Origin of the sequence: Pseudoalteromonas sp. SG43-8 (genome assembly GCF_014164245.1) — a bacterium.
Taxonomy (GTDB): domain Bacteria; phylum Pseudomonadota; class Gammaproteobacteria; order Enterobacterales; family Alteromonadaceae; genus Pseudoalteromonas; species Pseudoalteromonas distincta.
This window is the reverse complement of the sequence record NZ_JACJEX010000001.1, coordinates 246,171-361,513: the sequence shown is the minus strand read 5'-3', so window position 1 is coordinate 361,513 and position 115,343 is coordinate 246,171. Positions and strand designations below refer to the sequence as shown.

98 protein-coding genes, 2 tRNA genes and 1 pseudogene (2 of these 101 cut by a window edge) are annotated in these 115,343 nt (G+C 39.0%); 42 read left to right on the top strand and 59 right to left on the bottom strand.

Going from position 1 to position 115,343, the window contains the following annotated elements; all coding sequences use genetic code 11:
• The 3 genes from carB to dapB all read right to left on the bottom strand — a co-directional run.
• Positions 1–15 carry the 5' end (the start) of a carbamoyl-phosphate synthase large subunit gene (gene carB, locus H5122_RS01690; protein ID WP_182681088.1) on the bottom strand. Its footprint begins 3,204 nt before the window's first position, so 15 of the gene's 3,219 nt are visible here — the first part of the coding sequence; it begins with the start codon at positions 13–15; its stop codon lies beyond the left edge, outside the window.
• A 16-nt stretch (positions 16–31) separates the two neighbouring features.
• The gene (gene carA / locus H5122_RS01685) at positions 32–1,168 is read right to left on the bottom strand and encodes a glutamine-hydrolyzing carbamoyl-phosphate synthase small subunit (protein WP_182671684.1); all 1,137 of its coding nucleotides are present in this window, start codon (positions 1,166–1,168) and stop codon (positions 32–34) included.
• 361 nt (positions 1,169–1,529) lie between these two features.
• Entirely contained in the window at positions 1,530–2,333 is an 804-nt protein-coding gene (dapB, locus tag H5122_RS01680) for a 4-hydroxy-tetrahydrodipicolinate reductase (RefSeq protein ID WP_182681087.1), read from the bottom strand.
• Between the two features lie 354 nt (positions 2,334–2,687).
• Here dapB and H5122_RS01675 point away from each other — a divergent pair, with 354 nt between their 5' ends.
• The 3 genes from H5122_RS01675 to H5122_RS01665 all read left to right on the top strand — a co-directional run bounded on the left by H5122_RS01675 (position 2,688) and on the right by H5122_RS01665 (position 6,137).
• On the top strand, positions 2,688–4,001 hold the full coding sequence (locus tag H5122_RS01675) for a Na+/H+ antiporter NhaC family protein (RefSeq protein WP_004335396.1): 1,314 nt from the start codon (positions 2,688–2,690) through the stop codon (positions 3,999–4,001).
• Positions 4,002–4,133: 132 nt separating this feature from the next.
• A complete protein-coding gene (locus tag H5122_RS01670) occupies positions 4,134–4,922 on the top strand; it encodes a nucleoside-binding protein (protein WP_182681086.1) in 789 nt (262 codons plus the stop codon).
• 198 nt (positions 4,923–5,120) lie between these two features.
• The gene (locus H5122_RS01665) at positions 5,121–6,137 is read left to right on the top strand and encodes an alpha/beta fold hydrolase (RefSeq protein ID WP_182681085.1); all 1,017 of its coding nucleotides are present in this window, start codon (positions 5,121–5,123) and stop codon (positions 6,135–6,137) included.
• Positions 6,138–6,248: 111 nt separating this feature from the next.
• On the opposite strand, the gene H5122_RS01660 is transcribed toward H5122_RS01665, so the two are convergent.
• Entirely contained in the window at positions 6,249–7,046 is a 798-nt protein-coding gene (locus H5122_RS01660) for a M48 family metallopeptidase (RefSeq protein WP_182681084.1), read from the bottom strand.
• A gap of 197 nt (positions 7,047–7,243) precedes the next feature.
• On the opposite strand from H5122_RS01660, the gene H5122_RS01655 reads away from it, so the two are divergent.
• Positions 7,244–8,446 (top strand): Bcr/CflA family multidrug efflux MFS transporter, encoded by a 1,203-nt coding sequence (locus H5122_RS01655; RefSeq protein WP_182681083.1) that lies wholly within the window; start codon positions 7,244–7,246, stop codon positions 8,444–8,446.
• Positions 8,447–8,472: 26 nt separating this feature from the next.
• Here H5122_RS01655 and grpE read toward each other — a convergent pair whose 3' ends face one another.
• Together grpE and H5122_RS01645 are read right to left on the bottom strand one after the other, a co-directional pair.
• On the bottom strand, positions 8,473–9,084 hold the full coding sequence (gene grpE / locus H5122_RS01650; RefSeq protein WP_024597391.1) for a nucleotide exchange factor GrpE: 612 nt from the start codon (positions 9,082–9,084) through the stop codon (positions 8,473–8,475).
• A gap of 58 nt (positions 9,085–9,142) precedes the next feature.
• A complete protein-coding gene (locus tag H5122_RS01645) occupies positions 9,143–10,108 on the bottom strand; it encodes an HrcA family transcriptional regulator (RefSeq protein WP_004335385.1) in 966 nt (321 codons plus the stop codon).
• Positions 10,109–10,262: 154 nt separating this feature from the next.
• Between H5122_RS01645 and nadK the strand changes: the two genes are divergently transcribed.
• The 4 genes from nadK to H5122_RS01625 all read left to right on the top strand — a co-directional run bounded on the left by nadK (position 10,263) and on the right by H5122_RS01625 (position 13,887).
• The gene (nadK, locus tag H5122_RS01640; protein WP_004335384.1) at positions 10,263–11,147 is read left to right on the top strand and encodes an NAD(+) kinase; all 885 of its coding nucleotides are present in this window, start codon (positions 10,263–10,265) and stop codon (positions 11,145–11,147) included.
• Positions 11,148–11,224: 77 nt separating this feature from the next.
• Complete coding sequence (locus H5122_RS01635; RefSeq protein WP_024597393.1) at positions 11,225–11,782, top strand: hypothetical protein; 558 nt, start codon at positions 11,225–11,227, stop codon at positions 11,780–11,782.
• 75 nt (positions 11,783–11,857) lie between these two features.
• Positions 11,858–13,531 (top strand): DNA repair protein RecN, encoded by a 1,674-nt coding sequence (gene recN, locus H5122_RS01630; RefSeq protein ID WP_039487455.1) that lies wholly within the window; start codon positions 11,858–11,860, stop codon positions 13,529–13,531.
• Between the two features lie 32 nt (positions 13,532–13,563).
• A complete protein-coding gene (locus H5122_RS01625) occupies positions 13,564–13,887 on the top strand; it encodes a hypothetical protein (RefSeq protein WP_004335381.1) in 324 nt (107 codons plus the stop codon).
• A gap of 13 nt (positions 13,888–13,900) precedes the next feature.
• Here the strand turns inward: H5122_RS01625 and H5122_RS01620 are convergent, their stop codons facing one another.
• The 3 genes from H5122_RS01620 to gltB form a co-directional block, all read right to left on the bottom strand.
• Positions 13,901–14,923 carry a GGDEF domain-containing protein gene (locus H5122_RS01620; RefSeq protein WP_366499892.1) on the bottom strand — a complete coding sequence of 341 codons (1,023 nt, stop codon included), beginning with the start codon at positions 14,921–14,923 and terminating at the stop codon, positions 13,901–13,903.
• A 784-nt stretch (positions 14,924–15,707) separates the two neighbouring features.
• Positions 15,708–17,123 (bottom strand): FAD-dependent oxidoreductase, encoded by a 1,416-nt coding sequence (locus H5122_RS01615; protein ID WP_004335378.1) that lies wholly within the window; start codon positions 17,121–17,123, stop codon positions 15,708–15,710.
• A gap of 9 nt (positions 17,124–17,132) precedes the next feature.
• The gene (gltB, locus tag H5122_RS01610) at positions 17,133–21,590 is read right to left on the bottom strand and encodes a glutamate synthase large subunit (RefSeq protein ID WP_182681081.1); all 4,458 of its coding nucleotides are present in this window, start codon (positions 21,588–21,590) and stop codon (positions 17,133–17,135) included.
• A 698-nt stretch (positions 21,591–22,288) separates the two neighbouring features.
• Between gltB and H5122_RS01605 the strand changes: the two genes are divergently transcribed.
• The 6 genes and pseudogenes from H5122_RS01605 (at position 22,289) to H5122_RS01580 (ending at position 29,545) form a co-directional block, all read left to right on the top strand.
• A complete protein-coding gene (locus tag H5122_RS01605) occupies positions 22,289–23,542 on the top strand; it encodes an efflux RND transporter periplasmic adaptor subunit (protein ID WP_182681080.1) in 1,254 nt (417 codons plus the stop codon).
• A 42-nt stretch (positions 23,543–23,584) separates the two neighbouring features.
• Positions 23,585–24,295, top strand: a complete 711-nt coding sequence (locus H5122_RS01600) for an ABC transporter ATP-binding protein (RefSeq protein WP_004335374.1) — start codon at positions 23,585–23,587, stop codon at positions 24,293–24,295.
• 3 nt (positions 24,296–24,298) lie between these two features.
• Positions 24,299–25,612, top strand: a pseudogene (locus tag H5122_RS01595) (ABC transporter permease).
• An 11-nt stretch (positions 25,613–25,623) separates the two neighbouring features.
• Entirely contained in the window at positions 25,624–26,832 is a 1,209-nt protein-coding gene (locus H5122_RS01590; RefSeq protein ID WP_182681079.1) for an ABC transporter permease, read from the top strand.
• A 71-nt stretch (positions 26,833–26,903) separates the two neighbouring features.
• Positions 26,904–28,235, top strand: a complete 1,332-nt coding sequence (locus H5122_RS01585; RefSeq protein WP_182681078.1) for a sigma-54 dependent transcriptional regulator — start codon at positions 26,904–26,906, stop codon at positions 28,233–28,235.
• Positions 28,235–29,545 (top strand): PAS domain-containing sensor histidine kinase, encoded by a 1,311-nt coding sequence (locus tag H5122_RS01580; RefSeq protein ID WP_182681077.1) that lies wholly within the window; start codon positions 28,235–28,237, stop codon positions 29,543–29,545. Before H5122_RS01585 ends, H5122_RS01580 begins: the two co-directional genes overlap by 1 nt.
• Before the next feature lie 92 nt (positions 29,546–29,637).
• On the opposite strand, the gene H5122_RS01575 is transcribed toward H5122_RS01580, so the two are convergent.
• Positions 29,638–29,976 carry a Grx4 family monothiol glutaredoxin gene (locus H5122_RS01575; protein WP_004335359.1) on the bottom strand — a complete coding sequence of 113 codons (339 nt, stop codon included), beginning with the start codon at positions 29,974–29,976 and terminating at the stop codon, positions 29,638–29,640.
• 266 nt (positions 29,977–30,242) lie between these two features.
• On the opposite strand from H5122_RS01575, the gene H5122_RS01570 reads away from it, so the two are divergent.
• The 4 genes from H5122_RS01570 (at position 30,243) to H5122_RS01555 (ending at position 35,806) form a co-directional block, all read left to right on the top strand.
• The gene (locus tag H5122_RS01570; RefSeq protein ID WP_002960323.1) at positions 30,243–30,824 is read left to right on the top strand and encodes a superoxide dismutase; all 582 of its coding nucleotides are present in this window, start codon (positions 30,243–30,245) and stop codon (positions 30,822–30,824) included.
• A 210-nt stretch (positions 30,825–31,034) separates the two neighbouring features.
• Positions 31,035–32,957, top strand: coding sequence for a PrkA family serine protein kinase (locus H5122_RS01565; RefSeq protein ID WP_007375848.1), 1,923 nt, complete (start codon positions 31,035–31,037; stop codon positions 32,955–32,957).
• Positions 32,958–32,988: 31 nt separating this feature from the next.
• Complete coding sequence (locus H5122_RS01560) at positions 32,989–34,272, top strand: YeaH/YhbH family protein (protein ID WP_182681076.1); 1,284 nt, start codon at positions 32,989–32,991, stop codon at positions 34,270–34,272.
• 19 nt (positions 34,273–34,291) lie between these two features.
• Positions 34,292–35,806 carry a SpoVR family protein gene (locus H5122_RS01555; protein WP_182681075.1) on the top strand — a complete coding sequence of 505 codons (1,515 nt, stop codon included), beginning with the start codon at positions 34,292–34,294 and terminating at the stop codon, positions 35,804–35,806.
• Positions 35,807–35,907: 101 nt separating this feature from the next.
• On the opposite strand, the gene H5122_RS01550 is transcribed toward H5122_RS01555, so the two are convergent.
• Together H5122_RS01550 and H5122_RS01545 are read right to left on the bottom strand one after the other, a co-directional pair.
• On the bottom strand, positions 35,908–36,879 hold the full coding sequence (locus tag H5122_RS01550; protein ID WP_182673523.1) for a diguanylate cyclase: 972 nt from the start codon (positions 36,877–36,879) through the stop codon (positions 35,908–35,910).
• 3 nt (positions 36,880–36,882) lie between these two features.
• Positions 36,883–37,887 carry a response regulator gene (locus tag H5122_RS01545; protein WP_024590825.1) on the bottom strand — a complete coding sequence of 335 codons (1,005 nt, stop codon included), beginning with the start codon at positions 37,885–37,887 and terminating at the stop codon, positions 36,883–36,885.
• A 233-nt stretch (positions 37,888–38,120) separates the two neighbouring features.
• Here H5122_RS01545 and tpx point away from each other — a divergent pair, with 233 nt between their 5' ends.
• Positions 38,121–38,702 (top strand): thiol peroxidase, encoded by a 582-nt coding sequence (gene tpx / locus H5122_RS01540; RefSeq protein ID WP_182671668.1) that lies wholly within the window; start codon positions 38,121–38,123, stop codon positions 38,700–38,702.
• Between the two features lie 86 nt (positions 38,703–38,788).
• On the opposite strand, the gene adk is transcribed toward tpx, so the two are convergent.
• From adk to H5122_RS01485, 12 genes are all read right to left on the bottom strand, one after another.
• A complete protein-coding gene (gene adk, locus H5122_RS01535) occupies positions 38,789–39,433 on the bottom strand; it encodes an adenylate kinase (RefSeq protein ID WP_002962321.1) in 645 nt (214 codons plus the stop codon).
• Positions 39,434–39,624: 191 nt separating this feature from the next.
• The gene (htpG, locus tag H5122_RS01530) at positions 39,625–41,538 is read right to left on the bottom strand and encodes a molecular chaperone HtpG (protein WP_182681074.1); all 1,914 of its coding nucleotides are present in this window, start codon (positions 41,536–41,538) and stop codon (positions 39,625–39,627) included.
• A gap of 118 nt (positions 41,539–41,656) precedes the next feature.
• Positions 41,657–42,394, bottom strand: coding sequence for an RluA family pseudouridine synthase (locus H5122_RS01525; protein WP_182681073.1), 738 nt, complete (start codon positions 42,392–42,394; stop codon positions 41,657–41,659).
• A gap of 4 nt (positions 42,395–42,398) precedes the next feature.
• Positions 42,399–44,300, bottom strand: a complete 1,902-nt coding sequence (locus H5122_RS01520; protein ID WP_182681072.1) for an MFS transporter — start codon at positions 44,298–44,300, stop codon at positions 42,399–42,401.
• Between the two features lie 133 nt (positions 44,301–44,433).
• A complete protein-coding gene (gene recR / locus H5122_RS01515) occupies positions 44,434–45,042 on the bottom strand; it encodes a recombination mediator RecR (RefSeq protein WP_182681071.1) in 609 nt (202 codons plus the stop codon).
• Positions 45,043–45,049: 7 nt separating this feature from the next.
• Positions 45,050–45,376, bottom strand: coding sequence for a YbaB/EbfC family nucleoid-associated protein (locus H5122_RS01510; RefSeq protein ID WP_002962306.1), 327 nt, complete (start codon positions 45,374–45,376; stop codon positions 45,050–45,052).
• 60 nt (positions 45,377–45,436) lie between these two features.
• Positions 45,437–47,962 carry a DNA polymerase III subunit gamma/tau gene (dnaX, locus tag H5122_RS01505; RefSeq protein ID WP_182681070.1) on the bottom strand — a complete coding sequence of 842 codons (2,526 nt, stop codon included), beginning with the start codon at positions 47,960–47,962 and terminating at the stop codon, positions 45,437–45,439.
• A 3-nt stretch (positions 47,963–47,965) separates the two neighbouring features.
• Positions 47,966–48,511, bottom strand: coding sequence for an adenine phosphoribosyltransferase (gene apt, locus H5122_RS01500; RefSeq protein WP_182681069.1), 546 nt, complete (start codon positions 48,509–48,511; stop codon positions 47,966–47,968).
• A 171-nt stretch (positions 48,512–48,682) separates the two neighbouring features.
• A complete protein-coding gene (locus tag H5122_RS20130; RefSeq protein ID WP_002962301.1) occupies positions 48,683–48,805 on the bottom strand; it encodes a hypothetical protein in 123 nt (40 codons plus the stop codon).
• Positions 48,806–48,877: 72 nt separating this feature from the next.
• Complete coding sequence (locus tag H5122_RS01495; protein WP_182681068.1) at positions 48,878–49,630, bottom strand: DUF2063 domain-containing protein; 753 nt, start codon at positions 49,628–49,630, stop codon at positions 48,878–48,880.
• Positions 49,631–49,666: 36 nt separating this feature from the next.
• A complete protein-coding gene (locus tag H5122_RS01490) occupies positions 49,667–50,524 on the bottom strand; it encodes a DUF692 domain-containing protein (protein WP_223231640.1) in 858 nt (285 codons plus the stop codon).
• 67 nt (positions 50,525–50,591) lie between these two features.
• Entirely contained in the window at positions 50,592–51,089 is a 498-nt protein-coding gene (locus tag H5122_RS01485) for a hypothetical protein (RefSeq protein ID WP_024596351.1), read from the bottom strand.
• A 226-nt stretch (positions 51,090–51,315) separates the two neighbouring features.
• Between H5122_RS01485 and H5122_RS01480 the strand changes: the two genes are divergently transcribed.
• Together H5122_RS01480 and H5122_RS01475 are read left to right on the top strand one after the other, a co-directional pair.
• On the top strand, positions 51,316–52,296 hold the full coding sequence (locus tag H5122_RS01480) for a tRNA-dihydrouridine synthase (RefSeq protein WP_165742767.1): 981 nt from the start codon (positions 51,316–51,318) through the stop codon (positions 52,294–52,296).
• A gap of 61 nt (positions 52,297–52,357) precedes the next feature.
• On the top strand, positions 52,358–52,684 hold the full coding sequence (locus H5122_RS01475) for a hypothetical protein (RefSeq protein WP_024603666.1): 327 nt from the start codon (positions 52,358–52,360) through the stop codon (positions 52,682–52,684).
• Between the two features lie 16 nt (positions 52,685–52,700).
• Here the strand turns inward: H5122_RS01475 and H5122_RS01470 are convergent, their stop codons facing one another.
• From H5122_RS01470 to pyrC, 9 genes are all read right to left on the bottom strand, one after another.
• A complete protein-coding gene (locus H5122_RS01470; protein ID WP_182682139.1) occupies positions 52,701–53,744 on the bottom strand; it encodes a hypothetical protein in 1,044 nt (347 codons plus the stop codon).
• A 61-nt stretch (positions 53,745–53,805) separates the two neighbouring features.
• Positions 53,806–55,065: a lipopolysaccharide assembly protein LapB gene (locus tag H5122_RS01465; RefSeq protein ID WP_002961712.1), complete on the bottom strand. Its 1,260-nt coding sequence runs from the start codon at positions 55,063–55,065 to the stop codon at positions 53,806–53,808.
• Between the two features lie 11 nt (positions 55,066–55,076).
• A complete protein-coding gene (locus H5122_RS01460; protein WP_007583869.1) occupies positions 55,077–55,694 on the bottom strand; it encodes an energy transducer TonB in 618 nt (205 codons plus the stop codon).
• Positions 55,694–56,098 carry a biopolymer transporter ExbD gene (locus tag H5122_RS01455; RefSeq protein WP_002961710.1) on the bottom strand — a complete coding sequence of 135 codons (405 nt, stop codon included), beginning with the start codon at positions 56,096–56,098 and terminating at the stop codon, positions 55,694–55,696. Before H5122_RS01455 ends, H5122_RS01460 begins: the two co-directional genes overlap by 1 nt.
• A gap of 14 nt (positions 56,099–56,112) precedes the next feature.
• Positions 56,113–56,637, bottom strand: coding sequence for a MotA/TolQ/ExbB proton channel family protein (locus tag H5122_RS01450; RefSeq protein ID WP_002961709.1), 525 nt, complete (start codon positions 56,635–56,637; stop codon positions 56,113–56,115).
• Entirely contained in the window at positions 56,637–58,001 is a 1,365-nt protein-coding gene (locus tag H5122_RS01445) for a MotA/TolQ/ExbB proton channel family protein (protein ID WP_182682138.1), read from the bottom strand. The genes H5122_RS01450 and H5122_RS01445 overlap by 1 nt, the downstream gene beginning before the upstream one ends.
• A gap of 6 nt (positions 58,002–58,007) precedes the next feature.
• Positions 58,008–58,778 (bottom strand): DUF3450 domain-containing protein, encoded by a 771-nt coding sequence (locus H5122_RS01440; protein ID WP_024590812.1) that lies wholly within the window; start codon positions 58,776–58,778, stop codon positions 58,008–58,010.
• Positions 58,779–59,846: 1,068 nt separating this feature from the next.
• Entirely contained in the window at positions 59,847–60,050 is a 204-nt protein-coding gene (locus H5122_RS01435; protein WP_002961702.1) for a cold-shock protein, read from the bottom strand.
• 438 nt (positions 60,051–60,488) lie between these two features.
• On the bottom strand, positions 60,489–61,541 hold the full coding sequence (gene pyrC, locus H5122_RS01430; protein ID WP_182673530.1) for a dihydroorotase: 1,053 nt from the start codon (positions 61,539–61,541) through the stop codon (positions 60,489–60,491).
• Positions 61,542–61,832: 291 nt separating this feature from the next.
• Here pyrC and H5122_RS01425 point away from each other — a divergent pair, with 291 nt between their 5' ends.
• The 3 genes from H5122_RS01425 (at position 61,833) to H5122_RS01415 (ending at position 66,319) form a co-directional block, all read left to right on the top strand.
• Positions 61,833–64,202: an EAL domain-containing protein gene (locus tag H5122_RS01425; RefSeq protein ID WP_182682137.1), complete on the top strand. Its 2,370-nt coding sequence runs from the start codon at positions 61,833–61,835 to the stop codon at positions 64,200–64,202.
• Between the two features lie 410 nt (positions 64,203–64,612).
• On the top strand, positions 64,613–65,500 hold the full coding sequence (locus tag H5122_RS01420) for a LysR family transcriptional regulator (protein ID WP_002961689.1): 888 nt from the start codon (positions 64,613–64,615) through the stop codon (positions 65,498–65,500).
• 54 nt (positions 65,501–65,554) lie between these two features.
• Entirely contained in the window at positions 65,555–66,319 is a 765-nt protein-coding gene (locus H5122_RS01415) for a YdcF family protein (protein WP_182682136.1), read from the top strand.
• Between the two features lie 14 nt (positions 66,320–66,333).
• On the opposite strand, the gene H5122_RS01410 is transcribed toward H5122_RS01415, so the two are convergent.
• Positions 66,334–67,086 carry a Nif3-like dinuclear metal center hexameric protein gene (locus H5122_RS01410; RefSeq protein ID WP_182682135.1) on the bottom strand — a complete coding sequence of 251 codons (753 nt, stop codon included), beginning with the start codon at positions 67,084–67,086 and terminating at the stop codon, positions 66,334–66,336.
• A 150-nt stretch (positions 67,087–67,236) separates the two neighbouring features.
• On the opposite strand from H5122_RS01410, the gene H5122_RS01405 reads away from it, so the two are divergent.
• On the top strand, positions 67,237–67,578 hold the full coding sequence (locus tag H5122_RS01405; RefSeq protein ID WP_002961684.1) for a hypothetical protein: 342 nt from the start codon (positions 67,237–67,239) through the stop codon (positions 67,576–67,578).
• 138 nt (positions 67,579–67,716) lie between these two features.
• Here H5122_RS01405 and H5122_RS01400 read toward each other — a convergent pair whose 3' ends face one another.
• The 5 genes from H5122_RS01400 to H5122_RS01380 all read right to left on the bottom strand — a co-directional run bounded on the left by H5122_RS01400 (position 67,717) and on the right by H5122_RS01380 (position 75,950).
• The gene (locus H5122_RS01400; RefSeq protein ID WP_182682134.1) at positions 67,717–70,896 is read right to left on the bottom strand and encodes an amidohydrolase family protein; all 3,180 of its coding nucleotides are present in this window, start codon (positions 70,894–70,896) and stop codon (positions 67,717–67,719) included.
• A 105-nt stretch (positions 70,897–71,001) separates the two neighbouring features.
• Complete coding sequence (locus tag H5122_RS01395) at positions 71,002–71,826, bottom strand: M90 family metallopeptidase (RefSeq protein WP_002961680.1); 825 nt, start codon at positions 71,824–71,826, stop codon at positions 71,002–71,004.
• A gap of 352 nt (positions 71,827–72,178) precedes the next feature.
• The gene (locus H5122_RS01390) at positions 72,179–72,817 is read right to left on the bottom strand and encodes a chloramphenicol acetyltransferase (protein ID WP_182682144.1); all 639 of its coding nucleotides are present in this window, start codon (positions 72,815–72,817) and stop codon (positions 72,179–72,181) included.
• A 136-nt stretch (positions 72,818–72,953) separates the two neighbouring features.
• Positions 72,954–73,994 carry a Glu/Leu/Phe/Val dehydrogenase gene (locus H5122_RS01385; RefSeq protein WP_182682133.1) on the bottom strand — a complete coding sequence of 347 codons (1,041 nt, stop codon included), beginning with the start codon at positions 73,992–73,994 and terminating at the stop codon, positions 72,954–72,956.
• 429 nt (positions 73,995–74,423) lie between these two features.
• The gene (locus H5122_RS01380; protein ID WP_165742758.1) at positions 74,424–75,950 is read right to left on the bottom strand and encodes a fumarate hydratase; all 1,527 of its coding nucleotides are present in this window, start codon (positions 75,948–75,950) and stop codon (positions 74,424–74,426) included.
• 155 nt (positions 75,951–76,105) lie between these two features.
• Here H5122_RS01380 and pabB point away from each other — a divergent pair, with 155 nt between their 5' ends.
• The 3 genes from pabB to H5122_RS01365 all read left to right on the top strand — a co-directional run bounded on the left by pabB (position 76,106) and on the right by H5122_RS01365 (position 79,526).
• The gene (gene pabB, locus H5122_RS01375; protein ID WP_182673117.1) at positions 76,106–77,464 is read left to right on the top strand and encodes an aminodeoxychorismate synthase component I; all 1,359 of its coding nucleotides are present in this window, start codon (positions 76,106–76,108) and stop codon (positions 77,462–77,464) included.
• 6 nt (positions 77,465–77,470) lie between these two features.
• On the top strand, positions 77,471–78,046 hold the full coding sequence (locus tag H5122_RS01370; protein ID WP_182673116.1) for a CoA pyrophosphatase: 576 nt from the start codon (positions 77,471–77,473) through the stop codon (positions 78,044–78,046).
• A 103-nt stretch (positions 78,047–78,149) separates the two neighbouring features.
• Positions 78,150–79,526, top strand: coding sequence for an L-serine ammonia-lyase (locus H5122_RS01365; RefSeq protein WP_024603668.1), 1,377 nt, complete (start codon positions 78,150–78,152; stop codon positions 79,524–79,526).
• A 76-nt stretch (positions 79,527–79,602) separates the two neighbouring features.
• On the opposite strand, the gene cysB is transcribed toward H5122_RS01365, so the two are convergent.
• Complete coding sequence (cysB, locus tag H5122_RS01360; RefSeq protein WP_002961670.1) at positions 79,603–80,580, bottom strand: HTH-type transcriptional regulator CysB; 978 nt, start codon at positions 80,578–80,580, stop codon at positions 79,603–79,605.
• A gap of 324 nt (positions 80,581–80,904) precedes the next feature.
• Between cysB and H5122_RS01355 the strand changes: the two genes are divergently transcribed.
• Positions 80,905–81,663 carry a hypothetical protein gene (locus tag H5122_RS01355; RefSeq protein WP_182673115.1) on the top strand — a complete coding sequence of 253 codons (759 nt, stop codon included), beginning with the start codon at positions 80,905–80,907 and terminating at the stop codon, positions 81,661–81,663.
• A gap of 73 nt (positions 81,664–81,736) precedes the next feature.
• On the opposite strand, the gene H5122_RS01350 is transcribed toward H5122_RS01355, so the two are convergent.
• On the bottom strand, positions 81,737–83,029 hold the full coding sequence (locus H5122_RS01350) for an NCS2 family permease (protein ID WP_002961426.1): 1,293 nt from the start codon (positions 83,027–83,029) through the stop codon (positions 81,737–81,739).
• A 118-nt stretch (positions 83,030–83,147) separates the two neighbouring features.
• On the opposite strand from H5122_RS01350, the gene H5122_RS01345 reads away from it, so the two are divergent.
• The 3 genes from H5122_RS01345 to H5122_RS01335 all read left to right on the top strand — a co-directional run bounded on the left by H5122_RS01345 (position 83,148) and on the right by H5122_RS01335 (position 84,863).
• Positions 83,148–83,612, top strand: a complete 465-nt coding sequence (locus H5122_RS01345) for a tetratricopeptide repeat protein (RefSeq protein ID WP_002961427.1) — start codon at positions 83,148–83,150, stop codon at positions 83,610–83,612.
• A 298-nt stretch (positions 83,613–83,910) separates the two neighbouring features.
• Entirely contained in the window at positions 83,911–84,345 is a 435-nt protein-coding gene (locus tag H5122_RS01340; RefSeq protein ID WP_002961428.1) for a SulA-like leucine-rich domain-containing protein, read from the top strand.
• A 38-nt stretch (positions 84,346–84,383) separates the two neighbouring features.
• Positions 84,384–84,863 (top strand): YchJ family protein, encoded by a 480-nt coding sequence (locus tag H5122_RS01335; protein ID WP_182682132.1) that lies wholly within the window; start codon positions 84,384–84,386, stop codon positions 84,861–84,863.
• Between the two features lie 74 nt (positions 84,864–84,937).
• Here the strand turns inward: H5122_RS01335 and H5122_RS01330 are convergent, their stop codons facing one another.
• From H5122_RS01330 to H5122_RS01320, 3 genes are all read right to left on the bottom strand, one after another.
• Positions 84,938–85,855, bottom strand: a complete 918-nt coding sequence (locus H5122_RS01330; protein ID WP_182682131.1) for a diguanylate cyclase — start codon at positions 85,853–85,855, stop codon at positions 84,938–84,940.
• 188 nt (positions 85,856–86,043) lie between these two features.
• A complete protein-coding gene (locus H5122_RS01325; RefSeq protein WP_002961433.1) occupies positions 86,044–86,346 on the bottom strand; it encodes a DUF6172 family protein in 303 nt (100 codons plus the stop codon).
• Between the two features lie 179 nt (positions 86,347–86,525).
• Positions 86,526–87,053: a VC2046/SO_2500 family protein gene (locus tag H5122_RS01320; RefSeq protein ID WP_138489335.1), complete on the bottom strand. Its 528-nt coding sequence runs from the start codon at positions 87,051–87,053 to the stop codon at positions 86,526–86,528.
• 112 nt (positions 87,054–87,165) lie between these two features.
• Here H5122_RS01320 and H5122_RS01315 point away from each other — a divergent pair.
• Both H5122_RS01315 and H5122_RS01310 read left to right on the top strand, forming a co-directional pair.
• Positions 87,166–87,250: transfer RNA gene (locus H5122_RS01315), tRNA-Tyr, on the top strand.
• A gap of 49 nt (positions 87,251–87,299) precedes the next feature.
• Positions 87,300–87,384 (top strand) — tRNA-Tyr (locus H5122_RS01310).
• Between the two features lie 39 nt (positions 87,385–87,423).
• Here H5122_RS01310 and H5122_RS01305 read toward each other — a convergent pair.
• Positions 87,424–88,122 (bottom strand): M48 family metallopeptidase, encoded by a 699-nt coding sequence (locus H5122_RS01305; protein ID WP_182682130.1) that lies wholly within the window; start codon positions 88,120–88,122, stop codon positions 87,424–87,426.
• Positions 88,123–88,438: 316 nt separating this feature from the next.
• On the opposite strand from H5122_RS01305, the gene H5122_RS01300 reads away from it, so the two are divergent.
• Both H5122_RS01300 and H5122_RS01295 read left to right on the top strand, forming a co-directional pair.
• Positions 88,439–91,771, top strand: coding sequence for an MHYT domain-containing protein (locus H5122_RS01300; RefSeq protein ID WP_182682129.1), 3,333 nt, complete (start codon positions 88,439–88,441; stop codon positions 91,769–91,771).
• A gap of 3 nt (positions 91,772–91,774) precedes the next feature.
• Positions 91,775–92,767, top strand: a complete 993-nt coding sequence (locus tag H5122_RS01295; protein ID WP_002961438.1) for a two-component system response regulator — start codon at positions 91,775–91,777, stop codon at positions 92,765–92,767.
• On the opposite strand, the gene H5122_RS01290 is transcribed toward H5122_RS01295, so the two are convergent.
• Positions 92,764–93,204, bottom strand: a complete 441-nt coding sequence (locus H5122_RS01290) for a VOC family protein (protein ID WP_182682128.1) — start codon at positions 93,202–93,204, stop codon at positions 92,764–92,766. The genes H5122_RS01295 and H5122_RS01290 overlap by 4 nt on opposite strands.
• 1 nt (position 93,205) lies before the next feature.
• On the bottom strand, positions 93,206–93,862 hold the full coding sequence (locus H5122_RS01285; protein ID WP_039487345.1) for an HD domain-containing protein: 657 nt from the start codon (positions 93,860–93,862) through the stop codon (positions 93,206–93,208).
• Between the two features lie 140 nt (positions 93,863–94,002).
• On the opposite strand from H5122_RS01285, the gene H5122_RS01280 reads away from it, so the two are divergent.
• Entirely contained in the window at positions 94,003–95,193 is a 1,191-nt protein-coding gene (locus H5122_RS01280) for a class I SAM-dependent methyltransferase (protein ID WP_182682127.1), read from the top strand.
• Positions 95,194–95,223: 30 nt separating this feature from the next.
• On the opposite strand, the gene H5122_RS01275 is transcribed toward H5122_RS01280, so the two are convergent.
• The 11 genes from H5122_RS01275 to H5122_RS20125 form a co-directional block, all read right to left on the bottom strand.
• Positions 95,224–95,520: a PilZ domain-containing protein gene (locus H5122_RS01275; protein ID WP_007581065.1), complete on the bottom strand. Its 297-nt coding sequence runs from the start codon at positions 95,518–95,520 to the stop codon at positions 95,224–95,226.
• 9 nt (positions 95,521–95,529) lie between these two features.
• Positions 95,530–95,910 carry a PleD family two-component system response regulator gene (locus H5122_RS01270; RefSeq protein ID WP_024597850.1) on the bottom strand — a complete coding sequence of 127 codons (381 nt, stop codon included), beginning with the start codon at positions 95,908–95,910 and terminating at the stop codon, positions 95,530–95,532.
• 75 nt (positions 95,911–95,985) lie between these two features.
• Positions 95,986–99,873, bottom strand: coding sequence for an ATP-dependent RNA helicase HrpA (hrpA, locus tag H5122_RS01265; RefSeq protein WP_182682126.1), 3,888 nt, complete (start codon positions 99,871–99,873; stop codon positions 95,986–95,988).
• 194 nt (positions 99,874–100,067) lie between these two features.
• Complete coding sequence (locus H5122_RS01260) at positions 100,068–101,099, bottom strand: isoaspartyl peptidase/L-asparaginase family protein (RefSeq protein WP_182682125.1); 1,032 nt, start codon at positions 101,097–101,099, stop codon at positions 100,068–100,070.
• Positions 101,100–101,226: 127 nt separating this feature from the next.
• Positions 101,227–101,931 (bottom strand): SapC family protein, encoded by a 705-nt coding sequence (locus tag H5122_RS01255; RefSeq protein WP_024597622.1) that lies wholly within the window; start codon positions 101,929–101,931, stop codon positions 101,227–101,229.
• Positions 101,932–102,267: 336 nt separating this feature from the next.
• A complete protein-coding gene (gene pgl / locus H5122_RS01250; RefSeq protein ID WP_182682124.1) occupies positions 102,268–102,978 on the bottom strand; it encodes a 6-phosphogluconolactonase in 711 nt (236 codons plus the stop codon).
• A 2-nt stretch (positions 102,979–102,980) separates the two neighbouring features.
• Entirely contained in the window at positions 102,981–104,453 is a 1,473-nt protein-coding gene (gene zwf / locus H5122_RS01245) for a glucose-6-phosphate dehydrogenase (protein WP_024597624.1), read from the bottom strand.
• Positions 104,454–104,722: 269 nt separating this feature from the next.
• The gene (pgi, locus tag H5122_RS01240) at positions 104,723–106,369 is read right to left on the bottom strand and encodes a glucose-6-phosphate isomerase (RefSeq protein ID WP_182675749.1); all 1,647 of its coding nucleotides are present in this window, start codon (positions 106,367–106,369) and stop codon (positions 104,723–104,725) included.
• A 400-nt stretch (positions 106,370–106,769) separates the two neighbouring features.
• Positions 106,770–109,025, bottom strand: coding sequence for an aminotransferase class V-fold PLP-dependent enzyme (locus H5122_RS01235; protein ID WP_182682123.1), 2,256 nt, complete (start codon positions 109,023–109,025; stop codon positions 106,770–106,772).
• 135 nt (positions 109,026–109,160) lie between these two features.
• On the bottom strand, positions 109,161–110,237 hold the full coding sequence (locus H5122_RS01230; RefSeq protein WP_182682122.1) for an AI-2E family transporter: 1,077 nt from the start codon (positions 110,235–110,237) through the stop codon (positions 109,161–109,163).
• Positions 110,230–110,448 (bottom strand): hypothetical protein, encoded by a 219-nt coding sequence (locus tag H5122_RS20125; RefSeq protein ID WP_039487329.1) that lies wholly within the window; start codon positions 110,446–110,448, stop codon positions 110,230–110,232. The genes H5122_RS01230 and H5122_RS20125 overlap by 8 nt, the downstream gene beginning before the upstream one ends.
• Before the next feature lie 145 nt (positions 110,449–110,593).
• Between H5122_RS20125 and H5122_RS01225 the strand changes: the two genes are divergently transcribed.
• From H5122_RS01225 to H5122_RS01205, 5 genes are read left to right on the top strand one after another with little or no spacing between them, the layout of a single operon-like run.
• On the top strand, positions 110,594–111,259 hold the full coding sequence (locus H5122_RS01225) for a hypothetical protein (RefSeq protein WP_024597628.1): 666 nt from the start codon (positions 110,594–110,596) through the stop codon (positions 111,257–111,259).
• 1 nt (position 111,260) lies between these two features.
• Positions 111,261–112,718, top strand: a complete 1,458-nt coding sequence (locus tag H5122_RS01220) for a M48 family metalloprotease (protein ID WP_039487326.1) — start codon at positions 111,261–111,263, stop codon at positions 112,716–112,718.
• A 53-nt stretch (positions 112,719–112,771) separates the two neighbouring features.
• Positions 112,772–113,119 (top strand): arsenate reductase (glutaredoxin), encoded by a 348-nt coding sequence (gene arsC / locus H5122_RS01215; protein WP_024595681.1) that lies wholly within the window; start codon positions 112,772–112,774, stop codon positions 113,117–113,119.
• On the top strand, positions 113,119–113,673 hold the full coding sequence (gene wrbA, locus H5122_RS01210) for an NAD(P)H:quinone oxidoreductase (protein ID WP_182682121.1): 555 nt from the start codon (positions 113,119–113,121) through the stop codon (positions 113,671–113,673). The genes arsC and wrbA overlap by 1 nt, the downstream gene beginning before the upstream one ends.
• Positions 113,670–114,113: a DUF2069 domain-containing protein gene (locus H5122_RS01205; protein ID WP_024595679.1), complete on the top strand. Its 444-nt coding sequence runs from the start codon at positions 113,670–113,672 to the stop codon at positions 114,111–114,113. Before wrbA ends, H5122_RS01205 begins: the two co-directional genes overlap by 4 nt.
• Positions 114,114–114,193: 80 nt before the next feature.
• Here the strand turns inward: H5122_RS01205 and H5122_RS01200 are convergent, their stop codons facing one another.
• Positions 114,194–115,343: the 3' portion of an ankyrin repeat domain-containing protein gene (locus tag H5122_RS01200; RefSeq protein WP_182682120.1), read on the bottom strand. 188 nt of this gene lie beyond the right edge of the window; 1,150 of the gene's 1,338 nt are visible here — the last part of the coding sequence; the start codon falls outside the window, past its right edge; its stop codon occupies positions 114,194–114,196.

Here is a 115,343-nt window from a genome sequence, read left to right as displayed (position 1 = left end):
GGTACGTTTTGGCATTATTACTCCAGTTAAATTAGTGATTACGCGCTTGCATCAAATCGATGAAGTGGTCAAATAATGGTGCTGCATCGTGTGGACCTGGACTTGCTTCAGGGTGTCCCTGGAAGCTAAACGCAGGTTTATCAGTACGATGAATACCTTGAAGCGTTCCATCAAATAACGATTTATGCGTGGCACGAAGCGTACTTGGTAGGCTTGATTCTTGAGCTGCAAAACCATGGTTTTGAGCTGTGATCATAACTACATTACGGTCTAGGTCTTTAACTGGGTGGTTACCACCGTGGTGGCCAAATTTCATTTTTTCTGTTTTAGCACCTGAGGCAAGAGCTAATAACTGATGACCTAAACAGATACCAAAAATAGGTGTGTCGGTTTCTAAAAAGGCTTGAATGGCTTCAATAGCGTAAGTACATGGCTCAGGATCACCAGGGCCATTAGATAGGAAGATACCATCAGGGTTTAAAGCAAGTACGTCAGCGGCTGAAGTTTGCGCTGGTACTACTGTAAGTTTACAACCACGGTCTACAAGCATACGTAAAATATTACGTTTTACACCGAAGTCGTAGGCAACAACATGAAACTTTTCATCAGCAGCGTCAAGGGTTTTAAATCCTTCACCTAATGTCCAGCTTGATTCGCGCCACTCAAAATTTTCCTTGGTTGAGACAACTTTTGCTAAATCCATACCTTTTAAACCTGGGAAGGCTTGCGCGGCTTGTAACGCTTTATTTTCGTCTAGCTCGTCACCGGCAACAATACACCCGTTTTGTGCGCCTTTATCACGCAAAATTCGAGTTAGCTTTCTGGTGTCGATGTCCGCAATACCTAAAATATTACGTTCTTTTAAGTAATCATCTAACGATTGCTCGTTACGAAAGTTACTTGCTAGCAGTGGCAAATCACGGATCACTAGGCCTTTAGCCCAAATTTGATTCGCTTCTTCGTCTTCGCTGTTGGTACCCGTATTACCGATATGTGGGTACGTCAAAGTTACAATTTGTTCCGCGTATGATGGATCAGTCAAAATTTCTTGATAACCAGTCATAGACGTATTGAATACCACTTCACCGACTGACATGCCGTCAGCGCCGATTGCAGTACCGCGAAACACTGTGCCGTCTTCTAGGACTAACAGAGCGGATTTAGTCAAGTTAAACCTCCTAACAGTAAAAAACGGGAGTAAGCAATTGCTTAACACCCCGCCAATACCCAGAGGGATCGTCAAAACCAGATTTTTGTGAGCTTAAATTGTTTTACGCAGTCTTAAATGATGCAGATGTAAAGCATTCAACCTTCAATCATTTTTCTTGCCTAAAACTATTTTCATTCCCACTGAAACCCTGGATTTACTAGCCACTTGGGTATAATTGGAAACACGCATTTAGTAATTTTTGGCAAATTGGCTGCATATTACATGAAGTTGCTATTTAGGTCTAACATTATTTGGTTAATTGTTACAAATAAGTCACTGTAGGTGAAATTAGACCCAAACAGTTAAAATAGTAACTAAACTACTTAAGATCTAGCACATCTTGCATACCATAAAGTCCAGCAGGTTTATTTTTCAACCAGCTTGCAGCCCTTATAGCACCTATAGCGAACGTCATTCTCGAACTTGCTTTATGTGTTAATTCAAGCCTTTCGCCCATTGTAGCGAAGTATGCGGTATGTTCACCTACTATATCGCCCCCTCTTAAGACAGAATAACCAATCTCATTTTGAGATTTCGCTGTTTCTATTTGGCTTCGGTCATATACCGCAACCTCGTCGTGATCCCAGCCTTTCGCTTGCGCGATTGACTCACCTATTGCCAGTGCAGTACCCGATGGTGCATCTATTTTATGACGGTGATGCGCTTCAAATATTTCGATATCTAAATCGTCACCAAATTTAGTCGCTGCAGTTTGCACAAGGTTAAGTAATACATTGACACCTACGCTGTAATTTCGCGCAAATACAATAGGGATATGTTTAGCGGCATCGTGTAATAGCGCCATATCATCATTTGTTAAACCTGTTGTGCCAATCACCATAGGAATTTTTTGTGCAACAGCTGTTTTTAAATGGTTTTTCATACCCGCTGGCAGCGTAAAGTCGATTAAAACATCTACATCATCTATTGTACTTTCGTCGCTAAAGCTAACACTGTTATCGGCTGCGCTATTTACTTGATTTACATTAATGCCCAATAGCGATGAACCACTACGAACATATGCGCCTGTAAGTTGTGTTTGCTCTTTAATTGTCGCGGCTTCTAATAGGGCTAAGCCCATTCTGCCGTTAGCACCAAAAACACCTATTCGATTTGTAGTCATGGTTTTTACCTAATTTAATTTGAATCCGTTTATTAGCCATATATCCGGGCATTACAAAATACGCAGGTGGGTATTTTTATGCAGTTGGATAAATATTAATCGCTGAAAATCGCGTTGCTTTATAGATATTATCTAAAAGTCATGCAATAGTCAGGTGACCTTTTAATTTAATAATAATAACAATACCAGTTTACTTTAGCCATCTATACATTTAAACTTCTCTTTCGCGTCGATTTGGTCTTTGGCTTGCGGACGCTGCGGCTAACAACTTTTTAAAATAAAAAGTTGTACTGCTAAATTCAGCTAAAAGAGGAGTTTTGGCTGTGATAAATTTTACTGGTTATGAGGATTATGATGCAGCCATCATTTAATAAAAACAAAGCAATACTTTCTTTACTTCCCCTACTTACCTTTGTAGCGCTATTTTTAGGCTCAGGTTTGTATTTGCAATCGCAAGGGGTTGATTATGCTTTTTACCAACTACCTGCACCTGTTGCTATATTGCCCGCCATCATGCTTGCGTTTATTTTAAATAAAGGCACGGTAAACCAATGTGTAGAGACCTTTATTAAAGGTGCCGGACACAACAATATTATTACCATGTGTTTAATCTACTTACTTGCAGGTGCCTTTTCGGCTGTGGCAAGTGCAACCGGTGGAGTAGATGCGGTAGTAAATGCAGGCTTATCACTTATTCCACCTTCGTTATTGCTCCCTGGTTTGTTTTTAATTGCGGCCGTTGTTTCTACTGCAATGGGAACGTCAATGGGTACGATTGGCGCCATTGGCCCTATCGCTTATGCGGTATCAATTAAAACAGGTATAGACCCAGCATTAATGGCAGGTACGATTGTATCTGGCGCTATGTTTGGCGATAACTTATCTATTATTTCAGACACCACTATTGCAGCTACGCGCACGCAGGGCTGTGAAATGAAAGACAAGTTTAAAGAAAATCTTAAAATTGCAGTCCCTGCAGCCATTCTAACAATCGCCCTGTTGTTTTATTTAACACCTGCTGCACAAGTAGTTGAAACTAAAGACTATGATATTTGGTTAGTACTTCCTTATGCCTTTATTTTAGTGTTAGCAGTTGCTGGCTTGAACGTATTTGTCGTGTTATTTAGCGGTATTATTTTTGCCGCATTAATGGGCTTTACAGGAAGTTACGAAGGCGCAAGCTTTGTAAAAGACATTTACAAAGGCTTTACTGATATGCAGGAAATATTTTTACTTTCTATGTTTATTGGTGGCTTATCTGAATTTATTCGTATTAACGGTGGTCTTGATTACATTGCTCAAAAAATTCAAGCGATTACTAAAATCATTGCAAAATGGCACCGTAAAGTGGCAGATCAATTAGGTATCGCTGCGTTAGTTTTAACAAGTAATGTATGTATTGCTAATAACACAGTGTCTATTATTGTGGCCGGTCCTATTGCTAAAAAGCTAGCAGATGACGGTGAAATAAGCGGTAAACGCTCTGCCAGTTTACTTGATATATTTGCCTGTGTTACACAGGGTTCATTGCCATACGGTGCCCAAGCATTGTTATTAGGTGCTACGTTTAAAATTAGCCCGTGGGAAGTATCAACGTCTTCTTATTACTGCTTTATTTTAGCATTTACAGCCATTGCAGTTATTTGCTTACGCCGTAATAAAGCATAGTTTAAACACCGACACTATGTTGCAGCTTAATAAGTAAGCTGCAACATATGTTAAAATAATACTCTACATACCAATCACTTTTGCTATAATGCGCGCCTTCGCGTGTCACTAAAATTATAGTTAAATACAGATATGAAATTTAAAAAATTACTTCCTCTCGTTACTTTTACATCAATTGTTTTATCGTCTTCTGCTTTTGCGGCTAATTGGAGCAGCACAGCACTACATATTAATAATGGCGACCAAAAAAACCCATTCACTGAGCAAGAGTCAAACACCACTGTTTACTCGGTTCAACATGCATCGGGTTACGATTATGGCGATAACTTCTTTTTTATCGATTACAGTAAAGACGATACCGATGATGGTTACCAAGATGCTGATTTTTATGGTGAGTGGTATTCAACGGTAAGCTTATCGGCCATTAGCGGCGAAAAAATTGGCGCAGGCGCATTATTAGATGTGGGCCTTACCGGTGGTATTAACGTTGCTGGCGACGCTAAAGTAATGAAATACTTGCCTGGTGTTAAATTAAGCTGGGATGTACCTGGGTTTAACTTTTTTCAAACGCTATTCACAGCTTACATTGACGATAGTGAAGGTGTAGCAAAAGGCGGGGCTCCTATTGAAACAAATAGCTGGATGCTTGATGTTGCCTTTGAATACCCTTTCACTATTGGCTCACAAAAATTTAGCTTTAAAGGCCACGCTGAATACATTGCAGAACGTGAAGATGAATTTGGTAACGATGTAGAGGCGTGGATCCTCGCACAGCCTATTTTAGTATGGGATATGGGCCACGCTCTTCAAATGAAAGAAAACACACTACTGTTGGGTATGGAATTACAATACTGGCACAATAAACTAGGTACTGAAGTCACTGAGTCAGTGCCACAAATCCATATTGAGTGGACGTTTTAAGCTTTAACGATACTTCTTTTACCCTACATTAATAAGCGAAGCTCTCTTTTAGCTTCGCTTTTTTCATCTCCAAATTAAACAACGTTGAGCATGACAAAGCCTCAATTGAATAGTACTTAATGTTTGGTTACTATAATGAATTATTCTGAGTTTTATATATTAGAGCTCATATTATTTGTCCTTAATTGGAGTAACCAAATGTCGTCGATTAAAGTTATTTGCTTTTCTACTTTATTGTTATTAACAAACAATGCATTAGCGAGCACAACGCAAGATACCTCTTCACTTTCTTATGATGCGCTTTTAAGCAGTTACCAGTACGACTTTAAAGTAAATTACTTTAACATTGAGTCACAAAAACAGTCTCTTAAAATGGCCTATATTTACTTAAAGCCTACCAAATCCGACATGCCTACAGTGACGCTTATGCACGGCAAAAATTTTAATGCAGATTACTGGACTACCACTGCGCAATACCTGCAATCTTTAGGCTACGGCGTATTAATTCCTGATCAAATTGGTTTTGGAAAATCATCTAAACCAACTAATTACCAGTATTCATTTGCGGCTCTTGCTCATCATACTCATGCGTTAATGGACTCACTTAATATAAAAGAGTCAATTGTATTAGGGCACTCTATGGGTGGGATGCTAGCGAGTCGTTTTGCATTAATGTACCCAAACACAACAAGTAAATTAATTTTACTTAACCCTATTGGGCTTGAAAACTACCTGCAGTATGTTGATTACAAAGATACCAATTTTTTCTATAAAAACGAATTTTCAAAAACGCCAGAAGGCGTAAGAAAATACCAACAAAAAAATTACTACGATGGTAAGTGGAATGCCACATATTCAGCCTTAACCGACTTTATAACAGGGCAAATACAAGGCCCGGATAAAGAACAAATGGCATGGGTAAACGCAAAAACATACGATATGATTTTCACTCAACCTGTAATAACCGAATTTAAAGATTTAACTGTACCGGTTAAATTAATTATTGGTACACGCGATAGAACCGGCCCTGGCCGTAACTGGAAAAAAGACGGTGTTGATTACGAGCTTGGTCGATATGATAAATTAGGCAAACACGCTGCAACACTTATCCCTGACGCACAATTATTTGAACTGGATAATTTAGGGCACCTGCCGCACATTGAAGATTTCGAACGCTTTAAAAATGTATTTAAACAAGCACTTGCTGCTGAATAACCACGCTTAAAAACTAAAATAAAACCCCTGTAGGTAAAATACTTACAGGGGTTTTATTTTAATTACGCATTAATACTAAACGTACACTACTTCAAATAGTAAAGCGCTTAACTACAGTGTGCATTGTGGGTTTTTACCCTGTGCTTTAGCAGTGCCTTGCTCGCTAAGTGCTTTACTCATTTGCGCTTGTAAATTTTTAATACGGTTACTTGGCGCTGGGTGAGTAGATAAAAACTCAGGGGTTGTACCGCTGCCCGCTGCACTCATATTTTCCCAAAGTGTAACCGACTCTTGTGGATTAAAACCCGCCTGTGCCATTAAATCCAGACCTATAGTATCGGCTTCTGATTCGTGAGAGCGGCTAAATGGTAAAACAACTCCATATTGTGCGCCCAAACCTAAGCCTTGCATAATTTCGTTACGGTATTGAATATTACCCATTTCAAGTGCAGCACTACCAAGCTGCATACCGGTATCTAAAATAGAGCTTTGTGAAACACGCTCATTAGAATGCTCAGCAATTACGTGCCCTACTTCGTGCCCTAGTACTGTTGCTAGTTGGTCTTGATTGGTGGCTATTTTTAATAAGCCCGTATGAACCCCAATATAACCCCCAGGTAGTGCAAAAGCGTTAGCAGATTCATCTTCAAATACCACTACTTCCCAATTTTGCGACGCGTATTCTTTTGGTAATACAGCCACTACTTTTTCAGCAATACAATTTACATAAGAATTTGTTTTAGCGTCTTTATTTATTGGCTGAGATGCTTTCATTTCGGCAAAGCTAGCTGTGCCCATTTCACTCATTTGTTGATCTGAGTAAAGCGCTATTTGAGTACGTCCTGTTGGTGACGTTTTACAACCGGCTAAAACGGCTGTCGCTAATACTGCAAGTACTAGTTTTTTCATGATAATTCTCTTAAGTAATGAATTTTTTATTGCTTGTAGAATAGCAAACACAGTACCAATTTAAAATATTTGCTTTATGTACCGTTATATTAAAAAAAAGCAATATGACGATAAACTTAGCGGGCAAACTAAGTTTATCCAAATACAATGCCCTGTTACACTATAACCCTTGTTTTTAGTGATTGTTGAGTTTACACATGGACGCCTCAGCCTCGTCTTTTAATACCCGTATTTTATTGCCTTTATTAGCCAGTATAGTGGCGATTACGCCATTGGCGATAGATATGTACTTACCTGCCATGCTGGTAATTGCAAACGATTTACACACTAATATGCCCAATGTACAAATATCGTTGAGTATTTACTTAGCAGGCTATTCATTAGGGATGCTATTTTTTGGCCCCATTGCCGATCAAATTGGCCGCCGTAAGCTTGCACGTATCGGCTTAACCTTATTTGGTGCAAGCTCACTTGCACTGGCATTTACCACCGAAATCCATGCTTTTTGGACTCTTAGAGCAGTGCAAGCATTTACGGGAGCGGCAGCAACGGTAGTAGTACCGGGTATTATTCGCCATATTTATCAGCAAAATACAGCTAAAGGAATGTCATATGTATCGATGATCATGATGGTAGCACCGTTAGTTGCCCCCTCTGTTGGTTCGTTTATTTTAGGATTTTCTGTTTGGTCAACAATATTCTTGGTTCTTGCTGGATATAGCTTTTTAATATTGGCGTTAGTGCAAGTGTATCTAATTGATATTCCTATTCACAAAAATGAAAAAAAGGGTCTCGCTCTATTTTTTGATAGCTATAAAACAGTACTCAGTAATAAAGATGCACGTGCCGACATACTCAGTTCTATGTTTGTATCGTTTGGATTTTTTTGCTTTTTGACCTCAGTACCATTTATTTATTTAGATTTATATGAAGTGTCAGAACAGTTATTTGGTGTGTTATTTGCCTTTAACGTAATGGCGCTGATGTTTGGTAACTTTTTAAATACGCGAATTGTACCAAGGCTGGGCTCTCGAAAAATGCTCTATATTGGGCTTACATTTGGATTTGTATCGGGGCTGGCTTTGTTAACATTTAGCTTATTGCATTTATCACTTTATTATATTGTGGCTGCTATTGCGCCATTAATGATGAGCTTAGGCGTCACTGCAAGTAATGCTGACTCGCTAATATTAATGAAGTTTGAAAAAAACACAGGCACGGCAACGGCCGTAATTGGCACACTTCGTTTTGGCAGTGGCGCATTAGTTGGCCCACTACTCGCTATTATGCATGCAAAAAGCGCAGTGCCATTTTCAAGTCTAATGTTTACCGCGGTTTTGCTTACTATGCTCGTACAGTTAATTCACTATAAAAAAGACAAAAAAAATGCCTCAATATGAGGCATTTTTTAAAACTAATAATTCAATTAAGCATCAGCAGCTTTAGAAACCATAACCATTGCAGGGCGTAATAAACGACCATTCAATGTGTAACCTTTTTGCATAACAGCAAGTACTGTATTAGGTGTTACATCGTTACTTGGTTGAATTGACATTGCTTGATGAAAATCTGGATTAAACTGCTCACCTTGTGGGTTTACAATTTCAACACCAAACTTTGCAACAGCATCGTTAAAGCTTTTAACTGTCATATCGATACCTTCAAGCAACGGCTTTAGAGTCTCATTTTCTTTATCAGAAAACTCAATAGCACGCTCAAGATTATCAATTACAGGTAGTAATTCGTTAGCAAATTTTTCTAGTGCAAACTTATGCGCTTTTTCTACATCTTGTGCTGCACGACGACGAATGTTGTCTACGTCTGCTGCAGCACGAACAACACCATCTTTTTGATCAGCAATAGTTTGTTTAGCAGCTTCAAGCTCTGCATATAGCATAGCTATTTCTGCTTCAGGGCTTTGCTCTTCTTCTGCATGTTGATCAGCGGCTTCTACTGCTGCTTCTACATCAGCCTGCATTTTAGAAATTTCTTCGTTTAATTCTACTTCTTGCTCAGGGTTTTGTGTCTGCTCAGACATAAAATACGTGCTCCAATTCTTTACAACTGCGGTAATTATGGGGATTGAATAAAAAGATTCAAGAGTTAGATGCCTCAATTAATTTAAATTCTCGAATTATTTCTTCGATTTGCGCTGATTTAGGGCAAATTATACAAAAGCGGCTTTGGTATTCTTGATTTTGAAAGTACGGCACGCTTATTACGATCAATTCATCACACTCAGTAAAAGGTAATTTTTCGCTATTAAGTACCGAGACACCGTTTTTAAAAGCGAGTTTATCTTCTACATAATTTAAAAACGAAACACCAATATTTAAACTTTGCTCACAATCGATTTGTTTATAGAGGTAATTTTCGCCAACTACAATACTATTATCTGAGCCTAATTTTTGACTTAGTTGTCGCGTCCATTGATTAAGCGAATCATGACAATTTCGAGGCGCTGTATTTGCCATCGCCTGCATACGATACAAACCCTCCATAAGAGTTTGTTGGCTAAATACGGTGTTCAACCATGTTGCAAACTGATAACGAACAGAGTCTGACGAATCATGAGGTTTATCAATACAAATGTTGTGGCTCTGCCCAGCCCTGTCTATTAATAGAATAAGCCAGTCGGTAGAATCAAAATCAAGCACTTCTACTCTAAACACTTGCTGCGAGCTGGCTTGTGGTAAACCAACACAACAACATATTTGGTATTTTTGGCTCAAACCATGTGCTAGTTCAACGAGTTGTGATTGCTCTGGTTGCCAATAATTAGCAATGTCAGCGAGTGGAAAAAACTCGTCAAACCAATAATCAAACCCTTCATTTGTGGGCACTCGTCCTGCAGATGTATGAGGTGAATACAATAGCCCCACTTTTTCTAAGCGAGCCATAGCATTACGAACCGTAGCCGAGCATACTGCCATGCCTTTGAGCTTGGCAATTTTTGTTGATGGGACAGGCAAGCCTTCACCATTACAGTACATGTTCATAACAGCTGAAAAAATTTGCTGATCTCGTGAGTTTAGTTTCATGGTATCTACATCTTGTTGCATGAAAGAGATATCGGGGCGTTTAGTTGTTTTTCAAGTCGTGCAGTTAACTCACTGCGAATAAAATTGAAGGTTTATAATATTGCTATAATCTGTATTTTCAAACACTTCTGTTTTGAGTTACTCTACAATTATTAAATCTTTTTGTGCGTACATTATGGACTCTCCTTTTAATACCATTGGCCTAATTGGCAAACCTAATCACCCGGGAGCCGCTGCTACCCTTCAGCGCTTACATACATTTTTACTTGCGCTTGGTTTTGAGGTAATAGTAGAAAAACGCACAGGGAGTCAATTAGACGATATCCCGCATGACAAACTTGTTAAGTTAGTCGACTTAGGAGAACAAGCCGATTTAGCTATTGTTGTAGGCGGTGACGGTAACATGCTTGGTGCTGCACGCGTGCTTGCGCGCTTTAACATTGCTGTAATTGGAGTAAATAGAGGTAACCTTGGCTTTTTAACTGATTTAAACCCTGAAGGGTTTGAAGCGAGCTTAGAGCAAGTCCTCAGTGGTGAGTACCTTGAAGAAAAACGTTTTTTATTAGAAGTAGAAGTATATCGCCACAACGAATTAAAGAGTGCAAATTCTGCCGTTAACGAAGCGGTACTTCATGCCGATAAAGTAGCGCATATGATTGAGTTTGAAGCTTTTATAAATAATGACTTTGTGTTTTCTCAGCGCTCTGACGGTTTAATAGTATCAACCCCTACTGGCTCTACGGCATATTCACTTTCAGGTGGCGGGCCAATTTTAACGCCAGAGCTAAATGCAATATCGTTAGTGCCTATGTTTCCTCATACCTTATCTAGCAGACCTTTAGTGGTCGATGCCGATAATGAAGTACGCTTAAAGCTAAGCCTAGAAAATACAGATAGCTTACAAGTAAGTTGCGACAGCCATGTTGTGCTTGCCGTATTACCCGGCGATGAGGTAGTAATTAAAAAAGCGGATAAACAATTGCGCTTAATTCATCCAAAAAATTACTCGTACTACAACGTTTTACGTACAAAACTAAATTGGGGTAGTCGTTTGTACTAATTTTATTGCCAAATTTAGTACTATAAAGCAAAATGGCGGCTTAAAATAATAATCAAATAATTTAGGAACGAGTAGCAATGACTTATGTAGTATTCTTTGCTTTACTGCTATTAATTACACTTTTATACAGTTACCTCAAAATTGAGAGTAATCGCAAAAAAGCAATCGAAGCTAGAAAAAAGCTATTTAATGAACGTGTTTCGCATGTAAATTCACGCCTTAAAGCAAAGCTTAATGATCTTCTTGATGCTAAAATAATTCGCCCAAAATACGTTCCTCGTATTCAAGCTATTGTAAATAATTTTTTTGTTGTGCAATCGCATACAGACGAGAATTTGCAACAACTTGAAGATACCGCTGACCTACTAATTAATACGTTGTCCAACGAGTTAATTAAAACTAATCAAACGAATATAATCCAGCCATTGATTGATAATATACAGTACTTTGTATCTGAGTTACCTCAGCAAGGAATTTTATACAATAAGAGTTTTTACCTAAATACTTTACCTCCACTTATCGGACTACTTAAAACCGAAGACATTATACAAGCTACTGATATTGTTGATGATCAAATTGATACCTCCCCAAAAACTTCTGATACACAATTTACTCAAGATGTAAGCGTTGCATAAATAATAAAAAATTAATTTGCAAAAAACCAAAACACTGTATAAATTAACAGTTAATTGACTGGATGGATAAACAGTATGTTAATTGGTTTAGAAGTTAAAAATTTTGCAATTGTTAGTAATTTAAGCACAGAATGGCGCAGCGGTATGACCGCGATCACTGGCGAGACAGGTGCTGGTAAATCTATTGCTATTGATGCGCTATCATTATGTTTAGGTGAACGAGCTGAAGCATCAGCAGTGCGCCCAAGCTCTGATAAAGCAGAAGTATGCGCTCAATTTGACCTAACAGATTTACCGCTAGCTCAATCGTTTTTAGAGCAACATATGCTAAACAATGACGATAATGAATGTTTATTGCGTCGTGTTGTTTGCAAAAATGGACGCAGTAAAAGCTATATTAATGGCAGTGCCGTTACCGCATCACAATTAAAAGAACTTGGTCAATATTTAATATCTATTCATGGACAACATGCCCACCAACACTTATTAAAAGCTGAGCATCAGTTACAGCTTTTAGATGCCTATGCAGGGCATCACCACTTAGTAAATGATGTAAATAACAACTATAAACAGTTTGCTAACTTACAAAAAGAATTTAAACATTTAGAACAACAACAGCAGCAACAAGCAGCGCAAAAACAATTGTTAGAATACCAAGTTGCAGAGCTCGATGAGTTTGCCTTACAAGAAGGTGAGTTTGATTTAATTGAGGCCGAGCATTACAAACTTAGTAACAGCCAAACAATATTAGAATCGTGCCAACGTGAATTACAATATTTATATGAAAGTGATGAACAAAATGCTTGTTCAATGCTGCAGCACAGTGCCCAACAATTCGCTGAGCTGGCTCAATACGACGAAAGCTTAGCGGGCGTAGCAGCCCTCCTTAGTGAAGCCGCAGTACAAGTTGAAGAAGCAAGCCGTGAAGTTCGAAATTATACTGAGCAAGCAGATTTAGATCCTGCTCGTTTAGGTGAAGTAGAAAATAGACTAAGCGGTGCGATGGATTTAGCGCGTAAGCATCACATAAAACCACAGCAGCTAGTTGAGTTTCATCAATCGATTGCTCAGGAGCTTGAGTCAATAAGTAATAATAGTAATCGTCTGGAGCAACTAGAGTCAGAAATAGAAAGCGCGTTACTTAGTTATAAGCAAGCTGCCGATGAACTAAGTAAAAGTCGCTATGAGTATGCTAATACACTTAACACACTAATAAGTGAAAGCATGGCTAATTTATCGATGGAAAACGGTGTATTTGAAATAGCTTTAACTCAAGAGAGTAGCCGCGCACCTAATAGCTTAGGGTACGATAATGTGTCGTTTTTAGTATCAACTAATCCGGGGCAGCCACTTCAGCCGTTAGCTAAAGTAGCCTCAGGTGGTGAGCTTTCGCGAATTAGCCTTGCTATACAGGTAATTATTGCCCAAAAAGTAACAACCCCAACGCTTATTTTTGATGAAGTTGATGTAGGTATTTCTGGCCCTACAGCATCAGCCGTAGGCAAACTATTGCGCCAGTTAGGTAAGTCTACTCAAGTGATTTGTGTTACTCATTTACCGCAAGTTGCTAGTAGCGCACACCAACAATTTTTTGTAGCTAAAGAAATAGCACAAGGCGAAACGTTCACTCATATGCTGCCTTTGAATAAAGATGGTCGTATTAATGAAATAGCTCGCTTACTTGGTGGTGATAATATTAGTAAAACAGCTAAAGCGAATGCTAAAGAACTAATAATGGCCCATGCCTAATATTGGTTAATAGAGCTTTGAAGGATTAAATAATGCACAGTACTTTAGTTAATTTTTGTATCATTTTAAGTTGGTTTTTATTAGCGCTAAGCAGCTGTTTAATAATTTTTAGTAAATATAAGCATACTTACTTTAAACAGCGTTTACTGAGGTTTTTAAATAGCTTTTTAGTTCTTCAGATAATCGCCGTAGCCTATTACTTTACTAGCGAAAAAATAAATAACCTAAGTGACTTAGGCATCAGTTATTGGCTATTAATTACAATGCAGATTGCCTGTAATGCAATGTGTTACATGAGCGTAAAGCGCAGAAAGGCTAAAATAAAGCCATCACTTGATTCGTTTTCAATGGATTAAAGTAGATAAACTTTTAAGAAGAACACGTTCTGTTTTTACCTTGCGCTTTTGCTTTATAAAGTAGTTCATCAGCACGCTTGATATCAAGATCAATTGAGCGTTCGGCACTTGCAGAGATAACACCAATACTTAGCGTAATATTGGTACTATCTGAAAATAAGCTCACAGCTGAAGCTTTAAGGGCGTTGTGGATTTTTTCTGCAACTTGCTCCCCCTGCTCAACTGTTGCATTTGGGATAACAATTAAAAACTCCTCTCCGCCCCAACGTGATGCAATCGCATTTTTTGGAATACTTTTATCAAAGGTTTTAGCTAACTGAATAAGTGCTTCATCGCCAAAATCATGGCCGAATTGATCATTAATTTTTTTAAAATTATCTACATCAGCTAATAAAATTACAAAGGGAGTATTATTATCTTTCAGCTCACTTTTAAAAGCCACAAGCTTATTCATGGTATAGCGACGGTTTGGCAGGTTGGTGAGTGGATCTATAGTTGCTAAAAATTCATTCTTTTGACTCAAAGCAATTATTTTACTGCTGTATTTTTCTCTTGAAAACTCGTAGTAGCCACTCAGCGACGCGACAATTATAAAAGCGAGTATAATTCTGATAGGAAACTGTTCCGGACTATAGTCATATATATTGAATGTATCAGCGCAGTAAAAGCCTAAAACAATCGCTAATAAAAACAAAATTATATCAAATGTACCTCGCTTAAGTCCGCGTATTGAATAAGTAACAGGAGACACTATGAATATCCATATAGGCCCTGTTCCTTGTGCTCCACCAGTGAGGACTAGGTAAAACATTAGTGCATAAAGGTTGTATAAAATTATAGTGCCTGACTTCTCTACTCCCCTACTTATGCTAAATGCCAATAAATAGACAAACGAAGAAACCACCAAGGTACACGCTAATAAATAACTGCTATTAATAAATGCTAAGCTAGCCATAGAAAACGTTGCTATAAACCCTATTGAAGAGAAGAATCGAACAATGAGTTTCCTTTCCGACTTGTTTGAATATTCGTACATAATTTCTATTTATTTTATTAATATATAAAAGCTTACTTGTAGACAAAAAGTAAGCAAACCGTAAACAGCGTGCGATAATGGACCAACTTTATATTTAAATCAACTCTTAAGATTAGTTATTTCGGGTTGATAAAAGCGAATACTTTAACCATTACTTACCTTTGTTAGGGATAATGCAATAATATTAAGGGTTAAAAAATAAATAAGTTTACTTTTTTATTCCCACACTACCCGCACTAATAGTAATAGTTAAAGTAGTGATATAACACACGTAGTTAAAGATGGTGTTAACGGTACTGTATATATGTATTGAGCCAAGCAACCAATCAATTAACTCTTCAAATCAAAGTATTTATACAACGATGCAAACAAGAGTTATAGCATATTAAGCAACAAAAGAAGCTACAGATTATGGCCAAATAACGTTAGCTAGTACTACTGAAAATCCAAAAAAATCGAGTTGCTATAAGTATATGCCTGTACCCTTGTGTTGGTTAAGTAAAGCGTAAAGTTTGATGTATGAATTAACCCTCAAGGCTGCTTAATAGATGCCCTAAGCATCCGTATTTAGCTCGAAACAAGCTCACCCACACTAAAGCATAATAATCCCTCTTGGTAGTACTCTAAAGGTAAAAACTCAAGGTGTCGCTAAAGAAAGCTATGCTACAGGTGATATTAATATAATACCGTTTGTGGCTAACTACGTTGACATTACATTCGAATAAAACAATAAAAAAAGCAAGCCAGTTGGCTTGCTTCTTATTTATTTTATTAATACGAACAATTAAACTTTTAAGTAATCCATAATACCTTCTGCAGCATTACGTCCTTCAAAAATAGCGGTTACCACTAAATCTGAACCACGCACAATATCGCCACCAGCAAATATTTTAGGGTTCGTTGTTTGATGTGTAAATTCACCCTGTTCTGGTGCATTAATGCCGCCCCAGTGATTTATTTCTACATCGTATTTTTCTAACCAATCCATTTTGTGAGGCTGGAAACCAAATGCCATAATAACTTGGTCAGCTTCTATCACATGCTCTGAACCAGGTACTTCTTCAGCACGACTTCTGCCATTTGCGTCAGGTTCGCCTAATTTAGTTTTAACCATTCTAACGCCAGTTACTTTACCTTTATCGTTCAATACAATGCCTTTAGGCTGAACGTTATAGGTAAATATAACGCCTTCTTCTTTGGCGTTTTTAACTTCACGTTTAGAACCAGGCATATTTTCTTTATCACGACGATAAGCACACGTTACTTTTGCAGCGTTTTGACGAATAGACGTACGCACACAGTCCATCGCTGTATCACCACCACCAAGTACAACTACTTTTTGGTTAGCCATATCAATACACGGCTGCTTAGTCTCGTCATAGCCCATTACACGGTTAGTGTTACCAATCAAGAACGGGAGTGCATCGTGAACACCTGGTGCATCTTCATTTTCAAGACCTGCACGCATACTTTGATACGTACCAACTCCTAAAAATACGGCGTCGTAATCAGCTAAAATTTGATCAAGCGTAATATCAACACCTACTTCAACATTTAACTTAAACTCCACGCCCATTTCAGTGAAAATTTCACGGCGCTTTTGCATCACTTCTTTTTCAAGTTTAAAAGAAGGAATACCAAACGTGAGTAGTCCGCCAATTTCTGGGTGACGATCAAACACTACTGGTTTTACGCCGTTACGAACTAAAATATCAGCACACCCTAAACCAGCTGGGCCTGCACCAATAATAGCTACTTTTTTGTCGGTCCAAGTTACATAAGACATATCAGGCTTCCAGCCCATTTTAAATGCCTCATCGGTAATGTATTTTTCAATATTACCAATTGTAACCGCACCAAACTCTTCATCTAATGTACACGAACCTTCACACAAACGGTCTTGTGGGCAAACACGCCCACAAACCTCTGGTAAGCTATTTGTACGATGAGAAAGCTCTGCTGCCTCTATAATACGACCTGTGCGTATTAACTTTAACCATTGTGGAATGTAGTTATGTACTGGGCACTTCCACTCACAATACGGGTTACCACAATCTAAACAACGATCAGCTTGTGAGTTAACCTGATTCTCTGAAAAGGGTTCGTAAATTTCTACGAAAGATTTTTTACGTGACGAGATTGGTTTTTTGCGTGGGTCTACACGCTGCACGTCTATAAATTGATATACATTTTCGCTCATACTGCCCCCTTATTGCGCCTGAACACGTAGTTCGGCACTACTGCGAGCGCGATGCCCGAGTAAACTTTTTACGTCGCTTGATTTTGGTTTTACTAATTTGAACATCGGTAAGTACAGTTCAAAGTTAGCTAAAATGCTTTCTGCTCTGCACGAACCCGTAAGCTCTAAATGCTCAGCAATTAAGCCGCGTAAATGTTCTTGATGCGACGTTAATTCGTCTAGTGTTACTATTTCTACAAGCTCTGGATTAATGCGTTTTTCAAAATCATTTCGCTCATCTAAAATATAAGCAAAACCACCAGTCATACCCGCGCCAAAGTTAACACCTACATTACCAAGTACACACACAACGCCACCGGTCATGTATTCACAACCGTTGTCACCTACACCTTCAACAACCGCTTGCACACCTGAGTTACGAACTGCAAAGCGCTCACCGGCACAACCCGCTGCAAACAGTTTTCCGCCTGTAGCGCCGTACAAGCATGTGTTTCCGGCAATGGTTGCTTTATGGCTTTCAAAAGATGAGCCAAGTGGTGGACGAATCACTAACTTACCACCAGCCATGCCTTTACCTACGTAATCGTTAGCATCGCCAACCAATGTCATTTCAAGACCACCGGCATTCCAAACACCAAACGATTGACCCGCCGTACCGTGTAATTCAATTGCTACTGGGTCTGCCGCCATACCTTGATTACCGTGTTTATCAGCAATATAACCCGAAAGCATTGCACCTACAGAGCGGTCAGTATTACAAATACGACTCACAAGCGAGATACCGCTTGACGTATCAATTGCCTCTTGCGCTTTAGCTAATAAACTTTCGTTTAACTTACCTAGGTAATGCGAACTGTTAGGCGCACTACAATACAGTGTTTCGCCAGTTGGGTTGTTCGGCTGAGCAATAACAGACGATAAATCAATTTTCTTCTGCTTTGCAGTTTTGCCTTCAATTTCTTCTAATAAATCTAAACGGCCAATTAAGTCAGTTAAATTTGCAACGCCTAGGCTAGCCATAATTTCACGCGCTTCTTGCGCTATAAACTTAAAGTAGTTCATCGCCATTTCTGGTAAGCCGTGATAATGCTTTTGACGAAGTGTTTCGTCTTGTGTTGCAACACCGGTCGCACAGTTATTTAAGTGACAAATACGTAAGTATTTACACCCAAGGGCAACCATTGGACCAGTACCAAAACCAAAGCTTTCAGCACCTAAAATTGCTGCTTTAATAATATCTAAACCTGTTTTTAAGCCACCATCTGTTTGCAGGCGAATGCGATGACGAAGGCCATTTTCAACTAGTGCTTGCTGTGTTTCAGCAAGTCCAAGCTCCCATGGGCTACCCGCATATTTAACAGAAGTAAGTGGGCTTGCGCCTGTACCGCCGTCGTAGCCAGAAATAGTAATTAAATCGGCATATGCTTTAGCAACACCTGTTGCAATGGTTCCCACACCAGGCTCTGAAACAAGTTTTACAGAAATAAGTGCTTTAGGGTTTACTTGTTTTAAATCGAAAATTAGCTGTGCTAAATCTTCAATTGAGTAAATATCGTGATGCGGTGGTGGCGAAATTAACGTAACACCTGGTACCGAATAACGAAGCTTAGCAATATACGGCGTTACTTTTTCACCCGGTAATTGTCCACCTTCGCCTGGTTTTGCACCTTGCGCTACTTTAATTTGAATAACGTCAGCACTGCGTAAGTAATGAGGCGTTACTCCAAATCGACCTGAAGCGACTTGTTTAATACGCGAGTTTTTCTCTGTACCATAACGCAGTTTATCTTCACCGCCTTCACCAGAGTTTGAACAACCACCTAAGCGGTTCATTGCAATTGCTAGCGCCTCATGCGCTTCTGGTGATAACGCACCAATACTCATTGCTGCTGAGTCAAAACGCTTGTATAGGTTTTCTGCAGACTCTACTTCATCGATGCTTATACCTTGCTCAGGTAGTTTAAGCGCTAACATATCGCGCAAAGTCGCTATTGGACGATTATTAACTAAATCAGCGTACGCACTGTAGTCCTTATAATCACCTGAACGAACCGCTTTTTGCAGGGTTTGAATAACATCTGGATTATAAGCATGATACTCACCACCGTGAACGTACTTAAATAAACCGCCGTGGCTTAATAATTTACGCTTACTTAAAGCAAGTTTGTGCAAACTTTGCTGATCTTCATCAAAGTCAGTAAAGCATGCACCTTGTATACGACTTGCAACGCCTTTAAAGCACATTTCAATAATCGCATCAGATAATCCCACCGCTTCAAACAACATTGAACAACGATAAGACGCAACCGTACTTATGCCCATTTTAGACATAATTTTGTATAAGCCTTTATTAATGGCTTTACGATAAGCAAGGGTCACTTCGCAATACGACTTATCAATAATTTTGCTGTCGCTCATCGCAACTAACGATTCATACGCAAGGTATGGATAAATTGCCGTAGCACCAAAACCTAATAGCACAGCAAACTGGTGCGCATCTCGCACGCTGCCAGTTTCAATGATAATATTTGATTCACAGCGCAAGTTGTTATCAACTAAGCGTTTTTGTACCGCACCTACAGCCATAGCTGCTGGAATTGGTAAATTTATTACATCAAAGTTACGGTCAGTTAAAATAAGCATGATACAGCCCGCAGCTGCTTTTTCTTGTGCTTGGTCACAAATACGCGTAACCGCGTTTTCTAAACCCTCTTCAACTGTGTAGGTAATATCAATTTTACAGTAGCTGTAGTGCGCTTCATCAGCATTTAATAGCTGCTGCATGTCTGCGTACATTAAAATTGGTGTATCAAACTGTAGGCGCTTAGCGTGGCCCGTTGTTTCGTTAAATACGTTTTGCTCACTACCAATACAGGTTGCAAGCGACATTACATGGTTTTCACGTAGTGGATCGATAGGTGGATTTGTTACTTGCGCAAATTTTTGGCGGAAGTAATCATAAAGTGAACGATGCCCTTCACTAAGCACAGCAAATGGCGTGTCATCACCCATTGAGCCTGTCGCTTCTTGGCCGTTTTCACCCATTACACGAATAACGCTATCAAGCTCTTCGTTGGTATAACCAAACATTTTTTGATATTTAACTAGCGTTTCGTCATCAAATGAGCGATTACCGGCGTCTTGCTCAGTAAGTTCTTCAAATGGAACTAAACGTTTAACGTTTTCTTCAAGCCATGACTTGTAAGGATGGCGAGATTTTAAATCTTGATCGATTTCATCCGAGTGCCAGATTTTGCCAAGTTTAGTATCAATAACTAATAATTCACCTGGACCAACACGGCCTTTTTCAACCACTTCATCCGCAGTGTAATCCCAAATACCCACTTCTGATGCAAGCGTAATAAAACCATCTTGTGTAATTACATAACGTGCTGGGCGAAGTCCATTACGGTCAAGGTTACACGCCGCAAAACGACCATCCGACATAACAATACCTGCCGGGCCATCCCATGGTTCCATATGCATAGAGTTAAAGTCGTAAAATGCACGTAAATCGTCGTCCATTGCACGGTTTTTCTGCCATGCAGGCGGCACGAGCATACGCATAGCACGGAATAAATCCATGCCGCCTGCTAAAAATAGCTCAAGCATATTATCTAGGCTTGATGAATCAGAACCGGTTTCGTTTACAAACGGCGCTGCGCTTTGTAAATCAGGAATAAGCGGTGACGCAAACTTATAAGAACGTGCGCGTGCCCACTGGCGGTTACCTTCAATAGTATTAATTTCACCATTGTGTGCTAAATAGCGGAAAGGTTGAGCTAAAGGCCAACGCGGCTGAGTATTAGTAGAAAAGCGCTGATGGAAAACACAAATCGCACTCGTCATACGAATATCAGCTAAATCTAGGTAAAAATTAGGTAAATCCGCAGGCATCATTAAGCCTTTATAGATAGTTACCAAACCAGATAGACTTGCGATATAGAAAGCTTCATCATCAACAATGCGCTTTTCAGCGCGGCGGCGTGCTACATATAAGCGACGCTCTAAGTCTTTAGAACGCCAACCTTCTGGCGCGCTAACAAAAATTTGTTCAAAACCTGGTAATTGCTGTACAGCAATAGGACCCAACATAGATGGGTCGGTTGGTACAACACGCCAGCCTAAAATATTTAGCGTTTCTTTTTCTAATTCTTCGCTAAGTATTTGTTTTGCAGCTTGTGCTAAAACAGGATCTGAATTTAAAAATATCATACCCACTGCGTAGTTTTTGCCTAAGTGCCAATTATGTTCACTGGCAATTGCACGGAAAAAGCTATCTGGTTTTTGTAATAATAAACCACAGCCATCACCTGTTTTACCATCGGCAGATATACCGCCACGGTGCTGCATGCGATCAAGCCCCGTAATAGCAGTACGAATAAGCCTATGACTAGCTTGACCATTAACTTGGGCTATTAAGCCAAAGCCACAATTTTCTTTTTCTAACTTTGAGTCGTATAACATAGACCCCTCCCCTTGCTGCACTGTTAGCGTGGATGAACTGCTCGACGATTTGCTAACAGACGGACAAAACTAGCCTCTATCTTAAATAGAGTCAATAGCACTTTGAATACATATTCACATTCTTGAATATTTCTCACTTCATAGCAAGATTTCTTTTTATCATTATTTTTAACATTTAGCGTTATTTTAACCACTATTTTTTCATGACACTGGTGTCAAGTTTAACATATTGTAAAAAACACAAGCGCCCAAAGTCGCAGCTTACGTAAACGTAAAGGTGAGCAAAAGTGAATAAGTATTCAACTAATGAAGGGCTATTCAGTTAACATTTAGATAGTTTTATGCTATTTCATTACTTTAATGGCTTAACATCCCCGATTATTGCTGCTCATTAGTATAGTTATGAAAGTTCATGTCATTTTTTGTACATTAATAGTGAATTTTTATTTAAAGCGGTGTCCGATGCGGACATAAAAACTGTCCGCGGACATCATTTTCAAGAACAAAAAATAAAAAGCACTTTAATATCAATGTGATAATAGTTGGCATATTAATCGTATAGCTTTACATATAATCGCTAATTGGAATTACTATGTTTACTCTAAGCTTATTTTTGCTCTCTCCTATTGCCGCCATTTGCACAGCAGCTTTATTAATGCTGTGCGAAAAATACATAAAAGCAATGTAGGGGGAATTAAATGATTAAAGATACCAGCGCACAAGACGTACAAGTAAAGGCACCTATAAGCTATAAAAAATACGCGATAATCACTGCGATTGTTTTCATTGTGGTCTCTACAGTTGCTTATATTTTTTTAACTAACCATAGCGCTAAAAGCTCTATTAGCCGCTCAAAAGTACAGGTTGCAAAAGTACATGTTAAAGCGCTCATTCGAGATATTGCCGCCAGTGGTAAAATTGTTGCTGCTAATGCTCCTAAAATCTACAGTCCAGAACGTGGATTTATAGATTTAAAAGTAAAGGCCGGCGATACAGTAAAGCAAGGCAACACACTTGCCCTGCTGCAAAGCCCTGAGTTAACTAACGAATTAAAGCAACAGGAGTCTGTACTTAAAAGACTACAAGGCGAGCAGCAAAGGCAGCATTTGCAAGCAAGACGCCAAACACTCACCTTAAATAAAACACTCGATATGGCACAAGTTGAGCTTAACGCCGCTGAGCGCGAAAATCGTCGCGCGCAGTTATCAATACAACAACACTTAATTAGCCAAATTGATCTTGAAAAAGCAGTTGATGATTTATCACGTGCAAAGCTCTCATATAAACATGCACAACAAGAGGTACTGCTTGCCAAAGACACGCTCGCCTTTGAACTACAAGCTGCTAAAAGTGATGTGACCCGCCAACAACTTATTGTTGATGACTTAATCAGAAAAGTAAGCAACCTATCTATTAAGGCTACCGTTACTGGGATCGTGGGTAACCTACTTGTGCAACAAAAAGCCGCTGTGACACAAAGCCAACCTCTTATGACACTCGTCGACTTAAGTAATTTCGAAGCGGAACTCCAAGTACCTGAAAGTTATGCAAACGAATTAGGGCTCGGTATGGAAGTAGAGCTTAAGTTAGGCAATGAAACAGTGATGGGGAATTTATCCGCCATATCCCCAGAAGTTAATAATCGTGAAGTAACAGCACGCGTCCGATTTAAAGGTGTTACTAACAACATCCGTCAAAACCAACGCTTAACTGCACGTATTTTACTCGACAACCGAGAAGGTGTAATGCAGGTAAAACGCGGCGCTTTTATGCAGCAAGGCGGAACTTTTGCTTATAAGGTAGAAGGCAATATTGCAAAGCGTATACCTATTACAATAGGCGCCACCAGCATTAATGCGGTTGAGCTTTTGAGCGGACTAAAAGAAAACGATGAGATTATTATTTCAAGCTACAGCGACTTTAAGCAAGCCGATACGATTTTATTAAATTAAACAGACGTTCTCAACCAACGCTAAAAATAATTAGGAACAACCATGTTACAAATGAACAACGTAAGTAAAGTATACCAAACAGAAATGGTACAAACCCATGCGCTTCGAGACTTTAACCTGCAAGTAAACGAAGGCGAATTTATTGCTGTTACTGGTCCTAGCGGCTCAGGGAAAACAACCTTTTTAAATATTGCAGGTATGCTCGAGCCTTTTAACGAAGGTGAGTACCTGTTGGATGGCGTTAATGTTGGCAGCCTAAACGATAACCAACGTGCTGATTTACGTAATCAAAAAATTGGCTTTATATTCCAAGGCTTTAATTTAATCCCCGATTTAAATTTATATGAAAACATAGAAGTTCCTCTTCGCTACAGAGGGATTAAAGCAAATGAGCGAAAACGTCGAATTGAGCAATGCCTTGAACAAGTTGGTTTAGCATCTCGCGCTAAACACTTACCTCAACAACTCTCTGGTGGCCAGCAACAACGTGTGGCAATAGCCCGTGCGCTTGCTGGTGAACCTCGTTTTTTACTTGCCGATGAGCCAACAGGTAACCTTGACAGCTTAATGGCTCGCCAAGTTATGGAGTTACTTGAACAAATCAATCGCGACGGTGCCACTATTGTAATGGTAACGCATGATAGCGAATTAGCCCGCCGTGCTCCGCGTAATATTCAAGTAGTTGATGGGCAACTTGCCGACTTTACACTTTATCAAGGCGCGCAAACTATAAAAACAGCATCGGGGGTTTAACTAATGTTTATTCATTATTTAGATTTAAGTTGGCGCAGCTTCAAACGCACCCCACTGGTTAGCTTTTTAATGGTACTGGCCATTGCGATAGGTATAGGCATAACAATGACCAGCCTTAGTGTTTATCACATGATGTCGGCCGATCCTGTCCCAGAAAAAAGCAGCCAACTTTACAGTGTGCAATTACAAACAATGGACGATGGTAGTACGTGGTGGACAGAAGATAACATGCCACTGCAACTGACCTATCAAGATGCTGAGAACTTATTAAACGCACCCACGCCAGAGAAAAAAGTGGCTATGATGCGTACCGGCTTTTCAGTTTATCTAGACTCCAACAAAATAAAACCTTTTATAGGTAATGCTCGCATGACAACGCCTGACTTTTTTAGCATGTTTAATTTGTCATTTTTATACGGGGGGGCTTGGAGCAAAGAGCAAGAAGACTCTGCCGCACCTGTGGTTGTTATTACCCAAGAGATAAACGATAAACTATTTGCTGGAAAAAACTCTGTCGGAGAACTGATTTACTTAGATGATGCAAGCTATCAAGTAGTTGGTGTTATTAACCATTGACCTCTCAATATTAAATATTATGATTTAAATAACGGTGCATTTAATCAAGTAGAAGAGTTATTTATGCCCTTTAGCTTAATAAAGACAAAAGAGCTAGTAAGTTGGGGCAATAGCAATGGATGGAAACACGAAAACACACCAACCTTTGCAGATAAACTGCAATCTGAACAAGTATGGATCCAGTTTTGGGCAGAGCTAAATACGCTTGAACAAAAACAAGCCTATCAAAATTACTTATTAGCCTATATGCAAGAACAACAAAAACGTGGTCGATTTAATCGTAAAGAACTTGAGTATAAACTTCGCGATGTAAACCAATGGATGCAATACAACAACGTCGTCACCGAAGACAATAAAATTTTAGTGGGCCTGAGCTTTATGTTCTTAGGTGTCTGCTTAGCCAATATTTTAGGTTTACTTTTAGCTAAGTTTTTACGCAGAGCGCCAGAAGTAGGTGTAAGACGCGCATTAGGTGCTAGTAAAAGGCAAATATTTTTACAGCACTTAGTTGAGGTCGCCATGCTTGGCTTTATAGGTGGCATGCTAGGAATTGTACTAGCACAACTTGGTTTAATGGGCGTAGGGCAAAGCTACGACTACTATGAAAACTTAGCGACAATGGATTTAACCATGCTATTTAGCGCCCCATTGATTGCAATTACAACCTGCATTTTAGCTGGTTTATACCCAGCTTGGTTAGTGTGTAAAACCAATCCTGCTATTTATCTTAAGAGCCAATAAGGAATGTCACAATGTTAGAAATAAAACCTATATTTAACGCCTTATGCCGCTCAAAGGTGGGCGCTGTATTACTGCTAATTCAAATTGCAATTACCACAGCTATCGTCAGTAATGCTGCATTTATTATTCAAGATAGAATTAGCTATTTAAACCAAGAAACGGGCTACCCTGAACAAGATATATTTAAGTTTAATGTAATGACCTTTGGTACTGATATTAACTTAAGCCAGCAGTTTGAGCTTGATGAAAGCATGCTTAGAAAAATGCCAGGCGTAGTTGATGCCGCATTAAGCAGTAGTATTCCGCTATCAGGGGGTGGCAGCGCTTCGAGCTTTAATTTAAAACCTGCTCCACAAGAAGGCCTAAGTGTCAGGACCGCTTATTTTTTTATAGATGACCACGCAATTAATACCTACGGCGTTAACTTAATTGCAGGGCGAAACTTTACCGAAGATGAAGTGCTCGTTACAAACGAAATTACACAAAAGCGCACCAACGTCACTATAGTCACTAAAGCCTTGCTTGATGAGCTCTACCCTGATGGAGATGGTTTAGGAAAAATAGTTTATTTTGGTGACCTACCACTTAAAGTTATTGGCGTGATCGGAAAAATGAAAGGCCCGTGGCTCAAAGACAGTAAACCCGATAATCTTGCGTTTATTCCTTATATTAAAGCAGCAAGTTATGCACAAGTTGCCGTTCGTACTAAGCCTGGTCAGCGAGCAGCTGTAATGAAAGAAATAGAAAATGCTATGCTCGAAAATTACAGCAAACGCGTTATTAACAACATTAAAGGGCTTGATGAATTAAAAAATGAGTATACCGCTCAAGATCGCCTAATGATGCGCATGCTCATAGTATTAATCACTATTTTAGTGCTTATAACCGCTCTCGGTATTTTTGGCTTAACCTTATTTAATATTAGCAAACGTACTAAGCAAATTGGTACACGCAGAGCACTTGGCGCAAGAAAGTCAGCTATTGTTAGCTACTTTTTAGTAGAAAATGCATTAATTTGTAGCCTAGGTTTAGCCTTAGGGGTAGTAACAGCAATACTACTTGGGAAAATGTTAATGCAGTATTTTTCTATAGCCGCACTACCGCCAAGTTATATAGCCGTTACCGCCATTGCCGTATTTTTAATGAGTTTACTTGCAGTATTAGCGCCGGCTAAACGCGCTGCCAATATTTCGCCCAGTATCGCAACTCGCACTATTTAATAATATGTAAATCACTATGCTACACTGCTTAGTAAGGCAGTGTAGCCATTAAAAAATTATAAAAATAACCTATGACTCATAAAATACTCATTGTTGATGATAACCAAGCAGTACTCGACGCACTTTCATTGTTGCTCGAGATCCACGATTTTTCGGTAGTCACTGCAACAAATCCATTTGATGCTTTGCAAATAGTTCGCTATCAGCGAATTGAGCTTGTAATTCAAGACATGAACTTTACCAGCGACACCACCTCTGGCGAAGAAGGTAAAGCCTTGTTTTATGAACTACGAGAAATAAACCCACACCTACCTATTATACTTATTACAGCCTGGACCGAACTTGCCACCGCCATTGAGCTTGTAAAAGCCGGTGCTGCTGATTACTTACCAAAACCCTGGGATGATGCAAAACTACTAGTTTGTATCGGTAACTTAATAGAACTAGGCAGTGCAAAAAAAATAGTGGCGACGCATAATCGCCATCAACAAGAACGTGAAGGTACATTTAAAAATGCAGATCTTGCTGGGCTAATATTTAAAAGTACTGCGATGGAACGACAGGTTACTATGGCGCTTCAAGTGGCTAAATCTGATATATCTGCATTAATTACAGGCCCTAATGGTAGTGGCAAAGAGTGTATTGCGCATATTATTCAAAAAAACTCCCCGCTTGTATCGCAGCCTTTTATTAAGGTAAACGCCGGTGCACTACCGCAAGAACTTATAGAAGCCGAGCTTTTTGGCGCTGAAGCCGGTGCATATACGGGGATAACCAAACAACGTATTGGTCGATTTGAAGCAGCTGATGGCGGTACGTTATTTTTAGATGAAATTGGTAATTTACCACTTTCAGGACAAATAAAATTACTACGCGTACTACAAACCGGCGAGTTTGAACGTTTAGGCTCAACACAAACACGAAAGGTAAATGTGCGGGTTATATCGGCCACTAACGAAAACTTACTACAAGCAATTGAACAAGGTCGATTTAGGGAAGACTTATATTATCGCCTTAATGTAATTGAGCTCAATGTGCCTGCCCTGTGCGAAAGACAAGATGATGTTTTAGCACTTATTAGCCATTTTTTACCTCACCGAGAGCTGACTATAAACACAGAGCAAGCACTTCAACACTACAAATGGCCAGGTAACGTTCGAGAGCTAGAAAACGCTTGTAAGCGTGTAGCGGTACTAAAACCTACAGGTGCGCTTACAGTCGATGACTTTGCACTATCGTCACCGGTCACGGCTCAACAAGAAGCAAAAGCAGAGCCTACCAAACAGGAAATAGAACACGCAATGCGCGCTCATCAAGGTGTTATAGCCAAAGTCGCCCGTGAATTTGGTTTAAGCCGACAAGCACTTTACAGACGGTTACAAAAAATGGGTATTGATTATTAATGCCAAACATTATTAGCAACTTTACCCTAAGCCAAAAGGTTGTATTAATTTGCGGGCTTTGTAGCGCGCTGCCTATTGTTATTATTGCCGTGCTAAGTGGCTTTGATATTTACTACACTCTGTTTTTAATATTACTAACGCTTACATTTAGCACTCTGCTTTCAAGAACTCTCACCAAGCCAATAAAGCTTGGCATGCAATCGCTTGAAACAGGATTACTTAATTTTAAAGATGGTGAGCTCTCCAGTTTGCTTGCGTATAAAAGTAATGATGAACTTGGAAAACTATGCCAACTTTATAATCAAACCGCAAAACAGCTTCGCCAAGAAAAACAATGGATTTACCAGCGCGAGTTAATGCTTGATAAAGTATTGCAAAGCTCGCCGCAAGCGTTATTGCTGGTCAATGATAATAATACGGTGGTATTTAGTAATTTAATTAGCCGTAGTTTATTTAATAGCGCAACTCGCCTTGAAGGTATGCAACTAAGTAAGTTACTCGAAAATTCGCCTCTGCAATTAGTAGCAGCTATAGAGCACGGTATTGATGGCCTCTTTAATATAGAAATAGAGAATCAAGACTCGCAAACTTGGCATTTAGCCACTGGGGAGTTTTTCCTCAATAATCAAAAGCATCATTTATATATATTTAAACAGTTAACCCGTGAACTTAGTCGCCAAGAAGTTGCCGTGTGGAAAAAAGTAATACGCATTATTAGCCACGAATTAAATAATTCACTCGGCCCTATGTCATCCATGCTACACAGCGCACAATTGCTCGCAAATAAAGTTGATGAGCCTCGCCTTGCCCGTGTATTTGCAACTATTGATGAGCGAATTAGTCATTTAACTGAATTTGTACAAGGCTATGGCAAGTTTGCTAAATTACCTCAGCCACAAAAAACGCGGGTTAACTGGCAAAACACACTCAATAATTTAAAAAACCACTGGCAATTTAGCTACGAAATAAAAAATTCACACAATGAATTACAAGCTGATCAAACACAACTCGAGCAGCTGCTCATAAACTTATTAAAAAATTCACACGAGTCAGGTTCCAACGCCAATGAAATACATATTCAGGTAGAGTTTGTACCCCAAGCATGTGTTATAAATGTGAGTGACTGCGGCAAAGGAATGAGCGAGCAAGTAATGGCAAATGCTTTAGTGCCCTTTTATTCTACAAAAAGTACGGGGAGTGGTTTAGGGCTAGCCTTATGCAGAGAAATAGCAGAAGCGCACCAAGGGCATATAAGTTTACATAACAAAATAGAGGGCGGCTTAAACGTACAAGTGAGCCTTCCTTATTGATAAATTTACACAAATTAGAAACAACAAAGCCACTTAAAAAGTGGCTTTGTGTTTAAAGAGCTTAATAACCTGAGTTCAGGTTGAGTAATAAATTACTCTGCGTCAGCTTCTTTGTATTTAGCAGCAGTTTCAGTAATTAACGGCTGTAATTCACCGCGTTGAAACATTTCGATAATAATGTCACAACCACCAACTAATTCGCCATCTACCCAAAGTTGTGGGAATGTTGGCCAATTTGCGTATGCTGGAAGCTCAGCACGAATGTCTGGATTAAGTAAAATATCAACGTATGCAAATGGTTCACCACATGACATTAACGCTTGCGATGCTTGTGAAGAAAAACCACAATTTGGTAATTTTGGTGACCCTTTCATGAAAAGGATTATTGGATTTTCTGAAATTTGCTGTTTAATTTTATCAATGGTTTCCATCTACAACCTCAAAGTAACGATAGCTAAATATATTTAGGTCTTGAAAATAACTCATCGTGACCACAAATATATAACTTAAAATGGGCAAATAAAGCCGCAATTGAAATAGTCTTTCGCAATAGCATTGCTGTTTGCTTAAACTTGAGTAAAATACTCAACAATTATAGTAACACTATATTACCGCTTGGTATAGGTAACTGCTCTGTTTCAACAGGCATTACGTATTACCAAATGGACTATCAACCAAAGAAGATGGAGATAAAAAAATGGCATTTGAACTACCGTCACTACCATATGCAATCGACGCACTTGAGCCACATATTTCAAAAGAAACGCTAGAGTTTCACCATGGCAAACACCACAACACATACGTGGTTAAGCTTAATGGTTTAATCCCTGGTACTGAGTTTGAAAACAAATCTTTAGAAGAGATCGTATGTTCATCAGAAGGCGGCGTATTTAACAACGCAGCACAAATCTGGAACCATACTTTTTACTGGAACAGCTTATCTCCAAACGGCGGCGGCGAGCCTACTGGCGCAGTTGCTGATGCAATCAACGCTAAATGGGGTTCTTTTGATGCGTTTAAAGATGCATTAAATGACAAAGCAGTAAATAACTTTGGTTCAAGCTGGACGTGGTTAGTTAAGCTTGCTGATGGTTCACTAGACATCGTTAATACATCTAACGCTGCTACACCATTAACTGATGATGGCGTTACTCCAATCCTTACAGTGGATTTATGGGAACACGCTTACTACATCGATTACCGTAACGTTCGTCCAGATTACCTTAAAGGTTTTTGGTCGCTTGTTAACTGGGAATTCGCGAACGCTAACTTCGCTTAATTAGCCTTTAAACGCTAATGTAAAAAAGACGCTTAGGCGTCTTTTTTTGTTTCTTGTTTATCACACCTAAGCGCCTCATCATTTAATAAAACGCTTTTAGTAACATGATCTTTTTTCACTTAAATTTTTAATTTTATTGCACAAAAATACACATTCGTGACTAGACTTTAAAAGGTAAGCACCTTTTTACAGCGGGTTTCGGAGGTTATTATGACGATTTTTGAGCATTACCAAGCACGATACGAAGCGGCACAGGAAGAAGAATACAGTATCGCTGAATTTCTTGAGATTTGTAAAACCGATAAGTCTGCCTACGCCAGCGCACCAGAACGCCTACTCATGGCAATTGGCGAACCACACATGGTAGATACCGCAACGGATGCACGACTAAGTCGATTATTTTCAAATAGAGTAGTTGCGCGCTACCCTGCCTTTGCTGATTTTTATGGTATGGAAGACGCCATTGAGCAAATAGTCTCTTATTTAAAACATGCGGCTCAGGGGCTAGAAGAATGCAAACAAGTGCTTTATCTACTTGGACCTGTTGGTGGGGGTAAATCATCCATTGCTGAAAAGCTAAAGTATTTAATGCAACAAGTGCCTATTTATTCAATTAAAGGGTCTCCTGTAAACGATCACCCCCTCTCCTTGTTTGATCCTATCGAAGATGCAGACGTACTCAGCAAAGAATACGGTATTAAACCGCGCTACTTAAAAACCATTATGTCGCCTTGGGCAGGCAAACGTTTAAAAGAGTTCAATGGTGATATAAGCCAGTTTAGAGTGGTTAAACGCTACCCTTCTATTTTAAACCAAATAGGCATTGCCAAAACCGAACCAGGAGATGAAAACAACCAAGATATTTCAGCACTGGTTGGTAAGGTCGATATTCGCCAGCTTGAGCACTTTGCCCAAAACGATCCTGATGCATACGCCTACTCTGGCTCTTTATGTTTAGCTAACCAAGGGCTGATGGAATTTGTAGAAATGTTTAAAGCGCCTATTAAAGTGCTGCACCCTTTACTTACCGCAACCCAAGAAGGTAACTATAACGGCACAGAAGGCATTAGTGCCCTGCCCTTTAATGGCATGATCCTCGCTCACTCGAATGAGTCTGAGTGGCAAACCTTTAAAAACAATAAAAACAACGAAGCATTTTTAGACCGTGTTTATATTGTAAAAGTCCCTTATTGCTTACGTGTAACTGAAGAAATTAAAATTTACGACAAATTACTTGAGCACAGTGAGCTATACAACGCGCCATGTGCACCGGGTACACTTAAAACATTGGCGCAATTTACGACGCTATCACGTTTAAAAGAGCCAGAAAATTCAAGTATCTATTCTAAAATGCGGGTATACGATGGCGAGACCCTAAAAGACACCGACCCTAAAGCAAAATCGTATCAAGAGTATCGTGATTACGCAGGGGTAGATGAAGGTATGACGGGGCTCTCTACGCGCTTTGCGTTTAAAATTTTGTCCCGAGTGTTTAACTTTGATACCACTGAGGTTGCTGCAAATCCGGTGCACTTGTTCTATGTGCTTGAGCAACAGATAGAGCGCGAGCAATTTTCAAGTGAAATAGAAGAGCGTTATTTAAGCTTTTTAAAAGGCTATTTAATTCCACAATATGTCGAGTTTATAGGTAAAGAATTGCAAACCGCTTATTTAGAATCGTACTCAGAATACGGACAAAATATTTTTGACCGTTATGTTATTTATGCAGACTTTTGGATACAAGACCAAGAATACCGAGACCCCGATACAGGACAGCTATTTGACCGCGCAGCGCTAAACGCTGAACTTGAAAAAATAGAAAAGCCAGCGGGTATTTCTAATCCTAAAGATTTTCGTAATGAAATAGTGAACTTTGTACTGCGTGCCCGTGCACACAACAACGGCAAAAACCCACTATGGACAAGCTACGAAAAACTACGCACGGTGATTGAGAAAAAAATGTTCTCTAATACCGAAGATTTACTACCCGTTATTTCGTTTAATACTAAAACGTCTGCAGAGGATCAGCAAAAGCACGAAGACTTTGTGAACCGTATGGTCGAAAAAGGCTATACACAAAAACAAGTTCGCTTGCTTTCTGAGTGGTATTTACGGGTTAGAAAATCGCAATAACCTTCATAGTCGTAGTATATAGGAGGTCAATATGGCGCATTTTATAGATAGGCGTTTAAACGGAAAAAATAAAAGTACGCTTAATCGCCAGCGCTTTATTAGGCGCTATAAAAAACAAATTAAAGAAGCGGTTTCAGATGCGATTAACAAACGCAGCGTTACCGATTCAAGCTCTGGTGAGAGTATTTCTATTCCACAACGCGATATCAGCGAACCTACATTTCATCAAGGGCAAGGCGGGAATAGAGAGCAAATTCACCCTGGTAACGATCAGTTTTCTACAGGTGATAAAATTGAGCGCCCTAAAGGCGGACAAGGCGGTGGTGCCGGTGAAGGTGACGCCAGCGATTCGGGCGAGGGACAAGATGAGTTTGTATTTTCAATATCAAAAGATGAATACCTTGATTTACTGTTTGAAGATCTAGAACTTCCTAACTTACAAGAAAACCAACTTGATAAGTTAGTGCAAATGAAAACCCATCGCGCAGGATTTTGTAGCGACGGCATGCCAAGTAATATTGACATTGTCCGCTCTCTTCAAGGCTCGCTTGCACGGCGTGTTGCCATGAGTGCAGGTAAAAAACGCCGTTTAAAAGAGCTCGAAGAACAACTTGCTCTGCTGCTTGCTGGTTCACATAGCGATAAAGCGGCAATTGCTTTATTACAAAAAGAAATTGCAGCATTAAAAGTGCAAATTAAATCGGTCCCGTTTATTGATAACTACGATTTACGTTTTCGTAATTACGAAAAGCGCCCTCACCCCACCAGCAAAGCCGTGATGTTTTGTATTATGGATGTGTCAGGCTCAATGGATCAGCCAACAAAAGACATGGCAAAGCGTTTTTATATTTTGCTCTATCAATTTTTAACACGCAGCTATAAAGACATAGAAGTTGTTTATATTCGCCACCACACACAAGCTAAAGAAGTAGACGAACAAGAGTTTTTTTACTCCCAAGAAACTGGCGGCACTATTGTTTCGAGCGCTCTTAAATTAATGAACGAAATAATAAAAGAGCGTTATCACGCAAATGAGTGGAATGTATACGCCGCACAAGCCTCTGATGGCGATAACTGGGCAGACGACACCCCGCAGTGTGGTGAAATATTACGTAATAAGCTCTTAAGCGCAGTACGTTATTTTGCTTATATTGAAATAACCACTCGTGCTCATCAAAGCCTATGGCGCGAATATGAATCCATAACACACAGCCATAATAATTTCGCCATACAGCATATTCAAAGCGTTGAAGATATTTACCCAATTTTTAGGGAGCTATTTAAAAAAGGTCGTCAACAGCAAAACTCTGCATAGCCAAAAGCGAGGTAACATTATGAATGATAAACGATTGAGTGATGGCCCAGATTGGACCTTTGATTTATTAGATGAGTACCAAGGTGAAATTGCTCGTGTTGCAGCTCACTATAGGTTAGACACCTACCCTAATCAAATTGAAGTGATAACCGCAGAGCAAATGATGGATGCTTACTCAAGTGTTGGTATGCCTATTGGCTACAGTCATTGGTCGTACGGTAAAAAGTTCATTCAAACAGAGCAAAATTATAAGCGCGGACAAATGGGTCTCGCTTACGAAATAGTGATAAATTCAGACCCTTGTATTGCGTACTTAATGGAAGAAAACACCCTACCTATGCAAGCGCTTGTAATGGCACATGCGTGTTACGGACATAACTCATTTTTTAAAGGTAATTACTTATTTAAAACCTGGACCGATGCAGGTTCAATTATTGATTACTTGGTATTTGCTAAAAACTACATAAGCCGCTGTGAAGAAAAGCATGGTATTACACAAGTAGAAGCCCTACTCGACTCATGTCATGCATTAATGAATTACGGGGTCGATCGCTACAAACGTCCACAACAAATATCGCTATTTGAAGAGCAAAAACGCCAACAAGAGCGCGAAGACTACCTTCAATCGCAAGTAAACGAATTATGGCGAACTATTCCTGAGCAACAGCAAGAAACCAAAAAGAAAGTCCGCCATTTCCCTTCTGAACCTCAAGAAAATATTTTGTATTTTATTGAAAAAAATGCCCCATTACTCGATTCTTGGCAACGTGAAGTGATACGTATTGTACGTAAAATTTCGCAATACTTTTACCCACAAAAACAAACTCAAGTAATGAATGAAGGTTGGGCAACTTTTTGGCATTACACCATCCTTAATCACTTATATGATGAGGGAAAGCTCACCGACTCTTTCATGTTAGAGTTTCTACAAAGCCACACCAACGTAGTTTATCAGCCACCTTATAACAGTAAATATTATTCAGGCATTAACCCATATGCTTTAGGCTTTAATATGATGGTTGATATTCGCAGAATATGTGAACACCCAACTGAAGAAGATAAACGCTGGTTTCCTGAATATGCGGGTAGTAACTGGCTAGATACACTGCATTTTGCAATGGAAAACTTTAAAGATGAGAGTTTTATTAGCCAGTTTTTATCGCCGAAGTTAATTCGTGATTTTAAATTATTTACTATTATTGACCATACTAATAATCCCCATTTAGAGATTGGCGCAATACATAACGACAACGGCTATAAGGCAGTGAGAGAAGCACTCTCAGCGCAGTACAATTTAAGTAATCATGAGCCTAACATTCAAGTGTATGATGTTGATATTAGAGGTGACCGTTCATTAACCCTACGCTATGTACCCCATAACAATATTCCTTTAGCAAACTCGCACGAGGAAGTGCTTAAGCATCTTTACAGATTATGGGGCTTTAAAGTAAAACTAGAACAAGAGTCAAATTCTGGTGAAGTTTCAATGATTGGTCAATGCCCAACAGATGACTCTCGACACACAACACAATAATGAAGGGCAATACAATTTTCATACTGATTGGGTTTGCTCAGCAGATTGTAAAAAAAACACGGTATTATTTAACCCTAAATTCTGGATATAAAAAATGACGCTTAAGCGTCATTTTTTATATCTTCGTAGGCTATTACTTTATTTCGCCCTGTATTTTTAGACTGGTACAGTGCTTTATCTGCAGCCTCTATCCAGCGCTCATGATTTTTAAAATCATTACTGCTACCAGCCAGCCCTATACTTACCGTCATTGTTATTTCAAAGTGTTTATACTTAACAGGGTTAGTTTCAATCAATACCCTTAAACGCTCAGCAAATATAAAAGCGCCTTCTTTGTCTGTATCAAGTAATGTCACTGCAAACTCTTCACCGCCATAGCGCCCTGCAACATCAGTCTCGCGCAACGTCGTACGTAGTAAGTTAGATAAATGACGAAGCGATTCATCACCACAGCTATGGCCATATTCATCATTTATTTTTTTAAAGTGATCAATATCAAACATTAATAATGTACTACAGCCACCACTTCGCTTAACTCTTAAAAACTCTTGGCGTAGCGTACCTTCCCAATGTCCACGGTTTGCAAGCTGCGTTAAGCTATCTGTTTGACTTACTTGTTCTAATTTTTTGTTTAACTCTTCAAGCTCTTTTTTATTTACCGCGACATCTGTTACATCATACAAAATAATACAAATGTGGCTAACTTCGCCCATCGTATTGGTAAGAGGGATGAATGTCGCATTTTGATACATGTAATCAGCTTTACCAGTAATAGGTCGATAATTTTTAAACCTAAAAATGTATGGCTGCTGCTCCCAAATCGTAAAAGAGCGGTTTTTTAAAACAAAAACCGATTCTGATTTACTTCTAAACCATTTTTCGTCTATTGCAGGAAATAAATCAAATAGATCTTTATCTTTTACTGCGCTTGGTAGAAGCCCTGAATGGTTTTCCATAAAACCATTCCATACACACACCTTATAATCCCTATCGAGTACCACAAGGCCTACATCAACGGTATTAAACATATCCATTAACCAATGGATCTCATTCATTTCTAAATCAGCGGCCATAACTTAATCTTCTAATAGGTAAGCAACTTTGTATTTCAAAGTTTTAAGTGAATCTTCAGTAAATAACAGCATGAGGTCGCAATTTATATCATGGTTTTCAATACCGTAACTAATCTCTATTGCAAGGGTGCGTTGCCAACGTGACTTGTTTGATTTAACCAACTCAGATACATCTCTGTGTTGGCCAAGTACAATCGGGTGCCCTTGACTAAATGACATATCGAGCTGTTTTGAAAGACCCGTTAAAATAGCGCCTATCAAAATATTACTAATATCCATAAGCAGCTCAAGTTCAACTTTATCGTTTAACTCGCCGTCATAGTTCATCAAAGAAGCTATTTCTTTAAAGCTTGAATCATTTAAAAGTAATAGCGCCTCGCCCGAAATACCACCGCCAATAAAGCCCTGGCACACACCCGATGTAGCTGCGTTATTATCTATAGACTGCAGCGCCATATCGAGTTCATTAACTTCCAAAATATTCACATTAGGAATTGGTAACTCTACAAATACATTAAGAAGACGTGCAAGTAAATCCCCAGCCTGCCCCATAGCAACGTTAGTTAGCTCTTGGTATATATCCCGAACATCAGGGTCGACTTGCTCTCCTAGCGAATGAGAGAGGCGCTCACGCATGGCTTTATCTTTAATCCCATGGTGTTCAATTATGCTGGCTAGTTTTTCGGGGGAACATGGTTTTTGAATAAAATCGATAGCACCAAGCTCAAGCACTCTTTGGTGTGCACTTGGTTGTATATCACCAGAGACAACAACAGTGAGAATATTAAGCCCCTGTTCTTTCATAGCGATTAATACTTCATAACCGTCCATTTCTGGCATGTTTAAATCGAGAAAAAGTATCTCTGGTTCAATTAACTTTATTTGCTTTATACAATCAACGCCGTCAAGTGCAAATTCAACTTTAATGTCCCAATCTTCAGGTAATGAGCGAGCCAACTGACGCCTAGCTAATTTCGAGTCATCACATATTAATACCGATGTTGACATATTATCTCTCTGTTTCTAAACCAGTAATGAGCATTAAAATCATTTTATGATGGTTTTTATTTTTATTATTGAAGATATCTTTTGTAACTTCATGTTAATCAAAGTTTAGCATAGTTACAATTTTTATATTTCAGAGCTAATACCCACTCTATTAAGCAGGTTTAATCACTTGGTAACTATAGCTCAGTATAATACACTGACGCCCATTGCGTTAATTTAAAAGGAAATACCCTATGTTACGTTCACTTGCCTTTGCTTTGAGTGCATTTTGTTCTGTGGCTATTGCAGCCGACTATCCAGAAAACACACTTGATGCAGGAAAAGTATCCGCACAAGGCAAACCAGTCACTTTATTAGGTCAAGGTATCTCAATTGGAGATAGTGCGCCAAACTTTAAAGTTGTTGATGACAACTTTATTCCAGTGACACTTGAGGATTATAAAGGCCAAGCTGTATTAATAAGTGTAGTACCCAGCCTAGATACCGGCATTTGTAGCCTGCAAACTAAGCACTTTAATGAAAAAGTAGCCTCACAATTCCCAAGTGTAGTTATGCTAACAATTAGTGCTGATTTACCATTTGCTCAAAAGCGTTTTTGCAAAGCTGAAAATATCGATAAAATCATTACGTTATCAGATTCTGTTTGGCGTGATTTTGGTCAAAAATACGGATTGATTATTAAAGATATGGGCTTACTAACGCGAACAGTCTTTATTTTAGATGAAAGCCATAACGTCATTTATAAACAGTTAGTTAGTAGCCTTTCAACTGAACCTGAATACAACAGCGTAATTGAGAAACTTAAAACACTGTAAAGTCCATTAAGTAGCACTAATTAAGCAATGCTAAATCCCTTAAAACAAAAAACCGCCAATTGGCGGTTTTTTAATGTGCTTTATAATTAACCTAAAAGTTCACCAAGTTGTTGGCTAACAGTTTCAACAGCTTGTGTACCATCTAGTTTATGGTATTGAGTATTACCAGCAGCCGCTTCTGCTTGATAGTAATCAACCAATGGCATAGTTTGCTCATGGTAAATACCTAAACGTTTACGTACTGTTTCTTCAGTATCATCAGCGCGAACAATTAAGTCTTCGCCAGTTTCGTTGTCTTTACCTTCCACTTTTGGTGGATTATAAACAACGTGGTAAACACGACCAGAACCAGGATGAACACGACGTCCGCCCATACGCTCAACAATGACTTCATCAGCCACATCAAATTCAATAACGTGATCAACCACTACGCCATTTTCTTTCATTGCATCCGCTTGTGGGATTGTACGCGGGAAGCCATCAAGTAAAAAACCTTTCTCACAATCCGCTTTAGTAATACGCTCTTTAACTAAACCAATAATAATATCGTCAGAAATTAGTTGACCAGCATCCATTACTTTTTTTGCTTCTAGACCCAGTGGCGTGCCTTCTTTAATTGCTGCACGTAACATATCGCCAGTAGAAATTTGTGGAATACCGTATTTGTCCATTAAAAACTGAGCTTGAGTACCTTTACCTGCACCCGGCGCGCCCAAAAGAATAATGCGCATATTATTGTCCCCTAGTATGGATATTTATTTTAAAGCCTGAATTCTTCCACAAGCGCCGCCGATACTCAAGCAACTTATACTAATTGATGAGCCGTTGGGGTGTTTACAGGGCATTAAAAAAGGGAACACACGTTCCCTTTTATTTAAAGTACATAATTTATACTTTATTGACTGGGTAAATAGCTATTTGCTTATTTACTTAGTTCAAGCATCAATTTATTTAAGCGAGTAACAAATCCTGTTGGATCTTTAAGTGTACCGCGTTCTGCAAGTAGTGCTTGGTCTAGTAAAACGTGTGACCACTGCGCAAACTTATCTTCATCTTGTTCGTCATTTAAGTGCTTAACAAGTTGATGCTCTGGGTTTAGCTCAAACACAGGTTTTGCTTCAGGGGCTGCTTGACCAACAGATTCCATTAGCTTTTGCATTTGTGAGCTCATGTCGTTGTCGTCGCTTACAACACATGCTGGAGAATCTGTTAAGCGGTGCGTAAAGCGCACTTCTTTAACGTCATCACCTAGTGCTGTTTTAATACGTTCAACAAGGCCAGCCATTTCTTTTTCAGACTCTTCTTGCGCTTTTTTAGTTTCTTCGTCGTCAAGCTTACCTAAATCTAAGTCACCACGTGTGATCGACTGTAGCTGCTTATCAGCGAATTCAGTTAAGTGACTCATCATCCACTCGTCAACACGGTCACTTAGTAGTAATACTTCAATGCCTTTTTTGCGGAAAATCTCTAAATGCGGTGAGTTTTTCGCAGCGGTGAATGTATCAGCTACTACGTAGTAAATTTTGTCTTGGCCTTCGTTCATGCGTTCAACATATTGCTCAAGCGACACATCTTGTGTTTCTGAGTCAGTATGTGTCGAAGAAAAACGAAGTAGCTTACAAATAGCTTCTTTATTTGCAGCATCTTCAGCTGGGCCTTCTTTCATTACTTGACCAAACTCATTCCAAAATACTTGGTAATCGTCAGCTTTGTTTTTAGCCATACGCTCAAGCATTTTAATAATACGCGATGTACACCCTTTACGAATAGCTTGCGTTACTTTGTTGTCTTGTAGAATTTCACGAGATACGTTCAGTGGTAAATCGTTTGAATCTAGTAAGCCTTTTACAAAGCGAAGGTAGCTTGGCATGAATTGCTCTGCATCATCCATTACAAACACACGTTGTACGTAAAGTTTTAGACCACTTTGACGTTCACGGTTCCATAAGTCGAAAGGTGCTTTTTTAGGAATATATAAAAGGCTAGTGTATTCAGTTTTACCTTCAACCTTATTATGTGCCCAGCTAAGTGGCTCTTCCCAATCATGGCTTACATGCTTGTAAAACTCTTTGTATTCATCATCAGAAAGCTCTGATTTATCGCGTGTCCACAATGCAGTTGCACGGTTAATGCTTTCCCACTCACCTGGTACTGCTGGAATTTTTTCGCCGTCTTCGCCTTCAGATTCAGGCACTTCTGCTTTAAACATTTGTACTGGCGTTGAGATGTGATCAGAGTATTTAGTAACGATACTACGTAGGCGCCAGTCATCAGCAAATTCTTTTTCTTCATCGCGAAGATGTAAAATAATGTCGGTACCACGGCCTTCTTTTTCAATTTCTTGAAGTGTGTATTCGCCTTCACCTTGAGATTCCCACTCGTAAGCGGTTGTTTCACCGGCTTTACGTGTACGAACAGTTACTAAATCAGCAACAATAAATGCTGAGTAAAAACCAACACCAAATTGACCAATTAATTGTGAATCTTTACTTTGATCACCCGTTAAGTTTTTGAAAAACTCAGCAGTACCCGACTTTGCAATAGTACCTAATGAGCTAATGATTTCATCGCGCGTCATACCAATACCATTATCTGAAATGGTAATTGTATTTGCTTCTTTATCTGCACTAATACGAACACGTAAATCGGCATCACCTTGGTAAAGGTCGCTTTGAGATAATGCTAAAAAGCGTAACTTGTCTGCTGCGTCTGATGCATTTGACACAAGCTCACGTAAAAATATTTCTTTATTAGAATAAAGAGAATGAATCATTAAGTTTAATAATTGTTTTACTTCTGTTTGAAAGCCTAATGTTTCTTTTTGTGCTGCAGTCATTTATATATCTCCAATTTGCAAAGTGTCTGCGTTATGCACTTAATATGGGGTGAGGTGTTAGAACTTCAAGGGAAAAATTTAAAAAAGGTGAAACGAAAACAAAGAACCATTAATTTGTTTAAAACGAATGCGGACAATTAATATGAATCTTTTCACCAGTTGTTGGATGTTCAAAATATAAATCGCTGGCATGTAATTGTAACCGCCCTGCCATATGTTCACTTTGCGCACTTTTATATAAATCACAGCCTAAAATTGGGTGCCCTATAAACTGGCTGTGTATTCGTAATTGATGGGTACGCCCAGTAATAGGTGTAAATTGCACTAAGGTTCTGCACGGCTGCCTGAGCCGCTCAAGTACTTTATATTCACTCAGCGCTGTTTTACCTGTCGATTGGCAAATTTTAACACGCGGAAAAAGCAGTTTATCTTTTGCAATTGGCGCAGTAATTTGCCCTTCATCAACAGCCAAGCATCCCTCTAACATGGCTACATAACGCTTTTGAATAGTACGCGCTTGAAATTGCTTATTAAGGTGCTTTGACGCAATTGCGTTTAATCCAACAATCATAATGCCCGATGTGCCCAAATCTAGCCGATGCGATAACTTAGCCTCTGCAAATGCAGCTGTTAAGCCCTTTTGACCATTTACTAAGCGGTAATGCACTGAGTCCCAATTAAGCGGATTTTTACCTGATAAACTTAATAGTCCACTGGGTTTATTGATCAGTAAAATATCGTCATCTTGATATAATCTTTCAATAAACCCGTCGCACTTAGGGGCTACAAAATCATCAACTATAATGGGTTGTTCTGAAGGTGTTTGCGATGTTGAGTTAGCCATTAAGTTAATCATTAAATTAGTCACTATCTTTTGAATGAAGCGCTTTTAAAGCCAATACTTTTTCACGTAAATCATCTGCTACTACTTTATCAGCAGCAATCGGGGCACCGACTGCAACCGACACCAAAGACCATTTTAATCGAGGTAATTGCCATTTAGCTTTACGGCTAAACATGCTGCCCCATAATCCACCTAAGTGCATAGGAATAACGGGCACAGGTGAGCGCTCAATAATACGCTCGATTCCACGGCGAAAAATATCGATAGAGCCGTCACTGGTTAGTTTTCCTTCAGGGAAAATACCAACAAGTTCGCCTTTATTAAGCGCAGCAGCCACTTCATCAAAGGCTTTTTTAAACGCTTCTGGATTCGTTTTTTCACTGTTAATGGGAATAGCCTTGGCCATTTTAAATAACCAATGTAGGGCCGGCGAATAATAAATAGGGGCAAATACCATAAACCGGATAGGCCTTGGTGATGCGGCTAAAATAAACATCCAATCAACAAAGCTGACATGATTACACACGACAACCGCAGCGCCTGCATCAGGTATATTACTTTCACCTTTTGTACGCACTCTGTACATACAAATAGCTAAAATATATATAATAAATCGTAAAAAGAACTCTGGTACTTTGGTATAAATATAAACAGAGATAAGCAAGTTTAGCCCAGCAAGTAACAGTAGCAACTCTGAAATACTCCACTGAAAAACAGACAGCGTTACAATACTTAAAACAGCACTGCCCACCATAAACAGTGCATTTAATACATTGTTAGCCGCTATAACTCGTGAGCGACTCGACTCTTCAGTACGCTGTTGAATAAGCGCATACAGCGGTACAGTGTAAAAACCAGAGCCAATACCAATGCCTGCCATCCATACAAAGTGCCACACCATATCGCCTGTTTTTAATAGCTCCTGAAGCGTCATTAACTCAAGGTTTTGCGGTAAATAAGAGCTAATGGCTGGCTCTTGGCTCAGTAAGTATAAAAACAAGGTAATTAGAATAGCGCCAAAAGGCACAATTCCTAATTCTATTCGTGAGCGAGAAAGCTTTTCACACAGTAACGAACCAATCGCAATACTTAATGAAAACACAACAAGCGCGCTAGTGACAACCAGTTCATCACCACCCATTGTGTGTTTTACATAATTTGGTAGGGATGTTAAAACGATGGCGCCAATTAACCAAAACCAACTGATCCCGAGGACTGATTTACCAACCGATTCTGTTTGCGAATTAAGTGCTGAAAATACGTTTTTTGTAGATGAAAATATATTATAGGTAAATTTTAAGTTAGGCTCGTTTGCTTCACTAGTGGGTATAAAGCGACTGCTCACATAACCCATCACGGCCAATACTAATACTGCAATACTTATAAGCGTAGGCCCTACTGATTGAGTAATATAATAAGTGCCAAAAATTGTACCCATTAGTATGGCCACAAACGTGCCTGATTCAACCAAACCATTCGCTTTTGTTAATTCATTAGGTGCTACGTGCTGCGGTAAAATAGAATATTTTAATGGACCAAAAAACGTACTTTGCACGCCCATTAAAAATACGGTGGCTGACATTAGCCACACATACTGCGTTAAAATAGAAACTGCCCCTACAACCATAATAGGGATTTCACATAGTTTTACGATTCTAATCAATTTTGATTTTTCTGTTTTTTCTGCAAGCTGCCCTGCCATCCCTGAAAATAAAAAGAACGGAAGAATAAATAACCCAGCAGCAATATTTGAATAAAGTGCGCCATCTGCAAGCGTTGCAGCCTGAAATATTAATAGAATAAGCACTGATTGCTTATACACGTTATCGTTTATCGCTGAGAAAAACTGCGTAATAAAAAGCGGTAAAAAACGCTTACTACCTAGTAATGCACCTTGATAGGGTTGGTTATCTTTCATTGTATTCCTTACTAATTAGAGACATAGCCCAAAAATATATTAAATTGTTTCTAAGCTTACCTTAAAAACGAAAAAGCCTACATGATTTAATCATGTAGGCTTTTGTAATTTGTTTTCAAATAGTGACTTAGAGCTAGTTTTGAGTAACTAGGCGCCTGCCGCTAAAGGCATGCATAAGTGTTCTACCATCTACTAAATCAAGCTCACCTCCCACAGGAATACCATGGGCAATACGTGAAGCGCCTACTTTGTATTTATGACAAAGCTGAGCAATATAATGTGCGGTAGTATCGCCTTCAACGGTAGGGTTAGTCGCTAAAATAACCTCATTAATATCGCCTTGGGCAAGCTTTTGCTCTAAAACATCTAAGCCAATCTCTTTAGGACCAATACCGTCTATTGGCGATAAGTGACCCATTAATACAAAGTATAGACCTAAATACTGACCTGTTTGCTCGATGGCAAGTACGTCAGTAGGCGATTCAACAACACATAATATACCGCTGTCTTGGCGTTTTGTACTTAAACAAATATCGCACTGAGCTTGTTCGCAAAAAGTACGACAAGACTGACAGTGCCCTATGGCGGTCATTGCTTTAGTGAGTGCATTGCCCAGCTGAGTGCCTCCCTTTCGGTCGCGCTCAAGCAGGTGAAAAGCAATACGTTGCGCTGACTTTGGACCAATGCCCGGTTGACAGCGCAGTGCTTCTATAAGCTGATTTAAACTATCTGAAAGTTGCATTATTTACTTAAAACGGCATTTTCATACCTGGTGGTAATTGCATACCGCCAGTTACTTTACCCATACGCTCTTGTGTTTCTTCTGCAACACGGCGAACAGCATCGTTACATGCTGCTGCAAGTAAGTCTTCAATCATGTCTTTGTCGTCTTCCATCAAGCTTTCATCAAGCTGAACACGACGTACATTGTGGTTACCAAGCATAGTTACTTTAACTAAACCTGCACCGGCTTCACCAACAACTTCAAGAGTTGCGATTTCGTCTTGGGCTTTTTGCATGCGATCTTGCATTTGCTGCGCTTGCTTCATCATGTTGCCCATTCCACCTTTAAACATAACTTTCTCTCTTTCTTTTAATACATTAATTAACATGAACATAAGGGCGATTGTAAGTAATTACAATGCCTGAATACTGTTTTCGTCAATTTCGGCGCTAAATACTTGCTGAAATTGTACTATGTTTTCATCCGATGTGATCACATCGATTGCTTGTTGATGGCGTCCTGCATCTATTTTTTGCTGAATAAGATAAGGAGAATCAATAACTCCCTTAGCAAAATTAATACTTAACGACACGTTATGCTCATAAATACTCGACAATGCGGCATCTAATCTTTGGCGAAGCATCGGTGTATCTAAATGCTTTTGTGATTCATCAACGTCTATATGTAAACTGTTGCCTTGCTTGGTAAATATTGAATGCAACGCAAATTGGCGCATACGACCACCCAGTCCCATACGTTTAATTAAATAAGCCCATTCATCTTGCTGGTGTGCAAACCTAATTTCACTAATTGGACTTTGAAAATCATCAGGCACGGGAATGCTAATTTCCTCGGGCGCTGCTTCAGGTACTTTTTGAGGATTTATCTGCTCAAGTAGCTCTGGCGCTAAATTTTCGGTAATTGTTTGATGTTTTTCTTTAAAATCAACTTTTCGTGCTGGTTTTGTATTAGCGTGACCATGTGCCTGGCTTTCGCTCCCTATTGGTGGGAGCTCATGCTTTTTTTCACTTGCACCTGCACTATCAGTCACCCAAGGTGGGGGATCGCTAGGTGCTACGCTTGAAACGCTGTTGAGCTCGTTTGTATTTTCAGCGGTGCTACCTTGGTTAACACTTTGAGCTTTAGGCATTCTTGCGTGATGTTCTGGCTTTTTAGCGGGCGCTTGGTTTGGCTGCGCAGCTACATTATTTGCAGAGGTGCTTGTACTCTTGCTTGATAACCTACCCGCACCGGATATGTTTCTGTCACGTAAAATACGAGCAATGGCAGATTGCGCCTGCGCTTCTTGTTCAGCTATTGGCGTACTTACATTGTGATTAGTAACAGGCTCTGATTGAGGTTCTGAGTTTGTATTAGTTACAGGATTAAAGCCCTGATCTACAGCGCTACTCATTATATCGTCAAATTGCGAGGCCAGCGTTTGTTCAGCATCACTATGGAGCATATAAGCTTCATCTTCGCTTTGTCGCTGGGCTTGAGCATCTGAAACAACATTGGTTTGTGGTTGCTCTTTAGCTAAAGCCTGTTGCTTTGAAGCGTTTTCACTTTGTTGAACCGGTTGCTCTACTGCAACTTGGGCAGGCTCAATATTACTTTGCACGACTTCATTATTTGATGACTGAGCGGCAGCGTTAGCTGAAGGCTCTATCTCAACGGCTTTAGGCTGCTCTGCATTGCTAACTGGCTTAGTATTATTTACAGGGACACTACTTTGGCCAGCTACGGTGTTTTGCGATGTTTTATTTTTATTTAATATATCTCGCAGTGCATTTGCACGGCCTTGTTTATTTGGGGCCGGCTCTTCGTTTGCTGTGTGTACAGTTTGTTGCACATCTGAAGGCTTAAATGCTAATAATCTTAGCATTATCATTTCAAAACCTAAGCGAGGCTCTGGTGCCCATTGTAAATCTTTTTTACCATTTAACAGTAACTGATAATAAATTTGAATTTGTTGTGGGCTCGTATGTTGTGCAACATGAGCAATATAATCTACATTTTTTTCATCTAGCCCTGCCGCTTCAGGCACTAACTGGGTTAGTTGTGTCAAATGCGTAAGTGCAATTAAATCATCAAGCAATGCCACATAATTAGGATTACGACTTGCTACCTGCGCAATCTCATCCATTAGCGCAGCGCCATCTTGTGCAAGTAATGCTGCAAGCAAGCTTTGGCTATAATGAGTATCCATTAAACCAAGCATTGTTTGTACTGCTTGATTATTAATATCACCATTTGTTTGCGCAATAGCTTGGTCGGTTAAGCTAAGTGCATCACGCATACTGCCATCAGCGGCTTTTGAAATAATGCTAAGTGCATCGGTATCAAAGCTAAGCTGCTCTTGAGTAAGTACGTGTTCAAGCTGTGTTTTAATTTCACTTTGCGACAAGGCATTTAAGTTAAATTGTAGACAGCGAGATAATATAGTAACTGGTAATTTTTGAGGATCGGTGGTCGCCAATAAAAATTTCACATGCTCTGGTGGCTCTTCAAGCGTTTTTAAAAGCGCATTAAAGCTGTGCTTAGAAAGCATGTGAACTTCATCGATTAGGTATACTTTATAACGTCCACGAGTTGGTGCATATTGAACGTTATCAAGTATTTCGCGAGTGTCTTCTACTTTTGTACGAGAAGCCGCATCTATTTCGAGTAGGTCAATGTAGCGCCCTGCTTCTATATCCAAACAGCTGCTACATTGTCCACACGGATTTGCAGATATACCTTCATCGCAATTTAAGCTTTTAGCAAAAATACGTGCAATGGTGGTTTTACCTACACCGCGGGTTCCAGTGAATAAATAAGCGTGATGCAGTCTATTTTGCGTAAGCGCATTTACAAGCGCTTGCTTAACATGAGACTGCCCAACCAATTCATGAAAGGTTTGAGGACGCCATTTTCTCGCTAGAACCTGATAACTCATCGATTACTCGCCTTCGAATTCAACCAATTTTAGGATTTTAATACCCATTTTTTTGATGCGCTGCTCGCCACCAAGTTCTGGTAGTGATACAACAAATGCTGCATCTGTGGCTTCGCCACCTAGTTTATTAACTAACTTAGCAGTGGCTTCAATTGTGCCACCAGTTGCTAATAAGTCATCAACTAGTAATACTTTGTCGCCAGGTACAATTGCATCTATATGCAGTTCAAGCGTGTCTTCACCGTACTCAAGTAAGTAATCTTGGCGAATAACTTCGCGTGGTAACTTACCTGGTTTACGTACTGGAATAAACGGAATGCCTAACGCATAAGACAATGGCGCACCAAAAATAAAACCACGTGATTCTGTGCCTATGATTTTAGTAAAGCCCTGATCTTTATATTCTGCGATAAACGCGTCAATAGTTGCTTTAAAGGCTTCTGGATTTGCCATTAAAGTGGTTACATCGCGAAACATAATACCCGCTTTTGGATAATCAGCAATTGTCGTTATGCTGTTTTTGATAATTGCTGGTGTTACTTGAGTCATAATTTTAACTGCTCAATTGTTTATATTACAAAGCAGGTGATTATAACCTTAACTAACCTTTAATTGCGAGTTTGGCGTTATTATAAAAGAAGTATTAAATATGGAAGGGGTAATTAAAATAAAGTGGTTCAAGGCTGAAGTTAGCAACAGCCTTAATAAACGCTATACATTTTACGTTAAGCTAGTGATCCAGCCTAATATTGCATTTAAACAACCAATCCCTGCAAATACAGCTAAAAAAGCAAGAAAGTAAGTAGCGTTGAACGGATCTTTAAAGTCTTTATCATCTGACATTGGTACAACCTTTTTTTAAGCACGGCGAATAAGGCTGCCATAATAGACGATGTAAAATCATCAATAAAGACCTTAGTCTTGATTTTTTGTCACAATGACTCCTCGTTCAACCATAGCATTAAGAGTAACCAGTGCACCTTGAGCAATTTGCTCTGCATTAAATTGTGGTGCATGAGCTAATACCTGTTGGCAGACGTTGTCAAATATCGCGCCTTCGCTTGCCTCTATGATTGACAATAGCAAAGCTGTCATTGCATTCGTAGCTAAAAATTGAACATCGTCATTTTCGTCTCTATATACAACAAAATAATTTGGCTGAGGTGATGGCTCATTTGGCTTAAAGCGACTGCTAATATTTTGAACCGGAAATTGATAACTTAAATTTCTTGCCGTTTTCGATAAATATAAAGCTGAACTAGTGAGCGCTGTTGTTTGTAATTTTTTCTCTTGCTCATCTTCGTGTGCAATGGATACATCTAGCTCTACCCATTCATAATGGGCAAGCTCTAGCATAAACACGGGATCGTATTTTTTCATTTTATAATCACTTGATAAGTAATTAATAAACTCCCCTGCTATGTCTAAAAAGTACGGCGAATGACAATCATATTCGCTAAAAAACTGGCGTACGAGGACTTGCCATTGCTTCTGGGTATATAACGTTTTTAATACCGGAAAACCTGATGATATAAAACCTTCAATGTTATTAAAAAATAGGTCGCGATAAATAGCCATACGCCTGTCATCGATACCGCTGGGCTTTTTATTTTTTTGAGGCTCGCGAATATGCGCCATAAATTCGTTTTGTATTTCAATAAAGCTCATAACTAGGCACTCTTTTAATGTTGATAAAGGCTTATATTAAGCTCGTTGTTTTGAAACAGTTGAATCAAAGTGTTTAGCTTGTAGAGCATGAATTATATCTAACTCTTTGGTTAAAACATTCATGGTAGGAATATTAAAATCACGCTCAAGCAGGGTTGGAAATACGCCATGCACTTCGTATGCTTTATCGAGTAGCTCCCAGACAGGATCAATCACATCAGCGCCATGTGTATCAACAATTAAGTCATCAGCCTCATTATAATGGCCAGCAACATGCCCATAGGCTATACGATTAGAGGGTAACCCAGTTAAAAATGCTTGTGCGTTGTAGCCATGATTTATCGAATTAACATAAATGTTATTCACATCAAGTAAAAGTTTGCAGTCAGCTTGCTCTAAAATAATATTCGTAAATTCAAGTTCTGATAATTTCTGTCCAGGAGCGCCATAATAGGAAACATTTTCTATCGCAATTTGCTGCTCTAGTATGTCTTGAACTTGTTTAATACGAGGTACAACATGTGCTATGGCATCTTGTGTAAACGGAATGGGCATTAAGTCATACATATGCCCTGTACCCGAGCAGTAACTTAAGTGCTCACTAAAAATTTTTATATTGTGCTCTTCAAAAAACACTTTTAAAGACTTAACAAATTCAACATCAAGAGGTTCTGGAGAACCGATAGACAGTGATAATCCATGACACACAAAATTATTAGCATCGGTTAATGTTTTAAATTGTTTTTTAAAGCGTCCACCTAGTTTTAACCAGTTCTCTGGCGCAACTTCTAAAAAGTCTACTTGATTAGGTACATGCTCAAGCAGCTCATCAAGCATTTCTCGTCGTAGGCCAAGGCCCACCATCCCAAAATCTTTACTTTGAGTTTGTATCATAACTACCTCTAACTTAACAAAAAAGGGCCTTAGGGCCCTTTTAGCATAACTTATTTAGAATAAGATATTAACGGCCACCACATTTACCTTCGCCGCACTTACCTTCTTTTTTAGTTTTTTTAGCGTCGCCGCCACATTTACCTTCACCACATTTGCCTTCTGTTTTAGCTTTTGCGTCTTTTGCATCGCCACCACACTTACCTTCGCCGCATTTACCTTCTTTTTTATCTTTTGCGTCGCCACCACATTTGCCTTCGCCGCATTTACCTTCTTTTTTACCTTTTGCATCGCCGCCACATTTGCCTTCGCCGCATTTGCCTTCTTTTTTATCTTTTGCGTCGCCACCACATTTGCCTTCGCCGCATTTACCTTCTTTTTTATCTTTTGCGTCACCGCCACATTTGCCTTCACCGCACTTACCTTCTGCAGCATCTAATTGGTAACCTGTTACTAGTTGTTGAAACTCAAATGGGTTAGCTTGTACATCTGCAGATACAAAACTTGCAGAGCCAACTACTACTGCACCTAGAGTTAACGCGATTGTATTTTTTTTAACTGTATTCATTTTATGACTCTCTTTAATCAAGGATTGTAAATCTCAGCAATAAAAATGTATTTTTAAATTGCTTGTATGCTTAAGTAGACCCGTACAAAAATAAAAACTTTCATTTATTTTCATAATATTTACTTTTGCAATTTATACATCAAATATGGGCGGTAATTACAGATTTATCAATGTGTGATTTACAGGTAAACTATGCCTCCAGTTTTTTATCAAAATTAATCTCTTTATGAAACTTGTTTTAGCACCTATGGAAGGTGTCGTTGATTTTAAAATGCGCCAATTACTCACAGACATTGGTGGGTTCGATTTGTGCGTTACAGAGTTTGTAAGAGTGGTTGAAACATGCTTACCTGACAAAGTTTTTCATCGATTTTGCCCTGAACTACATAATAATGGATTTACACGAGCAGGTACTCCTGTGCGTGTTCAATTACTCGGTCAAGAAGCAAATCCGTTAGCCGAAAATGCAATAAGAGCAATCGCATTAGGGTCCCATGGGGTCGACCTAAATTTTGGTTGCCCAGCAAAAACAGTTAATCGTAGCCGAGGGGGGGCTGTACTGCTTAAAGACCCTGACCATATGTATACGATTATTAAAGCAGTCCGAGATGCTGTAGATGATGAACATGAAGTAAGTGCAAAAATTCGCTTAGGCTTTGATGATGACAGTAACAGCCAAGAAATTGTTGATGCTGTGGTAAGTGCAGGTGCAAATAGTGTAGCTATTCACGCCAGAACCAAACGAGATGGTTATAACCCGCCAGCTTATTGGGAAAAAATTCCACCAATAATAAAAGGTAAGAATATTGCCGTTGTTGCCAATGGTGAAATTTGGCAAGTAGAGGACGCAATGCTTTGTCAAAAACGAAGTGGGTGCACTGATTTAATGCTTGGTCGTGGCGCCCTTTCGCACCCTGATTTAGCAAAAAAAATTAAAGCTCATGTAAATAATGAGCAATATGATAGCCTTGAGTGGGAGCATATTATTTATCACTTAATTCACTCAGCTATTCATCAAGACCCCGCGAAGGATGAAAAATACTTTGCTTCGCGTACTAAACAATGGCTTGGTTATCTAAAACGCCAGTACCCGCAAGCTATCGATTTGTTTGACGAAATCAGACGTTTAAAAAGTAAAGAAGATGTGGCGAGCGTATTAAATAAATATGCCAAAGCACCTCAACTTGATTCAAATCATAACGACTAACTTAAAGACTCTAGATAATATCAGTATAACGTAAAGCCCATTTAATAAGGTTGTACTGATAATGCATCATCAAAAAAGACTTAACGATGAAATAGCACAAGTTAAATTAAATATATTAACCATGCTTTCTAAATCAGCTTACCCTGCACATCACCATTTAATACAAATTTTAGCTGATACAGCAAATAATGAATGGTTAGACTGCGCAGCAGAGAAGTTAGGCCCTGAGTATGCACTTTTAATCAGTCGCATGACCAAACTAGAAGCCGCACTAAGTCAAATAGAAATTGGCCAGTATGGCTACTGCTGTGATTGTGAAGAAAAAATATCAGCTAAGTCACTTGAACTAGACCCCGCAACTCAACGGTGTACAAAGTGCGCACAATAAGCGCACTTTCAAATCATTATATAATGTGTTGTATAAAGCTAAATGATTGCCCTGGGTAGAGAATTATATCTTCAACCAAGTACTGGGCCTCTTCTGGACTCATTTGTAGGCGCTTTATAAGGTTTACCTTTGCTTGAGGCAAAGTCCACGCATGGTAGTGAATACCTATATCTGATTCCATCATCGCAAGCATCAACGTTTTATCTTTATTAGACATATCCATAGCGCTCGCCATTGCAGGTAAGTCTTGATAGTTAGCCTGCCAATCTAAGCCTTCTATTAATTTTTCATCAGATAAATACTGAACTAAAAACGATTTTTGGTGAGAAGTTGGCAGCTTACTGTCGAATGCAACACGATCTAATACTTTTATTTTTTCGTTTAAAAGAGTAACCCATTCTAACGGTGAATGTACTTCGCCACTAAAGTAATTAAGTTTGCTCTGATACCACTGAGTGCCATTTGGCAGACCTCTTAGACCCACACTTCCTCTTGGCTTATAACTAGCTAAATAATCGCTAAAAGCTCTTATATGGCTTTTAAGCGCTGGTTGAACATCGTTACTTGCTATCGCACTTAATACATAGCTTTGTAACAGTGTAAGTTCAACCTTGTTCAGCTTTAAATTGCTTTGTTGAGCACTGTCTAGGGTATCTTGGGTTAACTTGAGCCAAGTAATAACATTATCCGGTGTGTTTTTTGAGCCTTCAAAAGCGAGCATGTTTTTTAACACATTTACTTGGGCCGGCCAATTAAAGTAGCGTTCAGGGAAACGCTCTGCAATTACCAAATAGTTTACTTGCGCAATTTGATTTAGATTAAGCTCCATACCCATTAGGCTCTGATAAATAGTATGGCGTTTTGTTAGGTAAGCATCAGAGAAAACCAATTGATCTTTTTCAATGTTATTGCCTTTAGTAGCACCTGTTTGTACAAGCGCCATGTTTAAAGCTTTTAAAGCGACTTGTGCGTCCTCAAACGACTCATAAGGTTGAGGCTGCTTTGAACATGCAGCTAAAAATAGGCACAGTAATGATGATAAAAATAGCTTCTTATACATAGTAGTTCCAATAAAAAAAGCCCCAGAGGGGCTTTTTATAAGTTGCTTAAGCTAATTAAAATTAAATTTTAACACCGTTGCGAGCGGCTTTATCTTTAATATATGTAGACCAACCTTTTGCAAACTTACGTGTGCGAGGGTCATCCATAGCTTTAGTAATTGCAGCATATGCTTGCTTATACTTACCTTGGTAGTAATACGCTTCAGCTAAATCTGAATAAATTGTGCCTTTTTTGTCAGAGCCAAGCTCTAATGCTTTGTTCAAGCGAACAATAGCAGCACTGAATTTTTCAGATTGTAAAAGTAATGAACCTGCTTTGCGGTAAAGCTCAGCGTCGTCATCAAATTTAGCAGCATCTTCGTAGTACTTAGCAGCTTTTTCTAAATCTTTAGAACGATGGTAATTACTCGCAATCGCGCTAACATTCTGCTTTGTACGTTCTACTTTTTCACTCTTAATGGCCTTTTCTAGCGTTACAGCTGCTTTATAAGGGATCTCATTTAGAGAGTAAAAGTTAGATAAGACTTTATATTCAACTTCATTTTCAAAGTAACCATTCTTGTATGCAACTTCCATAGTTGCTAGACCTTTAGAATAATCTTCAGTTTGTAGGTAATACTTACCTAAGCTAACCCAAGCTTTTTTATCATCAGGCCATACACGAACAATTTCTTCGCCAATTTTAACCATGTTTGCATAATCTTTAAGCTCAAAGTATGCGCCAAGTTTTAATTGGTAAGGGCCTTTGTTAGGCTCTTTTTGAAGTTTTATTGCCTTATCTGCTGGTTCAAAAACATCACGGTATTGCTCTAACTGATAGTTAGCTTGAGCAATACGTGTATAAACCGTAGGGTCCTCTTCACCGGTAAAGTCCATCCAAGCTACATATGCTTTTTTAGCTTCTTGGAACTTTTCTGTACCAGCGTATAAGTCACCTAACAACTTAAGAGTTTGTTCTTGATCAGCAAAGTTTAAAACATCAGGTGCAACGGCTTGCTTAGAGTACTTGATCGCTTCGTCATACTTTTCTTTTTGAGCGTACATGCTACCTAAGTAACGATTTACGGTCGCTTTATCAAAGTCATTCGAAGGCTCGATTTCTCTAAGCAAAACAATTGCTTCATCAACTTTTTCTTCGTTGTACAAATCAAATGCTTTAATTACTTTTTTACCAGTACGCTCGCCCATGATTTTAGTTTTTGCTTTTTTACGCTCTTCAATCTTTGCGTAATCCGGCGCTGCTAAAACAGATGCACTTAAAGTAGCACCCGACACAGACATAAGAATTGCAAGAGCAGTTACTTTAGAAAAATTTCTCATTACTCGCCTCCTTAGTTGCCTTGGTTAAGTTTAAAGTCTAATTGAACTTGTAAACCTGGTTGTTTCTGTGGTTTTCCGTCAATGATCTTAGGACGGTACTTCCACTTACGCAATGCACGTTTAGCTTCACGGTCAAAGATACGTTTCGGATCTGCGTCAATTACTTCAACGTCAGTTACTCCACCTAGCTCATCAATTGTGAATGAAAGTTGAACCCAACCTTCTTTACCATCACGTGCTGCTTGCGTTGGATATTTTGGTTCTATACGAACGATAGGTGTCGCATCACCATCTCGTCCAAACGCACCAGGACCACTTAGTCCACCTGCCGAACTACCAACATCAATGCTTCCCATATTAAATGACATAGCACCAGGATTTGGATTATTATTTTCCGGCTGTGGCGGCTGCGGTTTAGGCGGCTGCTTTGGCGGTGGCGGAGGAGGAGGCGGTACACGCTTCCTCTCCTGCACCTTAGATTCAGGCGGATTCGTCATTATTTCGACTATGATCTGCTCTTTTTGTTCCGTATTACGGTCAGCCCCACCAGAGATGAGGAATGCCATGAAGTAGAACAAGCCGAAAGTAACTGCCCCACCTGCAATCAGTGAAAACAGAAAACGAATCATTACTGATCTCCAGCTATTGAAATTCTCAGGTTATCACCCGTCGCTTTAATCTGGTCCATAACTTTAACCACTACGCCGTGTTTTGCTTCTTTATCAGCTTGCAAAATTACAACTTCAGTAGGTTGTTCTGCTAATAAACTTTCGATTTTTGCTGAAATACGTTCAACATCAACCTGCTGTTTATCAATCCAGATCTCGCCGTTACTACGAATAGCAATAAAAATGTTAGCATTTTTTTGCTTAGTAGCTTGAGCCGCTTTAGGTTTATTGACCTCGATACCAGCCTCTTTAACGAACGATGTAGTTACGATAAAGAAAATAAGCATGATAAATACGATGTCAAGCATTGGCGTCATATCAACCGCTGCTTCTTCTTCTTCACGAAAACGTTGTTTACGTGCCATATTTAATTCTCTCTCTAGTGATGAGGCATACTATCAATAAGTTTGGCTTTCACCATTTTAGCTTTTGTCTCAAGACGTGAGCTAAAAAATACTCCAGATAATGCCGCAACCATTCCAGCCATTGTTGGGATTGTTGCCATTGAAATACCTGATGCCATTAAACGTGCGTTACCCGTACCCTGGTTGGCCATGGTTTCAAAAACCGAGATCATACCAGTAACAGTACCAAGTAAGCCTATTAAAGGACAAACAGCTACTAATGTCTTAATCAACAACATACGCTGATCTAATTTTTCAGACGCTTCAGAAATCCATGCTTCACGGATTCTGTGTGCGTACCAAGACGTAGTGTCTTGGCGGGCATCCCACTTTGCTACAATTTCTTTCGCTGTGCGAGGAAATTCTGCAAGTAGGAACCAATAGCGCTCAATCATTAAAACCCACATAAGAAAGAGTGCTATCGCGACCACGTATAAAACCTGGCCGCCTGTGCCAACAAAATCCCTGATAGATTCCCATATCTCCATCAGGACTAGCATTAGGCTTTCTCCTTCTCCGCGTGAGTAGCAACGATACCCGCGCTTTGCTCATCAAGGATGTGTAATACCGACTTACTACGACCAGCTACAAGAGCATGAAGTAGAATTAGTGGTAATGCAGCAATTAGACCTAGCGCTGTAGTTACAAGTGCTAGAGAGATGTTACCTGCCATGATCTTCGGATCACCCGTACCGAACAATGTGATTGTTTGGAACGTTAAGATCATACCGATTACTGTACCTAGTAGACCTAGTAACGGTGCGATTGCAGCAAGAATCTTAATTATATTGATACCAGCTTCAATGCGTGGCGTTTCACGTAGAATCGCTTCATCAAGTTTAAGCTCAAGGTTTTCAACATCTTGGTTCTTGTTGTCATGGTACACTTTAAGAATACGACCCAGTGGGTTATTTGTATTCGGTGTAGCAACATTTTTAAGCTGGCTCTTAATCTTACTAGTAGTAAGTGTAAGGTCAACAAAGCGGATTAGAGTAATTAGCATACCTAGGCCAAGTAAAGCCGTGATGATATAACCAACTACGCCACCTTGATGGAAGTATTCCATAAGGGTCGCTTTTTGAGTGTTGATACGTAAGATAGCACCACGAGTCGGATCTATGTAAACACCAGCGTAGTTATCTGGTGATGTATTTTCTAGAGCCGTGATACCGTCTAAGATATAACCGTCTGGTTGCTTACCTAGAGGCTGGATAGACTTAGTCTCTGGTGAATAAATTAAGTAACCATCGTCTGTAACTAAGTTAAAGTTACCGATACGTGTTACTTTTTTCATTGTCGGGTTACCGTCAAGACCAGCAACTTCAGTTTCAAAAGTTGAAACTTTAGCTGATTCTGTCATTTCAGTTTGAAGTGAAATCCAAAGTTCTTCAAGTTCGCGAACTGTAGGAAGTTCTTTAGCAGCTGCTAACGAACGTAAGATTTCAGCACGACCTGGTTTTTCAGCACTAACTAGTGACGCTTCGATAGAACCGATAGCATCTTGAGCTGCACGACGTACAACACCAAACATCTCACCTAAAGTACCTTGGGCACTTTGAAGAGCTGCTTCTTTTTCAGCTAGCGTATTTTCGTTTTGTGCATATTGCTTAGCTAAGCTTTCACCACGAGACTTCTCAGAAGCAAGTTGGCTTTTAGCTTTGTTAAGTAATGCTTGCTTGTCAGCACGTTCTGATAAGAACTCTTGCTCACGTTGCTTATTGATTTTACCTTCAGAGATACGCTCTTGCTTTACTTGCTCAAGAATTTTATCTAGAGCTCCAGTATTTGCATGTGCATTAAGCGCGGTACCTGCAGAAACAGTTAGTACTGCTGCAACAGCAAAACCTTTAAATAGTTTCTTCATTATTGATTACTCCGCGCCAAAGATAGGTAGTTTAACAAGTTCTAATGTCGCTTGCTTACGCGCCATACGAATAACTTCTTTAACAGGTTTTAGGTATTCTTCGCCTAATTCTTTCCACTGTTTAGTGTTGTTATCCCACACCCAAGCATGTTTCAAGTCAAAAGACTGAGCAACGTAAGTGATACGACCTAACTGACCGATATCAACGTTAATGCTTTTACCATCAACTTCTAGAGTACCTTGTGAAGCAGATACAAGAGAGCTGTATGCTGTTTCAATAGTGTAAGCTTCAAGTACTTGACGGAATTTTTCAGACGTCGTTACAGACGCAGAAACCATGATCTCACGTAGTCTTTCTACACGTCCTAAACGCGTTTCAAGATTAAATGGAACGTCCGCTTTGATGAATTGCTCAAGCGTATCGATCATGCGATACATCAAAGGCACAACGTTTTGTTTAGTGTTATCAATAGTCGCGATTTGACGATCAAACGATTCAATTGAAGCGTTTTGGCTATCAACCAAGCGCGACACGTGATCGTTATACACTTTCATAAGTTCAGTCTCATCAACAACGCTACGGTACTCAGCGATTAGCTCCTGAGTTTGACCATATACATTGTCAATTTTAGTTTGAGACTTAACCGCAGCCTTTTGAATTTGTTGACCTGCTTTTTGCACGTCATTCAAAGGATCTGCAATCACATTGCTGCTTGCAAATGCAAATGCGCCAACCAACGCAGTTGCTACAAGACTCTTTCTGATTTTAACAGACATAGTTCCCAACCAATTAAGTAATGTTACTTTTATAATTTAATTATCCTCCGAGGAGAACAACCCTGATATCTTTTAATAGATATCAACCTTCCAATAATGCTAAATGCAATTAGCGCTGTCAACTTGATGTTTACTAATCTCAGTAAATAAATAGCTAAGTTAATGCTTAAACGAAAGTACCAGCCCACAACAGTTAACATTATTGCAACGAAGCTTTTTCTTAATATTTCTATTAAAGCCTTTTAAGGGGTGTATTTATTCGCATTGCACTGACATAAAACAACATTATTGCAACATTTAGCTAAAGCTGAATTCGCACTGAAAAAAAACTAAAAAAAATATAAATTGATATAACAAAAGTTATTTTTTACACGATTTTGTCGTGTTTTATCACCTCAATTACACTTCATCTGAAAAAACAAACCATTTGTCGCACAAAAAAACAACACTGGATAATATTTAATTTCGGATGCTCACGCTTTATATACGTTACTTTTAAAGCTATTTTAAAACGTGTTTTTCCATAAATAGTAATAATAAACTCAACAATGCATTTCTTTTATCAACATAAAAGCTTTTGATAATTAAACAGGTTGTATTTACCGTGTTAAAGTATTCTTTAATACTCTTTTAACGTTAAGGTTAATTCAGTAATTAAGTTAATCATGAAGAGTTACCCTACTTTATTAGTAATACACTATAAATTAAGCTTTACGTTCACATAATAAAGTAATAGAAGCACCTAGAAGCCCTTATCAATGAGTAGCCTTCGTCACACAGAGTAAGCTTGAAAGAGAATTTGCATGGATTGATATTGAGCATCAATCTTATTTAAGCTGGTATCAGGCCCATTGAATAAATTCTCATGAATGGTTTTTAAAAGTATTAGAGGAATGTTTTGTTCGTTAGATTATTAGTTGTTTAGCTTTGCAAAGATAGAATGTTTGAGTAGTTTTCAAGTTTAAAAAAAGGAGAATTTTAGGTATGAAATAAATAGATTTAAGGAAGGGGAATTATGGTGAAACAGAAACCTGCTTCACCAAGATGAACTAGAGTTCACATAATAAATTATGCTGCTTCTACGTTCTCAGCTTCAGGGCCTTTTTGACCTTGTTTGATGCTGAATGTCACTGCTTGACCTTCGCTAAGAGTGCGAAAACCAGAACCAGTGATTGCGCTGAAATGTACAAACACGTCAGGACCATTTTCTTGTTCAATGAAACCAAAGCCTTTAGCTTCGTTGAAAAACTTTACTTTACCAGTAACCGACATACTAAATTTTCCTGTAAGTCAATAATTAAAATTCAGCCATATTATTATGGCAATATCCTCCCTGAGTCAATGCTCAAAAATATGGAGGTACAGTACAGGAACAAGTAATAACCTAACCGGTAACCTTAAACGCAGCACAATATCCGTAAATTCAATACATAAAAACTCAAAGCAAGGTAAGATTAACACATTATATTTTTTTTCGCTCTATTAATTAGGAATTATTTATTAAAAATATAAATTTGTTTTAAATCGCCTTTAACTGACTAATTTACAAGCAAAAAACTATAAGTATTATTGTAATATTTATTGCTGTAAGCGAGATCAAAAGCCACCTACAACCACCCTGTCGTCGAATTACGCTTCAATAATATCAAAAGCACAAACAAAAAAGCCGCATTAAAAATTAAGCGGCTTTAGATTTAAATATATTATTGGTTATTCGACAGACCAATCCATTGTATTTTCAGCCTTTATAGGCACAACTTCAGAGTCGCCCAATGTATAACTTGCAGGTACTTTCCACGGCTTTCTTTGTAATGTAATTGTATCTGTATTACGCGGCAATTCGTAAAAATCAGGGCCAAAGTGGCTTGCAAACCCTTCAAGCATGTCCAAAGCTCCTGCATCCTCAAATGCTTCAGCATATAATTCAATAGCGGCATGAGCCGTGTATGCACCAGCACACCCACAAGCTGCTTCTTTTTTATCTTTATAATGTGGTGCAGAGTCAGTTCCTAAGAAGAATTTTTTATTTCCACTTATTGCTGCAGCCATTAATGCTTGCTGGTGAATGTTTCGCTTGAGAATTGGCAAACAGTAATAATGTGGGCGAATTCCACCCGCTAACATATGATTGCGGTTATAAAGCAAGTGATGCGCTGTAATTGTTGCCGCTACATTGCTAGGTGCATTAACTACAAACTCTACTGCATCTTTAGTCGTAATATGCTCGAGTACAATTTTAAGCTCAGGAAAGTCATTTACTACATCTCCTAAAATTGTATCCAAAAATACTTTTTCACGGTCAAAAATATCAATCGACGAATCTGTCACTTCCCCATGCACTAACAGCAACATGCCTACTTCTTGCATTGCTTTTAAAGCTGGATAAATATTTTTTACTGATGTAACACCCGAGTCAGAATTAGTGGTAGCGCCAGCAGGGTAAAGCTTAGCTGCTACTATTTTACCTGTCGCTTTAGCTTTTATTATTTCATCTGGTGTAGTTTTATCCGTGAGATACAAAACCATTAATGGCTCAAAGTTGCCTTGTGGATTTGCAGACATAATGCGTTCTCTGTACGACAATGCCGTATCTGTGCACGTTGCTGGCGGAACAAGGTTTGGCATAACAATAGCGCGGCCCATGTATCTGCTAATATCGCGTACAGTGTCTTTTAACTGGTCACCATCACGTAAATGTACATGCCAGTCATCAGGGCGAGTGATAGTAAGGGTTGTTACAGAGTTTGTATTATTACTTGTCATTACTTTGTTCCACGGCTGAATTTATCCGATCATAGGCATATGATGTTTTCGAGTAAAGATTTTATTAAAAATAAAGTTTTTATATGGATAAAATTACTGAGGTACTATCTAAAGCACAATGAGCAAATTCAATGTTATTAGCTTATTGTAATGATTTATGATTAATTAAAACTCGCTATATTAAAACTTTACAGTGTATGAAACCACTCATCGCTTTAATTTGTACAAAAACCCAAGATTAGGTTAACTTAACTGCGAATTTAAAAATAAAAAGAACAATATAAATTGCCTATGTCTTATAAAACCGATGCTACTAGAGCGCTTGAGATAAAAACTGATCAACTAAGTATCATTAATCAATTTTCATCTAGCCTATTGCAACTCGATACATTAGAAGAATTGTTTGAGTATGTTACAACGCACGTTGTAAATCGCTTAGGGTTTGTTGATTGTGTCATATATCTAGCTGACAATAATGCAAATACATTAAACCAAGTTGCATCGATGGGTATTGCTCACGCCCGTGATAAATATCAAGCCGAACGTAAAGTAATACGTTTTAGTGAAGGAATTACTGGGGCTGTAGCCACAACTGGTAAAGCCGTAGTTATCGATGATGTAACAAAAGATAGCCGTTATATCGCAGATGAGCGCCCTGCTCAATCAGAACTATGTGTTCCCCTTATATATAAAGAACAAGTTTTAGGTGTTATTGATTGTGAGCACCCAATCAAAGGTTATTTTACCAATGCACACCTTGAAATTCTTACAACAGTTGCTCACTTACTCAGCGCCAAGATTAACCAGGTTAATACAGTAAACAACTTACAAAAAACAGTTGAGCAACTCAACAATGCACAAAAATTAGAAAACAGCTTATTACAAATAGCTAACCTAACTTACAAAGCGAATGACCTAGATACATTTTTTAAAGCCTTGCATTCAATCATAAATAACTTACTTCGAGCCGATAACTTTTTTATCGCTCTATACGACAAAAAAGTAGATATACTTGACCTCGTTTACATAGTCGAAGAAGGCATAAACACTAAAACTCATCAAAAAATATCTAAAGAACAACTCAAAGATACCGCTTCATATTACCTTCTAAAAACAGAGCAAACCCTATTACTTAACAAAGATGCCTTTCAAAGTCATATAGATAACGGTGATTTTAAAATGGTAGGCAGACAATCAGAGTCTTGGTTGGGTGTTCCATTTAAAACAAGTGATCGTATAAGCGGGGTTATCGTTGTACAAAGCTACGATAAAACACTGCATTACAACGAACACGATAGTGCTCTTCTAACGTATGTAAGTCGTCAAATAAGTATGGCAATTGATAGGCAATTAGCCCGCCAAGAACTTGAGCACAAAGCATTACATGACGAGCTTACAGGCCTTGCTAACCGCTCACTACTTATTGAACGTATAAAACATGCTATTTTACGTTTAACGCGTGCTAAAAAGAGTACTAGCCATGCCCTGTTGTATCTAGACTTTGACCGTTTTAAAAGTATTAATGATTCGCTCGGGCATGAAGTTGGGGACCACTTCCTTATAAAAATATGCGACTTGATTAAAGGTACAGTACGAAGCACGGATACATTTGCACGTTTAGGTGGCGATGAATTTGCAATTTTTATGGAAAACATCACGCATAAAAACCAAGTTAATGAAGCTTTGAACCGCATTAAAAACGCATTATCAAAACCTTTAAATATAGATAACCACTTACTCCAAGCATCAACGAGTATTGGGGTTGCCTATACAGATAACGTAAACGACAAAGCTTATATATTACTGCAACAAGCCGATGCCGCTATGTATGAAGCTAAGTCAACCGGACGTGGTCAGGTAAAGTTTTTTAATAACACGATGCGTAAAAAACTTAAAACCCATGCCGATATAGAAAACGACTTACAACACGGTATAGAACACAACGAGTTTGAACTCTATTTTCAGCCAATTTTCACAATTAATACCAGTGAAGTTATCGGCTTTGAAGCACTTGTTCGTTGGCACCACCCTACAAAAGGGTTTGTACCCCCTAATGACTTTATACCGATAGCTGAAACTACAGGGCAAATTATAAATCTTGATTTACATTTACTTGATTTGGCGGCCCAGCATATTTCAAATTGGCACCAACAAGGCCATCGCTTTTTAAAAGTCACCGTTAACGTATCGTCACGACACTTTGCAAGCCTCGATTTTGTAGCGCAAATACATTCCATTTATAATAAGTACCAATTACCTCTAGGTTCTTTATGCTTAGAAATTACCGAATCTGGCTTAATAGAAAATCTAGAACTCGCCACTCAAATAATTGAAGGTCTCTCACCTTTAAAAGTAAAATTATGTCTTGATGATTTTGGAACAGGTTATTCAGCACTAGGCTACTTGCACCAACTGCCTATTCATATTTTAAAAATAGATAAAAGCTTTATTGACCATCTACAGGATTCTACTAACCCACTTGTTGAAGCCATTTTATCACTTGCGCAATCATTAAAACTTGAAGTTGTAGCTGAAGGAATAGAAACAGTTGAGCAATTAACTATTTTGCAATCCACCGCGTGCGACTATGGCCAAGGCTTTTTAAAATCAAAACCTGTTACTGCCAAAGAAGCCATATTACTAATTAATAAACCCTTATAAAAAGAGCCAGCGAGTAGGTCGCTGGCTTAGGTATTACGCATATACTCTCGCATTGAGCTAAACTTAAGCTATAAGGCAAAACGACTCTATTTTTTAAAGCACAATCTAAAGTAAGCATTCAACAAACCTCACCTCATACCGTTATCAGCATGGTTAAAACTCACGCTGAGCTAAAATACACAGCAATCGTTATATTTAAAATACAACATGAAGCAAACTCATCTAAAATTCATCAAACCAGTTTTCAAATGACTTTTATCATTACTAACTCTAATATTTTCACGATTCATAGCGATAAATTGCAATAAAACGCATGACTTTAGCCATCTAGACGTTGAAACGTTTTTTATATAGGCGTAGTATGTAATTAATCTGAGCTGAACTCACTTTTTTCATGAGAATTTTTAAAGATGATTGGTATTAAACATTTAAAAACCATAGCAACCCTAAAAGAAACAGGATCTTTGGTTAATACAGCACGAGAGTTATTTTTGACACAGTCTGCTTTATCTCATCAAATCAAAGATTTAGAGAATAAATTGGATTGCCAATTATTTGAGCGTAAAACTCAACCAGTCCGCTTTACCCCTCAAGGAATGCTATTACTTGAATTAGCTCACGAAATATTGCCAAAAATGGAAGCGACTAAATGTCGTTTAAAAGAAAGCTTAAACCAGCCTATTTCTCAACTACGTTTGAGCGTGGAATGCCATGCATGTTTTCATTGGTTATTACCTACTATTAAAGAATTTAATAACTTTTGGCCTGATATAAAAATTGATTATGAACGTGGCTTTAGTTACGACGCTATTCCTGACTTACTAAGCGATGAGCTCGATTTAGTTTTAACGTCTGACATACGCGAACCCGACACATTAGAATACGCGCACTTATTTGATTTTAAATTGAAGCTTATTGTGGCGCCGGATCATGAACTTGCTAAAAAAGCGTATGTAACAGCGCTTGATTTAAAAAACGAAACTATTATTTCATACCCTATTCCGCGTGAACGCCAAGATATATTTAAGCATTTCATTCAGAATGCTCGTTTTGACGGTACATTAAAAACGGTTGACCAAGGACTACTTATTTTTCAACTAGTAAGTGCTGGAATGGGCGTTGCCGCTTTACCTGATTGGCTAGTTACACCTTATGAAAGCCAAGGCTTAATTAAATCAATTCCTTTGGGCGCTCTTGGTCTTACTCGCCCTATGTATTTAGCGATGAAAAAAGACATGAAAGATAACCCTGTTTATCGTCACTTTTTAAATACCTGTAAGCTAAATAACGGTCGATAATCATCAATATAATAAGTAATATCGCTGTAATTAACTCTACAGCGTTTAACTCTTATGTTTGTTATTAAAAAAATGATTGGTGGTTTACTTATGCCACTGCCTCTATTGGGTTTATTTGCGTGTCTGATGCTCCTACTGGCATTTAAAGGCCGCAAATCAGCTCTCTTTTTGTCTACTTTAAGTTTAATTGTATTACTTGCATTGAGCACACCCTTTATCGCCAATTTAATTATCCAAAATAATGAACCTGCGTCGCTTGCATTTAATACTCTAAAGCATCCAAAAATAGACAAAATAGTTGTACTAGGTTGCGATATAAACCCAAATCCTGCACTCAGTGCTAATAATCAATTAGGTAATTGTGCGCTAACGCGCTTGGTAGAAGGTGTAAAACTGGCAAAGCACTACCCTAATGCAGAGCTTATAGTTTCAGGCGGGGGTTATAAAAATACCACTAATAGCGGGCTTATGTATCAAACGGCAATTAGTTTAGGCGTTAATAAGAGCCGTATTTTCCAAAATCCAAAAGCAATGGACACAGGTGAAGAAGCTAAATTACTGGCATCAAAATTAGTCGACTTTAAAGTTGCACTAGTAACATCTGTACTGCACATGCCCCGTGCCAAAGACTTATTTAATGCTCAAGGTATTGAAGTCATAACCGCAGCCACTGATTATCATAATTTTGCTGCACTTCCATGGAGCAAGCAGTTTATTCCCAATGCTCATGCCTTACTTGTGGTTACGCAATACAGTCACGAAGTAGTAGGAAATATATGGATAAGTTTGCGCCGCTGGATAGATCCAGAGGCGCTGTAACTGATATAGCCTAATTAAACTGGGTTATCTATGTCTATAAATGTCACATCAAAACCATGCTCTTGAGAAAGTAACTCACCCAGAGCTTTTACACCATAGCGCTCTGTTGCATGATGCCCTGCTGCAAAAAAATCAATGTTTTGCTCACGAGAACTATGAATTGTTTGCTCCGATGCCTCACCCGTTAAATAAGCATCAATGCCTTGCTCTGCAGCTAAATCAATATACCCTTGCCCACCACCAGTGCACAGTGCAATGGTTTCAATTTTTGTTGAACGTACTAAACTTGTGAGTGGGGTTCGATTTAGCACTTTTGCAATTTTATCTGCAAAATCTTCACCACTTAATGGTGTTTTTAAACGCCCTTTCATTGCTACGCTATTTGAAGTTGGCTCTAGCCCTGTTTCAATTTCAATATCTAATAACTTTGCAAGTTGTGCGTTATTGCCAACTGCTGGATGAATATCGAGTGGTAAGTGATAGCCGAATAAATTAATATCGTTTGCTAGTAGTGCGCCTATGCGACGCTTTTTCATACCCGTTATTGGTTGAGATTCCCCTTTCCAAAAAAAACCATGATGAACCAAAATAGCATCTGCTTGTTGCTCAATGGCAGCTTCTATTAAAGCTTGACTTGCGGTTACACCCGTCACAATTTTTTTAATTTCGTTTTTACCTTCGACCTGTAAGCCATTTGGGCAAAAATCTTTTATTAAATGAGGTTTCAAAATGTCATTTAGGAGTTGGTTAAATTCTCTACGTTGCATACAACTTACCTTACTTAGCACTGAATTTTGTGCAAATTTTGGCGTTTATAGGCCTAAAATGGAAGGAAAATCGCAAAAAATTGAAAAACTGTTTTAAAATAGGTATAAATACCTCTTCTTTATCTGTGTTCACAACGTATAGGGTCTCTGATGAGCAAACTAGACAAAACAGAAGTGTTATCTGCCTTTGAAGCAGCGTACGAAACTGCCAATGGTAAAAAACCTGAAATCACAACCAAACCTGGTTGGTACAGCATTGATGGCGGTAAAAATTTACGCCTAGCTGACGTAGCAGAGCTTACTAAAAAATTAAACTCTGGTAAAACAACTAAAACGAAAAAACCAAAAGCAGCTGCTCCTGTTAAAGCACAGAAAAAAGCGCCATTCACTGTTGTTACCGAAAATGAAGAAGGTTACACAGCTGAAGAACTTTGGATTGTAATTTTAGCTCGTAAAGATCATGACTGTCGCTTACCGCGCGGTGTTGTTTAATCAACATTTATGATTTTTAAAAGAAACCGCGTTAAGCGGTTTTTTTATATCCGTTATTTGCCAAAAACATAAAGCTTTATAAGTTGTGTAAGGCTAAAAAAAGCGGCTATGTAGCCGCTTTAAAAAGTTTAAAGTAAATTACAGTTCTTCAAAATAAAGTGGTTCGCGTTCTTTTTTACCCACTTCATTCATTGTCTCTGCATTGAATAGTCGACCATTGATCATGGTGTAATCTACTTTATCCGAATCTCGAATATTTTTAAGCGGATCGCCATCTATAACCATTAAATCAGCCAGTTTGCCCACTTCAAGCGAGCCTACGTTTTTATCAAGTCCTAAATACTTAGCCGGATCGAGTGTTGATGCACGTATTGCCTCAAGCGGTGTCATTCCGCCTTGTGCGAACATCCACATCTCCCAGTGTGCACCTAAGCCTTCACGCTGACCGTGCGCACCTAAGTTAACTAATACACCTAAGTCTTGCAGCTCGGCAGCAACGCGTGCGTTATTAAAGTGATTATAGTGATGATCGGGCGCTTTAATGCGGCGCATAGAGCGTGGTAATAATTGATTTTTTGGAACAAATTTACTTAAACGTGGATGATTCCACACATCAGTTTTATCGTACCAGTAATTTTCACCCCAAATGCCACCATAAGCCACTACAAGTGTTGGTGTGTAACCAACATCACTTTGCGACCATAACTGCTTTATATCGTCATATATATTCTCTACAGGGATTGAATGCTCAATACCTGTGTGTCCATCTACAATCATACTTAAGTTATGTTGTAATAATGAGCCACCTTCAGGGACAACCATCATTTCAAGTTCACGGCCTGCTTCAATAACTTGTTGGCGCTGCTCTCGGCGTGGCTGGTTATACGATTTAACACTAAACGCCCCTACTTTTTTAAGGCGCTCTAAATGAAATTTAGCATCGTCTAACGAGTCAATATGCGACGTATAACCTGGCATATTTGCGCCATATAAAATAGTACCCGTTGAGAAAATACGCGGGCCAACAATCATGCCTGCCTTTTGCATTTCGCTTGCGGTAAATATTTCAGAGGTATCGTTTGATGGATCGTGGATTGTAGTTACACCCAGCGCTAAACCTGCAAAGTTTTTCCAGTTTTGCTCAGGTATAATTTCACCGCTTGCTTGCGAACCATGTGCATGAGCATCAACAATACCAGGCATAATAGTTTTACCTGTTACATCAATAACCTCAGCACCTTTAGGGATGCTTATATCGCTTGCTGTACCAATTGCTTTAATATGCTTGCCATCAGTGATAATAACACCATTTTCAATAACCTTTTCGCCATCCATAGTTATAATTTTTGCACCAGTGAGCGCAATCATGCCTTTAGGCTCTGCCATTTTTTTACTGAAACCGATATTATCGCCACTTTTCACTTTAAAGTCGGCATCCTCAGCTTTGTTAATGGCAAACATCCCTTCAAGGCTTGCATGATAAAGCTCAGGCCCTAATGTCCAGTAAAGTTTGTTGCTCTTAGCACTCCAGCTAATGTTTTCACCAGCACGTACCGATAACTGCTCTATTGGGAATTGACTGTCTTTAGGCCCAATATTAATTGTTTTACCACTTTGAACAAACGGCGTTACAAATACTTTAAATCGCTCAGCAAAAGCGAGGTACTGCCCATCTGGTGATACTCTAAATTCTGTCGCATGTTCTGACTCGTACAGTTTGCGAACTTTTTTACTTTCAAGCTCAACTACGCTAAGCGTTGGTTTTGGCCAAGGACTCATTATAAAAACGCGATCGCTTGCATCTCCAAATTGTGGTTGATATCCACTTTTTGAAATAAGCTCACTTTTACCGCCTTTTGCGCTTACGCTATAAACCCCCGGATTAAGTGACCACTTAGGGTTTAAAATACTGCCGCCAGTAGCTTTTCGATAAACAACCGTTTTACCATCTGGGCTAAACGTTGGCTCTACATATTTACCAGGCTCTTTAGTTATTGTATCGCCACGACCACTGCGCGCAGACACAACCCTTACTGACCCTTGTTTGTTATCATCCCATGTGGTGTAAACTATTTTTTTACCATCGCGAGAGTATTGTGGAAATAATTCGTAATGATCTGTTTGCTCTGTTAAACGCTTAATTTTACCCGACTCTAAATCACGTTTATAAATATGCCCAAGCGCTTCAAAAATTGCCGTTTCGCCATCTGGGCTTACTTGCACATTACGCAGCATTTTTACATCAAACTCATCAGTATCTAAGTTTTGTGTAAAGCGCACCGCTTTTTGAATTTTTTTACTTGTTTGCACTTTAAAAGGAATGGTTTTTACAGATTTGTCTGCAACATCTAGCTTGTGAATTGTGCCACCAGCCCAAAACACCAGTTCTTCGTTATCTGGTGTCCATGCAATGGTTGGGTATACACCATGAATAGCCCATGTTTCTTGCATATCTCGCTCAAGCTTATCGTAAAGCTTAGTGTGCTCACCGCTGGTTAAGTCATATAAATAAAGACTAGTTTGAAAATCATCACGCTTTATATACGCCAGTTTTTTTCCATCAGGTGACGGTGTAGGCCTAATAGCACCGCCCATCGTATCGATTATGGTTTCAATTTCACCCGTTTCACGGTCGTAGCGCTTAATTTTATAAATACCCGCTACAGAATCTTTTGAATAATGAAAGGTTTTACCGGGTGTTGCATCATGCGAAAAGTATACATAACGACCATCCGGTGAAAACATTGGCTCACCTAAATCTTTTTGATCGTTCTCGCGTTTTGTAAGCTGTACGCCCTTGCCACCCGCTTTATGATACAACCACACTTCACCTGCTCCCAATGAGCGGCTAGCTGTAAAGTGTTTACGCGCAACTAAGTAGTCGCCATCAGGACTCCATGCAGGACTATTTAATAACCTAAAGGTTTCATCGGTAACAGCGTGTTGACTTTCGCCATTTAAGTCCATAACCCAAATATTATCGCCACCACCTTGATCGGAGGTAAACGCAATACTTTTACCGTTAGGACTAAAACGAGGTTGCATTTGCCATGCAATATCAGAGGTGAGCTTTGTAGATGTACCACCACTCATTGGCATAGTGTAAATATCGCCAAGTAAGTCAAACACCACAGTTTTACCATCAGGGCTAATATCTATATTCATCCATGTGCCTTGCTCAACGCTAATTGCAGCGTCAACAAATTGCCCTTTTGGTGAATCTACTTGCCATTTTTGTTCGTCTTTTTCGGCGGCATTTACCTGCCCTATCGCTAATGACACCGACAGCGCCAATACTGTATGAAGCATTTTTTTCATGCGTTTCTCGCTTGTTTTTGTTGCAGTAAAAACTATTTCACATGATTGCAACAAAAACAAACGCAACTTGCCAGCGTTATATGATAAAGCGCGGTTTATGTAGGTTTAATGCCAAACAATAGGGTCAAATTGATAGTAATTAACTAACATACTGTAAATTTCAGGATCGTATCGGCGAAGCTCTGCGGGTTTTTCGAGGAAGGTTTCGGTGAGTACAGCAAAAAACTCAGCTTCGTTAGTCGCACCATAGCTGTGAATAACATGTGGCATGCTATAAGCAACATGACTTTTCAACTGGGTGAAAGCACGGCTAAATACTCGGCCCCACTCTTTGTAATCTGCTGAGCTTTTTAAAATGGGTGTGCCCGTTGTTTTACCTGTTTCTTGATCGAGTTGATGCGCAAACTCATGAAAAACTAAATTATGTCCATCACTTGGCAAGCGGTTACCTTCAAGCACGTCATGCCAACTGAGTACTAGTGTGCCGCCAGGCCATGACTCGCCTAGTCTTACCGTATTATGGTAACTCACAAGTCCTGCACTATCGCGAGTTGATTGCGGAGCATAATAAGCACTTGGGTATAGTAAAATTTCTTTTACATTTCTATATAACGGCCACGGTTTATTAAGCACTAATACACACGCATCGGCGGCTACAATTAACTTCATTGCAGACGTTAGCCTTAAGCCATCACAACCGACAAAGCGTTTTTCGTTTAAAAACCACGTTATGTGTCGCTCTAACTTTTCTCTGTCAGCGTCGGTCATTTTTTTATAGATGGGCATGCAACGCAGTAAAATATCTTTTTGCTGCGAATTTAAAGCAAAGTCTTTATATTTACTGCGCCATAATCGGTTTTGAATTGATGGCCAACGCCAGAAAATCACCACAAAAAGAATTAAAACAACAATTAACAGTCCATTTATCATGGGGATTTCCTGAGCTAAGTTATGGTATATAAATATGTCCAGCACACGTGCTTTTCAAGCATATAAGGTTATGTATTTGAATAAAAAGTAATTCACATCGCATTGCTTATAGATTACTTAACCTGAACTTTGGTTAAGAGATTTACTAATGTATTGGATCATGGTGATATTTAAATTTATTTTCTCTAGCCAGAGATTTTTAGTGAAAACAAGGCGAATTTACGCGTCAATAGCGGGCCTATTGCAAGTAAATTCAACGCAGTTAGCGCTAAAAATAGCTGCTTGAGATAGATTTATTATCCAGAGTTCAGGTTAATTACTGCTTGCACTGCCGTTAGATGACGTGTTTAAGTTAACCTTTGCAAAAGGAGTCAAATGTACCCTGCAATGTGTTTATAAATTTCGCTACGTGCAAACCATCCATTAATGAGTGGTGTACATCGATAGCTAAAGGCATTGTACCTGTGTGTTTATCAAACTGACCAAATACAAATTTAGGAATGCCTAAACTCTCCCCTTCACTAAATGCATGCGAAAACGCACTAAAATTCAGCCACGGCAAAACAGATATATGAATTAAGTCGGCCTGCCCTTCTGTTTGGGCAAATGCATCAGAAAATAACGGCTGTAATTTCGCTTTTTTGCTTACGTCACTTGCATGATTTGCAAACTCTTTAAAATCGCTTGCGCTGTTAAAATAACTAAAAACAAACGTATCGTTTTCAGACAACTCAACCACACTTGCGCGAACACTGTTAAGTAGCCATGGCTTACTATCTATTATACGTAGCATTATTGAATCGTACTCATGGCACGCTTTTAAGGTGCAATATACATATGCTTGAAAAAAAGAAAATTGATTGGTTTTGCAATAGTCGTAAAGTGCTTGAGCATCTAAACGCACACACACATTAAAATAAGGCTGAGAAAAGTGTTTAAATAATTCAAAGTGTTGCTTTCTAGGCCAATTATCTAAATCGATAGGCTGCATGAGAGAAGTTGAGGGAGTCATAATTTGCCGCACAAAATTAAAAATAAAGTGTACCGCTGTTCAGTAATAATTGCATTAACTTACAGATAAACAAAAGGTGTGCAATTGCACACCCTTATATAAATTAGAACTTAGATCACAGACCGTTTTTAATGATCTCTTGCGCTAATTCGTCAGCAATTAAATGCGTTGATTTTTGCTCTTTTTCGCTGCGAGCAAAAATTTCAGTTAACGTATTAAAAATACCTTCAACATGTTTATTAGACGCTGCTGCACTGTAACCTTCTGGCGCTGTTTCGTAATAAACATTAATAATACCACCGGCGTTAATTACGTAATCTGGTGCATATAAAATGCCTTTTTCACGAATAACTTCACCGTGGCGAGATTCTGCCAGCTGATTATTAGCACAGCCTGCAATAATAGTCGCTTTTAAACGCGGTATCGTTAAATCGTTAATAGTTGCGCCTAATGCACAAGGTGCATAAACATCAACATCTAAGTCGTAAATGTCATCAATGCCAACCGCAGTTGCGCCAAAGTCACTTACTACACGATCAATGGCAGCTTGGTTAATATCAGTTACAAACAACTCAGCGCCCGCATCATATAAATGTTTACATAAACCATAAGCAACAGCACCTAAACCTTGAACAGCCACTTTCACACCTGCAAAATTTTGATGACCGCGTTGATGCTGTAGCGCTGCTTTAATTCCTAAAAAAGTACCGTATGCTGTAAATGGCGATGGGTTACCGCTTTTACCTTCAAGGCCCAATACGTAATTAGTCTCTTTATTCATAATAGCTACATCAGCACATGTGATGTTTACATCTTCTGCTGAGTAATAGCTGCCATTTAATCGCTCTAATTGACGACCAAATGCACGGAATAATTGCTCAGATTTAATTTCTTTCGCATTACCTATAATTACAGATTTACCGCCACCAAACGGTAAGCGCGCCACTGCATTTTTATAAGTCATGCCCTTTGATAAACGTAGCACGTCATAAACAGCATCTTCGTCGTTCGCATAATCCCACATTCTACATCCGCCAACTGCAGGACCTAGGTTGGTATTATGAACAGCAATAATTGCTTTTAAACCCGACTCTTCATCAGAACAAAAAACCACTTGTTCATGGTTATCAAATTCAACTCGATTAAACACAGCCACTTAAAATACTCCGAAATAGTTAACCCGTGAGAGGGTATGCGCGCTGGAAATTGCCGAGACTTTATCACTTCATATACGTGTTCGCTATACTCACAGATGATAAAACCAATGAAAACATCAAGCTTAAATTAAATAACCGAATTAAAACTTTTATATAGATAAAAAATTCACAAAACCATCATTTGTAAGTTTTAAATACTATAAATATAAAAACCTCACTAACTTACGTTTACGTACACGTAACACAGCGATTGCGTGTAAAGTTTAATATACAAGTGCTACTTGCCCGCCACGTACCGCTGCCTATAGGTTCTCAGTAAAAAGTGAGCTTTTTCGCAAACTGGTCAGAGCTGTAAACTTACTAATAACTCTATTTAAAAAAACAAAAAAGCGAGCACTAGGCTCGCTTTTTAAAATACAAAACGTACGTTATTTTAGCTTGCTATCAAGCTCTTCAATTTTAGCTTTCCAGATAGCAGGGCCTTGTGTATGCGCATTGGCGCCTTCACTGTCTACTGCAACAGTCACTGGCATATCTTCTACTTCAAATTCGTAAATAGCTTCCATACCTAAATCTTCAAAAGCTACAACACGCGCTTTTTTAATCGCTTTAGATACTAAGTAAGCTGCGCCGCCTACGGCCATTAAATAAACAGATTTATGCTCTTTAATAGATTCAACCGTTGCAGGGCCACGTTCAGCTTTACCAATCATGCCTACAATGCCTGTTTTTTCTAGCATCATATCGGTAAATTTATCCATGCGAGTGGCTGTTGTAGGGCCAGCAGGACCTACTGCTTCATCGCGTACCGCATCCACAGGGCCCACGTAATAAATAAATTTATTATCAAAGTCTACGCCCTCTGGTAAACCTTCACCTGAGTTGATCATATCTTGCAAACGTTTATGCGCTGCATCACGACCTGTTAAAATAGTGCCCGAAAGTAAAACGGTTTCACCCATTTTCCATTCTTGAACATCTTTTTTAGTCAGTGTATTTAAATCAACACGACGTGTGCCTTCGCCCACTTCAAATGTTACTTGTGGCCAATCTTCTAGTTTAGGTGCTTTTAAATTAGCAGGGCCAGAACCGTCAAGCGTAAAATGTACATGGCGAGTTGCCGCACAATTTGGGATCATTACTACAGGTTTTGAAGCTGCATGCGTTGGTGCTGTTTTAATTTTAACATCAACAACCGTTGTTAAACCGCCTAAGCCTTGTGCGCCAATACCTAATTTATTAGCACGGTCAAAAATTTCTAAACGCAGTTTTTCTTCAGTTGTCTCTGCGCCGCGCTCTATTAGTTCATGGATATCAACCGGATCCATTAACGACTCTTTAGCCATTACTGCTGCTTTTTCAGCCGTACCACCAATACCTATACCTAGCATGCCTGGCGGACACCAACCAGCACCCATTGTTGGTAGTGTTTTTTCTACCCATGCAGCAACATCATCTGACGGGTTTAACATAACCATTTTACTTTTGTTTTCAGAGCCGCCGCCTTTAGCCGCAACCATTACTTCTACTTTTCCACCCGCTACTAAATCAATATGCACAACCGAAGGCGTATTATCTTTAGTGTTTTTACGTGTGCCAGCAGGGTCTGCAACAATAGATGCACGTAAAGGGTTATCTGGATTTAAATATGCACGACGAGTACCTTCATCAACCATTTGTTGAACGGTTAAATCTGTTTTATCCCACTTAACATCCATACCTACTTTAACAAAACAGGTAATAATACCGGTGTCTTGGCAAAGTGGACGCTTGCCTTCAGCCGACATGCGTGAGTTAATTAAAATTTGTGCAATGGCGTCTTTAGCCGCTTTACTTTGTTCTTTGTTGTACGCTTTTTCGAGTGCTTGAACAAAATCAAGTGGGTGATAGAACGAAATATATTGCAATGCATCTTCAATGCTATCAATAAAGTCTTGCTGACAAATTGTACTCATAGTGGTTCCTTAAGTTACCGTTACGCGTTGTCGCGTAATCTAAATCAAACCGGTGACGGTGGTTTGCACTGTTTTTTGCAGCTTAGTGCTGCCAAAAAATTTGACTTATGATACCCTCCCAGCCCGTTTCGAGCCAGTTCTTAAAGGGGCAGTAAATGCTAAACAATAAAAAAAATTGTATTAAATTAGGCATAACACAAAACTGCATTGACGTTTTTGCGCATTTTTCACATTTGCCTTACGCAATTCTATTAGATTCTGCAAATAGTAATCATATAAACAGCCGTTTTGATATTATTGCCATTGAGCCGCAAAGTACCCTTGAAGTAAAAAATAATAAAAGCTTTTTAAATAATATAGAAAGTAGTGATAACTGCTTTGAAATTATGAATAATGAGCTTTCGCATCTTGCTAAAACAAAAGCCGATTACGATTTACCCTTTAATGGCGGCTGGCTTGGCTACTTTGGCTACGACTTAGGGCGTACAATTGAAAACATCCCCACTCATGCTATTGAAGACATTAATCTTCCCCAAATGGCTATTGGCCTTTACTTAGATGCCCTTATTTACGACAAACAGCAACAAAGCTGGTTTTATGTATCGCAGCCAAACACCAATAGATTATCGCTTTATGAGCAATACTTAAATACACACGCTAACTCCCAAGTTAATACGCAGTCCTTTGCCCTAAACAGCGACTGGCAATCAAATATGAGCGAAACGGAATACGCTGCAAAGTTTGCCCAAATTGAGGAGTATCTAAAAAGTGGCGATTGTTACCAAATTAATTTAGCGCAGCGCTTTAACGCTCAGTTTGAAGGCTCCCCTTGGGCAGCTTATATTAAACTGCGTGAGGCAAATAAAGCGCCATTTTCGAGCTTTATAAATCACCCTCAAGGGGCAATTTTATCAATTTCCCCTGAGCGCTTTATATCTGTAAATAATAACGTTGTAGAAACCAAACCTATTAAAGGCACTCTGCCGCGAAAAGCGGATGCGCTGGAGGATCAACGCCAAGCCCAAATACTCGCAGCATCAGCTAAAGATCGCGCTGAAAACGTAATGATTGTTGATTTACTGCGTAACGACTTAGGCAAAGTGGCAAAACCTGGCAGCGTCCACGTCCCTTCCCTTTTTGCTATTGAAAGCTTTCCGGCAGTGCATCATTTAGTAAGCACGGTAACCTCAGAACTTGATGAAGGCAAAACAGCAGTCGATCAGTTAAAAGCGGCTTTTCCGGGTGGCTCAATCACCGGTGCGCCCAAAATTAGAGCAATGGAAATAATTGAAGAATTAGAACCACATCGCCGCAGCATTTATTGTGGTTCAATTGGTTATTTAAGTGCGTGTGGAAACATGGACACCAGTATCACTATTCGCACCTTGGTGTGCCACAAAGCGCAAATTTACTGCTGGGCAGGTGGCGGAATAGTAGCTGATTCTAAAGTCGAATTGGAATATCAAGAAACTTACGATAAAGTAAATAAAATCCTCCCTTTATTAAAACAGTAGGTCGCTTTGAATAGTGAACACATTATGGCGCGGTTTCTGTTAAGCCCTACAGCTGCGCCAAATCAGTTAAAAGACACACGTAAAAAACGTGCTAGCGCTGTTATGCTGCCAATTATTGATATAGATAACCATGCACATATTTTACTGTGTAAACGCCCTACTTATTTACACCATCACCCTGGGGAGATTTGTTTGCCCGGAGGTAAGTTTGAAGTAAGCGACATTACCCTTCGCACCACAGCCCTTCGCGAGCTAAAAGAAGAGCTAAATATTGCCCAAAGCAACGTTAATGTATTAGGTCACTTACCTGAGTATTCAACCTTAACGGGTTTTAGTATTAGCCCCTATGTAGGTTTACTCAAAAAAGACACCACCTGGGAAAATGACTATAATGAAGTACAATCGAGCTTTTTACTCTCGGTCACTGAGTTAAATAACGAAGCTAACTGGCAACCCTTACCTTTTCAACGATTTGGGAAAACGGTTATTTTGCTAGGTTTTAAAACGCCGCATGGTTTACTTTGGGGTGCGACTGCAAGCATTATAAAAAACTTTACAAAACAACTCGCCTTACCAGTTTAAATCTTCGTTATTAGTAGTTACACAATCACAATTCCACGTTATCATGCTCGACCGTTCAAAGAGCAGCTTCGTGCTGATAAAACAAAGTAGAGACACACACATTATGATCAGTGCATTTGATATGTTTAGCATTGGTATTGGCCCTTCGTCATCACACACCGTTGGCCCAATGCGCGCATCACGCTTATTTGTTAATGACCTACAAGAACAACAATTATTAGCAAATGTTACCGATATTAAAGTAGAGCTTTATGGCTCTTTGGGTCAAACAGGTGTTGGCCATGGTTCGGGTAAAGCCGTAATTCTTGGTTTAGCCGGTTATGACCCTGAAACTATAGATGCCGATTTAGTCGACGACATTTTAGCGACAATCGAAAAAGATCAGGTTATTTATTTAAACAAAACACACAAAGCTAAGTTTCCAAAACAAGGCGCTATTGTTTTTCATCGTCGCAAAACGCTGCCTAAGCACTCTAATGCAATGGAAATTATCGCCTCAAACAACGGCGAAAAAGTTTACAGCAAAGTATATTACTCTATTGGCGGTGGCTTTATTGTCACTGATGAAGAGTTTGAAAACGAAAAACAAGCAGCCCTTGATATTAGAGAAGAAAACCCAGCTCCTTTCCCTTTCAGTAGCGCAAAAGAGCTACTAGAGATGTGTAAAGAGTCAGGGCTTAGTGTTTCAAGCTTAATGATGAAGAACGAAAAAACACTACGCACTGAAGATGAAATAAAAGACACGCTGTTTCATATCTGGAAAGTAATGATGGCCTGTATTGACCGTGGTATGCGTACCGAAGGTATTTTACCTGGCGGCTTAAAAGTAAAGCGCCGAGCGCCTAGCTTATACTTAAAACTAAATATAGAGGTCAGTAACGACCCACTTCGTGCAATGGACTGGGTTGATTTATTTGCCCTTGCCGTAAACGAAGAAAATGCGGCAGGTGGCCGTGTAGTTACCGCACCAACTAATGGTGCTGCGGGTATTTTACCGGCTGTGCTTATGTACTATCACACATTTGTGAAAGAAGTAGACCGCGATATAGCCACACGTTATTTATTAACGGCTGCTGCTATTGGTATTTTATATAAAAAGAATGCCTCTATATCGGGTGCTGAAGTAGGTTGCCAAGGTGAAGTTGGCGTTGCGTGCTCTATGGCTGCAGGCGCATTAACAGAAATTGTTGGTGGCAATGTTGTGCAAGTAGAGAACGCAGCAGAAATTGGTATGGAACATAATTTAGGCCTCACGTGCGACCCTGTTGGTGGCTTAGTACAAGTACCGTGTATTGAACGTAATGCAATGGGCGCGATTAAAGCAATTAATGCCTCACGTTTAGCTATTCGTGGCAGTGGCGAGCAAAAGGTATCACTTGATAAAGTGATTAAAACCATGCTTGAAACCGGCAACGACATGAAAACCAAATACAAAGAAACCGCTCGCGGTGGATTAGCAGTTAATATTATCGAATGTTAATCAGCTCGCTATAAAGAGAAAAAGCTGCCTATTTTAAAATAGGCAGCTTTTTTATTGTTCGTTCAATGCAATCACCTTATTTAACGGGTAACTCTATATCTGCAAATAACTTATCTACGTCATCTTGGTTACGTAACAAGCTTGCTCGCTCTACGCGCTCTTTAGTTAAGTGCGGTGCAAAACGTTCAATAAAATCATACATGTAAGTACGTAAAAAGCTGCCCTTTCTAAAACCAATTTTGGTCGTGCTTGCTTCAAATAAGTGGCTTGCATCAATACACACTAAATCGGTATCGCTCACTTGATCTATCGCCATTGAAGCGACAACACCAACTCCTAAACCCAGTCGTACGTATGTTTTTATAACATCAGCATCGGTTGCAGTAAATACAATGTGTGGCTCAAGTCCGTGTGCGCTAAATGCTTTATCTAACTCTGAGCGGCCCGTAAAACCAAATACATATGTAATGAGTGGATATTGGGCAATGTCAGCAACAGTTAAACTATTTGCCTTTTTAGCGAGCGGATGGTCTTTAGCAACAACAATACTGCGATTCCAATGATAACAAGGCAACATAACTAAATCTGAATACAAATGCAGTGCTTCTGTTGCAATAGCAAAGTCGGCATCACCGCGTGCTGCAGCATCCGATATTTGCTGTGGAGTACCTTGGTGCATATGAAGCGATACCGCAGGGTATTTTTTCATAAACCCTTGAATAACGTTAGGCAAAGCATAACGGGCTTGGGTATGTGTTGTGGCAATATTTAACTTACCTTGATCAGGTAACGTATGCTCATTAGCAACGGCTTTAATACCTTCTACTTTGGAGAGTATTTCACGAGAAATATTAATTATATCTTCGCCAGCACCGGTTACATGCGTTAAATGTTTACCACTGCGACCAAAAATTTGTACACCCAACTCATCTTCTAACATGCGTACTTGTTTAGAAATTCCTGGCTGCGAGGTAAATAAACTCTCAGCAGTCGCTGAAACATTTAATTTATGATTTTGTACTTCTACGATGTATCTGAGTTGTTGTAATTTCATGGCTGCAAATTTTAACGTTATTATTCATATTATTTATAAAGGCAATACCGCTTAAAACCAAGTGTTATTTACGTAAAATATCACTTTAGGTCTTTAGGTGTGCAATTATCTGATTAGAGCTCAAGGCTAGCATAATAAATATGCTTGAGGTAGCGATGTTTATTCAGCTTTAGTTTATAAGCCCTTAGGGTGACTAAGGTTTATAAAGAGCTCAACCTATCAATTTTTGGGTGTATTTTTTAAGTTAATCGGCGCAAAGCTACCCTGTTAACGTATATTTAATGTAAGATTAAATAATTAGGTTATATATCCGAGAATTACACCATGATCGTTTCTATTATAATAGTGCTTATAGTTGCATTGATTGTGATTGCACTTTGGGTAAGTGCTGTACAACAACACAAAGAAAAACAAGAGGCAGAACGCCGCAAAGAGCTTACAAAACAAAAAGCTATAATAGAAGAAACAGAAGAAGCGCTAATGAATAGTGCTAACATACCCCTGTCTGAGAATCTAATTCGTACGTTACAACGCCGTATTTACGAAGCTTTAAATACAATGGTTAATAACTCGCAAACATCTAAAGCACTTAAAAGCCGCTTAAGTGAAGCGAAAACGCACTTATCTAATCCCGTTCAAGATAATAGCAGTGAAGCTTTAACGCTACCGAGTAATGACAAGCAACTTGTAGGCTTAATTCAGGGCATTAAAAAATTACGCTCAATTTTACGCTCTGAACACAGTAAAGGTCGTATTGACAGCCAAGTTTTTGTTTTAGAAGATAAACGTCTTGAAAAACTACAACTGCGTATTAATATTGAAAGCCAAATAAAACGTGGCTTATCTGCCCGCTCAGCAAGTATGGTTGGCTCTGCAAGACAGTATTTTGAAAAAGCACAGGCAACGCTCAATGCAGTTACATACACCGATGAATATGTAACAACAAAACGCCAAGAAGTTGAAGGTTACTTAGAAGCAATTAGTGTTGAACTAAGAGCTTCTAATGCAAGCGCACTTAAAAAGAAAACAGAAGAAGAGCAAGACGACTTAGATATATTGTTTGCTCCTAAAAAGAAATGGTAATTCTTTTATAAAAGTATTAAAAAAGCCTGCACAAATTAAATTTATGCAGGCTTTTTTGTCTATTTGTTAGTTATTAAGACAAAAATGCAAACTTGAAAACAAACAAGGCTGTTAATATCCAAACACTAATACTGATTTGATCTTGCTTACCACACAAAACTTTAACCGCCGTATAAGATATAAAACCAAGTGCAATACCGTGCGCAATCGAAAACGTTAATGGTGTCATTAGTAATACTACAGTAACAGGAATTGCATCAGTCATATCATCCCAATTTACAAACTTTAAATTTTGTAGCATCAGTACAGCGACATATAAAATAGCACCTGCCGTAGCATAAGCCGGTACCATTTGTGCAAGCGGTGCAAAAAACATCATTAGTAAAAAGCAAATACCTACAACTACAGCCGTTAAGCCAGTACGTCCGCCAACAGATACACCAGCAACCGATTCTATATACGATGTAGTCGTAGACGTGCCTAGCATCGCACCTGCAATTGTTGCTGAGCTGTCAGCACTTAGTGCGCGTCCTAAACGAGGCATGTTACCTTTTTCATCAGCTAAACCAGCTTTTTGAGTGACTGCAACTAATGTACCCGAAGTATCAAAAAGATCGACAAACAAGAATGCAAAAATAACACTCATCATTGATATATCAAAAGCGGCGGCAAAATCTAGTTGCATAAAAGTAGGCATTATTGATGGTGGCATAGCCATAACACCGTGATATTCAACTAGCCCTAAACTTAGTGCAATGCCTGTCACTAATAAAATACTAATAAGTACACCGCTTTTAAAATCGCGGTATAAAAGCGCTGCAATTACAAAAAAGCTTAATATAGCTAATAATGGGCCTGGGGAAGTAATGTCGCCCAATTGCACTAGTGTTGCTGGGCTTGAGACAATAATGCCTGCATTTTTAAGGGCAATTAAGGCTAAAAAAGCACCTATACCTGTTGCGATAGCTCGCTTGAGCACCAGAGGTATGGCATTAATAATCCATTCTCTGACTTTAAATAAGCTTAAAAATAAAAATATACAACCCGACATAAAAACAGCCCCTAATGCGGCTTGCCAGGTATAACCCATTCCTAATACGACGCCATACGTAAAAAAGGCATTTAGTCCCATGCCAGGCGCTAATGCTAATGGATAATTAGCCCATAAACCCATTATAAAACAGCCTATCGCAGCTGCTATACAGGTAGCTACAAATGCAGCCCCTTGGTCCATCCCTGCCTCAGCAAGCATAGCCGGGTTTACAAATACAATGTATACCATAGTAATAAAGGTAGTTAGGCCAGCAACGCATTCGCGTTTAACTGTTGAATTATTTTCGCTGAGTTTAAATAAGGCTTCAAACATAATAAACTTGTGATAGTAAAAAGTGGCGAGATTTTAACATAAAAATTATCTTTTACAGGACATTTTACCTTGCTATATACTAAACTGTTAAAGTAGTTAAAATAATAAATGAACCAATATGCTTAAAACAACACCTTGTGAGCAAGACTTAGAGCAACAGCTAGACAACATTTTAGGTTTTGTTACTCAACCAGAAAGCAGCCCCGCGCCCATTGATAATAAAAAAGATGAGCAAAGTACTATTAATAAAGCCCTATATTATTTAAAAAATAATCAAGCTCCATTGGCTGCAAAATGGATGCGCCTTGCTGCAATGGCAGGAAACCATAGAGCACAGTTTTATTTAGGTTTGTTTTTTGTAAAAGGTGAAGGCGTGCCACAAAGTGTATTTCATGCTGTAGCGTGGTTGAGCTTAGCGAGTAGCCAAGGGTATGCACCTGCCACTGCAGCGGTTACAGATATACGCAAACATATCGAAACTAAGCGATTTAAAGATGCTCAATGTTATGCGGCAAGTTTGTACGAACAAATTCACCAACTCCAGTTTTCTCATATGATCCCTCGCACGAGTGAAAACACATAAACCAACTAAGTTATAAGTACTGTATACAGTGTTGAAAAATACTGTATATAGTTACAAAGATACTCCTACACAGTATAAAACCCACAAATTAAAACATTACTCAAAAATTTATTTTTGAAATACCTTCTCAAAAACAAGCCTATAACAAGTTGATTAATAAAGAATTATAGATTTAAAAATAAAAAACAATGATCAAAGGCTGAATAACTGTACAAATAAATAGCATAAAATGCTTGCACGAAAGCACTGTATAAACTACTGTATATAGATACTGTATAAAAACCCAGTGAGTGAAATTATGTTACAGCCTATTACCGTAAGAACAGTTAAAAGTTACCAACAAGACGAGCAAAGCGATTGCGTAAATTTGATCCAAATTGAAGATGAAATTTCAGCGACCTTTGAGCTTTTAAAAGTATTACACCAATACAATAGCTCTAATGCATGGACGTTATTAATTGCGCCAGATCATGTACCTAGCAAAGCTTTACTTGACTCATGCTCTATTGATACAAGTAAATTACTTGTTATTAGACAGAAGCACCTAGTAAATCTAGAGTATGTATTAAATTCTGCGTTACATAATGGAAACTTTGCAGCGGTAATCACCTGGACCGATATAGTTAATAACCAACTACTTACAAATCTATCGTTCGATTTAAGTAAAACGAATACAAAACTATACTGTTTTACTAAAAACGCACAAACAACAGAGATACCACTCGCTCAATAAGCTTGTTAAACTAATGTTTTAGACTTTGTATTATTATTATGACTTCACTCAATGCCATACTATGTTTTTGCAGCAGTGGGCACAATTATGCCGATTGCTGCGAGCCGCTTCACTTATCTGTAAAGCAAGCTGACACTCCTGAACAACTTATGCGCTCACGATTCAGCGCTTATGTTATTAAAAATGCAAAATATGTTTATCAAACCTACGCAAAAGAAAAACAAGCTGAGAATCCGATTAAAGAAATCAATGATTTTGCTAACAGCTGTCGATTTATAAATCTTGATTTAATTGACTCAAGCCATGATGGCGATACTGGAACTGTAGAATTTAAAGCCCAATATTTTTATCAAAACTTATTTTGTGAGCTTCATGAAAAATCGCAGTTTATTAAAGAAAACACTCAATGGCGTTATTTAGATGGCACTATATATCCTGTTGAAGATATTAAAGTAGACAGAAATGATAACTGCCCATGCGGTAGCAATAACAAATACAAAAAATGTCATAGCATGTAATAAATAATCTTATTTAATATTTATCACCTAAAAGGTGTTTTTAAGTGGCAGAGTGATTTATTAGCTAACTAAACTTAAAAACACACTTTGTTACGCCCTTGCATTTTAGACTCATACATTTTTTCATCTGCGATCTGCAAGGTGTTTTTGTTATTTACGTATGGTTGTAGGGTTGCACCGCCAATACTAATAGTCACAAAATCATATTCTGAATATTTGTGTAATATTCCTAAATCGGCCACATTTTGTTTAATTTTATCAGCAACACAAATTGCACCTTCAGTGCTTGTATGCGGTAGAACAACTACAAACTCTTCGCCGCCGTAACGCGCAACAAAGTCGGTTGGCCTTTGCAAACTATTAGTAATAGTTTGTGCTACTAGGTTTAACACCGTATCCCCCTGCACATGACCATAGATATCATTGTATTGCTTAAAGTAATCTATATCGATGAGTAATAGTGCATAGTCGACTTTTTCTCGTAAGGCGCTTCGTTCCATTTTAGAAAAATGCGCATCAAAATAACGACGATTGAATACCTTTGTTAAATCATCTAGAAATACTTTTTGATTGAGTAAGTCATGTTGAAGTTTCATCGTGATATGGGCGCGCACTCTTCTATATAAAGTTTCCGAGTTAGTTGGTTTCTTTATAAAATCTACAGCCCCTGCTTCCCAGCACTCTTCTTCTTGATTTTCAGATGAGGTTACAAAAATAACGGGGATATCTTGTGTTTCAGATATATTTTTTAATTTTAGACATGTTTCAATACCACTCATTCCTTCCATATTAATATCGAGTAGTATTATATCTGGCGGATTATGTTTACAAATTTCAATCGCATCCTCACCACAGCTCGTTGTTGTTACACTAAAATGCTCTGATAATATTTTTTTTAATACAATTAAGCTTAATAGCTGATCATCAACGACAAGTACCTTAGAGCTCTTTAAGCTTAATTTCAATTGGTGGTCAGAGTAATTTATAGGCATGGTACAACTGTTTTGTTTTTTTAATTAAACACACCCTATATCACTATATCTTGTTATGCAAATGTTAATAAAATTCTACTTATTAGTTACTAATAAAAATGATTTATGGTGAATCTTTATTGCATAAAAACAAAAAATGAGCCACTTGGGCTCATTTTAAAACTTCGAATACTTAATTTAGTTAAGTATTATTCGTCATCATCTAAATCTAATTGCTGACGTTGAGCAGGTCGAGCTAAAATCTCTACGTAGAAAGAGGTCAAACCTTGCTTTTCAATTTCGCCAATTTGGTTACTTAATTCAGCAACGTGCACAACTTGCGCATCTTCAGCTGTGTTACCAAACTTACAGTCAAATGCCCAATAGTCAGCATCTTCAGGTAGCGTTTTATTACGCTCTCTTTTCAAATATTTTTTCACTTCGTGCTTTGCAGCATCAACCATACGAGGGTATTTGATTTTCTCGTGATTTAGCGTGAATGTTTTCTTCATTACGTTCCTAATTACCTTGGTTTAATGATAATGGCATTTCATGTCATACCATTTGACGCCATTATAGCAATTGCATTTAATTTTTGGATGCTTTTTTTTCATTAAATCAATTATTAGCAAATATATAAAGCAGACCCGTTATAAAGCATATATTAACTGATGATTATTACAATCATATATCACACCGCAATAAGCTGAAGTGGTTGATGTATTGCATCATTATTAAGGCTGTCGTAAAAAGCAGCTGCATCTATAGGAGGATTCGCAAGTTGTGTTTGTTCGCTTTTAATTCTTCTTCTGACAGCAAGCTCACAGTTATCTATTATATTAAGTGGAATATGCTTATCATCATTTCTAATCGCAAGTGGTTCAGGGCTTAAGCATTGCCTTAACTTAATACTTGTCATACCACAGCGCTCCCCTTCTTGAGATATTAATGAGGCATTAAACTGTCCAACCAACATATTGTATTCATCAGGGGCTAAAAGTTGCTTTGGACCTGCGCCAAATTGCTTTCTTAATGCCTCTTCTTCTATAACTAAATTATCTATTTCAGTTTTTGGTAAATGAAATTGGCTAAAGTCGAGTGCGTCATGTGACAGCATCGCTAATAGTAGAGAAAATTCGCCACGGCGATTTTCATGCACACTATTATTGAGCCTACTGTTTAACTGACTCTCTGTGATTAACAAATCATCTATTTGCATAGTCTTTAGTCGATTGTGGTAACTGATAGATATTTATCGGCTTTATTTCAATTTTCTTTAGCTTTTTTCTTTACTTAAATACGCAATTTGCTATTATCAGCGCCGTTGCATTGGAGGGGTTCCCGAGCGGCCAAAGGGATCAGACTGTAAATCTGACGGCTCAGCCTTCGCTGGTTCGAATCCAGCTCCCTCCACCACTTTTCTTACCGCTAAGTTAAGTGGGGCCAAATGCAATAAAATTAGTGTGGAGGGGTTCCCGAGCGGCCAAAGGGATCAGACTGTAAATCTGACGGCTCAGCCTTCGCTGGTTCGAATCCAGCTCCCTCCACCACTTCTCTACTATTCCTATATTCCTATATTCAGGTTAACTTCAAAATACCCATTGTAAGCTCATGCTGTTTTTCTTTAGCCATGTTGATGATGCTTCATAATTAGGAAAAAAACGCTCAACGTGTTGCCAAAAAGCTTTACTGTGGTTTAAGTGACGTAAATGCGCTAACTCGTGGACAATCACATAATCAATAGCATGATAAGGTGCTCCGATTAAATGCAAATTAAATGTTAGCTCTCGCTTACTATTACAACTTCCCCACTTTCGCTTATAAATAGCTACTTTTAGACTCGTAGGTAATTCTTCACCCATTTGTGCGCAGAAGTACGCTAAACGCATTTCTATATATGCAGTTAGTTGCTCTTTTAAATATTCTTCAAGAAGTTGCTGATATTTTTGCGAAGTATTTTTAACGCGCGAAGAGTGTGTAATAAGCAAGCTGTCGTTACAGTTTAGTACTTCGGACTTAGTACCTTGCTTAAATTCTATGTTTACAATGCTATCAAAGATTAAAATTTGTTTGTCTTTGAGCGGGTTCTGTCTGTTATCAGCAATATTGTGCTGTTTAGTTAATTGAGCATTTACCCACACCTGCTTATCAAAAAGCCATTCTTGAATGTGTTTGTTACTAACAAACTGAGGGGCATATACAGTCACCTTTTTGTTATGTACTTTAATGGCAACCGTTTTACGTTTTATACTTTTCTTTAACTGATATTCAAACACTTTCATACTCATTAATGATATTGCTACGAGAAAATTCACTAGCAATTAATAAAACCAAATAAAGTGTAATTTTCGCTTAGTTAAGCCAATTCATTAGTTTTCTTAAGGTTACTCGATAGAAACTTAAATATGACCATATAAATCTAACTTAGTCCTGTGACAGGCAATACATTAGAATAAAAAACACCAACTAAAAAACTAATCCCTGATAAATAAAAGAAAACTAAAAGTAATAAATTCGTTATTTTATTCACTTCATTGAATTAACGGTTTATTTATTAATTAATTAGATTAGACTTGATAAATAAAGATTATATTTTGAGCCATTATGTTATCAGCTTTTTTTATCACAGACCAAGATCCTAGCTTAATCATTAATGGCGTTTACGATCCTCTATTAGTTTCAATGTCATTGCTAATTGCTATTTTTGCAGCCTTTTTCACCATTCGACTTATAGAGCTCGCAAAAGAAACTCAATTTCCTAGCTACCAACGTTTAGCAAATGTGACCGCTGCTACTGTTTTTTCGGCTGGTATTTGGAGTATGCACTTTATTGGTATGCTTGCCTTTTCACTGTGTACTAATATTGATTATGATCCAACAATCACTCTCCTTTCTTTTATACCAGCATTTATAGCATGTCAGTACGCTGTATCAATGCTAGTAAATAGTAAAGGGAATCTAAAAGTATTGTCGATTTGCTCCGTGTTACTAGGAGCTGGCATTGGCACTATGCATTATAGCGGCATGGCTGCAATGGATCTTGCTCCTTTACTTAGATATGATCCATTGATATTTGCGTTATCAATCATTGTTGCTGTAACCCTCTCCTTTATAGCCCTTTACAGTCGCTTTAATCTTGAGCGTTTTTTACCCTCTTTATCACCTCTTCAAAATAACTCAATTAGCGCTGTTATTTTAGGGTGTGCTGTTGCTGGTATGCACTATATGGGTATGGCCGCTACACGTTTTGTAGCTACATCGCCACTAATCTATGATGATGCTAACGCAACCGCAGGACTAACTTTTATCGCCATTGCAGTCGCCACAGCAACTATCGCGATTACAAGCGTGGTTGGTGTAATAAATGGTATGGTTCGCTATCGCATGCTACTTGAGGAGAAGTCGGCAAAAGAATCCCGTCTAAATGCTATTTTAGGTACCGCTATAGATGGCATTGTTACCATTGACCATGCTGGTATTATTTTAAGTTTTAATGAAGCCGCAAGTAAAATTTTTGGCTGGCAAGAAAACCAAGTTCAAGGCAAAAACGTAAAAATGCTAATGGACGATAACATTGCCAAGCACCACGACGAATACCTCTTAAATGCTCACAATGTTGATCTAGGTAAAATAATAGGCATAAACCGTGATGTATATGCAAAACACATGAACGGACATGTTTTTCCTATTCGCTTAGGTATAGGCGAAGTAAATCAGCCGGGCCATAACCCTTTATATGTTGGCTTTATCACCGACTTGACCGAACAACGCGCTTTGCAGCAAAGTTTAGAAGAGAAAGAACAAAAATACCGCTCTCTTATCGATAACATGCCCGGAGTCGCGTTTAGATGCAAGTTTGATGACAACTGGACTATGTTATTTATTAGTCCAAATATAATTGAGCTTACAGGGTATAACCCAAATGAGTTTACAGAGCATTGTATCGAGTTTAATGACTTGGTCTTGAAGTCAGACCAAAAACAAATAGTTGATGAAGTCACTAAAGCTGTTGATGCAAAGTCTCAATATTCTATTGAATACCGAATTAGACATAGAAATGGCAAAATTTTGTGGTTGTTAGATAAAGGGAGTATCGACTTTGATGCTCAAGGCAACCCAAAGTGGATTGATGGTGTTTTAGTCGATATTACTGAACGCAAAGAATATGAAGAAAAACTAGAGCAAGCTAAATTTAAAGCTGAAGAAGCTGCTCATGCAAAGCAATCTTTTATGGCTAATATGAGCCATGAAATACGCACCCCAATGAATTCTATAATAGGTTTTAGCGATCTATTAATGGATACCCCACTTGATCAAGAACAACAAAAGCACTTGGTTACCGTAAATAATGCAGCGCGTTCATTGCTAAGATTGTTAAATGAAATTCTCGATTCTGCAAAACTAGAACGCGGTAAGCTGACCATTGAGCCAGTCCACTTTAGCTTAAAACCAGTGATAGACAGTATTATTTCTACTTTTTGGTTTGAGGCTAAAAAGAAAGATTTAGAACTTAAACTCCATATTAAAGAATCAGTAAGTTCTACGTACTACGGCGACCCAGATCGACTCAGACAAGTACTCACTAATCTAATTGGTAACGCGATTAAGTTCACCGAAGAAGGCTCTGTTACGGTCACCGTTGGCATGACACAAAATCAGCATCTGTTTTTTGAAGTGCAAGATACCGGAATTGGTATTGCAAAAGATCGTATTCAAGCTGTATTTCAACCTTTTGAACAAGCCGATGGCACTACTACTCGCCGCTTTGGTGGTACAGGCCTTGGTACAACCATAAGTAAACAACTTGTAGAGCTTATGGGCGGAACAATAAACTTAGTAAGTGAGCTAGGTAAAGGCACCTGTTTTTACTTTTCATTGCCGCTTACTTTAGGTGACGAATCTAAAATAGATTATTTTGATGGTCTACACACCCAACTGCCTGCACTTAGAGTGCTAGTAGTTGATGATATAGAGCAAAATACAGAACTACTGTCTTTGCTTCTGTCACGCGATCAGCATTCAGTTACCAAAGCGTCAAACGGACTTGAAGCGATTAAAGTATTTGAAGAGCAAGACTTTGATGTCATATTAATGGATATACATATGCCCTTGTGTGATGGCATACAAGCAGCACAAAAAATAAGAGCAATAGAAAACCAAAGGCAGCTTAAGTACACGCCAATTATCGCGCTCACAGCAAGCGTATTACAGCAAGATAAGCTTACGGCTAAAAAAGCAGGCATGAATGGCTTTGCCAACAAACCCGTCGATATAAATCAGCTTAACCAAGAAATAGCGCAAGTGCTGGGGCTTGGTATTGCCAAAGAAATGGTTATATCGCAAAGCGATCCTAAAGCGCAGCATATAGATTTTGAAAAAGGATTAGCACTTTGGGGTTCTAAGTGTAAGCAACTTACAGAGATTACTAAGTTTGTTAGTGATAGTGATAAGCGGTTTGAGAGATTATTTAATGATAAATTATCAAACATAAAAGATGTCGATAGTCTCATTCACACACTCAAAGGTGTTGCTGGTAACTTAGGGCTAACAACGTTAATGAAGTTATTAACCGATTTAGAGCACAAGCAAAGTGATGCTAAAGTTATTAGTTTTTTAGACGATATCAAAAACGAACTACTTATTATAACGCAACTGCTGTCATCAAATACTTGCGATGAGCCAAATAGCACGCCTGAAGATGATAGCTCCGACACTCTATCAATAGATGAGATTAAGCAATTGTGTGAAACACTTCATCAAGATGCGCAAAACGCAGAATTAAATGATGAACTACTCGCAAAGTTGCAACGCGGCGCACCTTCTACCTTTCAAAATGAAGTTGATGATATAGCCGAAGCCTTTGATGAATTTGATTTTGATAAAGCACACGTAATACTTGAAACCTTACTTGAAAAACTAACAAACAATGAGTATTAATTAATGGATTTTACGACAGATAGGCCACGGGTATTAATTGTTGACGATGAGCCTGCAAATCTAAAAGTAATGCGCGAAGTGTTAGGTAATCAATATCGTATGTCGTTTGCTAAATCGGGTGATGCCGCACTAGCACTACTTGAAAAAGAACTACCAAAGCTAATTTTGCTCGACATAATGATGCCAGATATGAATGGCTTTGAAGTGTGCCAAATAGTTAAGAGAAATCCTAAAACATCACACATCCCAATTATTTTTGTAACTGCGCTTGGCGATGAAAGCGATGAATACAAAGGTTTTGAGTTAGGCGCAGTAGATTATATTACTAAACCAATAAGCCCTGCCATTGTAAGAGCAAGGGTTAATACTCACTTGTCGCTAGTACAAGCAGAGCAATTAAAGCAAGCTCATGTAGATTTAGTGGAACGTCTAGGCCGTGCAGCGGAATATAAAGACACCGACACGGGTGAACACATAGTGCGCATGAGCCAATACAGTAAAGTATTAGCGTTAGCACTAGGTATGGATGAGCAACGAGCAGAACTTCTACGTCAAGCCGCCCCAATGCACGATGTAGGAAAAATAGGTATTCCTGACGCTATCCTACTCAAACCTGGAAAGTTAACCTCTGAAGAGTTTGATCATATGAAAGAACACGCCACCATTGGCGCGCAAATTTTAGCAAACTCATCATCTCCTTTACTACAACTTGCACATACACTTGCAATTGAACACCACGAAAAATGGGATGGCTCAGGCTATCCTAACGGGATCAAAGGCGAGGAAATATCAGTTGAAGGTAGAATTGTTGCTATAGCTGACGTATTTGATGCACTTACCTCAAAACGCCCTTACAAAGAGGCTTGGAGCGTAGAGAAAACAGTTTTGCATATGCAAGAGCAAGCAGGAACTCATTTCGATCCCGCTCTAATCGAGCTATTAGTAAAAAACTTAGACGATATTATTGCTATAAAAAATGCAAATCAAGAAAGCTAATTCTTTTTAGCACTGTGAGAGCCAAGCTCAACATTTGGGTAACAAGATTTTATATAACGATAGTCATGTGACGTAATTTCATGGCTATTGCCACTTTCGTCTTTAAAGTACATAGAAAACGTTACACCATGATCTGCTAAAACTACTTTTATATTTAAACTCTCAAGATGAATACTCCATTGAATAAATTGATCCCCTGAGGCCAATAATGCAATCCCTTTACTGCGCCCCTCTCCTTCAAACAATGCTAAACGAGTGGTTGAACAAGCATCTTCAAGCGTTAAAGGGCCTCGCCCATCCTCATCCCAAAAGGCAAGTTCTGGCACTACGCTAAAACCTAAAACCCGCTCATACCACTTAACGGCATTAGCTAAGTTATCAACATTTAAATGGCAATGATCAATGCCAGATAATTTCGGTATGCTTGTATTATTCACGTTACTCACCAATTTCTGACTTTAATTGCTCTAAAAACTCATGCATATACCTTGTTCGTCTATTCGCCTCTGCTTTAGCTGATGGGGTATTCATACTATCGGCAATATGTAATAACTTTATGAAAAAGTGATCAAGCGTGTATGTTTTATCATCAGCCTCGCGTTCAACACAAAAAGGGTCATTTGGGTTATATAATAACCGAGAAATTGAGCCACCAACCTTCATGCACCGGCTAACGCCAATAGCGCCCAATGCATCCATTCTGTCGGCATCTTGTACTATTTGCGCTTCAACTGTTTTAATTTTTATATTTGCGCTGAAGCTATGTGCTGCAATTGCATGATGAATCTCATCAAAAAGTGACTCGTCATAATTAATCGATTTTAAAAACTCCAATGCCTTATCAGCTGCCATAGTAGAGGCTTTTGCACGATCAGGGTGGTTTTTAGCCACCGCCACACAGTCGTGCATCCACGCTGCAGGTAATACTACTGACATGTTTGCCTGCTCCGCATTACATAACTGTATTGCAACGCGCACCACTCGCTCTATATGAGTAATGTCATGAGCAACATCGGCATGCACTAAAGAGGCGATAAACCCTCTACATTGTGAGTTAAGTATTTCTAAATCAGGGCTTAAAGCGACGTCAGACAAAGTTAGGTTCCAAAAAGCTAATTAATCAATGAATTATCCGTACTTTACCGTGCTTTATGCCCCCCTTGCAAAACATTCATTGTATGTTGCTCCTCGCTTGACTAAAATACAGCGCTTATTTATTACTACTGAGAAGCCTTATGTCATCTGCCGTTTACCTACAAGCTGGTCGCGATAAATCATTAAAAAGAAAACACCCTTGGTTATTTTCAAAAGCCATCAAAAAAATTAAAGGTAAACCTGGATTAGGCGACACAGTAACGATTCACGACAGCGAAGGTAAGTTTTTAGCAACTGCTGCATATAGCCCTCACTCACAAATTCGTGCACGTGTTTGGAGCTTTGACGAAAAAGAAGTCATCGATCAACACTTTTTTGAACGCCGTTTACGTCGCTCATTAGAAGCCCGTAGCCAAGTTATTGAAGAAGGCGGATTAACAGGGTTTCGCTTATGCGCTGCTGAGTCTGATTACTTACCAGGCGTTACAATAGATAAATTTGACAACGTATTAGTGTGCCAGCTATTAAGCGCCGGTGCCGAGCGCCATAAAGGCGAGATTGTAGGCGCCTTGATGTCTATTTTCCCCGGCTCTAGCATATATGAACGTTCTGACGTAGATGTACGTACTAAAGAAGGCTTAGAACCAATTAAAGGCGCACTTTGGGGCAATGAACCAAAAGAGCTTGTGCTTATTGAAGAAAACGGCTTAAAAATCGAAGTTGATATAATTGAAGGTCACAAAACAGGATTTTACTTAGATCAGCGTGACAGCCGTGCTGCACTTGAGCGCTTCTCAAAAGGTAAAACTGTCCTTAACTGCTTTAGTTACACAGGTACATTCTCGTTGTATGCCCTGCGTGGTGGGTGTGAGCATGTAACTAACGTAGATGTATCACAACCCGCTTTAGATACAGCAAAGCGTAATGTTGAGCATAATAACTTAGATTTAAACAAAGTGAGCTTTGTTAAGCAGGATGTATTTAAATTATTACGCCAATACCGCGACGAAGGTAGACAGTTTGATACCATCGTAATGGACCCACCAAAATTTGCTGATAATAAAGCGCAGTTAACGGGCGCGTGTCGTGGCTATAAAGATATCAACATGATTGCCATGCAAATACTAAAACCAGGCGGAACACTATTAACATTCTCATGCTCTGGTTTAATGGAACAAAACTTGTTTCAAAAAGTAGTAGCCGATGCAGCACTTGATGCAGGTAAAGACCTACTGATAATGGAGCGATTAAACCAGGCAGCCGATCACCCAATTGCTGGCAGCTACCCTGAAGGCTTTTACTTAAAAGGCTTAATCTGTAAGGTTTTTTAATATCTACTATTGAGTTTAACTGAATTCGGTTTAGTTAAACTGAATGATTTCAAGACCTGCTGTTACCGTGCCATCATCTTCTTTGCTGGCACGTATTACTTTTGCTGTTGCATTTAAAGGCGCAATACTTGGATGAGTCGAATCAATGTTCACCGTCAGTAAGGTATTAGGTTCAAGCAATTCATCTAAATGAATTGATAAACCTGTTGCACTTAAATCCACGCACTCTGCGGCAAAACTTAAACCCGCTATTGGTTCTATCGTTGTTAAATTTGCAGGAGTGTTAATCTGCATGCGTCTAAAATTTCGCTTATCATCAGTAAACATATGTTACCTCTAAACAACCGTGTTAATTTCTTCCAACAAAGCACCCACTGAAAATGGCTTTACAACATACGCGTTACAACCAGCATCAAACCCTGCTTGTTTTTCAGATGGGGACTCTAGGCCCGATACCATAACAACAGGAATATTTTTTGTTTCAGGTGTGTGCTTCAGCATTCGGCATGTATCATAACCATCAAGACCAGGCATACAAACATCAAGCAAAATTATATCTGGCGGACTCGCAATTGCTGACGCAAGGCAGCTTTGCCCTGAATCTGCGTAACTAACATCAAATTTCGACGCTAGTGCGGCTTTGAGCATTTCAAAATTAAAATACTCGTCATCTACCACTAAAAGTCGCTTTGTTTTATGTTCAATCGATGAGGACATAACTATGTCGCTTCCTTTTCAAAACAAAAATAAATCCTTCTATTAAGGTACTAAGCTTAATAGAAAATGCAAGTTTTATTCTATCTCTTTTATCGCATTAAGTACCCGCTTGGCTGAAATTGGGTAAGGCGTTCCTAGTGTTTGAGCAAATAGCGACACTCTAAGCTCCTGTTGCATCCAAAAAATAGCGGTTACCTCTTGTGGTATAGGTAATCCTTTAGGCGTTTTATTAACTACTTTTTTATACTCTTGCGCAACTTTATCTAGCTCTAGTACGCATAACCTATCACGATTTGGATCCACTGGCAGCTTTTCTAAACGTTTTTGAATCGCTTTTAAATAACGAATTAAATCCGCTATTTTATCTGCGCCATGCGCGCTCACAAAACCTTTAAATATAAGTGACTCAAGCTGTGACTTAATATCGCCGTGCGCGGTTATCATGGTTAAATCAACGCGCCCTTTCATTTTTTTATGCAGCGCATGAGCAATACTTAATACTTGCTCAACTTGCGTTGCAATCGATACAACGGCATCACCCAGCTCACCGCGTATTTGCTCTTTTACTGTTTCAAATGCTTTTTCGTCGCGTATATCACCGTGTTTTACTAATAAGCTATCAACACCTGCGGCAATACAGTCATCAATTAAATCAGCTATTTTACCAAATGGGTTAAAGTACAAACCCAGCTTTGCCTTATTCGGTAAGTTTTGTTGTAAGTACTTAATTGGCGATGGCACATTTAATAGTACTAAACGGCGCAAACCTTGTTGATGTGCTTGCTGCGCTTTTGCTTCGCTATCAAAAAGCTCCACTGCAGCGGCTGATTTTTTATCCACCAGCGCAGGGTATGCTTTTATATCATATTGACCTTGTTTTTTAACGTATGAAGCGGGTAACTCACCAAAATCCCATTGTGTTAGGTCTGACTTTTCAATGCCTTTATCGGCTACTTTAGACAGTGTTTCGGTTACTTCACCTTGCAGCTCTGCTTTGAGCTTCGCTAAATCAAGTCCTCGTGCAAGTAACTTATCGCTCTCATCACGTACTTCAAACTGTAATCGTAAATGCGGTGCTAATGCACTTAAATCCCATGCCTCGGGATCAACCCTCACACCTGTCATTCTTAATAAACGCGTGGCTAAAGCATCAATTAAGCTACCTTGCATTGGCTCAATAGCTGCCAGCACTGCATCAGCATAGTTTGGTGCTGGCACAAAATTACGACGAAGTGATTTAGGCAATGACTTTATAAGCCCACTTATTAGCTCATGCCTAAATGCGGGTATGTGCCAGTCAAAACCACTTTCTTGCACTTGATTCAACAGCGCGACCGGTATTTGTACCGCAACGCCATCAACTGCTTGGCCTGGGTCGAAATGATAAGCAAGCGGCAATATAATATTGTCTTGCTGCCATGTGTCAGGGTAGTCAAACTCAGTGATATTACTTGCACCATGCTGCATTAACTCTTCACGAGTCATGTGTAGGTAATGCTTATTTTGTTGTTTTTGTGTTTTATACCATTTTAAAAATGCAGCGCGGTTATTAATTTCTTTGGGTATTTTTTTATCGTAAAACTCAAATAACGTTTGCTCATCAACTAAAATATCACGACGACGTGACTTATTTTCCAGAACTTGAATATCTTCTATTAGCTCACGGTTAAACGCTAAAAAGCCCTCGTTTAAGCCCAGTTCTTGCTCAACTAATGCAGTGCGCACAAAAAGCTCTCGACTCACTTTAGGGTCTATGTTGCTATAAACACAGCGGCGTTTATTTACAACAAGTAAGCCGTATAAAGTTTGCTGTTCAAACGCGATTACCGCACCTGGCTTTTTCTCCCAATGAGGTTCTGTGTAACTACGTTTAACTAAGTGCTGTGCTAATGGTTCTACCCAGTTAATGTCTATTTTTGCATTTGTGCGGGCATATAACTTACTTGTCTCTACCAGCTCCGCTGACATGATCCATTTAGGGCTCTTTTTAAATAAACCTGAACCCGGAAAAATATGAAACTGACTATTACGTGCACCTTTGTATATTTGTTTTTCATCTTTAAAGCCAATATGGCTTAGCATCCCGCTTAACAACGCTTTGTGAACAAGTTCGCCATCAGCCGCTTGGCTGGTTGCTTTCATGCCCATTTCGTTACACACAGTACTTATTTGATAAACAATATCTTGCCATTCACGCAGGCGCATATAGGCTAAGAAGTCTTTTTGACACAGCTTTCTAAATTGGCTATTAGTCAGCTCGCTTTGCTGCTCTTCTAGGTAATTCCATAAGTTTAAAAAAGCGATAAAATCAGAATCTGGATCATCAAAACGACCGTGCTTTTCATTGGCAGCCGCACGTTTTTCCTGTGGGCGTTCACGTGGGTCTTGAATGGACAACGCCGCCACAATAATAATCACTTCACGCAATGCGCCAAGTTTATGGGCTGTTAGCACCATTTTTGCTAAACGTGGGTCAACGGGTAATCGACTAAGCTCCCTGCCCGATTGCGTTAGGCTGGTTTTACTATCGCGTTTAGCTGGTTTTACCGCTTGTAGCTCTTCAAGCAATGTTAGGCCATCATTAATATTGCGGCTATCTGGCGCTTGTACAAACGGAAATTGCGCCATATCACCAAGCCCTAGCGCCAACATTTGTAAAATAACAGATGCAAGATTAGTACGCAGTATTTCAGGGTCAGTAAACTCTGGGCGCGATAAAAAATCATCCTCAGAGTACAACCTAATACAAATACCCGCTTCAACACGTCCACAACGACCCATACGCTGATTGGCGCTTGCTTGCGATATAGGCTCTATTGGTAAGCGCTGTACTTTTGTACGATAGCTGTAGCGACTTATACGCGCAGTACCTGGGTCTATTACATAACGAATACCCGGCACGGTTAATGATGTTTCGGCTACGTTAGTCGATAAAATAATATGACGACGAGAATGCGGCGCAAATATACGGTTTTGCTCTGCGTTAGATAAACGCGAGTAAAGTGGCAATACATCGGTGTGTTTTAAATTACGCTTGCTAAGTGCATCTGCGGTATCGCGTATTTCACGCTCACCATTTAAAAATATGAGAATATCGCCAGGGCCTTCAGCGCACAGCTCATCAACGGCATCAAAAATACCTTGTAGCTGATCGCCCTCCGCTTCCATATCATCTTTATTAATATCAGTAATAGGGTTGTAGCGCACATCAACAGGGAAAGTACGACCCGATACTTCTATAATGGGCGCATCATCAAAGTGCTTTGAAAAACGCTCAGGATCGATAGTCGCTGAGGTAATTATTATTTTTAAATCAGGGCGTTTTGGAAGCAGGTTTTTTAAGTAACCTAAAATAAAATCAATATTTAAACTACGCTCATGCGCTTCATCAATAATAATCGTGTCGTATTGATTTAAAAAACGGTCTTGCTGAATTTCAGCCAGCAAAATACCGTCGGTCATTAATTTAATATACGTATTATTAGATACCTGATCGCTAAAACGAATTTTAAAGCCAACTTGCTGACCAAGTTCACACTTCATTTCTTCAGCAATACGATTAGCCACCGTACGCGCTGCTAATCGACGTGGTTGCGTATGACCAATTAAACCATCAACACCGCGACCAAGCTCTAAACACATTTTAGGTATTTGCGTTGTTTTGCCTGAGCCCGTCTCACCGGCAATAATAACCACTTGGTTATTTGCAATGGCGTCTTTAATTAATTCCTTTTTTTGACTTACCGGCAATTGCTCAGGGTAAGTCACTTTAGGGAGGCCAGCTAAGCGTTTATCGCGTAATTCTTGGCTACGGGTTATATCAGCCGCTATTTTTTCAAGCGCGTTGGCATGCTTGTTTTCATCGGTTATTTTTTTTACGCCATGTAAGCGTTTTTTGAAAATGAATTGATCTTTTTTTAAGCACGTTTTTAGCTCGCCAAACAACTGACCTAGGTTTACCACCCGCATACCTTATAAAATTAGTTAAAGAGCCGTAATTGTATCAAATTAAACGGCTGGGGTTAATCCTACAAAATGCATAACGCGGGGTTGTTTGTTATATAAACGCTGCTATTGAACTAAACTGTGAATAATAAATTTATTTTAAACAATTATTTTCAGGGCTAACTACATTCAATAAATTAAATGACGTTGGCTTATTCGTCACTAAAAATGCCCACGTAGGTCGCTTGCGTATTCGATTTACTTGCCCGATACATGCCAGAGGTATTAAACGGTAAGCTAATATTACCCTTTGTATCAATAATAATTACGCCGCCAGTGCCACCAATAGGCTTAAGCACGCCGTTTATAACTTCATCCCCTGCCTCAGCAATGGTTTTACCTTGGTACTTAACTCGCGCACATATATCGCTTGCTACGTTATAGCGAATAAAATATTCACCATGCCCTGTTGCCGATACCGCGCACGATTCATTTTCAGCAAATGTTCCGGCCCCAATTACCGGCGCATCCCCCACACGACCATAACGTTTTGCGGTCATACCACCTGTTGATGTACCTGCCGCTAAATTACCATTTTTATCAAGCGCCACTGCGCCAACCGTGCCCATTTTGTAAGAGTTAGGTAATGCTTTGTGCGCGGCTTGGTACTCTTTACTGGTTGCTTTGGCTTTATCTAATTTTTGTTTTGCTTTTAAAAGCGCTTTGTAGCGAGGCTCGGTATCAAATAAGTTATTTTCGACAAGCTCAACACCTTGCTCTTTAGCAAACTCTTCAGCGCCTTGCCCACTAAGCATTACGTGTACAGAGTTATCCATTACCAAACGCGCTAAGTTAATTGGGCTCTCAATATGCTTTACACCCGCAACTGCGCCTGCTTCACGGTTTCGACCATCCATTATGGATGCATCAAGCTCATGCCCGCCATCGTAGGTGTATACCGCTCCACGCCCTGCATTAAAATAAGGGGATTGCTCTAATACTGCAATTGCTGCAATCACCGCATCTAAGCTTTCGCCGCCTTGGTGTAATACTTCATAACCGGTCTCTACTGCTTGCGTTAATTTTGCCCGATACTCTTTTTCTTGAGCGGGTGTAAATCGTGCTTTTTCAATTGTCCCTGCCCCACCATGAATCGCAATGGCAAAAGGAGTCTCTGCAGCTAATGCACTATTGCTTAAAGCAACAAGGCTGCTCGCAAAAATGGCTAATAATGGTGTTTTCATAATGAGTTCTTTTATGGGGAAGTTATAAACTAATGTGAATGGTTACGGACTTAATTTCAACTAAAGTGAGTTTAATGGCATAAAAAAAGCGCCTTAAGGCGCTTTTTAAAATTTTACGTGTTTGTAATTAAGCTTGTTTAGCTTTTAAACGCGCTAAACGTGCTACTTGGTGAGTAGACGTTAAGAACGAGTAAATTGGTGCTAAGTAACCACGTTTACGAAGCTCTAAGAAATCAGCATCGCTTAACTCGTTTAGTTTTTTCTCATCGATAAGGTAAATACCGTTGATGTCTTTTTTCTCGCCTTTAATGTCTACTGTTAGCGTTTGCGCAATTAGTAGCTCTTTATCAGCAAGGAATTTAGTGAACGCTTCAGTTACTTGAGAAAACTCAATAAATGATACTAGCGCTTCTTTACGACGTTTTAGGTAATCTGTTTCTTCGCCGTTTTCAAATAATGCGTTACCTTCGTCTTCACCAACAAGCGCACTTGCTTCGTCAATTACGATACCGTATTGATCTTGATCTGGGTGTTTAACTAAACCCAGTGGGTAACGAGTAGATGCCATAGGTGCAAATGCTGCAGTCCATTTACCATCTTCTACAAAAAGGTTTTCGCCTGGCTCTAAACCAAACATAGCAACTGCTTGAAAAGTGCCTGTTTCGTTATTTTTAACGAATGACATTGGAAACTCGTTTGCTACACGTGCAAACTCATGTGCAACTACTGGCACTAAGTGTTGAGTTTTCATGAATTCTACATTGATGCCGTTTTGAATTTTAGTGTTGGCATGTTTTTCGTTGTGTAAAGGCTGTACTTGTTGCTCCGCCATGTTACTGCTCCGTTTATTTTAATTTATATGTTTCATTGTTAATGCCTTTAGGCTAATGCTTTTGAGCTAAAAAAGGAAGGGAAACTTTTATGACAACAACCATGAAAAAATAAAATTTAACTAAATCTGAACGTTGCTAAAAAACATACAGCTCAAACTCATAAATTTTGTTCAAAAACAACACACTTCGTGGTTGATTTTAATACAAACCAAAGTTATTCATTAACATTGGTTAACAGTTCAAAGCTATTTTTTTGCAGTGTTTAGGCTTAAATTTAAGCAAATAAAAAAGGCCGCTTATATAAGCGGCCTTTAAAAGTTAAATTGGCATCTAAATTAAGGTGCCCAATATACTTCAATATTGATACTTGGATGGTTAAGCACAGCGCGTAGTGGCATGTCATTCACATCGCCGCCCGCTTTTGCTTGCTTATAAACAGCGAGTTTTTCTTCACCGCTAATTAAAAGCTTAACCACTTTAGATTGCGCAATGGCATTTAACGTAAGCGTCATTCTCTCGGTAATACTACCGGTTACTTCACTTTGTATCGCATTAATTGCACATACTGTTTGCTCAGTTGTTAAACCATGCTCTAAACCGTCTGCATTTGGGAATAACGACGCTGTATGGCCATCTGGGCCCATACCTAAAATAGTTACATCATATGGGCTTTTTAGCTCGCTATAAGCCACTTCACACTCTTGTGCGCCCTGTTGAGCCGTTGCTGCAGCGTTCTTCATAGTAATAAAGTTGGCAGCACTACCATGATTTTGTAATAAAGTACTTTTAATAAATGCTTCATTACTTTTTTCATGGTTTGGGTCTACCCAACGCTCATCAACCATAGCAACATCAACATGTTGCCAATCTAAATCAAGCGTTGATAAATGCTTATAAGCGGGCGCAGGAGACGAGCCGCCCGACACCATTAATACAGCACGGCCATCGTTTTTAATGCCATCACGTAATGATTGCTCAAGCGTTGCAGAAAGCTCAGCTGTTAACGCGTCTTTATCATCAAAAAACTTTTCAACTAGTGTTGCCATGCTTATACCTTATCGCCTGTGTTAAACCATACATGATTGTTTTCTGCCAATAATTCATCAGCATCATCAGGTCCCCAGCTACCAGCACGGTAAAGCGCAGGCTTGCCTTTGTCTTGCCAACGGTCGATGATTGGATCAATCCACTTCCACGCTTGACGAACTTCATCACGGTGAATAAATAACGACGGGTTATCAGCAGCGGCATCAAGCATTAAACGCTTGTACGCATCTGAGTGGAAACCATTGCTGTAAGCTTGTGAAAGCTCAATATTCATTGTTACTGGCTCAAGTTGCATTTGAAGATTATCAAGGCGCTTAGACATAAGCGTTAGTTGAATTGTTTCCTCTGGCTGCAAACGAATAACAAGACGATTTGGCTCGATATTACCCACGTTATCTTCGTAGATATTGTGAGATACTTTTTTGTATTCAACCACAATTTCTGCACAGCGCTTAGCCATACGTTTACCCGTACGAAGGTAAAATGGAACACCTGCCCAGCGCCAGTTATCAATATGCGCGCGAATAGCTACAAACGTTTCTGTTTTACTAGAACCTTCATTTAGCTCTTCTAAGTAACCCGGTACAATTTTACCGTTTAAGTCACCTGGTACGTATTGACCACGAACAATATTTTCATCAACATCACCATCTACAAGCGGGCGAAGTGCTTCTAATACTTTTAGTTTTTCGTTACGAATGCTGTTAGCGTTAAGCTTATTAGGCGACTCCATTGCAACTAAGCAAAGTAGTTGTAATAAGTGGTTTTGAACCATGTCACGAAGTGCACCGGCTTTATCATAAAAACCAGCGCGGCTTTCGAGACCAACCGTTTCTGACAAGCTAATTTGAATATTATCAATAGATTTAGCATCCCACATATTTTCAAACAATGAGTTTGAAAAACGCAGCGCCATTAAGTTTTGTACTGTTTCTTTACCTAAGTAATGGTCAATACGGAAAATTTGTTCTTCATTAAAAAACTCTGCAATTTTTCCATTAATTGCTTCAGCAGAATCACCGCAATAACCAATTGGCTTTTCAACAACAACGCGTGATGTAGGTGTAATTAAACCTTTAGTCGATAATATTTCACAACATGTGCCGTAAACAGCAGGCGGAAGCGATAAGTAAAACACGCGAGACTTAGTGCTTTCGTGCTCATCTAAAATGCCTTTTAGCACATCCCAGTTGTCGTCTGCTTCTGTAACATTACTTACCACTGGCACTAAAAAAGTAGAAAACGCTTTCCAATCTTTAGCGTTAAACTCACCTTTGCTTAAAAATTCTTGTAATGCTTTATGCGCTGTTTCTATGTATTCAGCACGTTTCGATTCTTCGCGCACTGTTGGTAGGATACGTGAGCCTTCAGGTAAGTTACCTTCTTGATATGCTCTGTACATTGCGGGTAGCAATTTGCGTAACGCAAGATCACCACCGCCCCCAAAAATTATAATATCAAAAGGATTAAGCATAGTTACTCTCTACGTTATGATACCCAGTACATTTTGTAAATGCGCGGGTATGCCTATTTATTGCTAGATTAGATGGCTTTTATAGCTGTATTTAAATAAAAGCCTGCTGAATTGTTCTGTATCGATGATTTATTATTATTGTTTATCATTGCGCTTATTAAATGAGCCTTAGGGGCCCTGTATCTCCTCTCACAAAAATACAGACCCTAAGCACTCCAGCGCTACCCGTTCAAAGGTACTCGGTTTACTTACTTGCGTAAGCGAATTTTTTACTGCGTACGGTTTTGTTTATAGTACGCCATTAAGCCGTTTGTAGAACTATCATGAGCGTGTTTCACGCTATCATCAGTGAGTTCACTCTCAATTTTAGATGCTAAACCTTTACCCAGCTCTACACCCCATTGGTCAAACGAGCATATTTCTAAAATAATGCCTTGGCAAAATATCTTATGCTCATACAGTGCAATTAAACGGCCCACTGTTTTAGCATCTACTGTATCTAATAGCATAGACGTTGTAGGACGATTGCCTTGATGAATTTTATGATTTAATAACTCATCAATCTCTGCTTGCGATTTACCCTTAGCGGTTAAATCAGCTGTAACTTGCGCTGCATCTACACCACTCATCATCGCTTCTGTTTGTGCAAAGAAGTTCGATAATAAAATATCGTGATGCTTATCAACATTCACTTGTGGCTTAACTGATGCAATAAAATCTGCAGGTACAATTACATTACCTTGGTGTAAACACTGATAAAAGGCATGCTGACCATTAATACCCGTCATGCCCCAAATAATTGGAACTGTAGTATAAGGTACCGTTTCGCCTGCAAAGTTAACGTGTTTACCGTTACTTTCCATTTCGCCTTGCTGTAAATACGCAGGCAACATATGCAGTGCTTGATCGTACGGTAATATAGCTTGCGCTGTATAACCTAAAAAGCTCGTATTCCATACACTAAGCAATGCCATAATTAATGGTATATTTTGCTCAAACGGCGCAGATTTAAAGTGCTCGTCTATTTCAAACGCACCTTCTAAAATTGCTTCAAAGGCGTCGTAGCCTAAATATAAAGCAATTGGTAAGCCTATCGCACTCCAAAGTGAAAAGCGACCGCCAACCCAATCCCACATAGTGAATACGTTTTCGTCGCTAATACCAAAGGCTGCCGTTTTTTCTAAATTTGTACTTACTGCAACAAAATGCTTTGCAATTGTACTTTCATCTTTTGTTGTTTGTAAAAACCAGTCAACCGCCGTTTTTGCGTTTGTCATGGTTTCTGACGTAGTAAATGTTTTTGAAGAAATAACAAATAATGTTGTTTCAGGGTCAATGGCTTTTAATATAGACGAAATTTGTACACCGTCAGCATTAGATACGTAGTGAACATTTAACGTATCATCAGCAAGTGCTTTTAATGCCTCAGTTGCCATTTGTGGACCAAGGTTAGAGCCACCAACACCAATACTTACAACATCTTTTACCGCTTTGCCGGTATAGCCTAACCATTTACCGCTACGAACTTTTTCTACAAACACTTTAATTTTAGCTAACTCGTTGTCTACGGCTTGTGTCACGTTTTCGCCATCAACAATTAATGGAGTGTGAGCACGATTACGAAGTGCCGTATGCAAAACTGAGCGATCCTCAGTGATATTTATTTTTTCACCGCTAAACATTTTATCGCGCCACGATGCAATATCGCATTCTTTAGCAAGCGACATTAAGTTAGCAAAAACATCGTTATCAATAAGTTGCTTAGAATAGTCGAATAATACGCCTGGTACTTGAGTAGAAAACTGAGAAAAGCGCGTGTCATCTTGTGCAAATAACGTTTTTAGATGTGTTTGTTTCATCTTAGCTGCACTTTGTTCTAGTGCTTGCCAACTTGCTAGTTGCGCTCGGTTAGACATGGAAATATCCTCTATTTTTTTCAATCAATTGATTTAAAAATGTTTTTTATAAAAGCAAAACTCTTAATACTACTTATTCACACTAAATTAAAGCGCAAATAGTATAACTAAAAATGCAAAAAAAGTGCTATTTTTATAATTTTATGTGCAGATGATAACGCAATTTTTAGCTTTTGACACCGGTATCATAAAAATTTTATAAATTAATTTACCTGTAATTTTAAAGGCAACGGCATAGCTTAATCAATCAAAATGAAATATTAATGAATTTTTATAAGCGCTGCTAATTACTTTTCATAGTTATTCACTAATTACTGTAATTGTCTGCCTTGCAAACAAATAAACCTTAAAAACAAAAAATCGGCTCTAAAGCCGATTTTGTATAAATTACAATCTTTGCTTAATTACTAAGCGCTAGCCCACCACTTAGGTTATAAACAGTTTTGTACCCTAGCTGCATTAAATTGCTCGCAGCAATCTTTGAGCGGTTACCACTGCGGCATAATAAAATATATTTGTTATTTTTACTTAACTGCCCTTCAAATACCGCATTTGCCATTCTGCTAAGCGGTATATTTAATGTTTTTTCATCAAGTGTATTAAATAACTGAGCAACATTATTTGCTCCATGTTCATACGGCTCCCGAGTATCTATTAAATACACATCGCTGGTGTTTAACATTGCTTTAGCGTCATCAAAATTTAATTGCTGTGTATCAATCTCAGGCAATGCATTTACATAACCACACAATTGCGTGTTATTTACTTGCTTTGAAGCGTCGTACTGCTGCTTTTGTATTGTAAATTCATCAACTGAAATACTGCCGCTTACTAACGCATTAAGTAATGGCGTTTGGTTTTGTTGTACAGCCCAGTTCATGGCAAAACATTGTTGGTAGTCGTGCCCTGAGCAAATAATGCTAGTGCTATTAAGTTGCTCGCTTATTGCTAAAATAGAGCGTGCCATTGCTTTTGCATCCCCACCTATAAGCGATGTATTGCCAAGCCCTGCAGGCAAAATTAAATCACCACAAAAACAATAACGCGTTTCGCCATTACTATTTTTTAATAAATAACTTACGCTATCTTTGCTGTGCCCAGGTGTCGCTATTTTTTCAAGTACGTCATTTGCTAAGCTAATACTTTTTGCATTTAGTGGCCAACCTAAAGCATCAACCTCACCTTTTACAACTCTTGATGCAAGAACGCTGGTTAATAAATTAGTCGCTGACTCTCGCTCTTGATGCAGATGAGTATTAAGCACCGCTGATATAGTTAAGTTTTGTGTATTGGCTATTTTTTCAAAGCGCGGAATAAGCTCAACAATCGGGTCTATTATAACTGCACGCTTATCATCGCTTACATAAAGCCAACTACATGCTCCTTGGTGCCTAAACTGAGTAAGGCCAAGTGCGCACACTTCTTGTTGTGGTGTAGTGCTATCAGATACAATTAAACAGTTAGCCTGTAGTATTGCTTTAAGAGCGCGAATCCGCATACAAGCATCATCAATATCGTGTTGTGTTGATGCAGGTCCAAACGATAGCCTAATCGCGTTTTCGCTTTGCCACTTACTTGCACCCATTGCATCTAAAACAAAACTTGTTGATGCGCCTGTACTACAAGCCGAGCCACCACTTACGCGAATGCCCGCAGCATCAAATAAATCAATCACTTCTTTGCTCGTTAAATCGTTTACCGCAAAGTTAAGTGTGGTAGGCACGCTATAAGCAAAATCATGATTGAATGTAATATCGCCAAAGGTGTCTTTTATCGCGCTTTGTAACTGGCTTCGATAAGAGTTAAGTATGCTAATTGGTTTAAATGTATCGTCTGATTTATCAAGCAACATACTAAATAGTTTATTTAACCCTGCAATACCGGGTAGATTTTCGGTGCCTGAGCGCATTCCACTTTCTTGACCGCCACCCGCTATAAAAGGTGTGTACGCACTGCCACTGCGAATATATAAAAAGCCAATACCTTTAGGTGCGTAAAGCTTATGCCCCGAAAAAGGAGCGTAATCAATAGTTGTATTACTCAGTGCGAGCGCTTGTTTACCGAGTGCCTGCACGCAATCCACCATCCACGATACATTTTTGTTACGGCTACGAATTACCTGCTCTATAGCGGGTAAATCTTGATATACACCGGTTTCGTTATTAACGGCCATGGTGCAAATCATCAAAGCGTTATTAATATGCTCTGCGATAAAATCTAAATCTAAAATACCGTTACTATCAACCGGAATAGCAAGCACCTCAGCATTAACGTCAAGTACGCTATTCCAGTGCTTGAGTGTATTTGGCACCGCTTTATGCTCAGTAGCGCCATATAATAATACAGGGTTTTTAATAGACTGCTTTTTAGCATTAATTAATGTAGAAACCACCGCAGTTTGAATACCCTCCGTTGCACCAGAGGTAAATAGGATATCGCCATTAGTTGCGCCAATAACCGTGCGTGCCTTTTGACGTGTTTGTTCTAATAAATGCTTGGCTTGAATACCTGTGATGTGCGGGCTTGAAGGATTACCAAAACATATTTGCATGGTATGAGAAACAACATCAGCAATACAAGGCAACACAGGGGTCGTTGCATTTGCATCAAGGTAAACTTGTTTTACTGGCTCATCGTGCAATAAAAACTCAGACATTAAAAAACGCACCTTATTACTAAAAAATATATCTTATTACCAATAGTACATAAATTTACAGGTAATGAGTAATAATCAATTAGCACTAGAGGTGCGTTTACTATGCTTTTTTAAACTAAAAGTCTGTTTGCTTAACTATTCAATGAGCTCTTTGCTGATCTCTTCGTGCGTTGACGACCAAGCTGTTATTAGCGCTTTTACTAATGAGGCCAACGGGATGGCAAAAAATACGCCCCAAAAACCCCATAAACCTCCAAAAAATAATACCGCGACAATTATAAATACCGGATTTAAATCAACTGCTTCAGAAAACAACAGCGGTACAAGCACGTTGCCATCAAGCGCCTGAATAATTCCGTAAATAATTAAAATGGTCCAAAACTGTGTTTCTAATCCAAACTGAAACAGCGCAACTGCCGCTACCGGAATAGTGACGAGTGCCGCGCCAATAAATGGAATTAATACCGAAAAGCCAACAAGCACACCAAGTAAAGCTGCATAGCGCAAATCTAAAACAGTAAATGCAATGAAAGACACACCACCAACAATTAAAATTTCGAATACTTTACCGCGAATGTAATTCATAATTTGTTGGTTCATTTCGTTCCACACTTGTAAAATCAAGCGTCGTTGCTGCGGGATCAGTTTAGCTATACTGCCTGTCAGCTCCAGCTTATCTTTAAGCATAAAAAACACCAGTAACGGCACAAGTACCAAATATATAAGCCAAGCAACAACATCTTTTAAAGACGTAAGTGAAAACGATAACACCGCTTGACCAAACTCAATAATTTTAGCTTCTACGGTTGCAACAATAGCTTGTACTTGTTCTATATTAATTAAACTTGGGTATTGTTCAGGTAAAGCCATTAAATAAGACTTCCCCTGCTCTAGCATATGCGGTGTTTCTTGCACTAAGTTACTTGTTTGCTTCCAAAGCACTGGGCCAATAACTAAAATAAGGGTGAGCATAATGCTAATAAATATCAACATTACAATAATTGTTGCAGTAAAACGTTTTAAGCCAACACGCTCTAAATGAACAACCGGCCAATCTAGTAAATAAGCGATAACCAGTGCAACAAGCACAGGAACAATTAACGCGCCAAAAAAGTAAAGTAAGGCAACTGATACCAATAATAAAAATAATAAGGTGGACGAATGAGGATCCGAGAACTTCCTTTCGTACCATGTTTTTACGTATTCAAACATGTAATGGCTCCACTAATAACAACCCACGTTGTTTATCAAAATTGTAACTATAAGCATTTTTTTGCAAAAAACGTTCAATGTCGTTCGCACTTTCACCTCTATTAAGACTAAAAGTGATGCATTGTTTTGATGACTGTGCACTTCGAAGCGCAAGCTTAAACTGCACAAATTGCTGAGGACACTTAAACTCTTTTAAATCGCGCTCTACCATAACTACTTTATCCGTATAGTAAATGAATAATAAGTCGCATATTTACGGTCTACGTATTTATATACTCAAACCGTTGTAACTTTTTGTTAAAACAATTCCTGCAATAGTTTATCCTTATAACATAACTAGCAGTAAGGATAAGTTAATGCCTGGCACGCATAATAAAGCGCAACTACCAAGTAATCCAACACTCAAAGAGATTAATTGGTTTAAAAAGCAGATTAATTGGGGCGAACTACCTCCTTTTTATCATCTTGTTGCCTCATCAATAAGCGAATCAGAAGGAATTTTAGATCATGGGTTCGACAATGCAGTTAAACAACTTTTAGATAAACGCAATTGGAACTTAGATTTATTAGAAGGCTATGAAGATAACCTAGGTGAAATACATACCAAACATAAGCCACGTATTGCGCTGCACCAAGTATTTACCGACAGAGGCTTTGAGCTATGGGCACAGCCTTATGCTAAAGATGTTATTGTTGATCAATACATAAAAAATAATCGCTTTATGGAGTTTAGAGTGTGGGACCCACATTCAATGAAAAACTTGATCAGAATAAGTCAGTTACATAAGTTTATTGGCTTTTATTTTGAACGAGGCGACAAAGCAGATAAAGCCATTATTTTACATGCACACAAAGTAGTACATAAAATTATTACTTTTTTGCAGCGAGAATTGAACGTTGTAAAGCTTGATGGAGTCACAATAAAAGAACTGTACCAATTGTGCGAAAAAGACAGCCGTGCAAGCAGTGACGAAATAGACATAGCCAAAATTGCAATTGGCGAACAAATTAACAAGGAATAAAATGCAGCTAAAATCAGCATTTATCACTTTATGCAGTGCTGCGCTTACGTTTAGCTTATTAATAAGCGAACCTTTAAAAGCGCAAACCAACTTTACGCTTCCTGATTTAGGGACATCTGCATTACAAGCACTGCCACTCGAAAAAGAACAAGCCATTGGCGAAGTAATGATGATGCAAATACGAGGCTCATCACCAGTAATAAATGACCCAGTGCTTGATGAATACCTCACAACTATTGGCCGTAAACTCGTTGCTAATGCTAATGACGTGCGCTTTCCGTTTTCGTTTTTTTGGATAAACAACTCAGAAATAAATGCCTTCGCCTTTTATGGCGGACACGTTGGTGTGCATACAGGATTAATAGCGCAAGCCGATAACGAGAGCCAGTTTGCCTCAGTGCTTGGCCACGAAATAGCTCACGTAACACAGCGCCACTTAGCGCGAAGAATACAGCAACAACAAGATAACAGCGCGCTGACTATTGCCGGTATGATTGCAGGTATATTAGCAACCGTTGTTGCACCAGATGCGGGTATTGCCATTATATCTGCCAGCCAAACACAATCTGCTTTTAGTCAGTTAACGCATAGTCGCTCAGCCGAGCAAGAAGCTGACCGCATAGGCATGCAAACGCTTAACAATGCAGGCTTTGATGCTCGTGCATCGAGCGAATTTTTAACTAAACTTGCCGCGCAAATTCGTTATAAATATAAACCACCTGCGTTTTTACTTACTCACCCATTACCAGAGAGCCGAGTATCTGATGTACGTTTGCGTGCAGAGCAATTTCCTGTGCGTCATATGAGTGCCAGTCTTGAGTTTAATTTAGCTAAAAGCCGCGTACTTGCCCGCTACGACAACAAACCAGAAAACGCCGAAGACCTATTTAGAAAACGACTACGCGAAAATAGCTACGATAACACCGCTTTAAAGTACGGTTTAGCTATTAGCTTACTTGATCAAAAAAAGCTTGATGAAGCAGCCCCAATACTAGACGAGCTTTTAAAAAACGATCCTAAAAACCTATTTTATATAGATACCCATACCGATTTACTCATCGCGCAAAAAAAGGCAGATGAAGCCGTAAAATTTTTAGCTGATTTAAATCAGTATCGCCCTAATAATCAGGTAATTACGCTTAACTATGCCAACGCAGCACTTGAAGCTGAGCAATATGAACTAGCCGAAAATATTTTGAAGAGTTTTTTACTCGAAAAGCCAGATCATAACCTAGGCAAGCAACTTCTTGCTGATGCGTATAAAAAACAAGATAAATTAGCCTCATATCACGAAGCGAACGCCGATGTATTGGCTCAATACGGCGCTTATTTAAAAGCCGCAGACGAAGTACAAAAAGCACTTAACTTCGTAGAGCCAACCGAACTTGTAAAGCAACAACGTTTAAAAGCACTACTTACCCAGTATCGACTTTTACAAAAAGAGCTTGCAAGACTTTAAGTCTGCAAGCGCTTACCCTAAAATAGACGCAATTCACACTTTGGAATCATTTTATGTCTGTTACTATTTACCACAACCCACGTTGTTCTAAATCACGCGAAACGCTAGCGCTACTGCAAAGTAAAGCGATAGAGCCAAGTGTTGTAGAGTATTTAAAAACCCCTCTTACTCACGAGCAAATCTCAACGCTTGTAATCCAACTTGGTTTTTCATCCGTACGTGAAATGATGCGCACCAAAGAAGATGACTACAAAGCGCTTAATTTGAAAGATGAAACAAATGAGGACGCACTTATTAACGCTATGGTTAAATACCCAAAGTTGATTGAACGCCCTATCGTAGTTAATAACAATAAAGCAGCGATTGGTCGTCCACCAGAAAACGTACTAAGCGTTTTATAATGAGTACAACCATAGTGGTGCTTTATCACTCAAGCCATGGCTCAGTTGAAGCGATGGCTCACGAGATAGCAGAGTCGATAGAGCAACAAGGTGCTAGTGCACTACTTCGCACCTTTGTGGCTAAAAATGCGCACGATATTGTGATCACCAAAGATGATTTAATAAATTGCGATGGTTTAGCATTTGGTACACCAACCCGATTTGGCATGATGGCCTCTCAAGCAAAAAGCTTTTGGGAAACCACCAGCGACTTGTGGCTAAAAGGCCAATTAATCGATAAGCCAGCGTGTGTATTTTCGTCATCAAGTAGTATGCATGGTGGAAATGAAGCAACCTTACTTAACTTATCTTTGCCACTATTACACCACGGCATGGTGCTTATGGGCGTGCCGTACGATGTACCCGAACTACTTGCAACACAAACCGGTGGAACACCATACGGTGCAACACACGTCGCTGGCAGCGCTAACAGTGCACAGCTAAGCAAAGACGAAATTAAAATATGCCAAAGCGTTGGTAAACGCCTTACTCACATTGCGAGAAAACTTAAATGACTACAGCTGACAGTCCAGCTAAAAAGCCGATTACGGTAAAATTTCAACGTGCAGCACTATTTGGCTATGTTGGTTTACTTATTCTGATTCCTTTGTGGATGTATTTTGTACCCCCTCTAGACGGTAATACTAGTTGGGTGTCATTGTTTTTTCCTATCATTCCTTTACTGCTGCCGCTAAGAGGCATAATTCAAGACAACACATACACCTATGCGTGGGCTAACTTTATTGTAATGCTTTATTTTATCCACGGGCTTACTATGCTGTGGGCCGCTCCTGATGAATTAATTTGGGTGTTGTTAGAGCTGGTATTTGCATCATCTATGTTTATTGGCTGTACTTACTACGCAAGACATCGCGGACAAGAACAAGGTTTAAAAATCCGTAAGCTTAAAGAAGAATTAGCTGAAGAAAAAGCAGCAAATGAGCACGGTAAATAAGGCTTAACCATAAACGCTATATACAAAAAAACGCGCTTAAATTACTTTAAGCGCGTTTTTTATTAACTGTTTAAAACTAGCTAAACTAAATCGCTCAAGGCAGCTAGCACCACAATACTCGCCAACCCTATTTGAGCAATTAAGCTAATAAACGAAAAGCCTCTAAGCACAAATAAACCCCAAGGGTGTTTAATATGTGGATATAGCGCACAGCGCTTTAATGTGGTCGCAAAGAAAAAACAAATCACTGCAGTCATAGTTAAACCCAGCGTCAGCTCACTTTTAATTGAGAGGGTTTCATCAAAAAAGAAGAACAACTGTAAAGGCAGCAATATAGTCACAATAGCATGTAGCACATGCACTTTTTTAATGCGATCGAACTGCCCTTCTGGCGAAAGTTCTTTAATACCAAAGTCACGCTCTAAACATTTAACTAAGTTATTAGCTTTAATACTCACCGCTAAACGGTAACAGCTTAAACCTTCTTTATTACGTGCTCTAAAATCGTATCCGGCTTTAATAAGCAGCACCATTAACGACTCATTTTTAGCAAACACAGCATAATGAAGCGCAGTATTACCTAAGTTATCTGTCGCTTTTTTGTCTTGCTTTACAAGTAGCGTTTCAACCACATTTACAAAGCCTTTTTCGGCCGCCCACATAAAAGCTGTTTTATTGTTTTCATCAGCAAGCACACCTGTAGCGCCTTGTTCAATAAAACGCATAGCCATTGTTTGCTTAGCTGTTTTTTTACGTAAATGAGTAAGCAAAGCTTTTTCTAGCAGTACAACAGAGTCAACATCAGGAGAAACCTGCGTAAGCAGCGTAAAATAGTCTTTACCCGCAGCTACTTTTTCGCTGGCAAGTTCAGAAAGAGTATCTAAATCAGCAATAGACTCTGGAATAAACGCACTTAGGCGCTCTCTAAAATCAACTTCTTTCCATAGAGCTAATGTGTCTTTTGCCGAGAGTTTACTTTTATTATTTAGCGCATGCTCAATTAACGTGAAGTAGCGTTTACTAAAAAATAAATCAACTAAAGACAGTGGCGTATCTATGGTATTTTGTGCAGCCACGCTTGCGTATTTTTCAAGGCGCTGGCACAGCATAAGCACTAAGCTTTCAGGGGTGTATTCATTATCGTAGTAATGGCTTTTAACCGCACTAATATACGCTTGTGCGTCTTCGTCATATTCAGAGATATGTTGAAAGTAACATTCTTCAAATGGC

Coding starts and splice junctions, on each gene's coding strand:
- dapB (WP_182681087.1), bottom strand. CDS start 2,333: ATGACTACAAATCGAATAGGTGTTTTTGGTGCTAACGGCAGAATGGGC.
- H5122_RS01675 (WP_004335396.1), top strand. CDS start 2,688: ATGCAGCCATCATTTAATAAAAACAAAGCAATACTTTCTTTACTTCCC.
- H5122_RS01670 (WP_182681086.1), top strand. CDS start 4,134: ATGAAATTTAAAAAATTACTTCCTCTCGTTACTTTTACATCAATTGTT.
- H5122_RS01665 (WP_182681085.1), top strand. CDS start 5,121: ATGTCGTCGATTAAAGTTATTTGCTTTTCTACTTTATTGTTATTAACA.
- H5122_RS01660 (WP_182681084.1), bottom strand. CDS start 7,046: ATGAAAAAACTAGTACTTGCAGTATTAGCGACAGCCGTTTTAGCCGGT.
- H5122_RS01655 (WP_182681083.1), top strand. CDS start 7,244: ATGGACGCCTCAGCCTCGTCTTTTAATACCCGTATTTTATTGCCTTTA.
- grpE (WP_024597391.1), bottom strand. CDS start 9,084: ATGTCTGAGCAGACACAAAACCCTGAGCAAGAAGTAGAATTAAACGAA.
- H5122_RS01645 (WP_004335385.1), bottom strand. CDS start 10,108: ATGCAACAAGATGTAGATACCATGAAACTAAACTCACGAGATCAGCAA.
- nadK (WP_004335384.1), top strand. CDS start 10,263: ATGGACTCTCCTTTTAATACCATTGGCCTAATTGGCAAACCTAATCAC.
- H5122_RS01635 (WP_024597393.1), top strand. CDS start 11,225: ATGACTTATGTAGTATTCTTTGCTTTACTGCTATTAATTACACTTTTA.
- recN (WP_039487455.1), top strand. CDS start 11,858: ATGTTAATTGGTTTAGAAGTTAAAAATTTTGCAATTGTTAGTAATTTA.
- H5122_RS01625 (WP_004335381.1), top strand. CDS start 13,564: ATGCACAGTACTTTAGTTAATTTTTGTATCATTTTAAGTTGGTTTTTA.
- H5122_RS01620 (WP_366499892.1), bottom strand. CDS start 14,923: ATGTACGAATATTCAAACAAGTCGGAAAGGAAACTCATTGTTCGATTC.
- H5122_RS01615 (WP_004335378.1), bottom strand. CDS start 17,123: ATGAGCGAAAATGTATATCAATTTATAGACGTGCAGCGTGTAGACCCA.
- gltB (WP_182681081.1), bottom strand. CDS start 21,590: ATGTTATACGACTCAAAGTTAGAAAAAGAAAATTGTGGCTTTGGCTTA.
- H5122_RS01605 (WP_182681080.1), top strand. CDS start 22,289: ATGATTAAAGATACCAGCGCACAAGACGTACAAGTAAAGGCACCTATA.
- H5122_RS01600 (WP_004335374.1), top strand. CDS start 23,585: ATGTTACAAATGAACAACGTAAGTAAAGTATACCAAACAGAAATGGTA.
- H5122_RS01590 (WP_182681079.1), top strand. CDS start 25,624: ATGTTAGAAATAAAACCTATATTTAACGCCTTATGCCGCTCAAAGGTG.
- H5122_RS01585 (WP_182681078.1), top strand. CDS start 26,904: ATGACTCATAAAATACTCATTGTTGATGATAACCAAGCAGTACTCGAC.
- H5122_RS01580 (WP_182681077.1), top strand. CDS start 28,235: ATGCCAAACATTATTAGCAACTTTACCCTAAGCCAAAAGGTTGTATTA.
- H5122_RS01575 (WP_004335359.1), bottom strand. CDS start 29,976: ATGGAAACCATTGATAAAATTAAACAGCAAATTTCAGAAAATCCAATA.
- H5122_RS01570 (WP_002960323.1), top strand. CDS start 30,243: ATGGCATTTGAACTACCGTCACTACCATATGCAATCGACGCACTTGAG.
- H5122_RS01565 (WP_007375848.1), top strand. CDS start 31,035: ATGACGATTTTTGAGCATTACCAAGCACGATACGAAGCGGCACAGGAA.
- H5122_RS01560 (WP_182681076.1), top strand. CDS start 32,989: ATGGCGCATTTTATAGATAGGCGTTTAAACGGAAAAAATAAAAGTACG.
- H5122_RS01555 (WP_182681075.1), top strand. CDS start 34,292: ATGAATGATAAACGATTGAGTGATGGCCCAGATTGGACCTTTGATTTA.
- H5122_RS01550 (WP_182673523.1), bottom strand. CDS start 36,879: ATGGCCGCTGATTTAGAAATGAATGAGATCCATTGGTTAATGGATATG.
- H5122_RS01545 (WP_024590825.1), bottom strand. CDS start 37,887: ATGTCAACATCGGTATTAATATGTGATGACTCGAAATTAGCTAGGCGT.
- tpx (WP_182671668.1), top strand. CDS start 38,121: ATGTTACGTTCACTTGCCTTTGCTTTGAGTGCATTTTGTTCTGTGGCT.
- adk (WP_002962321.1), bottom strand. CDS start 39,433: ATGCGCATTATTCTTTTGGGCGCGCCGGGTGCAGGTAAAGGTACTCAA.
- htpG (WP_182681074.1), bottom strand. CDS start 41,538: ATGACTGCAGCACAAAAAGAAACATTAGGCTTTCAAACAGAAGTAAAA.
- H5122_RS01525 (WP_182681073.1), bottom strand. CDS start 42,394: ATGATTAACTTAATGGCTAACTCAACATCGCAAACACCTTCAGAACAA.
- H5122_RS01520 (WP_182681072.1), bottom strand. CDS start 44,300: ATGAAAGATAACCAACCCTATCAAGGTGCATTACTAGGTAGTAAGCGT.
- recR (WP_182681071.1), bottom strand. CDS start 45,042: ATGCAACTTTCAGATAGTTTAAATCAGCTTATAGAAGCACTGCGCTGT.
- H5122_RS01510 (WP_002962306.1), bottom strand. CDS start 45,376: ATGTTTAAAGGTGGAATGGGCAACATGATGAAGCAAGCGCAGCAAATG.
- dnaX (WP_182681070.1), bottom strand. CDS start 47,962: ATGAGTTATCAGGTTCTAGCGAGAAAATGGCGTCCTCAAACCTTTCAT.
- apt (WP_182681069.1), bottom strand. CDS start 48,511: ATGACTCAAGTAACACCAGCAATTATCAAAAACAGCATAACGACAATT.
- H5122_RS20130 (WP_002962301.1), bottom strand. CDS start 48,805: ATGTCAGATGATAAAGACTTTAAAGATCCGTTCAACGCTACTTACTTT.
- H5122_RS01495 (WP_182681068.1), bottom strand. CDS start 49,630: ATGAGCTTTATTGAAATACAAAACGAATTTATGGCGCATATTCGCGAG.
- H5122_RS01490 (WP_223231640.1), bottom strand. CDS start 50,524: ATGATACAAACTCAAAGTAAAGATTTTGGGATGGTGGGCCTTGGCCTA.
- H5122_RS01485 (WP_024596351.1), bottom strand. CDS start 51,089: ATGAATACAGTTAAAAAAAATACAATCGCGTTAACTCTAGGTGCAGTA.
- H5122_RS01480 (WP_165742767.1), top strand. CDS start 51,316: ATGAAACTTGTTTTAGCACCTATGGAAGGTGTCGTTGATTTTAAAATG.
- H5122_RS01475 (WP_024603666.1), top strand. CDS start 52,358: ATGCATCATCAAAAAAGACTTAACGATGAAATAGCACAAGTTAAATTA.
- H5122_RS01470 (WP_182682139.1), bottom strand. CDS start 53,744: ATGTATAAGAAGCTATTTTTATCATCATTACTGTGCCTATTTTTAGCT.
- H5122_RS01465 (WP_002961712.1), bottom strand. CDS start 55,065: ATGAGAAATTTTTCTAAAGTAACTGCTCTTGCAATTCTTATGTCTGTG.
- H5122_RS01460 (WP_007583869.1), bottom strand. CDS start 55,694: ATGATTCGTTTTCTGTTTTCACTGATTGCAGGTGGGGCAGTTACTTTC.
- H5122_RS01455 (WP_002961710.1), bottom strand. CDS start 56,098: ATGGCACGTAAACAACGTTTTCGTGAAGAAGAAGAAGCAGCGGTTGAT.
- H5122_RS01450 (WP_002961709.1), bottom strand. CDS start 56,637: ATGCTAGTCCTGATGGAGATATGGGAATCTATCAGGGATTTTGTTGGC.
- H5122_RS01445 (WP_182682138.1), bottom strand. CDS start 58,001: ATGAAGAAACTATTTAAAGGTTTTGCTGTTGCAGCAGTACTAACTGTT.
- H5122_RS01440 (WP_024590812.1), bottom strand. CDS start 58,778: ATGTCTGTTAAAATCAGAAAGAGTCTTGTAGCAACTGCGTTGGTTGGC.
- H5122_RS01435 (WP_002961702.1), bottom strand. CDS start 60,050: ATGTCGGTTACTGGTAAAGTAAAGTTTTTCAACGAAGCTAAAGGCTTT.
- pyrC (WP_182673530.1), bottom strand. CDS start 61,541: ATGACAAGTAATAATACAAACTCTGTAACAACCCTTACTATCACTCGC.
- H5122_RS01425 (WP_182682137.1), top strand. CDS start 61,833: ATGTCTTATAAAACCGATGCTACTAGAGCGCTTGAGATAAAAACTGAT.
- H5122_RS01420 (WP_002961689.1), top strand. CDS start 64,613: ATGATTGGTATTAAACATTTAAAAACCATAGCAACCCTAAAAGAAACA.
- H5122_RS01415 (WP_182682136.1), top strand. CDS start 65,555: ATGTTTGTTATTAAAAAAATGATTGGTGGTTTACTTATGCCACTGCCT.
- H5122_RS01410 (WP_182682135.1), bottom strand. CDS start 67,086: ATGCAACGTAGAGAATTTAACCAACTCCTAAATGACATTTTGAAACCT.
- H5122_RS01405 (WP_002961684.1), top strand. CDS start 67,237: ATGAGCAAACTAGACAAAACAGAAGTGTTATCTGCCTTTGAAGCAGCG.
- H5122_RS01400 (WP_182682134.1), bottom strand. CDS start 70,896: ATGAAAAAAATGCTTCATACAGTATTGGCGCTGTCGGTGTCATTAGCG.
- H5122_RS01395 (WP_002961680.1), bottom strand. CDS start 71,826: ATGATAAATGGACTGTTAATTGTTGTTTTAATTCTTTTTGTGGTGATT.
- H5122_RS01390 (WP_182682144.1), bottom strand. CDS start 72,817: ATGCAGCCTATCGATTTAGATAATTGGCCTAGAAAGCAACACTTTGAA.
- H5122_RS01380 (WP_165742758.1), bottom strand. CDS start 75,950: ATGAGTACAATTTGTCAGCAAGACTTTATTGATAGCATTGAAGATGCA.
- pabB (WP_182673117.1), top strand. CDS start 76,106: ATGCTAAACAATAAAAAAAATTGTATTAAATTAGGCATAACACAAAAC.
- H5122_RS01365 (WP_024603668.1), top strand. CDS start 78,150: ATGATCAGTGCATTTGATATGTTTAGCATTGGTATTGGCCCTTCGTCA.
- cysB (WP_002961670.1), bottom strand. CDS start 80,580: ATGAAATTACAACAACTCAGATACATCGTAGAAGTACAAAATCATAAA.
- H5122_RS01355 (WP_182673115.1), top strand. CDS start 80,905: ATGATCGTTTCTATTATAATAGTGCTTATAGTTGCATTGATTGTGATT.
- H5122_RS01350 (WP_002961426.1), bottom strand. CDS start 83,029: ATGTTTGAAGCCTTATTTAAACTCAGCGAAAATAATTCAACAGTTAAA.
- H5122_RS01345 (WP_002961427.1), top strand. CDS start 83,148: ATGCTTAAAACAACACCTTGTGAGCAAGACTTAGAGCAACAGCTAGAC.
- H5122_RS01340 (WP_002961428.1), top strand. CDS start 83,911: ATGTTACAGCCTATTACCGTAAGAACAGTTAAAAGTTACCAACAAGAC.
- H5122_RS01335 (WP_182682132.1), top strand. CDS start 84,384: ATGACTTCACTCAATGCCATACTATGTTTTTGCAGCAGTGGGCACAAT.
- H5122_RS01330 (WP_182682131.1), bottom strand. CDS start 85,855: ATGCCTATAAATTACTCTGACCACCAATTGAAATTAAGCTTAAAGAGC.
- H5122_RS01325 (WP_002961433.1), bottom strand. CDS start 86,346: ATGAAGAAAACATTCACGCTAAATCACGAGAAAATCAAATACCCTCGT.
- H5122_RS01320 (WP_138489335.1), bottom strand. CDS start 87,053: ATGCAAATAGATGATTTGTTAATCACAGAGAGTCAGTTAAACAGTAGG.
- H5122_RS01305 (WP_182682130.1), bottom strand. CDS start 88,122: ATGAGTATGAAAGTGTTTGAATATCAGTTAAAGAAAAGTATAAAACGT.
- H5122_RS01300 (WP_182682129.1), top strand. CDS start 88,439: ATGTTATCAGCTTTTTTTATCACAGACCAAGATCCTAGCTTAATCATT.
- H5122_RS01295 (WP_002961438.1), top strand. CDS start 91,775: ATGGATTTTACGACAGATAGGCCACGGGTATTAATTGTTGACGATGAG.
- H5122_RS01280 (WP_182682127.1), top strand. CDS start 94,003: ATGTCATCTGCCGTTTACCTACAAGCTGGTCGCGATAAATCATTAAAA.
- H5122_RS01275 (WP_007581065.1), bottom strand. CDS start 95,520: ATGTTTACTGATGATAAGCGAAATTTTAGACGCATGCAGATTAACACT.
- H5122_RS01270 (WP_024597850.1), bottom strand. CDS start 95,910: ATGTCCTCATCGATTGAACATAAAACAAAGCGACTTTTAGTGGTAGAT.
- H5122_RS01260 (WP_182682125.1), bottom strand. CDS start 101,099: ATGAAAACACCATTATTAGCCATTTTTGCGAGCAGCCTTGTTGCTTTA.
- H5122_RS01255 (WP_024597622.1), bottom strand. CDS start 101,931: ATGGCGGAGCAACAAGTACAGCCTTTACACAACGAAAAACATGCCAAC.
- pgl (WP_182682124.1), bottom strand. CDS start 102,978: ATGGCAACACTAGTTGAAAAGTTTTTTGATGATAAAGACGCGTTAACA.
- zwf (WP_024597624.1), bottom strand. CDS start 104,453: ATGCTTAATCCTTTTGATATTATAATTTTTGGGGGCGGTGGTGATCTT.
- pgi (WP_182675749.1), bottom strand. CDS start 106,369: ATGTCTAACCGAGCGCAACTAGCAAGTTGGCAAGCACTAGAACAAAGT.
- H5122_RS01235 (WP_182682123.1), bottom strand. CDS start 109,025: ATGTCTGAGTTTTTATTGCACGATGAGCCAGTAAAACAAGTTTACCTT.
- H5122_RS01230 (WP_182682122.1), bottom strand. CDS start 110,237: ATGTTTGAATACGTAAAAACATGGTACGAAAGGAAGTTCTCGGATCCT.
- H5122_RS20125 (WP_039487329.1), bottom strand. CDS start 110,448: ATGGTAGAGCGCGATTTAAAAGAGTTTAAGTGTCCTCAGCAATTTGTG.
- H5122_RS01225 (WP_024597628.1), top strand. CDS start 110,594: ATGCCTGGCACGCATAATAAAGCGCAACTACCAAGTAATCCAACACTC.
- H5122_RS01220 (WP_039487326.1), top strand. CDS start 111,261: ATGCAGCTAAAATCAGCATTTATCACTTTATGCAGTGCTGCGCTTACG.
- arsC (WP_024595681.1), top strand. CDS start 112,772: ATGTCTGTTACTATTTACCACAACCCACGTTGTTCTAAATCACGCGAA.
- wrbA (WP_182682121.1), top strand. CDS start 113,119: ATGAGTACAACCATAGTGGTGCTTTATCACTCAAGCCATGGCTCAGTT.
- H5122_RS01205 (WP_024595679.1), top strand. CDS start 113,670: ATGACTACAGCTGACAGTCCAGCTAAAAAGCCGATTACGGTAAAATTT.